The sequence below is a fragment of the Psychrobacter sp. 1Y4 genome (assembly GCF_051847555.1).
On sequence record NZ_JBPYDE010000003.1, the window covers coordinates 230,685 to 313,311 of the forward strand.

Here is an 82,627-nt window from a genome sequence, read left to right on the forward strand (position 1 = left end):
TTCTGCCCTTGATGTCATTTAAAGACAATAACGGCGTGATTAAACCATCCATTAACCCTTCAAATATCTCTTCAGACCCCTCGCCTAAGTCGACTAAAATGGCAGGGTTTTGCATTAAATGACCGACATTACGAATAAGCAGCAGTGAGCGACCTGGTAGGATCAGCTTACCGCCCTCTGGCGTGGTATATTCACGGTCTGGGTTTTGTTTGCGCGTACGAGTCTTACCGCCTTTTTCAAAGGTTTCTTGTAAGTCGCCATTCATAAGACCAAACCAATTACGATACACCTCGACTTTTTCTTCTGCATCGACAGCAGCGATGGAGTCTTCGCAGTCTTGAATAGCGGTAATGGCAGACTCTAGCAGTACGTCTTTAATATATGCAGGATCGTCTTTGCCTACTGGATGACTGCCATCGATCTGAATCTCTACGTGTAAATTGTTATTTTTTAACAAAACACCTGATGGACTGTCAGCCTCACCAACGTAACCGACGAATTTTGCTGGATCTTGCAATTGCGTACTGCTCTCACCCATCGCAACTTGAAGGTTGCCATCGACTATTTTGAATCCTGTGACATCACTATAAGAACCGGATGCCAATGCAAAATTATCATCTAAGAAGTCTTTGGCATAAGCGACGACTGCAGCGCCGCGAGTAGGATTGTAACCACCTGTGGCTTCTTGGCCATTGTCGTCACTAATCACATCAGTGCCGTACAACGCATCATAGAGACTCCCCCAACGTGCGTTAGTAGCATTTAGTGCATAACGAGCATTACGTACAGGTACAACCAGCTGTGGCCCTGCAATATGAGCAATCTCGTCATCGACGTTTTGGGTGCTTACTTTAAAGTCTTCGCCTTCTGGTAATAGATAACCGATCTCTTTTAAAAAAGCTTTATAAGTAGGATAGTCAATCTCACCATCTTTAGCAGGATGGTCCAAATGCCATTGATCAATCTGACTTTGCATTTTGTCACGGATAGCTAGTAGCTCTTTATTACGCGGAGTAAACTCTTTGACAACCTTTTCAAAACCTGACCAATAACTATCCGAATCAACGCCAACTTTAGGTAGTACTTCATTTTCAATAAAGTCGTACATCTCCTGGTCGATTGCGAGAATACCTTTTTGGATACGATTAGAGTGAGAAGTCTGGTTCATAGTGGTGTCCTTATCTGTGGATGATGGAATTCAATGATGATTTATTATAATAGCGGTTACGCTTGAGAGATGTTTAGCACCTAATATCTGATTCAGATATGAATACTGTGCTAAGTAAGTATTATAGAGCTTGCTATAAACAATATAGCTTGGTCATGCCCAACTAATAACAGTTAAGGTAGCGCTACCTATATAGTAGTGCTGACAGTCAATGTTAGAGTAAAGTGTCTCTAAGATAAAATATTATCCTACTATCAAATAGTGAAATAAACAATAACGAGACATTCACCAAATAAATATTTGAGTTGTATAAGAATGATACTGTAGAGGACATAAGCCTTAGACGCTATAGCTGATACTACTCAAGAAGATGACTCAAGGGTAAGTATAAACTGTAAGCAATAATTACAAAATAAAATCTTAGTGTTATTAGGCTTAGCAGCCTTGCTATTTGCGTTAGGGGTTAGTGGTTCATGTAAGGACAGCCTACTGTTATACTATGCGCGCCAGCAGGTTGAATCGCTGATTTTTTATGCATGCTTAGTGCTAGCTATAATAGCGCTAACTACAGTCAGTTCAAAATAAAATTGAGATGTTAATAGCCAGTAATCGAGAACCTCATGAGTGATGTACCAAATAATATAGACAATGATATTTTGCAGGACCCTGATAATCAAAACGACGATAGTATTGATGTGACTCAACTACGAACACCTATAAAGGTAGATCTGTCCCCTATTTACGAATTCTTGGGTAGTCGAACCACACAAAGTTGGGTAGACGCTGCCATCACGAACTTGCCACTTATCATTCAAGACCATGCCAACTGCGAAAAAAAAGCAGCAGGGACTGCCATGAACTTGTTGTTTCGCTACGAGTTTTCTTATGATTTACAGCGTAAATTGGCACAGCTGATACGTGAGGAGATGCTGCACTACGAGCAAGTACTGGGTATTATGAATGAGCGTGGTCAAGACTGGATATATCTTAGTGCTGGCCGTTATGCTAAAGGTCTGTTAAAGCATAAACGTACCTATGAGCCAGCTGCTATGGTAGACGTATTGATCATTGGCGCATTTATAGAAGCGCGCTCTTGTGAGCGTTTTGCTGCTCTTGCTGAGGTCATTAACGATGAACGCTTGGCCAAATACTATCGTTATTTACTTAAATCAGAAAGCCGTCACTTCGAGGACTATCTGGCCCTCGCACAGTCATTATGTGATGACAATATCGATGAACGTGTGGCATTATTTAGAGACGTAGAAGCAGAGTTAATATCTAGTCCAGACACTGAGCTACGCTTTCATAGCGGTGTACCGATACCATAACGGAACGGCCTATAAAATATGGTCCTATAGATATAGCAAAAAGGTACTATTGCTGATCAAAGTTATCACTTGATTGGCGATAGTACCTTTTTACTTTGGTCTATTATTTACTTGCTTTACCTTTATAGCTTGTAAAAAAGACGCTATTTGTCATCTTCCATGAGTGGACTATCGTATTGCTTGGCATCTTTTGCAATATGGTGCGGATCATGATCCTCACTCTTTCGCTCAGCAGCAGCTGGATTCGCTTTTTGCAGCGCATCATCAGGTACGATACCTTTATTGTCGTCTGCATCTTTCAACTCGTAGTCTTTATTAACATCATTATCTTTGGGAGTACTCATTAGTCTTCCTTTTTATTATGAACATCTAAGTTATATCCAGACCACTATATGTAGCACTTGTAAATATAATCGATACCAAATAAAATCGATACGTTGTAACGTAATGCGCAACTGGTGTATCGTTTTTATAGCGAATTGACTATACAACGAATATTGCCAATTATCATTGCACTCATTGACAGTTTTTATCGAATTGAATTCTTTTCATCTGGATTTAAAGTACGAGATTGTGCATTGGCGATACTCGCATAGCGGTTTTCATCAGTGACCTCTTCGCTTTTAGGCGCTGTACTACCAACTGTTTCTTCATTAACGTTTTCATCAAATGCTGTACTGCCTTCTTGATCACGTCGATCAGGCTGGCGTGCTGGATTGTCACCATCATTTACATGCTCTGAGTGAACCACCTCTTCACCAAAGGTATCAGTCCCTTTATTGACTGAGGTAGTGGCCTCAATTTCATCACGACTGTCATGAAATTCTTTTTCGTTAGCCTTGGCTGATTCTTCTGACAATGGCTGATTGTTCATATTATCGCTGTCTAAATCATTACGCTCTACATCGTTATTACGTAAATCAGTATTAGCTGAATCATCATCTGTCATGAGTGTCTTTGTCAGTGCAGGATCTTTCGTTTCCATGAGTTTTTCCTTATATCTTTATTATAAATACATTAAATCGGTCAAACGATAATTGTAGGACTAACAATGATCTACGGATTATTCTTTTGACTTAAATCGTAAGCGTTTAGGTCACCAACGTTCTTGCCTCCTGGAGGTAAGTCTTCTTCTTTACGAGGATCGACATATACTTCATCTGTTTCCTGAGACGCTTGCTCTGGCCCATCTATATTTGGCTCATGCTTACGCCCTTCATAACTGTCTTTGGGATTCTCAGAACGTACGGTCGCAGGATCATTCATCGGCACCGCTTTTTCGTTGTTTGGATCAGTATTGTTTGGCATGAAATGTCCTTTATATTTACAATTTAAAAATATCCTTAAGATACCAAGCTTATAGCACTAATATGCTTATTCCTTTAAAACGTAGATTATTTGTCAGTACGTAGCTCATCTTCGATAAAAGGAGTCCGCTCTTCTTCACTCAGCTCTTCGGCAATATTAGAATGAGAGGTATTTTTTAAGTTGTTATCAATCTGTTGGCTATCTACCTGCTCTGCAGCTTGCTTAATATCTGAAACAGCTTTGCTCATGTCGCTCATAGTCAGCTCCTACTTTTATGATGAGATTATAAATTTTATTATTGGTATACGAAGTTATTGATTTATAAAGTTGTCTTTATTGTTCAGCATTACAATGATTATATGTCCCATATTAGTGATAGCACTAGTGTACTGCCGTATCAATGTGTGAATAAATGTGATATTAAAAGACAGTTTGTAACCTTCGTCAGTGGACGATTGATATAGTTTAACTATTTAATTATTCACATCTTATGTATATTTTATGCAATTTGGCAGAACTCACGACACGCGCTAACAAAATTTGCTACCATATATTTTTAAAAACCATATATCCTTAAAAAAGTGACTCATTATTTATTGTCTAGGTAATCAAATTATGGCCAAAAATGCCCTACAAGCTCAACTATTAAAAGCTGGCTTGGTTGATAGTAAAAAAGCTAAAAAATTGAGCAAACAGTCTCAACACGCCAAACGTACTGGTGACGCATCAAATATTGAGACTAAAAAAGCATTGGCAGAAGCTCAAGCAAAAAAGATAGAAAAAGATCAGAAGCTTAATCAAGAAAAACAGCAGATTTTAGAACAAAAAACGTTGCATGCTAATATCATTCAAATGATTAAACAGCATCAAATCAAAGAGACGGTCACGGGTACGGAAAATGACGTTAGCTATCAATTCGTTGATCAGTCCAAAATAAAAAAGATCCATGTCACCCAAAAACTGTATGACCAAATAGTGGCTGGTCATGTGGTCATTGCACGACTAGAAGAGGGATATGCGCTACTTCCCCGCCCGTTAGCAGATCGTATAGATGCCAAATTGGAAGGGTTTATCGTCGTGTCCAACGACAAGTCAGACACTGAGCAGGATGATGATGACCCTTATGCAGCCTATGTGATCCCAGATGATCTGATGTGGTAGGGATTGTTAGGTTTTTTCACCAACGTGATTGATGGTTTTTAATAAATGCTCTTGAGCAATGTGCTGTGGCTCGTCTGTTGCTGGCTGGACTTGCTTCCAGCGTCCCTTGCCGTCAAGCGTCCATGCTTGTACGTTGTCTTGTAGATAGCTTTGTAAGCCGTCTTGATAAATTTGAGAAAATATTTTTTTGTCTTCAATAGGGAACGCAACTTCGACCCGGTGGAATAAGTTGCGATCCATCCAGTCTGCACTGCCACAATACATCCGCTCATCACCCGCATTATAAAAATAGTAGATGCGGGTATGCTCTAAAAAGCGTCCGATGACTGAGCGCACCGTAATATTTTCAGACAGCCCTTGTACTTGCGGACGCAGACAACACATAGACCGTAAGATCAGCTCAATCTTAACCCCTGCTTGCGAGGCGTCGTATAACTTTCCTATCAAACGACGTTCGGTCAGAGCATTGGCTTTGACAATGATATGCGCACGCTTGCCTGCTTTGGCATGAGTGATTTCATCATCAATAAAGCTCATCAACTTTTCATGCAAAGTAAAAGGGGCATGTAACAGCTTTTTGAGATTGGCAGGTTTGCCCATCCCCGTCAGCTCCTGAAATATCTTGTGCACATCTTCTGAGATATCAGCGTCAGCGGTAAACAAACCGTAGTCCGTATAGACCTTGGCATTAGCGGCATGGTAGTTACCCGTCCCTAGATGCACATAACGACGGATTTTGTCCTCTTCACGGCGTATGATGAGCATCAGCTTGGCATGAGTTTTGTAACCGACGATACCGTAGACTACGACCGCCCCTGCTTCTTGCAAATAATTTGCAACCGCAATGTTAGATGCCTCATCAAAACGTGCCCGCAACTCGATAATGGCGGTCACTTCTTTACCGTTACGAGCAGCAGCTGCGAGCGCTTGTACGATTTCTGAATTGGTGCCTGAACGATACAAAGTCTGTTTAATCGCTAAGACTTTTGGATCGCTGGCAGCTTGCCACAATAGATTTACCACAGGCGAGAACGCATGAAAAGGATGATGCACTAGGACATCACTTTTACGCATGGCAGCGAACATACTCGTCGCCTTTTCAAGTTTGTCGGCCTCCCTACGAAAAGCCTTTGGCACGACATGGGTAAACGGCTGATAACGCAGCGCTGGAATATTAAAATCAAAGAGCAGACGCGTTAGGTTTACTGGTCCATTGACACGGTACAATTGATTGTCATGTAACTCAAATTCATTGAGCAAATAGTCACTGATGGGCGTTGGGCAATCGGTGGTGACTTCAAGCCGCACTTTGTCGCCAAAACGGCGGTTTTCAAGCTCACCCTCAAGCGCTTTGGCGATATCTTCGACATCATCTGCCAAGTCCAAATCTGCATTGCGCGTCAGTCGAAACTGATGACAGCCTGTCACATTCATCCCAGGGAATAGCTCACCAATATGCTCATGAATAATAGCTGAGAGCATGACATGATGCTCTTTGCCGCCAGTCAGCTCATCAGGCAGGCGAATGACACGCGGCAGACTACGCGGCGCAGGTACAATAGCCAGATTGATATCACGACCAAAAGCATCTTTGCCTTCTAATGTTGCGATAAAGTTTAGGCTCTTATTAACCAGTCGCGGAAACGGGTGGGCAGGATCGATGCTAATGGGCGTTAGTACTGGCGATACTTGCTCCGTAAAATAACGCTTCATCCAAGCCGATTGCTCTGCATTTAATTCATCACGTTTTAAATAGCGGATATCTTCTTTGGCAAGGGCTGGTAGGATGTCTTCATTAAGAATACGATACTGCTCATTGATAGCCTCGTGTGCAATGGCTGATATCTCATTGAGAACTTCACTTGGGCGCATGCCATGAGCGCTCGTTGAGACATCTCCGATATTGAGCTTTTGCATGATACCGGCAACACGAATCTCAAAAAACTCATCAATATTTGATGAAAAAATAATCAAGAAAAACAAGCGCTCAAGTAATGGATGTCGCGGGCTTGCCGCTTGTGCTAACACCCGTAGATGAAACTGTAATAAAGACAAGTCGCGATTGATATAACTACTGGGTGAGTAGCTGCCGTCTTCTGAGCGTTGCCAAGCTATTTGAGTAAGACTGTGATCTTGTGTTCGTTCAAGCTTATCGTTATTGTCGCGTTCTATAGTCACGTTTGATGCATGGTTGGCAGTGCTCATATCGCAGTCCTTTATAGTTATTTATGGTGGCTAAACCTTTATTCCAGTGCGCTTTGTCATTGCCAGCAAGCTTTGTCATTGATAGTCAGACTTTGCTTTTATTAAGCTATGCTGCTTGCGGCAAGACAGCATTTTTCATACGTTTTTTGATAATCCGCTGCTTGTTACGTAGACGTCTATCGCCTTGATTGTCTTCATAGTATTTGGGATTGGTCAACATACTGATGAGTAATGCTGACTCATCGCGATTCAGATTGGCAGCGGATTTATCAAAATAGTGCTGCGCTGCGGCCTCGATACCATAAATACCGTTACCAAACTCTGCCACGTTTAGGTACGCGGTCAAAATACGCTGCTTATCCCATAAGCTCTCTATCATAACAGTCACGACTGCCTCTTCGCCTTTACGAATATAGGAGCGATGCGAGGTCAAAAACAAGTTCTTTGCCAGTTGCTGACTGATCGTTGAGCCACCAGCGGACATCTTACCTGTCTCTTCATTTTTTTTGCGTGCCGCCTCTATACCTTTGAGATCAAAACCATTGTGCTGACTAAATGTCGAATCTTCACTGACAATCGCCGCTTGTTTGGCAGATTTGGCAATGTCATCATACTCTACCCAAGTTTGCGTCACTGCGCCGCCTGTGAGTCGATGGGTTAGCATAAACATACTGTTATTGACTGGCTGCGTTTTCCAAATCAATAGTAAACCTGCCACCAGTACATGGAACGCTACCACCAACAACATCAGCGCCAGTAATAATCGTTTAATAAACTTGCCAAAACTTGCCATGCGCAAAATATCCAAATAATGAGAAATAATAAAAGTTGTCAGCTATTGATTAGTAGCAAGCTATCTTACCTAATCTCACAATCGCTGTCATTACTTACCCTTTTTCTTTATTATGTGTTGATTGCTAAAACATATTATGGTTGATGATCACGTTTAGAATAAGTCGTTTGTGACAAGTATAAAGCTAAGCGAGTAATTAAGAGAGTAATTATGCATAACGATCGCCCTATACAGGTATTGCGTGCACGCGTTATTAATGCGGACCCAAGTCTTGACTGCGCTAAAAACTCTGATAACTGGTGGTTACTGGGTACTTCTGGCTGTCATCTATGTGATGTCGCTGAGCAATTGATAAAGCGTTTTCAGGCGGTACAACCTATTGAGTATCAGTATGTTGATATTGCAGATTTTCCTGAGGACTTGATGATGGAGTTTGCCACCAGCATTCCAGTAATTTTGACATCATCAAAACGATTAGACTATCCATTTTCAGTCATGGATTTGCAGCAGTTACTTACCTATAAATGATTTATTCCAATTAACAACACTAATAACTGTAACTTTATCATCAGATCTTATGGATGAGAGACCTATGAAAGATTTAAAAAAAGTAACAGAAGTCGAAGACTTGCGCCGAGTCGCTGAGCGTAAAGTACCGCGTATGTTTTATGATTATGTCGATTCAGGCTCATGGACGCAGACCACTTATCGCAACAATGAGAGCGACTTTGACCGTATTAAGCTGCGCCAACGAGTGCTGGTCAATATGGAAGGACGCTCGCTTGCAACCAATATGATAGGTACGCCGGCGTCGATGCCAGTAGCCATTGCCCCAACTGGGTTTACTGGCATGATGTGGGCGGATGGTGAGATTCATGCAGCGCGTGCAGCTGAAAAGTTTGGTGTGCCGTTCTCACTATCAACCATGAGTATTTGCTCTATCGAAGACGTCGCTGAAAATACCAGCGCGCCGTTTTGGTTTCAGCTCTATGTCATGCGCGATCAAGAATATGTGTCCAATCTCATTCAACGTGCCAAAGATGCCAATTGCTCAGCACTCATATTAACGGCTGATTTACAAGTGCTTGGTCAGCGCCATAAAGACATCAAAAACGGCTTATCTGCGCCGCCCAGACCTACTTTCGCCAATATCGTCAATCTCATGACCAAACCGCAATGGTGTATGAATATGCTGGGCACCAAACGTCATACTTTTGGCAATATCGTCGGTCATGCTAAAGGTGTGGACGATCTGTCGTCTCTAACCGCTTGGACAGAAGAGCAGTTTGATCCACGCTTAAGCTGGGATGATGTGGCGCGAATTAAAGACATGTGGGGCGGCAAGCTGATTATCAAAGGTATTATGGATCCTGAAGACGCTATCATGGCGGCTCGTAGCGGCGCGGATGCATTGGTGGTCTCAAACCATGGTGGCCGTCAATTAGACGGTGCGCCCTCTTCCATCGCTGCCTTAAGCGATATCGTCCAAGCGGTTCGTGCCGAAAACAGTAATATCGAGGTGTGGCTTGATAGCGGTATTCGTTCGGGCCAAGATGTATTAAAAGCTATATCACTGGGTGCAACAGGCACCATGATTGGGCGCGCATTCTTGTATGGCCTTGGTGCTTATGGTGAAGATGGAGTGCGCCGCGCCCTTGAGATCATCTATAAAGAATGTGATATCAGCATGGCATTCTGCGGTCATACTAATATTAATCAGGTGGCTGACGATATTTTAGTCAAAGGCACTTATGAGCAGCTCAAATCATCTCAGCCTTATATCTCACCGTTACGCTGGTAGCGCTTAGCTTCGTATACTCACCATTTTATTCATCATTTTTAATTGATACTTCGTTTTATGACCATACAGCAATTGTTAAAGACCGCGCCCGTTAGCACCTTATTATTAGTCAGTTTCATTGGACTGTTTATCGTGCAAGTGTTGACGGGTGTTGATGCCAATAATCCCTCGACGCAAGCGCTGCTAAACTGGGGTGCCAATGCGTTGCCATTAACCATGGTTGATGATCCGTGGCGGCTGGTAAGTAGTGCGTTTTTGCACATTGGCCTCATGCATTTACTGTTTAATGGATTTGCTATGTACTTTTTTGGTCAAGTTGCAGAGCCGATGTTTGGCTCAGCCAGATTTTTGGCGTTATTTTTGCTGTCGGCCATCGGTGGTAATTTGCTAAACAATTACGTGACGTGGCAAGGTATTTTGGATGGTACAGGACAACCGGGTCTATCAGCTGGGGCCTCTGGTGGTATCATGGGTATCGGCGCTGCACTCTTGATAGCCGCGCTATTTAAAATATCTGTTAACGGTATGGTTCTCAATTTAAGAAGCCTAGTATTTATTATGGGTATTAATCTTGTGTATGGTTTTGCGGTACCGGGTATTGATAACGCCGGTCATATTGGTGGGGCTATTACTGGACTGCTTATCGCCTTTGGATTTGCGCTTGCTCATCGTCAACGTATGACTTCATCAATGGCACCGATGACCTACTCTCATACTTATGACGTGCCTGAGTATGGCGATACTCAGGATACAAATACTGTCTATCCTGCTACCGCTGATCCTATAAATACTACTATCAACCATGAACCATCTGGCAGCTACTCTATCTCGCTAGAAACTCCTACTAAACCTGCGCTGATATGGCAGCTACTTCCATGGCTTATAATGCTACTTATTAGCGCAGGTTTTATCTGGTGGTGGCAAGATATTCATCAGCAAATATTACAAGTACTAAAAACCATTGAGTAAACTGTCATACTTATTTATTATTGCTAGATAGCTCACAAAAGCAGCAGATTAATATAGTTTGCCCTACTCGCTTTTTTCTATCCGATCATTTTCACTCACTAACGAGATTCCATTATGTTCAAAATTGCAGCACTTTCTAATAACACTAAGCAAGTTCTGTTTAGTACTTTAACAGCGACTGCATTACTTAGTGTGGCTAGCTTGACCAGTGCGGCTCCTTTTAAGAATCTACCTGCCGACCAAGACGCTGAACTAAGCGTTGGGGTCAATGTCATGGCGGTAAACTCAGCTTATGACTTAGACGACAATACCGAAGTACGTGTATTGCCAGGCGTTTTTTATGATAACAATAAGATTTATGCACGCGGTGCTCAAGCTGGTGCGTATATCATCAATGATGGGACCAACCAGCTATCAGCTTATGCGCAGCTGGCAGGTATGGAGTTTGATCCTGATGACGCCAATGGTGCGCTTCAAGGTCTCGATAAACGTAAAGCTTCAGCCGCTGCGGGTCTCACTTATTTACGCCGTACACCTATCGGTGGCTTGCGTGGGCAAATCGCCACTGACGTCTTAGATCGTAGTGATGGTACATTTGGCCGCTTAACTTACCTTGCCAAATATAGCAAAGACAAGCTGACGGTCTATCCAAGTATCGGTATTGAGTGGAATAACGAAGACTATAATGAATATTATTATGGTGTCAGCGATGAAGAATCAGCACGTACTGGGGTTGACTCATACTCACCTGATTCAAGCTTTAACCCCTACATCAACATCAGTGCCAACTATGACTTTAATGAGCGCTGGGCAGGCTTTGCCAATCAGAGCTTAAGCTATCTATCGGATGAGCAATACGACAGCCCGATGGTTGACTCGCGCACTGAGTCTCGTACGACGCTTGGTTTGCTTTATAAGTTTTAGAATTTTGGAAATGTGATAGAAAAAGCCGAGCATTTTGCTTGGCTTTTTTATTGTGCTAATTCGTTGATATGAGACACTAGCCTATATAGTTCGTACAAAATAAAAGTGTCATGTACTTTATCTGAATGCGAGGTTGATAGAAATTTACTTGCTTGCTGTGACTACGCAAACAGAGGCTGCGAAGATATCTATCAACCTCGCCGTAACATCCTTAGAGTAAATTAACTATAAGATAAACTCTAGATTTGATTTTATATAAAGGATTGCACCATTATGTTCCACGCTACCCTTTGGATGATTGGAGCACTCACCTCATTTTGTTTAATGGCTATTGGTGCTCGTGAGCTTAATAGTGAAATCGGTGTTTTTCAGATTTTATTCTTCCGAAGTATCGTCGGCCTATTGGTACTATTGCCAATCGTACTGCTGTTGAAGAAGGCGCGTTTCTCATTTCCCACACGTATCAAACTACACCTAGTAAGGAACCTATTTCATTTCGCGGGACAATACGGTTGGTTCTTAGGCATAGGACTACTGCCCCTAGCTACCGTTTTTGCTATTGAATTCACTGTCCCTTTTTGGACGATAATCATCTCGTATTTCTTCTTAAAAGAATCTATCACGGTAAAAAAAGTTATTGCCGTACTATTAGGCATTCTTGGGATAATAGTCATCGTTCAACCTAGCTTAGATGTTGCTCACTATGCGTCACTAATCGTGTTGAGTGCAGCCATCTGTTATGCCTTTTCTCATGTGGCCACAAAATCGTTATCTAATACGGATAGCCCAATCACGATTATTTTTATGATGTGTTTTATACAAGCGCCTTTGGGACTGCTGTTATTTCTCGACGGGTGGACGACGCCAGTAGGTATTCAGTGGCCATGGCTAATAATTATAGGTGTAACGGCGCTATCGGCACATTATTGTATGACTAGAGCTATGCAATACGCAGAGGTCACATTCGTCGTGACTATGGATTTATTTAGGTTACCCCTAATTTCAATCGTTGGCGTGCTTTTATATTCTGAAAGTTTTAGCGTTGCCTTATTGATAGGCATTTTGCTTATTGTCGCTGGTAATTCGTTAAATATCTATTCTAGAAGAATAGATAAAGACAAAATTCCTCATTAATATATTAGACCATAACATCTTAAAATTAACCCTTGAAATTATATAGCCTACCTTTATATATATAGTAGGTTAGATACACAGTAAACAATCAATGATAAGGAGACTGTTATGAGTAAACTTGTTACACGCAATTCAATCTTTGACAACTTCTTTGATGAGATGGCACCTAGCTTTGTGATGCGTCCGCTGCATGGTGAAGCGCTCCCTAATGCTAGCCAAATCAAGATTGATGTTAGTGAAAAAGATGATGCGTTCCATGTAAACGCTGAGATACCTGGCGTTGCCAAAGAAGATATCGACCTGTCTATTACCGGAGATATCGTTTCTATCAGCGCTGAGATTGCGCAGCACGACGAGCAAAAAGACGGCGACAAGATACTACGCAGCGAGCGCTACTTTGGCTCAGTATCGCGTAGCTTCCAATTGCCATCCAAAGTAAAGGTTGATGCAGCAGAAGCCTCTTATGAAAACGGCATATTAGAACTGGTACTACCAAAAGAGACCAGCTCAGAGCGCAAAAAGCTTGAAATTAAATAAAGCCAGATAAGCTTTAATAAGAAAGCTAGTTAAATTCAAAAGGCACATGATGATTCATGTGCCTTTTTTTATAAAAACGAGACTTTGTAATTTAGCTTTTGTCGTAAATGTATCAAGCTGCCGCAACTAGCCTTTAAGCTTAACGATAGAGGCGACATCACAGCCTTTATAGAGTATCTCGCTCTTAGCGTTTTGGATATTGGCCGAGGACTTATGATAATTATTTAAACGTAAAGGTCCTGTCATGATACTAAAGTTTTCTTCGTCACCAAACACCGTACCGACATTGTCAGAACGACCTAAGTTAATTGGTAAAAATCTTTTTTTGCCATTTAGATTGGCCTCTGCAAAGGTCGGTAGATACTGCTTGTTAAAACCATAAGTTACGCTGACTTTCTTATTGTTTTGACAAGTGTAGTTGACTTGTCTGTGCTTGATAGCCGTATCATAGCTTTCGCTTGGCTCCATCACATTGTCTGAGTATGCTATCGCTGAACCTGACCCTAACGCCACCATCATAATAGCGGCCGACGATACTGCTGCGGTTAAATTTTTCATAATAGACCTCAATTAAATGATTAGAATGCTTATAGACAGATAACTGTAAGCAGGGATTATAGATTATATAAGCGAGCTGTTTTAGTTGTTCTAATTAGCTTACGCCTACAGTCTTTATTGTTATTGAACGATTTAAAGTCAAAAACTGCTATTTATTCGTACTGTTTATATGACTATATTAACCAAAATTTTAGTTTGGGTTGTTATAACTATGGGTGCGCTTGTTAACCAAGGGTAAGACATTGTTTCGCATGGTGTAGGTACTTCAATTAATAGACAAAAAAAGTCCTTGCACACCCATTTATAAAGGATGGCAAGGTCTTTTTTATTCAAATACTTTCTTTTGTTCAAATACACTCGGTGGGTTACGCTATTACTAACTCAACCTACTAACTGAATGTTCAACAGACCCTAAGCTTTGCTTTTCAAATACTCTAACATAGTGTCTGCATCTGATACTTCAAAGGGGTCGATTGGGCAGTTATCGCCAAAATCAGGTTCCTTAAACACTTTTTTAATGGCTTTATTGTCGACGAGCATCGAATAACGCCATGATCGCATACCAAAGCCAAGATTACTCTTATCAACAAGCATACCCATTTTACGAGTGAACTCACCATTACCATCAGGCAGCAAGAATACGTTTTCGCGGTTTTGCTTGAGACCCCATTGGTACATGACAAAAGCATCATTGACAGAAATGCAAACTATTTCATCTACACCTAACCCCTTAAACTCATCATAAAGCTCTTCATAACGAGGTAGATGGCTGGTCGAACACGTTGGCGTAAAGGCACCTGGTAGTGAGAACACAACCACTTTTTTATTGGCAAATAACTCATCTGTGGTTAGGTCATACCATGTGAAGGGATTGTCTCCTCCGATAGATTCATCACGAACACGAGTTTTAAAAGTCACATCAGGTACATGGGTAATCATTATTTACTCCGATTTAGGTTATTGTCTTTTTATTTATCCAGATAAACTTTACATTAAGAAGGATGTACCATATCTTCTGGCGTGACCCACTCATCAAACTGTGCTTCGGTCATTAAATCGAGTTCAACCGCCACTTGCTTCAAAGTTTTGTTTTCTTTATAAGCTGTCTTCGCGATTTTTGCCGCATTTTCATAACCAACATGACGGTTCAATGCGGTAACCAGCATCAATGAGTTGTGCAAAAAGTCATCGATTTTCTCTTTGACTGGTTCGATGCCAACGGCGCAATTATCGTTAAAGCTGTTGCACGCATCACCCAATAGTTGGATAGATTGCAACAAGTTAAAAGCGATAACAGGCTTATAAACGTTGAGCTCAAAGTTACCTGACGCGCCAGCCATACTGATAGTCGTGTCGTTACCCATCACTTGAGCAACAACCATCGTCATCGCTTCTGACTGTGTTGGGTTGACTTTACCCGGCATGATAGAGGAACCTGGCTCGTTCTCAGGAATGGTTAATTCGCCTAGACCACAGCGCGGGCCTGATGCCAACCAACGTACATCGTTAGCGATTTTGTTCAAGCTACCTGCTAGGGTTTTGAGTGCGCCTGAAGCAAATACTTCGGCATCACGAGCCGCTAGCGCTTCAAATTTATTTGGTGAAGTGACGAACGGTAGGCCAGTCAAGGTTGATAATTGCTCAGCAGCTTTTACTGCATAATCAGGATGGGCATTCAGACCGGTACCAACCGCTGTACCGCCTAGTGGCAATTCATATAGACCCTGTAGCGCATTGTCGATACGCGTTAATGCATGGTCAAGTTGGCTGACATAGCCGCTAAACTCTTGACCTAGGGTCAAAGGTGTGGCGTCTTGTAAATGCGTACGACCAATTTTGACGATGCTATCAAACTCTTTGGCTTTAGCATCTAGCGTATCGCGTAGTGCTTTTACCGCTGGGATAAGCAAGCTGTTGATTTGACGAGCAGCCGCCACACGAATCGCCGTTGGGAAGCTGTCGTTGGTAGACTGTGCATGGTTGACATGATCATTTGGGTGAATCGGTGCGTAGCTGCCACGCTCAGAACCAGCGATTTCATTGGCACGGTTGGCGAGTACTTCGTTCATGTTCATGTTTGACTGCGTACCAGAACCCGTCTGCCATACCACCAATGGGAACTGATCCGTTAGACCACCGTTGATAATCTCGTCAGCGGCTTGCACGATTAGGTCGCGCTTATCACCTTCGATACGCTCAAGACCTGCATTGGTAATCGCAGCGGCTTTTTTGACTAAAGCCATCGCTTCAATCATCGGACGCGGCAAGGTCTCGCCACCGATTTTGAAGTTCTCACGGCTACGCTGAGTTTGCGCGCCCCAATAAGCCTCACTTGGCACTTCCACGTTGCCCATGGTATCTTTTTCGGTACGAGTTGCCTGATTCTGTGTCGACATAACTACCCTCTTTGATGGTTTGTTGTATAGCTGCTTCGAAAAAAGTGCAAAATACGCTGCACATAAAGGAGAATACGTTTTAAAGTGCCGTTATGATAGCATGACTTAAGACAAATTTCTCCAAGTCCATAAGTCTAACTGGCGTCTAAAAGTATCAACTACCATCAAATCAATACATTACCGGATAGTATATTTATGCATCCTAAATCCAAAAATATTGAATCGAAACAGTCTAAACCTAGCAATCCACCGAGACGGCAATTTACCCGCCAGCGTCGCCAGTTAACAGATGGCGAGCGCAGACAATACGCGCGCTTGGCAAGCTTGCACTTAGTCAAGTTGCAACAGCGCTTGCCTCCGCGTGCGCGTATTGGCTTATATTATAGTGGCTTTGGAGAGTTGCCGACTCAGCCACTACTCTCTTGGTGCGAGCGCTTAGGCTATCTACCTTATTTGCCAGTCGTTGGTTCGTTTGGTCGTGATGCTACAGGCAATATTGATAAACACCTGCGCTTTGTACCGATTTATCATTCTAAACTGGTAAACGTGCCGACAAGGATTCACAGCTTAGGTATGAAACAAAACCATCATCGCAGGCTACTTTGGGAGCGCGAATTAGACATCATTATCTGTCCGTTAGTGGCAGTTGATAAAAGTGGTAATCGTATGGGCATGGGCGGCGGCTTTTACGATACCACCCTTGGCAACAGCTACCGCTCAGGCTCAAAAAGACCTTTAAAAATCGGCTGGTGCTATGATTTTCAAGTAGTAGAACAGCTCGAGCGACAACCTTGGGATGTGCCGTTAGATGGCTTGATAACGCCAAGCGGTATAAGGTGGTTTAGTAATAATGCAAAAGCTAATGATAGCGTTGGGGAAAAAACATCTAGCGCTGATACGGTTGATACGTACTTAAAAGAATTAGGGAGTGATGACGCTAGGGAAATACTGTACTACAGTCAAGAACAGGTGTTTAGCGGTGATGAGTTGGCAAGGGTCATTAATGAGGCGCGTTTGAATGAGTTACTAGCGCAAAGTGATGAGTTTTTGCGAGGCTTAAATAGTGAAATTAAGGATTTTGATGATGAGTATTAAAAAATGTGCCGTTTAAACAATGAATGAAAATGCTAAAAGGTGAGCATGATTGCTATCTATACTCACCTTTTATTATTAATAGATTATTTAAGAGGACGCTCTACTAACACTGTTTTTGCTATTTCTGTCCCGATTTTCGCAATCAAAGCATCCCTTTCTTCAAACGAGGCATCGGTCTCTGTAATGTATAAAGCCGCGACAATAGGTTTGCGACCTGGAGGCCACATGACCGCCGTAATCGCACGTGATCCATAGCCGCCAGCACCTGTTCTGTCTGCTATGATCCAATCACTTGGAACCCCTTTACGAAAAAGCGCATCACCTACCTCATTAGCTTTTAGCCAAGATTGCAATTTTTGCCGAGACTCTGTAGACAATGCCTTTCCAAGCACTAACTTTTCAAGTGTCGCGATCATTGCTATTGGTGTGGTGGTATCTCTTTTATCCTTAGGTTTTGCTTCATTCAGTTCGGTTTCCCAGCGATCAAGTCGCGTTTTATCATCACCAATGGAACGCAAAAACTGAGTGAGAGACTGAGGTCCGCCGATGGCTTGCAAAATAAAATTAGCCGCTGAATTGTCACTGGTTGACAGCGTTGCCTGACACAACGCTTCAAGAGACATACCTTTCTTGCCTACCTGATTTTCTGTGACAGGAGAGTACGTAACCAGATTGCTTTTAGAGAACCTTACGATTCTATCTATTTTTTCTTGGCCCATATCAACGTTATGAAGGACATTAGCACAAGCGAGAGTTTTAAAGGTACTACTCAAAGGAAAACGTTCATCAGCTTTATACTCCCAGCGTTGTTCGGTCTCTAAATCGTGCACAGCTAGACCGATACGAGCATCTAATTCATTTTCAGCATTTTTGATAGCATCAATCAATGAGTCTGCTGCACTGCTAGGTAATGATAGTGTAAGACAAAAAATAGCGAGCAGTGTGCTAAAAATTTTAGTCTTGCTTTGACGTAAGTACATGATGATTAGAAATTCCGTTTTAGTCTATTTTTTGTATATGGTTTTCTATACATAGCACAATTTACCTGAGGCTGTGAGACATTCAACCAAGCAGCCTTACATTCTTTTTGAAGTATCTAAACTATGTACATAATGTGAAAAAAATTCGCCTACAATACCATCGCTGCAATCCAACCAAAGACCAACAACGGAATGTTGTAATGCAAAAAGGTCGGTACCACACTGTCTTTGATATGGTCATGCTGCCCATCGATGTTTAGACCAGACGTTGGCCCCAATGTCGAATCTGACGCAGGCGAACCCGCATCGCCAAGCGCGCCGGCCGTACCGATAATCGCAACCGTTGCCAAAGGCGAAAACCCTAGAGAGATACACAGCGGTACATAAATCGCGGCAATAATCGGAATAGTCGAAAATGACGAGCCGATACCCATCGTGACCACCAAGCCTATCCCCAGCATGACCAAAGCGGCAATGGCTTTGTTGCCAGCAAAAAGGTTAGTCGCGCCATCAATGAGCGGCGCAATCTCTCCTGTTGCTTTCATGACTTCGGCAAAACCCTGCGCGGTAATCATAATAAAGCCAATCATCGCCATCAGTTTGATACCATCATTAAACACCGTATCGGCATCACGCCACTTGACCACGCCTGTCGCCATAAAGACCCCAAAGCCAAACATTGAACCGAGCAACAGCGAGTCCGTATACAATTGCACCACAAAAGCAGTCACAATAGCAACCAGGGCGACCAGCGTCTTTAACTTACTTTGCGCCTTGGCACCAGCGGTTGTCTTACTGAGCTCATCATCTTTTAACCCTTCACTTTGGATAGCGGTATCGCGAGCTTCTTTATCGATAGCGACCTGTTGATACTGACGCGGCTTACGGTAGCTGATAAAGACTGCTGTCAACAAACCGATGAACATACCTAACGCGGGTATCGCCATTGCTTGAATCACAGAAATGTTAGCGATATCAATACCTGCTTCACCGACGTTTTTTAGCATGATTTGATTAAGGTAAATATCACCAAAACCATAGGGGATAAACATATAGGTGGTGACCAAACCAAAGGTCAGCAAACAAGCAATCAGGCGTCGATCAATTTGCATGCGGTTAAAAGCGAGTAATAACGGCGGCACGAGCAACGGAATAAAGGCGATGTGTATAGGAATTAAGTTTTGACTAAAGCAGCTTATGACGATTAAGCCTGCAAACAGCATATACTTAATCATGCCACCAGTGCCCGCCGCGTCAATGCGTTTGATAACTGTCCCTGCTAGTGACTGCGGCAAACCAGAATGAGCTATCGCTACCGCAAAAGCACCCAGTAGCGCATAGGATAGAGCGATTTGTGCGCCATTACGGATGCCTTCTTGAAAGGCCTCTAAAGTATCGGTAATGCCAAGACCTGCGATGAGTCCGCCTGCCAGTGCTCCGATTAATAAACTTAGCACCACATGCACGCGCGCGAGTGACAGACCAAGCATAATGACTACTGCCAATAATACTGCGTTAATTGCCATGTATTACCCCTTTTGCTCTTTGCTTTAGCCTGATAAAGACTGGTTAATGTCTTAAAACCTACAAATTTATATAACTTATAAATAACACTCTAGTACCTCAAACGCTCTACTTTAGACAGTACAGTTTTAGACGGGCGTCAGTTTACCTGATTTTACAAGTAAAACCTATTCTGATAATGAAGTAGATATTCACTAAAGGAGAAATAAGTAAGCGGTATTATCTGTGTTTAAGTAAGAGAATTTGCCTTAGTTTTACATGGTTATTGATGTCTTGATTTTATTTAGCATTGACTATAGTAAGGCCTTGCAATTTTTTATGGGGACTCCATTTATCTAAACATGAACCACGAACTTGACTTTACAAGTCTGGTTAACGAGGAAAAATATATGAGTGAACATAATATTGATAAAGACAACATCGACATCGATGTATCATCTGCTATTGACCATGATAACGAAACAGATAACTCATCTGTAGATGAGTTGAGCGCGTCATCTGACGTTGTCAAAGACGATAGTGCTGAGGACGACTATTTGCCACTTCTGGCCCTTAGAGATGTGGTGGTCTATCCGCACATGCAAATCGCCCTATTCGTCGGTCGTGCACCATCCGTGCAAGCGGTTGAGCTGGCGCAAGCTGAATATGGTAATAAAGTATTGGTCGTAGCACAAAAAGACTCATTGACCGAAGATATCGATCAGGACAACTTGTACCAATACGGTACGGTGTGTCGCATCGTCAGCACCATGCCACATGATAGCGACGAGGATTGCATTAAAGTCCTTATCGAAGGTCAATATCGTGCGCGTGTCGATACCATCCAAAGTCATGACCATGTCTTGATGGCAAGCTTTGAGCGCGCTGATCTTGATGTACAAATGGATGAGAGCCAACAAAAAAATACCATTCAAGCTTTAACCAGCTTGTTTGAAAGCTACGCTGATGCACGCTTACGTAATGCTCGTGAGCTTACTCGTGTCGCAAAGCGCATTGATGATTTGCTTGAGTTGGTCTATTTTATCTCAACTCGGGTATCGATGGATCTTGATGTCAAGCAGTCGTTTTTAGAAAATGATGACATCAAAGCTCACATCAATACCTTGACTGAATATTTGGTTAAGCAAAGTGCCGAGCAGAATATCGAACAAGATATTCAAGATGCGGTACGTCAGCAAATGGAAGACAATCAGCGCGAGTACTTCTTAAACGAAAAAATGAAAGCCATCAAAAACGAGCTGTCTGATATGAATGACGGCGCGTTCGATGGCGATGATGATGTCGCTGAACTTGAAAAGCGTCTAGAAGATGCTGACTTACCCGATGATGTCCGTAAGAAGGCGGAGCAAGAGTTTAAAAAGCTTAAGATGATGCCGCCTGCATCGAGTGAGTCATCGGTCGTACGCAACTATATCGAATGGATTTTGGACACGCCATGGAATGCGACCACCAAAGTTTCTATCAATCTAGAAAAAGCTAAGACCACGCTTGATGAAGACCACTATGGCTTGCAAGATGTGAAAGATCGCATTCTAGAATACTTAGCGGTCCAATCGCGTGTGAAAAAATTGCGCGGTCCGATTCTTTGTCTCGTGGGTCCGCCTGGTGTGGGTAAAACCTCATTGGGTGAATCGATTGCGCGAGCAACTGGTCGTAAGTTTGTGCGTATGGCACTTGGTGGCGTCCGTGATGAAGCTGAAATCCGTGGTCATCGCCGTACTTATATCGGTGCAATGCCAGGTAAAATCGTCCAGTCTTTAGCCAAAGTAGAGGTGAAAAACCCGCTATTTTTGCTAGATGAAGTCGATAAAATGGCACAAGACTTCCGTGGTGATCCAGCATCAGCGCTATTAGAAGTGTTAGATCCGTCGCAGAATGACAAGTTTAACGACCATTATCTAGATATGGACTTAGACTTATCACAAGTGATGTTTATCTGTACTGCTAACAGCATGGATATCCCGCCTGCCCTTCTTGACCGGATGGAAGTTATCCGTTTGCCAGGTTATACCGAAGAAGAAAAGGTCAATATCGCGCAAAAATATCTTGTACCAAAAGCGATCAAGCAAAATGGGCTCAAAGAAGGCGAGATTGAAATCGTAGAAGCGGCGTTGCACAGTATCGTACGTAGCTATACACGTGAAGCAGGTGTGCGTAACCTTGAGCGTGAAGTTAATAAAATCTGCCGTAAAGTCGTACGCGGTTCGGTTGAGAACCATGGCGCACGCGCACCGAAAAAAGATGAGCGTCAACTGGTCGTAGTCGATGATAAAAACATCGATGACTATTTAGGTGTCCATCAATACGATTATGGATTGGCCGAAAAAGACCCTGAAATTGGTCGTATTACTGGTCTTGCTTGGACACAAGTCGGTGGTGAGTTATTAACCATCGAAGCGGTAGCCATGAAAGGCAAAGGTGAGCTTAGCTTCACTGGCTCACTAGGTGATGTGATGAAAGAGTCGATTCGCGCTGCTATGAGTGTCGTTCGTGCTCGCGGTGATAGCTTAGGTATTGACTATGAGACTGTCAAAACCACTGACGTTCATGTACATATGCCAGAGGGTGCGACACCAAAAGATGGTCCATCTGCTGGTGGTGCGTTAACGACCGCCCTAGTCTCTGCCTTAACTGGTATTGCCATTCGTCCAGATATTGCGATGACAGGTGAGATTACACTGCGCGGTAAAATCTTGCGCATTGGTGGTCTTAAAGAAAAGCTGCTCGCAGCCCATCGCGGCGGTATCAAGCACGTATTGATTCCAGCGAGTAACGAGCGCGACTTGGCTGATATCCCTGATAACGTCAAAGAAGGCTTAACCATTCAGCCTGTAGCGACAATTGATGAGATATTAAAGGTCGCTCTGGTCAGTATGCCAACGCCACTAAAACCTGCAAAAGTGACCGTTGATAAAACGGCAGGTAAAGCGCTGCACAATTAAGCTGTAAAGTTATAAATAGTCAATAAATGCAAAAAGACCGTAATATCAATTACGGTCTTTTTTTATGTTTCTTTTCTACTTAGCTAAGCCTACTTATTCTCTTTGATACTACTGTAATGACCGTAGCTTATATTTTTTATTCTTACTTCATGTTCTCATTTTTCAAACCCATACGTTATTTACATTTATTAACCGATTGTTGCGCTTATGGTGAATAACTATGACGAATGTTTGTCTATACTGACTGTGATGTCTGTAAGTAGTACAGAGCGAACAGTACAGAACAAACCTATATAGATAGTAGGCTTAACTATCAATAAAAACGTTCAATAACCGAATAAAATGGAGAAAACAATGAAAAAGACGATGCTTGCAAGTGTTTTATTATGTGGTTCAGCGTTAGCAATGACAGGTTGCCAAACAGTACAAGATCAGCTCCAAACAGGTAATCCGTTTAGTCAACCTGCTCTAAAATCAACGATTAAAACGGTTGATGGTAATAAGGAAGTTGGTCAAGTGTTCTTGCGCCCTGTTGATGGCGGTGTACAGGTTTACGGTAAGCTTATGAATATGACACCAGGTAAAACAGTAGCGCTACATATTCACGAAACTGGTAGCTGCGCTGATATGGGTAAAGCAGCAGGTGGTCACTTTAATCCTGATAACTTCCCCCACTCTAACCCAGATGATATGAACGGTCATGCAGGTGACTTGCCTAACTTAACAGCCAACGAAGATGGTGTTGCCACTATCAACTATGTGAACAAGCAAATTTCAGCAGCTCAAACAGGTAAATACAGTGTCAATCGCCGTGCCTTTATCGTTCATGCTGGCGCTGATGACTATACCAGTCAACCAGCAGGTAACGCTGGCGACCGTATCGCTTGCGGTATCATCGAAAAGAAATAATAACGTTTAGCTTAACTCTTATCAACAATAAAAAACCTCTTAGGATGCTAAGAGGTTTTTTTATAGCTTAAAATTATTTATAGTAAAGGTAAAAGAAGCTTATTCTTCTACCCATTCGCCTTTGCGCCAGTACACACCCCAACGCGTGGCTTTGCCGTTTTTCTCAGAGCCGATATACTGCTCTTTTTTCTTACGTGACCAGCGCAAAATCGTTGGATTACCATCAGGATCCTCATCTGGTCCTTCAAACAGGTACTGAAACTTGTCTTCCATTTTGTCTTTGACTGCGCGTAGCTCAGCAAGCTTTGGCGCACGCGTCTCGCGTACTTTTGGGAACTTAGATGCTGCTAAGAACATCCCAGCCGCCCCCTCACGCAAAATGAAATAATCATCATGCTTGGTCGATTTGAGCTCCGGCATATGAATTGGGTCCATACGCGGCGGTGCCGCTTCTCCCGTTTTGAGCACTTTACGCGTGTTATCACATTTTTGACAAGCAAAGTAAGGACCAAAACGTCCCGTCTTTAATTCCATCTGCCCATCACACTTATTACAGTCGATGGTTGGCGCATCTGAGCCCGGTACTTCAAACTTACCTTCTTCTAGGATATAGCCGTCGCAATCAGGATTATTGCCGCAGATATGTAGCTTGAGACCGCCATCGACGATATAACCGTTCATGGCTGTACCACACTTCGGGCAGCGCTTTTTTTCCATCAAATCTTTGACTTCGGCCGCTTCATCGTCACCTTCGGCATCATCAAGATTAGCAAAAGCTTCGACTGGCATTAAGTTTTTTGTACCTTTACAGCGCTCCTTAGGGGGTAAGTTGTAGCCAGTACAACCTAAGAACACACCCGTTGAGCCCGTGCGCAGTTGCATCGGACGATCGCAAATATCACAGTGTACATCTGGCACATCCGTCGGATCATTAGGACGCATACCATCTTTATCTTTGGCATGTTCAAGTTTGGTCTTAAAGTCACCATAGAAGTTGTCTAACACATCTTTCCAGTCTTGATCGCCTTCTGCGACATGGTCAAGCTTATCTTCTAATGCTGCGGTAAAGGTATAATCCATCAAGTCTGGGAAGCTTGCTGTCAATCTGTCGGTGACGATATCACCCATCTTTTCGGCAAATAAACGTTTGTTTTCTAATTTGACGTAACCGCGATCTTGAATGGTTGAGATAATTGAGGCATAAGTCGATGGACGTCCGATACCTTTTTTCTCAAGCTCTTTAACGAGACTTGCTTCAGTATAACGCGGTGGTGGCTTAGTAAAATGTTGGCTTGGATCAAGCTTATCTAAGGTGAGCTGATCGCCTTTTTTGACATCGGGTAACAAAGTATCGTCAGTTTTAGCTGGTGGCATCACTTTAGTATAACCATCAAAGGTCATGGTGCGGCCACGAGCTTTTAACTCGACATCACTGGCACCAACGAATAGGTTTACCGACAAATATTTTGCTGGCGGCATCTGACAAGCGACAAACTGACGCCAAATCAGCTCATACAAACGTATGGCATCGCGCTCCACACCTTTTAGCTGAGTAGATTTCATGTTGACGTTAGAGGGACGAACCGCCTCATGCGCTTCTTGTGCACCCTGTTTGTTACCATAAAAGTTTGGCTTTTCTGGTACATACTTTGCGCCATAGTTGTCTTCGATATAGCCACGTGCAGCAGCTAATGCGTCACCAGACAAGAAGGTCGAATCCGTACGCATGTAGGTGATATGACCCGCTTCGTATAAACGCTGGGCCAAAATCATGGTCTTTTTAACTGAAAACCCTAAGCGGGTGCTAGCAGCTTGCTGCAAGGTCGAGGTAATAAACGGCGCACTTGGACGTGATTGTGTTGGCTTTTCTTCACGCTCTTTTACGATAAAGTCGCTTGATTTTAATACCTCTAAGACTTTGTCAGTCTGCTCTTTATTGACAAGCTTAAGCGTCTTACCACCTTGCTTGGTCGCCTCTAAGCGCAAAGCAGTTTGCTCAGCGTCTGTAGGTTTTTTGGCAGTACTATTGGTAACGTGAGTATCAGCATGAATTTGCCAATATTCTTCTGGTATAAAAGCGCGAATTTCGTGCTCGCGCTCAACGACCAAGCGCATAGCAACCGACTGCACGCGTCCTGCAGACAGGCCACGAGCGACCTTTTGCCATAGCAGCGGCGACACCATAAAGCCGACGACCCGATCTAAAAAGCGCCGCGCCTGCTGGGCGTTGACGCGATCGATATCAAGCTTCGATGGTTCTTTAAACGCATTTTGAATAGCGGACTTGGTAATTTCATTAAAGACCACACGTTGATACTTATTATCAGGGCCACCGATGACTTCTTTTAGATGCCAAGCGATTGCTTCCCCTTCTCTATCCATATCCGTTGCCAAATAGATTTTATCGGCGTCTTTGGCCAGAGCTTTCAGCTCTTTGATAACTTTAGTCTTGTTCGGTAGTACTTCATAGACTGCTGCCCAGTCGTGCTCTGGATCGACACCCATACGGCGTACTAGAGCTTGCTGCGCCTTTTCTTCTTTGCTTAGCGTTTCATCTTTTTTGGCCGTCGTAGCTTTTTTGGCACTCTTACTGGCACTGACAGGCAGATCACGGACATGACCAATACTTGAGCGAACAATAAAACTATCGCCAAGATATTTATTGATGGTTTTGGCCTTGGCTGGTGATTCGACAATAACTAAAGACTTACCTTTCGGTTTATCAGCAGCAGTTGCCTTCTTTTTAGTTGTAGTTTTTGCCATATGTGACGACACCATAATATAAGTAGATTAAAAGTAAGGATAAATTCAGCAGCATGGCAATTTTATTGACTAATGATAATAGTTCAGCGTTTTATTGTAGTAATAGCTGCCATTAAAAATGTTTACTTAACAAACAATAACCATAAAACAAAAATACGGTTATAAAGACGTTACACTGCTAATAGTGAAACTGTCAACTTTAAATAATTTAGAGTTTGCCAAAAACGTCTGCTCAATATCCCTTAATGGAGATGAAAAAACCCTTTACCAGCTTCATGACCGTTTTATATGATTATGGCTTTTTTCGCATGGTTAAGGCCCACTTTTCAAGGTTTTCTTTGAGTGCAAGTAAGTCAGTTTCAATCATTTTTGATTGATAATTAGGATTGGTCAATGGACGAACATAAGCGATATCTTCCCAATATATAACAATGCTGTTAGATTTAGTCAGCAGACCTTTTACAAATGGCTCGATACTAACAGGCAAATCCAGCGGCGCCTTATCTAGAGCAAAATTGGATTTTTTGAGTACCGTACTGTTACTAGCTTGATGATTACGAATCACACTTGGAATCGTAAGCTTACTATTATCTGTACTCGTATCGATAAAATTGCTGTCTGGTCGCCATTGGCCATCAATGACTTGATAACGCATATGCGGCAGCTGTGTATCCTCTAACACAAGGCAGTACTGACCAAGCATCCCGCGACCATACTCATTGTCACGGCCTTTGATCCAATCAGGACAAGCCACAAGCTTTGGATGAAGTTGTAGACGACGCGCTGTCATACGCAGCTTATCTAAACGCTGATCAATACCGTTTGGTTTAAGCGCCATCATACTCCCTAATACAAATAGTACAATGACGACTGCGATCCATAGCCCCATGAAAAACTTGCCTTATCGTTTGGTTAATAAGCATCTATTAACATTATAAATGGTACTTGTTTGCTAGCTATCGTTATCAGATATGGCCAATTCTTTTTTATGCACTATATATTAAGCCAATGTGCTATGAGCCAATAAAGAGACACTCTCAAGATGCTATGTGCAGACTAATATCGCGGTCTTATACTTAAAATTCAAGCACAAGCTTCTGCTCTTTATCAGTAAAAGGCAAACAAACACTTCTATATCAACTACTTAAAAAGTGATAATAATTCAACCCGATAACAAGATATAAAAGTCATTCGTACAAAAAATGCTATGATAAACCATAATTTTAAACGCGCGCAGGTTTATTATGAAATATCTTCTTAAACAACACTCATTGGCTGCTGCTTTTGGCGACAAAGTAAACGATATACGAGTCAATAAATCGGGTATAGCATTGGGGCTGATGGGCGCGGCTGTACTCGCCTTATCAGGCTGTGCCACGACAAAAAACCTCACGCCGCAGCAGTGCCAAGCCAGCAATTGGCAAGAAGTCGGCTATGCAGATGGTATCCGCGGCCGCTCAGGGGCTTATTTTGGTCACTATACCAATCAATGTGCAAGCGTTGACGGCGCTACCCCTAACCGTATCCGATGGGAACAGGGACGCCAGCAAGGTCTCAAAAATTATTGTACCGAGCTGAACGCTTACAAGCTTGGCCGCGAAGGCTATGACTGGCAACCTGTCTGCCCGTTAGATAACATCGAAAAGTTAGAGGAAGCTTACTCGCAAGGTCGCTACTATTACATTCGTCAGCGTGACCTCGACTACCTACGCACGCCTTATCCGTTCGGCTACGGACCTAATCGCTTTGGCTATGGTTATCGTCCATTTGGCTATGGCTGGTAACCACTACAACGAGCTTTGAACTTTACTGGCATTGTTAAATAACATTGACACTTTAAAATCATTCTACAATAAAGAAACCTTACAAGGTTACCCAAGTAAGGCTGGAGAAAAAATTTATTATTTTAATTATTCTTCTTATTGTATTGATTATATTTTTATTGCTGGGTTTATTGGTTTTTTTGGCAAGCCTATTACTATAAGGGCCAACCTTTCAATACAGCCTATCTATAAAAACTACTCATTTACAAAAGCTATTTTGGACAGACCTGCTTCACTAGCCGTTGCCAATACTTGCGCCACGGTATCGTACTTGCTATCTTTGTCCGCGCGTAGCTGTATTGAAGGCTCTTGACCCTTAGCGCTTTCTTGTTGCAAACGTACCTCTAAAGCCTCTAGACTAATGGCTTTATCATCCCAAAATATTCCCGCATCTTCATCAATACTGATCTGAATCACCTCAGGCGGGGTCTCATTAACTGTGGCACTAGTTTTTGGCAAATCTAGTGGCACTGTGGGGTTTAATACCGTCGCCGTCAATAAAAAAATAATCATCAACACTAACATGACATCGATCAGCGGAATAAGGTTCATCTCATTCATACCTTGAACGTCATCATCACCCAGTTGAAATGCCATAATTACCCTCGACATGCTGCTTTTGATTCATTTGGTTATTCACACTACCACTTACATCTATTATCTGATCATAACCTTCGTCGGTTTTAACGACCTTATTAGAGGATGGCTACTACCCCTGTGATGGTGCTGAGCTATGATAATGCGCGGCGTGCTGTGCGTCTTTTTTGGCAACTTGCTGATCTTTTGCTAGCTGCGCGGTTGGTATGGTACTTGGACGGCTATTGGTGGCTGCTTGCTTGGCAGACGACGCTAATAAATCATGGGCGCGGTCATTGGCATGATACATAACGCGGCGATTGATACGCACTGCAAGGTTATAAAATATAACGGCTGGAATCGCGACAGCAATACCTAAACCCGTCATAATCAGTGCCTCGCCCACAGGCCCTGCTACTTGCGCAAGTCCTGCCTGCCCAGTGCTACCAATGTTATGTAGCGCATGGAAAATACCCCATACCGTACCAAATAGCCCGATAAAGGGTGCGATGGCGGCTGTCGTACCTAAAATAGGCAGTCCGCGCTCACTAGCAAAGCGGTAGCGACCGATATATTTGAGTAGCGTCTGTTCTGTAACCGAACGACGAGTGACCGCATCAGACTCTAGTAGATCAGACTGTTTGGAAGCAATCTGCTGACTCAAGTCGTCCGCGACTGTAGCAGCCAATTTGCGACTTTGTAGCACACGGATGATACCCGTCACCCAAGAGACAATAGACAAAATCAATAGCAAAAAGAACAGGGTCTTGGTCACCATATCGCTAATTTGCCAGTAGTGCATAAAGTCCATGTCAGACTCCTTAATGTTTAATACCATTACAGGATAACGCCACTTTTATTACAGCTTTCGTTATCACGAATATTTAAAATAAATATGTTTTAGAATATCTTAGTTAATCACCAGCGTTAGGGTACAGCGTAGCTGACAGGTAAGGTTACATCGCCTACCACAGGTACGCCGTTTTGTGTAAAGGGCTTAAACTTGCCAGAGCGTACTTGACGCTGCGCCTCTTTATCTACTCTTGGATTGCCTGACGACTGTGCCACTCTCACACTATCAATGCCGCCTTGCTTATTGACTCTTAACACTAGTACCACGTTAAAGGTATCACCTGAGCGAGCATTACGAGCAGCACGCTCAGGAAAGCTCAATCTCGGTGCAGATGCCCAATCTGCATTACTGGCAGTAAAGCTCACAGGCGTATTGCTTGCTGCAGCTTTCGCTTGTGCTGCCGCCTCGGCAGCTTCTTTAGCTGCTTTTGCTTGTGCTGCTCTTTGTGCTGCCGCTTGTTGAGCAGCTTTTGCTTCAGCTTCTCTAACAGCTTGTTCTGTGGCCAGCTTCTCAGCCTCTTGCTCAGCTTTATCACGCGCTTCTTGCTCAGCCTTCTGCTGTGCTTGCTCTATTCTACGATGCTCTTCAGCTTGGCGGCGCTCTTTGGCTCTGCGCTGGTCTTCAACCACTTGAGTATCGACTTTAAGCTCAGCTATTGGTGTTTTTGTTTTAATGATGTCAGGCTTTTTTTCTTCTACTTTTTTGGGCGGTGCGACCTCAGGTTTCTGCTCTTTTATGACAGGTTCTTTACGCGGTTTCGGCTGAGCCTTGACGGCTGGTGACGCTTTAGGTTTGGGCGGTGTGGCTGGCGGCAAATCAGGAACCACTTCCTCCACCGCTGCCACAGGCTGTTTTTGCGACAATGTTACAAGCTCTATCTCGATAGGCGGTATTTGGTTTTTTGGTGCTACTTTTATGTCAGGTGCTTTCATCCCAATCAAGGCTACAGCAGTCAGCACATGTAGGCCAATGACAGCCGCGACAGCTGTCAGTGTTAATTTGGAGGATGGTGCGTCTAAATTCGTTGAACTCATAACACTCTAATATGCATTAACTAAGATATAATGGTGTAGATAATAATGCAAACGATAATTATTATCAATAATAAATTATGATAATTTTATTAAATAATTGCCTGTTAGATGATAAGCAGATGGAAGTTTATAGGTCGTAAATAAGGGGTTTTAATTGAATAAAATAAAAGAATATTCAATATACGTTAATAAAAACCATTATCGTTTATATTGATAATGAGTCTCAATTAATTTATCATGACCGCTTATCTATGCGCTAAGACTGCTTAATTAGACCAATAACATCAATAAGCCTGTAGATAGTGAATGCATAAATGATAAAAAATACCACCGAGCTTTGTCTTGTGTACCGCCCCATGTAGTTAATCCTGCAAGACAAATTTTTCTTGTTTTAGATGAGTAGTGTCACGACTATTTTTGTATTTAAGACTAACGTTGAGGCTTTTAAGACGCTGATCAACATTTTTTTATACACTGCTCATTCAGCTGATATACCGAGTTCCTTATGGCTAACAATAATTTTACGACCGCTACTACTTTATTTAAACGTCCATTATTAGCAACGATGACGGCAGCAATGCTTGTCAGTATCGGTTTAACTGGCTGCTCGTCACCTGACTCAAATGAGACGGAAATAGACGACACTAAGGTTGAGAATAAAACAGCGGATGCGGCTTCAAACGTCGCTAATAATGATGCCGTTTCTGTCAATGCTATCGATATTGATACAGTAAAAGGGGATGTCAGCCTACCGATCAATCCCTCACCAATAGCGGTCTACGACATGACCCTATTGCAGGACTTGGCGGCGCTTGATGTCGCAGTCACAGGTATCCCAAGTGGTCTAAAATTGGATAACTTGTACTCCAAAAATCAGCCGGATCCAGAAGAGGTGGGTACGGTATTTGAGCCTGATCTTGAAGCCCTAAACGCCATGCAGCCACAAGCGATTTTGGTCGGCTCACGTATGGCAGAAAAATACAATGAGCTCTCAAGCATCGCGCCCACACTTGATATGACGATCGATACCACCAATATTTACGAGTCCAGCAAACAGCGCTTGCATGATTTGGGGGCCTTGTTTGGCAAAAGTGATGAGGCGCTAAAGCTGCAACAAAACATCGACGGACTGATTGATGAAACCAAAGCTTTGAGCCAAGACAGCGGTACCGGCTTGGTGGTCATGGTCAATGGTAATAAGCTGTCCGCCTATGGTGATAAGTCGCGCTTCGGGTTTATCCATAGCGTGCTTGGCGTGCCAATGGCAGATAAGCAAATCGAGGACGCGCGTCACGGCCAGCCGATCTCGTTTGAGTACCTGCAAAAAACCAATCCGGACTGGTTGTTTGTCATCGACCGCAGCGCGGCTATCGGTGAAGATGGCGTGGGCGCAAAAGCGGTACTCGATAATCCGCTAGTGGCGCAAACCAATGCGTGGTCAAAAGACCAAGTGGTGTACCTAAGCCCAGACTCCTACCTGGCATTTGGTGGTTATAATCAGTGGATGCAAGACTTGACCTCGATTAAGACCGCTTTTAGTAATGCAAAATAATACCTCAAATACTCTAGCGTAGGCTGATTTCTCATTCAGCCTACAACAGCTTTTAAGCCAGTAGCCGTTATGTCATTATTTTCTAAACGTAATAACAGTAGTGCCTATCATGCGACTCACGGCGCGGCGAGCTTAACAGCAGTCTCATCTTGGCGCTCAGGATATGGTGCTCGCAGCCCTACCAGCAAGCGCACCCCGCCGCCGTGGCTCATCAATGGTGGCAGCTTAGTGGTTATGAGCTTATTGGTGTTATTAAGCTTATCCATTGGGGTAGCTGACTTCTCTTGGTCGGGTATGCTACAAAGCTTAGTGAATCATAGCGCCAATGCAGACAGCTCGCTGATGCTGGTCAGCCGTCTGCCGCGTACCATTGCCATTATTTTGACCGGTATTGCGATGGCGGTGGCAGGCATGATTATCCAAGTGGTGCTCAAAAACCGCTTTGTGGAGCCCTCCATGGTAGGCGCCACCCAAAGCGCCGCGTTAGGGCTATTGGTGGTCAGTTTGCTGTTTCCTGCCAGCACCTTATTGATCAAAATGAGCGTGGCAACCGTGACCGCGCTTATTGGCATGATGGTGTTTATGGCGCTCATCCACCGTATCCCGCCGACGGATTTTTTGATGATTCCGCTGATTGGTATTGTTTTTGGCGGTATTATTGAGGCGATTACCACCTTTATTGCCTATCAGACTGAGACCTTGCAGATGCTCAGCGTCTGGCAGTTTGGTGATTTCTCAAGCGTATTAGCTGGTCGTTACGAGCTGCTTTGGCTGACGGGCGCCCTCTGCGTCATTGCTTATATTATCGCGGATAAGCTGACCATCGTCGGCTTGGGTGACAATATCGCATTGAATTTGGGTATTAGTAAGCGTCAGGTTACTTGGATTGGCGTTGGTATGGTCGCCATGATGAGTGCGATGGTCGTGGTGACGGTTGGTATGATTCCGTTCATCGGTCTGGTTGTTCCCAATATCGTCAGCCGTATCATGGGGGACAAATTACGGCGTAGCCTGCCTGCGGTCGCGCTACTTGGCGCTTCTGCTGTGTTGCTGTGCGATATCATTGGGCGTTCTATTCGCTACCCATTTGAAGTGCCTGTCGCTACGGTATTCGGTGTGGTCGGTACGGTGCTGTTTTTATGGCTGTTATTGCGTGCTCCAGCTGAACAGTAGCACTATGTTTACTAACTTGTATTCATTTTCAGCACTCATTTACTGTCGTTTGTTTTTGCTTTATTAGCTAAGCTTGGCACCATAGGGGTTTTATATGTTCTCATCAACTAAGCTTACTTCTACAAAGATTGGTGCTACCAAAACCAGCACAGCGATAGATAACTTATCTTCAACAGACGGTCAGTATTCAGCCGCTACCCAAAGTCAGTTAGCAAAATTTTGGGCATTCATAGCTGCATATCCAAAATCCATAGCAGCTATCATTCTACTCATATCAATGACTTTGTTTCTGACCCTCAATGTCAATGGTTATTGGGATTTTGCGCTACCCTTACGCGGCAAAAAACTGCTGGCGCTCGTGGTGGTCGGCTATGCGATTGGGGTATCGACGCTCCTGTTTCAGACGCTAACGCACAATCCGATTTTGACGCCCTCCTTACTTGGCTTTGACTCGCTTTATGTGCTGCTGCAAAGTCTATTGGTGTTCTTTTTAGGGGCGATGAGCTTTGCCAGCATCAACCCCATTGCCAAGTTTACCCTTGAGATCGTTTTGATGTTTGGCGCCTCCTTATTGTTATTTAAGCTGCTGTTTTCTAAAAGCAGTCAGGATTTGACGCGACTGATACTAGTGGGCGTAATCTTTGGCGTGCTGTTTCGTAGCTTATCAGCTTTAATTGCGAGGCTGATTAATCCCGATGACTTTGTGGTGGTACAGTCGGCAAGTTACGCGCAATTCAATACCGTCAATCCGCAGCTACTGGGCATCAGTATGGTTATCTGCGTGATAAGCGCTCTGTTTGTCTGGCGCTGTCGTTACCAGTGTGATGTGTTGATGCTCGGTAAATCGCAGGCCATTAACCTTGGCATCAATTATCAACGCTTGGCATTTGGACTGTTAATCGTCATCGCTGTATTGGTCGCCACCGCCACCGCGCTAGTGGGTCCGGTGACTTTCTTTGGGCTACTGGTCTGCGCCTTGACCAACCGTTTGGCGCGTCATATGTATCATAGTGAGCGGCTGATACTCGTCAGTCTGATCGCCATGATTTGCTTGGTATTGGGTCAAACGATATTTGAGCAACTGCTCGGTATGGCTGGCGTGTTGTCCGTAGTGATAGAGCTAGCGGGCGGATTGATGTTTTTGGCATTGATATTTATGTCTCAACGTCGTTCTTTATGACTATTTAGCTGACACTATTCATTTAGTTAATACGATTCATCAAGAAAACCCTAAGATTTTTTAAAATAAGACGATTATGATTAAACTGAATAATATCTCTCACCATATCGGTAAACAACAGATCTTGCATGACATTACGTTGACCTTACCAACAGCACAGGTGATTGCTCTGATTGGCCCTAATGGCGCTGGGAAGTCTACGTTGTTTTCTGTCATGGCCCGCTTGCAGCCGCTACAATCCGGTCAAGTGAGCTTCGGTGAATATGATATTGTCAGCTGTCAAGCACGGACACTTGCCAAGACTGTCGCTATGCTCGGGCAAGACAATCATGTACAAGGACGCCTGCGCGTACATGAGCTGCTGATGTTTGGTCGTTACCCTTATCATCAAGGACAACCCACCGCAGATGATCAGCAAAAAGTGCAAGAAATCCTTGAGCGCTTTGAGCTTGAGCCACTTGCCGAGCGCTTCTTGTCGACACTGTCAGGTGGACAGCGTCAGCGCGTACTTATCGCTATGATTGTCTGCCAAGATACGCCCTATCTGCTGCTCGATGAGCCATTAAATAATTTGGATATGTATCATTCGGGCCGCCTCATGCGTGAGCTGCGTGAGTTAAGCCACAGTCAACAAAAAACTGTAGTAATTGTCCTGCATGATATCAATCAAGCCACACAATTCGCTGACACCGTAGTCACCATGAAAGAAGGCCAAGTGATGGCTGTTGGTCAGCCTGTCGATGTCATCACGCAAGAAACGATGAAAGAGTTATACAACGTCGATGTAACTGTGCTCAATCATCAGGGCCGTCCAGTGATTGTTGATACGGTTTAAGATAAGGTAGGCAAAAAACTAAAACTGTCGCTTAAAAGGCACTGTTACCTAATAGTTGGTATCTAAAACATCGAGGCTTATTAGGACATACAGCTTGGGACGGACTTCTCTTTGGTTGTTATGCTTGACTTATAACGCTAACGCGGCATCTTCACGCTTAATGACTTTGTGCTCATCTTCACTATTATCTAGCTTCCAGTAACTGGAGATATAAAAATAGGCTTTATTCACGCTTTTTTCTTTAAAGTAGCGGCGTAGCGCGCGCATACTATTGAACTCACACGCCGTCCACACGGCCACCTCACCGTCCAGCCAGTCCAGCGTGTTAATTTTATCTAATAACGGATAGTGGCTATCGGTGGTTACCGGATTTATCACCCAATGGATCGTGATGTTTTCTGGTTTTTGTAGCGGCTGAATATCGTCTTCGCTTAATACTTCTATCACTGCATAGCCCGTAGCGTCTTTAGGCAGCTGTGCCAAATTGACGGTGATGGCTGGCAGGGCGGTCATATCACCTGCCAATAAAAACCAATCCGCCTCATGATTGATAAGCTTTTTGGGGCCTGGTCCCCCGATCATAATGGTATCACCGACCTGTACGGTTTTGGCCCAATGTGAGGCAGGACCTTCAGCGCCTTTGTGATTGAGACCATGCAACACAAAATCGACATCAATCTTATCAGCGCGTTGCTGGATAATGGTATAGGTACGCATGATAGGCTTTTGCCCTACCTCTCCTGCAAACATCAGCTTAATATAGCTACTTTCTTGATCTGCTGGGAAGCCTTGCATGCCTTCACCGCCAAGCGTAATGCGGCGCATGTTTGGGGTGGTATTAGCGATGCCTTTTACTTCCAATAGTCTTGGATTAGGTTTGGCCATTTTCAGCTCCTTTTAACTGTCTCGTTGACCCACTTTAAAAAAGATACAGTATCTTAGTGGGATCTAAAATTACGATAAAAAAAGCCAGCTCTCATACAGACAGCTGGCTTTTTTGTACTTAAAATACCAAAAAAGGTTTAGAATTGATACGTGAGTGAGGCTTTGATGTTGCGACCTGGCTCAAAGTCAGTACTCTCATCTTCAATGGCATTGAAGCGTGACGCATGGCTGGCATAGGTTTCATCAAACAAGTTATACACTCCAAGCGTTGTAGTAACATTATCAAGCTGACGCGGCGCGTAATCCATATAGATATCGTGTACGTCATAGCTTGGCTTAGTCTCTCCTTGATTGTCAGTGATAGAGGCGACATAAGTACTGCGCCAGCCAAGCCCAACCATATCATTTGGTGCATAGTTTAAGTTGACCATATAGCGATCGCCTGAGTCAGCACTACCGCCGCTCACTGAGGGAATGCTATCGCCAGTCTTATCGCCTTCGCTACGGGCACGCGAATAGCTCAGACCCATGCCAAAGTCTTGAACAGCATAGTTGGCCGCCAGCTCAACACCATCTATCTTATAGTCTTCATCACTGTTGTACATACCTTGGCACTCACCGCCTATCGCGCCAGTTTCGCAGTCCAGACCAAACCTGCCTGGGCGATCACCCGTACGCATATACAGCTGATAGTCTTCGATATTGGTTCTAAAGTATTTTGCACTCAGTTGTAGCGCATCATCAGCGACGGTTAGATCGCGTAGTGTAGTAGCCACACCAACTTCAGAGTTATAACCCTCTTCTGGCTTGAGATCATTATTGACATAAAGTCCTTCACCGTTTTTATTAAACACGGCTTGAGCCAAATCTGGGCCATTAAACAGCTGAGTATAACTAGCAAATACTTGCGTGCGCGGGGCAATCTCGTAGCTGGCCGCCAAAGCACCGACGACATTGTCATAAGTGGAGCCACCCGCCACAAATTCAGGCGATTTATAACGGTCATAGCGCACGCCTGGCGTCAGGGTCAATTTGCCCATTTGCCATTGGTCTTCTAGATAGACTGAAGTGTTATTGGCACTGTCATCACCAGTCTGAGCACCATCTCGCGCCATTTCAGATTCTTTTTTATAATGCTCAGCGCCTGCGATTAGCTTATGGCGACCTGCATTGGTATCAATGACACTGGTGTTTTCAACTTTAGCGCCCGTGGTTTTTACTTTTGCATTCCAGTCATAGTCTGATGTTACCTCAGCATTATTATTACGAGAAATCTCTGTCTCGGTTTGATAAACAGTGGTATCAACATCAACCAGCTTATTTAGCGGATTGAAATTGTAGTCGAGCGTATAAGTGTCGCGTTTTACCTGTTGCGGTATTGGGTCATCACCTAAGCTTGGAAAATCCGGACGAAATGGGAAAACACCTTCTTTGTCGGTACGGCTAAAGCTTGCACCCACTCGGTGATTGTCCGTGAGATAAGCACCAGCTTTTAATAAGACATTTTCGCTTTCGCTGTCTTCAAACAATTCGCGGCCGCTGCCATCTTCGCCTGAGTCTGTATCACGTTTGCCATAGTAGGCCAATAAATCGACATTATCAGTTGGCGCGCCATAGACCGTCGCTGATGTGAGTAGCTCGTCATTATTACTGGCATAACCGGCTTTTAATTTTGCGCCAATTTTTTGACCAGGTCTTAGCAAGTCTGCGGCATCAACGGTTTCAAACGCGACTGCACCGCCCAAGGCATCATTGCCAAGCGTGACTGAGTTGTTGCCCACGGACACCTCAGCTTGCTTGAGCAAGTCAGGATCGATGGTGACATCGCCCATATGATAAAACAGTGGCCCTTCTTGGCGCGCGCCATCGATTGAGACTTTTAAATTGGTATCATCAAGGCCACGCACACGGATGCGCTGATTGACTGTGGATGTGCCGCCGACTGTCACCCCTGGCACCACGTTTAAAAAATCGCTCAAATGGCTGGCCTGCTTGGCGGGCGTATAATCTTCGATATAAACGCTGTCTTCTTGTACTTTATCTCTGACCGACGTATTGGCCGTAACGGTAATGGTTTGTAAGGTCGTACTAGGCGTATTGTCTGCCGCCGCACTGGCCGCTTGTGTCCATAATATGGCTGCCACACCCATTGATAATACGGTTAATGGGTTGGATGAGATTGATAACTTTACTTCACGCATAACACACTCACTTTAATGACGGTCAAAATTATATTTTTAGAATTACTATTAAAAACTGTTTATCAACGGTTTTTACCCTAACTCACCTTTTAAATACTTATCTGCTTTTAACAAGATTGGTTTTACAACAACTAAAGCTTCAATCGTAATCAGTTAATTACATATAATAAGAATATTGTAAATGTTAATGATAATGATTAACATTTAAATAATGGCAAGTATGATAACGGAGTAATAACATTTTGGCAATAATTAATATGAGAATTTAATATTAGAAAAACATTGCAATTAGCTACCTTTTCGTTATACGCTAAGATATCTGACCATATAGTCAGGTTTTTTAGGTATTATAGTTAATGACATTAATAAATAGATGATTATTGACATAGTTAGTGCTATTTAAAGAAGTTATAAATCAGCTACATACAGTTGGTTGCGTAACACTTTAAGCAAGCGACTGTTATAACTCTTTTATAGTAAATTAACTATTAATAATGGCTAATCGGTTTTATTAATTAGCACAAGGATCAGTGCGACTCTTTGTTGGATAGATAGGCAATACGATTCGTTATATAGTTTTAAGCGAATAGGGAGTTCTAGCTTACACACTTCCTGTATTACTAAATATTTCTGATAAGGATTGGACTAAAAAGTCACTCTAGGAGGAAGCCCAGATGAGTAAGACCACTCAAGGAAACCCTGATTTATTATACGGTCTGCATGATCGTCCCGCCCCTACAAAAGCATTTTTAGGTGCCGTACAGCACGTCTTAGCCGCTTTTGTCGGCGTTATTACTCCCTCATTAATCATTGGTGGTGTTTTAGGTCTGGGTGAACATATTCCCTACCTTATCAGTATGGCCCTGATGGTATCTGGGGTTGCTACCTTTATTCAGACTCGCAAGGTCGGCCCTGTAGGCTCAGGCCTTATGGCACTACAAGGTACCAGCTTTGGTTTCTTAGCGGCCGTATTGGCGGCAGGTTTTGTAGTCAAAAACAAAGGGGGAAGTCCTGAAGAGATTTTATCGGTCATCTTTAGTATCACCTTCCTTGCAGCATTCGTTGAAATCTTTTTAAGCCAGTTCATCACTAAACTTAAGTCCCTGATGAGCCCAATCGTCACTGGTTGTGTCATTGTCACTATCGGTCTGTCACTCACTAAAGTTGGTCTAACCGATCTAGCAGGCGGTGTTGGTGCTGAAAATTTTGGTAGCATACCAAACTTGTTACTAGGTGGCGGTGTCTTAGTGAGCGTAGTGCTTATTAGTATCGTACCCAATAAAGTTATTCGCTCAAGCGCTATTTTTATTGGTCTGATGTTAGGCTTGCTGATAGCAGCATTTATGGGTCGTATCGACTTCTCTTTAGTCGCTGAAGCCCCACTATTGACTGTACCTATTCCTTTTAAGTTTGGTTTTGGTTTTGATTGGCAGGCGTTTATTCCTATTGCCTTTATGTATATCATTACTAGTATTGAGACTGCGGGTGACTTAACTGCGACCTCAATGATCTCAGGCGAGCCTATTAAAGGTCCAATATACGAAAAACGTATTAAAGGTGGGGTATTAGGTGATGGTGTCAACTCCGCCATTGCTGGCATATTTAACAGCTTCCCAGTCACTACGTTTAGTCAGAACAACGGTGTTATTCAGATGACAGGTATTGCCAGTCGTTATGTTGGCTTCTATGTCGCTGGTATCTTATTCTTTATGGGTTTATTTCCTATCTTGGGCGCTATATTTACTCAGCTGCCAAAACCAGTTGTTGGCGGAGTAACCTTGCTAATGTTTGCAACCGTGGCCACCGCTGGTATTCGTATTCTATCAACAGTGAACTTTACTCATCGCAACATTTTAATCATTGCCACATCTTTAGGCCTTGGCTTGGGGGTTGCATTTGTACCTGATGTATTCGCACAAATGCCACAGCTATTCCGCAATATCTTTGGTTCAGCAGTGACGATGTCAGGTATAGTAGCTATTATGCTTGATATGATTTTACCGAAGAGCTTCGGTGTTGAATACGATACTGATGAGCAGCATCATGAGGATGGCTTGAAACCTGTACACAAATCACCTCAGAGTAAAAATGAGGTCGAAAGACAGGCGCTATAATTTGCCCTTCATTTAATTGAGTACAGCAAGAAGGGCTTGCTGTACTTTTAGTACCTGTTTAACGATAAAGCACTCATACAGCTCCATTGTTAATAGGGTTTTTCGTATTGACTATACAAGCCATTAAAGACCACAGCCTTTCAAGATAAACGGTACCAAAAACTCAGCCGCTCGTGCTTCATCTTGCTTATCATAAGCATTTTTCTCCATTAGACCGACGATTTCTGTTTCAAATTCAGCATACCTTTGAGTTGTCGCCCAAATCAGAATCAGCAATTGTAATGGATCAACAACGCTTATTTTGCCTTGTTCATGCCATGTCTTCATTACCTGCGTTTTATCCAGTGCCCACTCTTTCATCGTAGTCGACATAAAATCATGGAGGTGCGGTGCACCGCCGATGACCTCAAGCGCGAACAGCTTATGTCGGTTTGGATTGGCAAATGCCTGATGCAGCTTGGTACGTACAAACTTTTCGATAACGACTTTGGGATCACTATCCACTGTCATGGTAATCAGCCCCTCGTTCCATTCTTGAATAATAGAATGCAGCACAGCCTTGTACAGATTTTTTTTATTTTTAAAATAATAATGAATATTGGCTTTTGGTAACCCTGCTCGATCAGCGATACCTTGCATGGTGGCACCGCGATAGCTTTGTAGAACAAACTCCTCTTCAGCCGCTGACAAAATCAGTGCCTGATTTTGCGCGCGTATATCTTGTTGACTACGATGAGTATATGCTTCAAAGGCGGATGAGATGTTTTCTTGATTTTGATGAGCCATATTTTAAACCATTAGGTATTATTGTTGAGTAGCTATGTTCTGGTGAACAAATGAGTTGAATTGTTGGTTTTTATAGAACAATTTTTAGTTTTTATAGAACATAGTAAGATAAATACAAGTATTTCGCATAAAGTAGTTGACCAAATGGTCAGGTTTAAGCAGAATAGGTAATATTAAAGCAATAACTACTTAAGTAATACTACTTTTGTATAAAAAGAAAAGGATTTCGTTGTGAGCTTAACTTTACAGCAATTTAATACTCTCTCGCAAGAAAAGGCGACCTCATGTCTCTTAACCTGTTGCACGAGCACCAGCTGGGCACAGAAAGTGGCGAATGCTCGTCCTTTTACAGATATAGATGCTTTACTCACTTATAGCGATGAAGCATGGCAACAGGCTCAAACGACTGAAGCAAATCTGCTTGAGGCCTTTGACGGTCATCCGCAAATCGGTAATGTCGACTCACTAAAAGAAAAATACCGCAATACTCAAGATAGCGCTGCGCATGAACAATCAGGCGCAAATGATGCCGAGGATGATGTGATTGCAGCACTGGCTCAAGGTAATCAAGACTATCTAGATAAGTTTGGTTTTATCTTTATCGTATTTGCCACGGGTAAAAGCGCACAGCAAATGCTGGACCTATTGTTAGCACGCCTACCAAACGATCGCGCTACTGAGCTGGTTAATGCTGCTAATGAGCAAAACAAAATTACGCGTTTGCGCCTACAAAAACTACTGGGCACAGCTTAACTTAAACTTCGTCTTACTTGTACAATAAATAAAAGGAATTATCATGTCAGGTACTCTCTCATCACATATCTTAGACACCCATCTTGGCAAACCTGCCGCTGACATCGCTGTGACGCTCCATCGTGTAAACGCAAGCGGTGAGGCATCACTATTGGCCAAGGGGGTCACCAACGCTGATGGTCGCGTAGCACCAGATAGCTGGTCTTTTGACCCGACTATTGACATTGCCGAATATCATTTAGATGTTGGTCGTTATACATTAACGTTTGATACTCAAACTTATTTTGACGCACAAAAGCTAACAGCTTTTTATCCGCAAGTGGTTATCGATTTTATGATAAGTGACAATGGTCATTATCATATACCGCTATTACTAAGCGCACATGGCTACAGTACCTATCGCGGTTCGTAAAAATTATTACATTTCAGTGTAAGAACATACTGAATGAAAGAACATTGGACAAAAGGACATTTGCCATATGGGTGCATATCTTCTCGATTGGGTCGCTTTATTTTTTCGCTGGTTTCACGTTATTGCTGGAATTGCATGGATTGGTGCGTCCTTTTATTTTGTTTGGTTAGATCTTAGCCTTCGTAAGCCACCACAATGGAAAACCGACAAAGGTATTTCAGGCGACTTATGGGCTGTACATGGCGGCGGTTTCTATGAGATTGCTAAATATAAGCTTGAACCTGAAGAGATGCCCAAAACTTTGCATTGGTTTAAATGGGAAGCTTATACGACATGGTTGACGGGCATGGCGATGCTTTCTATTGTTTATTATGCCAACGCCACCGCTTATCTCATCGACCCAAGCAAAATCGCTTTTGGTAGTGGCATTGGTGCCATATCAACAAGCTTACTATTTTTATTTGGCAGTTACTTTATTTATGAAGTGATTGTTCGCAGTCATCTAGGCAAAAATGCCTTTGTATTTAGCTCGACTATCTTTACCTTATTAATTATTGCAACGTGGGGTTCGTATCAGCTGTTCAGCGATCGCGCGTCCTTTATTCATATTGGTGCCATTTTAGGTACTGTGATGGCAGGTAACGTATTCTTTGGCATCATGCCAGCTCAGCGAGCACTTGTAGATTGTGTGCGGCGCGGTGAAAAACCAGGTAAAGAAGTTGCTGATCTAGCTCTACAAGCAAAAAACCGTTCACTGATGAACAACTATTTTACCTTACCGCTTATTTTTACCATGATTAGTAACCACTATCCGATGATGTATTCTCATGAGCATGGTTGGTTAATCTTAGTATTTGTAGGTATTATCACAGCCCTTGTAAGACACTATTTTAACCAAAAGCATTTAGGTAATACTCAAACAAAATTCTTATGGATTCCTGCGCTATTAACGTTATTATTAATTATTTGGATGCGTCCAGCCCCAATTAAGCCATTGCCTGCTGCTACAGCTCCAGTCGCTGCTGCACCTGCAGTGACTGACAGCACGCCACCGACTGCTAGTACAGATACTGAAGTAGAAAATGCTGCAGCCGTTGACACGACCAGTACTACTGACAGTGCTAATGATAGTAGCGCTGCTGAAACTGTACCAGTTACCGCCTCAGCTGACGATGCTATCATGGCTGTCGTGCATACGCGCTGTAGTACGTGTCATGCCGTGCAGCCGACTCAACAAGGATTTGCTGCCCCGCCAGCAGGCATCATCCTTCAAACGCCTGAAGATATGAAAATTCACAAAGCCAAAATCGTCACTGCAGTACAAAGTGGCTATATGCCTCTAGGCAACATTACGCAATTAACGGATGAAGAACGTCAGCAGATCGTCGCTTACACTTCAGGTTTGTAGTTTTCAAATACCGACTCTTATGGTGTAAGTAATAATGCTAAGCTCATGATTACTTACCGTTTACAACGTTGTCGCTATTCATTCAGTTAAGTCAAAAATTATCTTGACCAATGACTTAGACATCCTTAAAGTGTTAACAATGGATATTATTAAGTGTTAACAATCTCAGTTACGATTGACTCTAATCTAAAGGAAGAAAAGGATGTCTAATAATGAGCGACAAGGAAGTCAGCAGAATACTCATAAGAACACGGCTCTCTATGACTGTAATAAGTTTAATCCCGAGCGTAAAAGCTCCAGATTATACAATGAAGATTTAGCACCGTTACAGCCAGAACAGCGCAACTGGGGCTGGTTTGCGATATTTAATGTCTGGTCTAATGACATCCAAAGTTTATTTGGTTATACCCTTGCTGCGTCTTTGTTTTTGAGCTATGGTTTGAGTGGTTGGTGGGTTATGGCAGCCATTATCTGTTCAGGCTTTATCGTCATGTGGATGGTGAACTTAACTGGTAAGCCTAGTGTCAAATATGGTATTCCTTTTCCTGTATTGATACGTGCCAGCATGGGCATCAACGGTGCCAATTTACCTGCTATTTTACGCGCTATTATCGGTATCTTCTGGTATGGGGTGCAGACCTACTTTGCCTCGACCGCAGTCGCCATCTTATTGGCAATCTTTATAGGCAGTCCGGATACAACATTTTTAGGTTTAAACAGTACCGCATGGATTGCTTTTGTGATTGTTTGGGTATTTCAGATTCTGCTATTTTGGGCAGGTATTGAGCCAATCAAGCACTTTTTAAATTGGGCAGGTCCCCTGGTTTATGTTGTGATGGTCGTCCTTATGGCGGTTATTTGGTATCAGTCAGGTTCTGAGTTGCTACCAGCCATCAACTCTATCTTTGCAAGTGGCAGTGATTACAGTGGAAACTCCATCCAAGCATTTACTGCTATCGTCGGTACGATGGTTGCTTACTTTGCCGCAGTCGTCATCAACTTCGGGGATTTCTCACGCTTTCTACGCAGCGAGCGTGATATGCGCTTAGGTAACTTAGTGGGTCTACCCATTAATATGGTGTTTTTCTCTTTCATCGCTTTGGTCATTACTGCTGGTACCTTGGTCATATTTGGTGAAGCGTTGACCAATCCATCGGACATTGTTGATAGAGTGGACACCCTCTCCTTGACTATTGTTGCGGCGGTGACCTTTTTTGCTGCTACGGTCGGTATCAATATGGTCGCAAACTTTATTCCTCCAGCTTACGATTTGGCCAATTTGTTCCCTAAACATATTAACTTTCGTAGGGGCGGCTTAATCACTGCTATTATCGCCTTCTTTGTTGGCGCACTGTGGTTATCATTCATCAGTAAGATCGGTATTGTTGGTTTTGTCAATGCTGTCGGTGCCATCATCGCTCCATTTTTTGGAATCTTGGTAATCGATTACTACCTGATTAAACGTCAACATATCGATATGAATGATTTGTTTTCTGATCAGCCAACAGGCGCTTATTATTACTACAAAGGCTGGAACATTCGTGCGCTTATCGCCTTTGCCATCGGTGCTTTATTCTCTATTGCCACGGTGCTGATACCAGCGCTTACCAAGCTTGAAGGCTATGGTTTCTTGTTAGGTGCCGCATTAGGGGGTGTCGTATATTGGGTCTTGATGCGCTCTTATGCAGTAGATCCTGACACAATAGTAGAATGAGAACCACAGTATAAAAATAAGCCTGCTTGTAAAAGTCAGTACAAACGATCTTATCTTTGTACTGACTATTTGCTCAATAGGCGTTGCTACAATATCAAAACGGTTAGATCACTAATGAAGCCTACTCATAACGCTCAATCGATAACATTCAACTCGTAATAAATACGCGATAACGCTCTATTATATTTTTATCGCGTTCTTATCCTCTTTTAGTTAGTAAGTTTCGAGCGACTATACTGCTCTGTTTTTATAAAGGATTAAACAAAATGACAAAAAAGATTACCAGCGATTTTAATCATGATGCCTACCCCCGCGATCTAAAAGGCTATGGTGCCAATCCGCCACAAGTAAACTGGCCAGGCGGTGCAAGAATAGCGGTGCAGTTCGTCCTAAATATCGAAGAGGGCGCAGAAAACAGTGTCATGCATGGCGATGGTCAGTCTGAGCGCTTTTTATCGGATGTTTTAGGGACACCAGAATTTAACAACCGTCACCAGTCTATCGAGTCTGCCTTTGAATACGGTAGCCGTGTGGGCGTTTGGCGAGTGTTAGATGTTTTTAAAGAATATGGTCTACCAATTACCACCTTTACTTGTGCTTCTGCTGCTGAAAAGACACCGCACATTATTGAGCGTGTTTTAGAAGACGGGCATGAGGTGGCAAGCCACGGACTACGCTGGATCACTTATCAATACATGTATCGTGAGACGGAGCGTGAACATGTACGCCGAGCAACTGAAATCTTTAATCGCATGCTCGGTGGTCAGCCACTAGGTTGGTACACTGGGCGTGATAGCCCTAATACACGTGAGCTGGTCGCTGAGCAAGGTGGCTATATCTACGACTCTGATTCCTACGCTGATGAACTACCTTACTGGCTCAATGTGAAGGTAGAAGAAGGCAGTCAGCTAACCCGCAAGCCGCATTTGGTTATTCCTTATACCCTTGAAACCAACGATATGCGTTTTGCGTCAAGTCCAGGATTTACCAATGCTGAACCCTTTTATCAGTATTTAAAAGACAGTTTTGATACCCTTTATGAAGAAGGTGCCAAAGAAGGCAAAAACGCACCAAAAATGCTAACCATTGGCTTGCATTGCCGTATTATTGGCCGTGCTGGCCGTATTACTGCGCTCAAACAATTTTTAAAATACATCACCAGCAAGCCTGATGTTTGGGTCTGCCGCCGCGATGAAATCGCCAAACATTGGTACGAAAATCATCCTGCCACAGATGACAATACTGCTAATTGGATGTAATCTATAATGAATGACATTGTTAATTGTCATAAAGGTGAACTTATGAAAACTACGATAATTGCTCAGCCTTTAACTAAAGCTGCATTTAAGCCATATGGCTCAGTGATTGAGCCTTATAGCGATGAAGAAAAAACCCCCGAAAATAGCTGGGATATCAATCGCGGTTATGCTTGTCGTCATGACTCCATCACAAAAGTTGCTCTTGACGGCGGAGAGGTTGGTCTTAGTATATTCCGTACTAAAAGACGTGATTGCCCTATTACTCTATCAGTTATGGAATATCATCCGTTTGGTACACAAGCTTTTTTTTCTATGAATTCAACAGACTATTTAGTCGTCGTGGCCAAACCAGGCGATCCACCTAAATCAGCTGATGATTTAGAAGTTTTTTATGCTTATTCGCATCAGGGCGTTCAATATGACGCTAACGTTTGGCATCATCCGCTACTTGCTCTAAACGCTGATTGTGACTTTTTAGTTATCGATCGCATTAATGGTGAGGGCAATAACTGCCATGAATTTGAGATTGATGATTGGGAAGTTTGCATTGATGTCGCTACTGAGCAAGCTAGGTCAAATAGAGCAAAGGCTAATACTGTTTAGAAGTTAGATGATTCATAATTTTACAGATATAACTCCTCTTTGCTCTATGAGTTTAAATACAAATTTATCGTGACACAAAACTGCTAAGGAACATCAATTATGTCAACAAAAAGTACTTATTACGCCCCTACAGGCGGCTTGCCTCCGCAAACGCAATTACTATCTGACCGCGCTATATTCACTGAAGCTTATGCCATCATTCCCAAACGTGTGCTCACTGATATTGTTATCAGCTACCTACCGTTTTGGCAAGGTATGCGCATGTGGGTGATTGCACGCCCACTGACAGGTTTTTCTGAAACTTTTTCACAATATATCGTCGAAGTTGAACCTAATGGCGGCTCAGAAAAACCTGAGCTAGATGCAAAGGCTGAAGGTGTCATATTCGTCGTCGAAGGTGAGATGGACATGACCATAGAAGGCGTATCACATCATCTTGAAGCGGGTGGATATGCATTTTTACCACCTGGTTGCAAATGGTCGTTGAAAAACAATGGCGACAAGCATGTTAAATTCCACTGGATACGTAAAGCTTATCAATTTGTAGAAGGTATTGATGTGCCTGAACCCTTTGTCACCAGCGATCACGAAGTCGAAGCGATTGAAATGCCAGGTACAGAAGGTGTATGGAAAACCACTAGATTTACAGAGCAATCAGACATGCGTCACGATATGCATGTAAACATTGTTACTTTCCAGCCAGGTGGTGTGATTCCATTTGATGAAACTCATGTGATGGAACATGGTTTATATGTACTAGAAGGTAAAGCGGTCTACCACTTAAACGCTGAGTGGGTAGAAGTTGAAGCGGGTGACTTTATGTGGCTGCGTGCGTTCTGCCCACAGTCTTGCTACGCTGGCGGTCCTGGACCGTTTAGATACTTACTCTATAAAGATGTGAACCGTCATATGCCGTTTATTCGTCCAGAACGATAGGTAACTTTGAGTAATAAGCGCTATAAATACATACTACTCCATAATAGAGCCAGCTAATAACCATTAGCTGGTTTTTTGTTTTTATAGCAAATTGAATCATAATAAAGTAGTTCTTTGATCAAGTACTGGTAAAACAATCAATAACTGTACTTGTTTTCCATGTACTATTGCACTAGAATACTGAAACAGTATATTATTCATCCTACTATCATAAAGATTAAATACCATGAGCATTGATCCCTATCACAGTTTATTAACTCATTTAGCAAATTGCAGTGACAGTACCGCTATTGACGTGTTATTTAGTGCGTTATTGACTGATAAAGAACAGCAAGAAATCGCCAATCGTATTCGTATTTTTGATCTATTAGCACACGGTATGACTCAGCGTGAGATATCTGAACAATTAGGCGTCGGTATTGCCACTGTCTCGCGTGGGGCCAAAGTGATGCAAAGTCATGATGTCAGTGCGCTACTAGCGACCCATAGACAAGATGCTTAATAAATAAGATCACACAACTTGAATCTATTTTTTGCCAATATTTATAAATCTCCTCGGACATTGTTATGAGCTCTTCTATATCCCAACATGATCATCCTGCTGCGATTGATATTCCCAGCAAACCACAACGCATCAAACTGACACAAGATATCGATTTTTTCGCGCTATTTAAACGTATTGAGCGTGCTTTTGAGACCTGTTATCTACTCGAGTCATTGGGCGAAGATGGTCATATGGCACGTCACCATGCCATCGGTTTTGATCCAGTTATGACTATCGCAGCCATTGACCGCACTACCCTGGCTATCACTGATAATAAAACAGCGAATACCAAACATTATCAGACTGGCAACCCTTACCAGTTGCTGCGAAAAATTACGCCGCAGCATGTCATTGCTCGTGACCAAAGCGGTGGGCTGGTCGGCTATTTAGGTTATGACAGTGTCAATTTTTTTGAGCCAAGTCTTAATGCTAAGCCCAGTGACGATTTTGAACCCTTTAAATTTGGCGTGTATTTAGATGGATTGACGCTAGACAAAATGACCGGGGAAATCTTCTATTTTTATTACCCGACTGCTCAGCAAGACAATCGTATTGAGCAAATCAAAGCCCTACTTGATGAGCCAGCGCCTAGCTATGAAGCGCCCAGAGTTGATTTTTTGGGCGATGGCATGAGTTCAGAAGAACATGCCAAGGTAGTGATGCAGGTCAAAGAAGACATTATCTCTGGTCGTATTTTTCAGTGCGAGGTCGGCTTTAAGTCAAAGTACCGTATCGTTGGTGACAAAATGCCGATTTATGAAAAGCTACGGGCGGTCAATCCGTCACCACATATGTATTTTATGAAATTTGCCGAGCAGTGCATCATTGGTGCCTCCCCTGAGCTGCTGTTTCGCTTACGTCAAGGTGAGATGGAGACCTACCCACTCGCAGGCACCGCTAAGCGTGGCGTCGATATAGTGGAGGACCGTAAGCTTGCTCGTGCCTTACTAAATGATGCTAAAGAGATTGCCGAGCACAATATGCTTGTTGACCTGCACCGTAATGATATCGGCCGCGTCGCGCGCTTTGGCACGGTAAAAGTACGCAGTCTAATGGACATCAAACGCTTCTCACATGTCCAGCACATTTCTTCTGAAATCGTTGGGATTTTGCACCCTAATGAAGATATGTTTAGCGCTCTAGCCAGCAACTTTCCCGCTGGCACCTTATCAGGGGCACCAAAAGTAGAGGCTATTAAGGTCATCAATGAGTTAGAGCCTGATGGTCGCGGTGCTTATGGCGGCGCGCTTGGTTCGTTTAATTTTAATGGCGATTGTATTTTTGCTATTCCTATTCGTAGTCTATTTATCAATGGTGAATCCGCTTACGCGCAAACTTGCGGCGGCAATGTCTACGACTCCAACCCTGCTGATGAATATCTTGAGATTCAGCGTAAGCTTTCTGCCATGAAAGTGGTGTTAGACAGCTTTATGACCGCCTAACTTTCCTATATCTCAGTAAAGAGCTTATGACTTATGAACGTTTTAATTATCGACAACTACGACTCCTTTACCTTTAACTTATATCAATATATCGGCGAGATTTTGCAAACCATGGATGATGATAAAGACGGCACTAACGCTGCAAACGTCATCGTTAAACGCAACAACGAGATTACTTTGCCTGACGTACAAGCGATGAATCTTGACCGTATTATCATCTCACCCGGCCCTGGCTCCCCCGATGATCCAGCCTATTTTGGCATCTGTGCAGAAGTAATTGAGACACTGGGTAAGACGGTGCCACTACTGGGTGTTTGCTTAGGCATGCAAGGTATCGCTCATGTATTTGGCGGAGATGTGGTTCAAGCTAGCGTACCGATGCATGGCAAAGTCTCAGCCATTCGCCATGATGACGCAGGTGTCTACCAAGGCTTGCCGCAAGAACTTGAAATCATGCGCTACCACTCACTTATGGTACGAGCAGATACTTTGCCTGAGTGTTTAAGCGTCACAGCTGTCATTGCAAATGATGCATACCATCATTTAAGCTTGGCTGAGTCAGCGCTTGCAGGAGATGAGATTATGGGATTGCAGCATAAAGAATACCCAATTCAGGGCATGCAGTTTCACCCTGAGTCCTTTGCCACCGAAGGCGCCAAACGGCTACTTACCAATTTTTTATTGCAAGTGTAGTTTGTTTTAAGTAAGTATAATTACGCGCTACTGGTATAGATACTCTTTACTTTCTGCCACTTCGCACTCGTCGCTGGTATCTATTTAATGATGACTTATCAACTTGTGTTAGCGCGTTAGTCACACTTTCATGATAGACTGAAAAGACGAACAAAAGGCAGCCTTTAATCAGGTTGTCTTTTATTATTTCAGCATGGTAATGAAGAAAAAGCTTGAAGAGGTTGTTTTTCGAGTTTGATAATACATAACAATAGAGAGCGATATGGCAAATACTGATAGCATAATGTCAGCGCGGCAATCGTGGATAGGCACCATCCAAATCATTACAGCCGCTGTCTGTTGGGGTACTTTGGGAATATTTTCTACCTACCTCAATCAAATCGGCTTTAGTGGCTGGCAGATTACTATCTTGCGCGTCGTGACTGCCGCTCTTCTTATTCTTGTTATGCTACCAAAACTATGGCCCTATTTAATCAAACTGCGTCCAAAGCAGTGGCTGGGACTGGCGCTGCAATCGTTGATTGGCGTACTGGGTATGTCGATCTGTTATTTCTTTGCCGTTATTTATGTCGGTGCTGGCCCTGCAGTCTCTCTGCTTTATACTGCACCTGTTTTTAGTCTGTTATTTTCGGCTTTTTTATTAAACGAGTCTATTACACGGCAGTCGGCATTACTGGCACTCATGGCGGTATTTGGTGTGGGATTAACGATGCTTGGTGATGAGGCGCAAATCAATTGGGGTATCGTGCTCGGACTGCTATCAGGTGTGTGTTATTCCCTATATGGCGTACTTGGCAAACGCGCTATGCACTACGCTCATCCCGCACCTTTAGTGTTTTTTACCTCTATCATCATCAGTGCAAGCGTATTGCTCTTATTGCCCGAGACCTATAGAACTTACGAGCAATTACTAAGCTTGCCACTACGTACCTGGGGCTACGCTTTAGGACTGTCTTTGATTGGGACAGTGGCGCCCTTTGCACTTTACATGAAAGCATTGGTAAAACTTCCCGCCACGCGAGCATCGGTGTTTACTATCTTTGAGCCATTGACTGCCATTGCGTTAGCAATACTACTACTACATCAATCATTGTCGTGGATACAGTATGTGGGCGTGGTACTCATTTTGCTGGCAGCTTTATTAAATGCTCTCTTAAACGGTACGACGACTCGTGTACCGCGTTGGCTAAAAAGACGACAAAAAGTGTAGTGATTAAAAGTTGTGAGCGCTTATAGTCGATAAAGAGCTAAACCCTTAGCCATGATATTATCGTTAAAGAGGTGTTACTTCTATTACTTCATCGTTTACTAGAAAAGAAGGTTTTGAGCCGTCAGAATTCAATAGATAATTGTGGCTGTTTTAGCGACACTACTGCTCTATACGCTGTAAGAACGCTTGTGTACGTGGGTGTGTTGATAGCTCAAACATCTGCTTGGCACTACCCTCTTCGACCACATAACCGTCTTCAATTAAAACCACATGATCTGCCACTTCACGAGCAAAGTTAATCTCGTGGGTCACCACGACCATCGTCCAGCCTTCAGATGCCAGCTGCTTCATGGTCTCAAGCACGTCTTGCACTAGCTCTGGATCAAGTGCAGACGTTGGCTCATCGAACAACAATAATGACGGCTCGATCGCCAGCGCCCGCGCGATACCGATACGCTGCTGCTGGCCACCAGACAGCTGAAAGGGATACAGGTCAGCTTTTTCAGATAAACCAACTTTCTTTAGCAATGCTAAAGCTTGCTCGCGAGCTTGCGCTTTACTCTGACCTTGTACGATAGTCGGTCCGAGCATCAAGTTTTCAATCGCCGTCTTATGCGGAAACAAATTATAAGACTGAAACACCATACCAGATTTGCGTTGTAGCGCCAGTAGTGCTTTTTTCTTAGGGTTAGTAGCAAAATCAATCGTCAAACTGTCATCATCAAAAGCAATGACACCTTGATCAGGAATCTCTAGCGCATTTAAGCAGCGTAAAAAAGTTGTTTTACCTGACCCTGATGGCCCAAGTATCACCACTACCTTACCTTTTTCGATGGTCAAGTCGATGCCTTTGAGCACTTGATTATGACCAAAGGCTTTGTGAATATTGGTGACTTGAATCATAAAGGTTCCTGTTGTGCTAATAATACTAAAACTGCTGGTGAATGAGTCAATGAACTACTTAGCCACGTAACGATCAAGCCTAGTTTCAAGCTTACCTTGAATAAAGGTCAAGAACAGACAAATACCCCAATATATAAATGCCGCTTCGGTATAGACCAGCATAAACTCGTAGTTACGTGCGGTGATAATCTGGGCTTCTTTAAACAACTCGGTAACCAGTACCAGTGAGGCCAATGAGGTGTCTTTGACCAAACTGATAAAAGTATTGGATAACGGTGGTACCGATACCCGTAGTGCTTGCGGCAAGATCACATGGCGAAAGGTCTGCAAATACGTCAAGCCAACGGTTGACCCTGCTTCCCATTGGCCTTTAGGAATCGATAAAATCGCTGCACGCACGGTCTCCGATGCATAGGCTCCAATATTCAATGAAAAGGCGATAATCGCTGAGGGAAACGGATCAAGCTTGAGGCCAACGCTTGGCAAACCATAAAAGATAATAAATAGTTGTACCAGCATCGGTGTACCGCGAATAGCAGACACATAGATGCGAGCCAGTCTATAGATAATCTTATGAAACCAGCCTGTCCGCGGCACAATACGAATGAGCGCAACTGTCAGCGCAATCATCATACCAATAGCAAATGATATCAATGCCAGCGGTATCGAATAATAAATACCGCCTTTTAGCATCGGCCAAAAAGAATCAATAACGATTTGCGCCCGATCAGGACTCATAAACGGCAACAATGCCAATAAATCAGCCAACATCGACGTTATAGACGCTAGCATTATTTTTGTTGACTTATATCAGCACCAAAGAACTCTTCGCTAAGCTCAGTCAACGTGCCATCTGCTTGCAACTCACCCATCGCTTCATTCAGCTTTTCTACGACAGCATCATCACCTTTTAGCAGTATTAAACCTGAACCACGCTGCTCACTAGCAGGAGCCTCCAATTTAATCTCTAGGCCGCTGTCTGGGAATTTTTTTAGGTAGTCTAGTACAGCAAGTTGGTCATTCATTGTGAAATCAGCACGGTCCTGCTTCACCAGCTGGATTGCTTGCGCCATTCCATCAACAGGAACGATTTCTGCTTCATAGCGCTCTGCCATTTCACCATAGTTACTGCTCAATGATTGCGCGCTACGCAGACCCTTCAATGCTTCCCATGAGCTATAACGATTGTCATCGGTTGCTGCTAAGACGACAGCACCTGACCAGCTATAAGGTTGAGCGAGGTCGTATTTCGCTTGGCGCTCAGGCGTCGTCAAGCTTACTTGGTTGGCGACTATATCAAAACGCTCAGAATCAAGGCCTGCCAGCATGGCATCCCACTGGGTTTCTTTAAACTCAACGTCAACGCCTAGCTTGTCAGCGACTGCACGAGTCACTTCGACATCATAACCAGTTAGCTGTCCGCTTTCATCGTGATAAGTGAACGGTGGGTAAGTACCTTCTGTACCGACATTGATCGTGCCGCCGTTATTGATACGTTGTAGCAAATCGGAGCCTTCGGTTGCAGCATTATCGGTCGCACTGGTTTCCGCTTCATTGGTAGGTGACTGACCACAAGCGGCAAGCAGTACGGTACTGGCAGCAAGGGCTAAAAGATTACGACGTTTCATAAGGCGTCCTTATAAGGTAAGAAAATAATGTAATGAGCGGACCAAGTTAAACAAACCATCGATGTTGCCGCAAAATATAACTCACTCTTGGCAATATCCTACTCTGGCTGCCCGATTTGAGGGTATTATTTGTGTCTTTCAATACCATTTTATAGTATTTTTTTGGAATAAGCTTTTTGTATTAAAACGTGATTCAATAGAACCAAGCGTTAATGGTTGATAATCGTCTGCTATTTATAACTTATCTTATTACAACTTGGCAAGAATGACCGTACGAAAACAGTGACCTTACGTAAGAAGGTTAAAGTTTGCCGGAGAATTGATAACGATCCCCTGCATGCCACATCTTTACAAAGGTCAGCACCCGTCCTGCCGAATAAGTCTGACGGCGCAGTACTAACGTTGGTGACTGCGGTGCAATTTGTAGCGCATCAGCGATCTTATCAGGTGCTGCTAAGGCGCGAATGGTATAGTTACCGCGCTCAAGCGGGCTTTTGGCAATCAGATAATCGCTGGTGTTCACCATGCTAAAGTCTTGCTCAATGAATTCTGGTACTTTTGTCGCATCAACCCAGCGCTCTTCGAACTGTATCGGCTGACCATCCGCAAAGTGAATGATTTTTACTTCATATAAAACAGCTGCCTCAGTGCTATCAGTATTGCTATCAATGCTATATGAGTCAACGTTCTTTGCATTAGTGGCCTTAGAGTTAGAGGGCACGACTGCTTCATCAATACCAAATTTACGGCGCATTTCATCATCTAACATGCTCGCGGTAATAGCGCGTTTGCTCACCACTTGTGCCTGATAGTCACGATTGGCTGATTTTAAGTCTTGAGCAATATTACGCACTTCTACAAAGGTATGATTGAACTGCTGCTGTGCAACAAACGTCCCTGACCCTTGCCTGCGTTCTAACACCCGCTCCTCACTTAGTTCTTTTAAGGCGCGGTTTACTGTCATTCGCGATACGCCAAACTCTTCCGCCAACGCCATTTCGGTGGAGATAGCTTCGCCCGCCTGCCACTTTCCAGAATGGATATTATCCAATATTGCGTTTTTAATCCGCTGATATGCTGGAACTGTTTTTGTCATGTCACGCTTCACCTTTGTCATGCTCGTCTTTAACCGCCGACTGCAACTATACAGGTATGCAGCTATAAAAGTGCTGACATAATATCATGACCATTATCATAATCACCATGAGAACAGCCTATCTAACAAAGCAACTTCATAAATAATTTAACTATTTATAAAAAAATGCTTGCATGAAAAAATAATCTTTGATAATTTGTATATACAACTTATTCATTATACCAAATAATGCTACTACCAAAATGTCACCAGCAAACTGTATAGATAATCACAAGGATATGATCATGACTACCGACAATGAAATAAGCAACAACGGCACCAGCAACAATAATGAATTTACGCGTCGTGATGAGAGTCGCAACATTGCTGCACCGACTGGCAGTACATTAAATTGCAAAAGCTGGCTGACCGAAGCGCCTTATCGCATGATTCAAAACAACCTACATCCTGATGTGGCCGAAAACCCAAAAAGCTTGGTTGTGTATGGCGGTATCGGACGTGCAGCCCGTAACTGGGAAAGCTATGATCAAATCTTAGCGTCACTCAAAGAACTAGAAGACGATGAGACCTTATTAGTGCAATCTGGCAAACCGGTCGGCGTCTTTCAAACTCATGAAAATGCACCGCGCGTATTGATTGCCAACTCCAACCTTGTCCCGCGCTGGGCAACGTGGGAGCATTTCAATGAGCTAGATCGCAAAGACCTATTTATGTACGGTCAGATGACCGCCGGTAGCTGGATATATATCGGCACTCAAGGCATCGTCCAAGGCACTTACGAGACCTTTGTCGAAGCAGGTCGTCAGCATTATGATGGCGACTGGAGCGGACGCTGGATTTTGACCGCAGGTCTTGGTGGTATGGGCGGCGCACAGCCATTAGCGGCGACCTTTGCCGGCGCGACTTCTCTAAACATCGAGTGCCAGCAGTCTAGTATTGATTTCCGTTTGCGTACTGGTTATGTCGATAAGCAAGCTGACAATCTTGACCATGCTTATGAGCTGATTAAGCAACATACGGATGCAGGTGAAGCTGTCTCAATCGCCCTACTTGGTAATGCTGCAGACATCTTGCCTGAGATGGTCAAGCGTGCCAATGCAGGCGAGATAAAACCTGACTTGGTTACTGATCAAACCTCAGCGCATGACTTGATTAATGGCTATCTACCAAGTGGCTGGACAGTTGAAGAATGGAAAACAGCACAAGAAAATCCGGACCAACATGCCGCATTAACCAAAGATGCCGCCGCGTCTTGTGCAGTACACGTACAGGCCATGCTAGATCTACAAGAAATGGATATCCCAACGACCGATTATGGTAATAACATTCGTCAAGTTGCCTTTGATGAAGGGGTAAAAAATGCCTTTAACTTCCCAGGTTTTGTCCCTGCTTATATTCGTCCGCTGTTTTGCCAAGGTAAAGGGCCATTCCGCTGGGTCGCATTATCAGGCGATCCAGAAGATATCTATAAAACCGATCAAAAAATTAAAGAGCTGTTCCCTGAAAATACCCATATTCATCGCTGGCTAGACATGGCAAAAGAGCGCATTCAATTTCAAGGCTTGCCAGCGCGTATCTGCTGGTTAGGTCTTGGTGAACGTGATAAAGCAGGCTTGGCATTTAACGAGATGGTGAAGAATGGCGAGTTAAAAGGCCCTATCGTTATCGGCCGTGACCATTTAGATACTGGTTCTGTTGCCAGCCCAAACCGCGAAACAGAAAGCATGAAAGATGGCTCAGACGCTGTCTCTGACTGGGCATTATTAAATGGCATGCTCAATGTTGCAGGCGGCGCCACTTGGGTGTCATTGCATCATGGCGGCGGCGTGGGTATGGGTTACTCGCAGCACTCAGGCATGGTCATCGTCGCTGATGGCACAGATGCCGCTGCCAAGCGCTTAGCAAGAGTACTGGTCAATGATTGCGGCTCAGGGGTGATGCGTCATGCGGATGCAGGCTATGAGCTGGCGATTAAAACAGCGAAAGACTATGGCTTAAATCTACCGATGATTAAATAGCTTGCCCTTGTCCTTATATGCTCAAATGATATAAGGACATCATCAACACTTTATCAAGGACGATAATATGTCTGAACGTGATATTTTGCCCCCAGGCAGCTCCGTGCCTAGAACCCCTCTAGACAGTCCAGCACCTGCTAGCCCGCCGCTTGAAAAGCTGCTGTCCAAACCTGTCGCGCTAATACAGCTAATCGTATTTAGTGCTATTGGTCTGGTGATGTTCTTTGTGCCCTTCACTATTGGTGAAAAGAGCACGATTTTATTTGATCATGGGGCAACTTATCTAGTCACTCAGCAGCACACCCTTGCTGTGTTTTTGCTATTTCTACTGATGATTTATGGCGTTGGCAAGCCCATTTATGATGGTTCATGGCGTAAAAATATCACCAATATGGTATTAACCGCCTTTAAGATTATCGGGCTAGTACTCGCCATCATGTATATCACTGATATGGCGCCTGCTATCATCATGGAAAAGGACATGTTGCCGTTTTTGTTTGAAAAACTGGCATTACCAGTCGGTATGATTGTCCCTATTGGCGCATTAATCCTCGCTTTTTTGCTCGGTTTTGGCTTGCTGGAGATGTTTGGGGTACTCATGCAGCCTATTATGAAGCCGATTTGGAAAACGCCCGGCTCATCAGCGATTGATGCGGTTGCGTCCTTTGTTGGCAGTTACTCTATTGGGCTACTTATTACCAATCGGGTCTTTCTGCAAAAGCAATATTCGGTCCGTGAAGCCGTCGTTATTGCTACTGGGTTTTCTACGGTATCGGCGGCCTTTATGGTCATCGTTGCTAAGACCTTAAGCTTAATGGCGTTTTGGAATCTGTTCTTTTGGTCGACCCTGATTATTACCTTTATTGTCACTGCCATTACTGCCCGTATTCCGCCTATCCGGGGTTTTGATGATAGTGCCAGCCGTCCAGATTTGGACAACCAACAAGGCAATCGCTTAGCAGCAGCTTATCATTTAGGACTAGCTACCTCACGCCGTGCGACTGACCTCAAACAAATTATGTGGTCGAACTTTCGCGATGGGGTGACGATGGCGGCAGCGATTGTGCCTTCTATCATCGCAGTAGGGTTGACAGGCCTTTTACTAGCCAAATATACGCCCGTCTTTGATGCATTAGGTTTGCTCTTGTATCCATTCACTTGGGTAACCGGTATGCCCGAGCCACTAGTTGCTGCTAAAGGCATGTCAGCGGGATTGGCTGAGATGTTCTTGCCTGCCCTATTGCTAACGGAAGCTGAGGTCTTAACCCGCTATGTGGCAGGCGTCGTTTCGATTAGTAGCGTACTGTTCTTTTCAGCGATGATTCCTTGTGTATTGGCAACTGAGATTCCGCTGTCAGTACCTAAGATGGTCATTATCTGGTTTGAGCGCGTGGTGCTTAGCATTCTAATCGCTGCGCCTTTCGGACATCTAGCGATATATTTAGGCTGGATCAGTTAGACCAACTAAAACTAGCCGAATTGGCTAAATAAATTTAGAAAGCATAGCTTTTAACGGTTTATAAACAACAACGCATAAACTAAAATGTATAGACAAAAAAATACAATTAATATAGCTCATAAAATTAGGATAACTCGCATGACTGATATCAAAAAACTAACCCTACACCCGCGCCAATTAAGCTTTGAGATGTTGCGCGATATTTATGAGCGACCTGTCATATTGACGTTACCTGACAGTGCTTATGAAGCGATAGATGCCTCACACGAAGATGTACGTACCATCATTGCGCGTGATAAGAGCGCTTATGGCATCAATACCGGTTTTGGCCTGTTAGCAAAAACCCGCATCAGTGATGATCAGCTTGAGCTACTCCAGCGTAACCTTATCGTTTCTCACTCGGTGGGCACTGGTGAGGCGCTACCAGACAACGTGGTCAGGCTAATTATGGTGATGAAAGTTGCCAGTTTAGCGCAAGGCGTCTCTGGCGTCCGCCGCGCTGTGGTCGATAGCTTACTTGGCTTAATTAATAATCAAATTACACCAAACATTCCTGCCAAAGGTTCAGTTGGCGCCTCTGGTGACTTAGCACCTTTATCGCATATGACGCTGGCGATGATGGGCGAAGGCGACGTCTATGTTGGCGGCAAAAAAGTACCTGCTGCTGATGCGTTAGCGCAGCATGGTCTTGAGCCCATTACCCTTGCGGCAAAGGAAGGTCTTGCCCTGATTAACGGCACCCAAGTATCCACCGCACTGGCATTGCGCGGTTATTTCTTAGCGCGAGATTTACTTGAGACAGCAACCATCGTCGGCTCCATGTCCATTGATGCCGCCAAAGGCTCGGATGCCCCATTTGACGCACGTATTCATGAAGTGCGTGGTCATCATGGTCAAATTGAAATTGCCAAAGCGCATCGTCAGCTGATTAAAGGCAGCGCTATCCGCGCATCGCATGATGGCGAACAGGACGATAGAGTACAAGACCCTTATTGCTTACGCTGCCAGCCACAAGTCATGGGTGCTTGCCTTGATATCATCAACCAAGCAGGAAAAACCTTATTAATTGAATCGAATGCGGTAACCGATAACCCACTTATCTTTAACAATGAAGATGGTCCAGTTGCTATCTCAGGTGGTAACTTCCATGCCGAGCCAGTTGCTTTTGCCGCAGACATTTTAGCCTTAGCGATTGCTGAGATTGGTTCTATGTCTGAGCGCCGTGTGGCTTTATTGATTGATGCAACCTTATCAGGCGGCTTACCACCATTCTTAGTTGATAATGCTGGGGTAAACTCAGGCTTTATGATTGCACACGTGACCGCAGCGGCGCTAGCCTCAGAGAACAAGTCTATCGCCCATCCTGGCAGTGTCGATAGCATTCCAACCTCTGCCAACCAAGAAGACCATGTATCGATGGCCACTTATAGCGCACGCCGTCTATACGAGATGGCGCAAAATACCGCCACCATTGTCGGCATTGAGCTATTGGCTGCTGGTCAAGGTATCGACTTCCATCGTGGACTAGATACTTCAGAGCCGTTACAGACAGCGCATCAGAAACTACGCGAGCAAGTCACTTTTTATGATAAAGATCGCTACCTAGCCCCTGATATTGAAGCGGCAAAGCAAATAGTATTAGATGGTACGCTCACCGAATATTGGCAGTCACTGCGTAGTGATTGGTATGAGTCTAAATAGCAAAATTTTATATATAAAACCCACTCTCAACCATCTAGCTTTATTGGCGTAAGCCATACTAAATTGAGAGTCAGGTTTTATATTATGAAAGGAGGTCAACAATGACAATAGCCGTAAGCCATACTGCAGCTGATATGAGTCGGTGGACAGGACGTGCAGAGCCGTTTGAGTCTGCGCGCGCCCGCTACTGGTATCAAATAGCCCAGCCTTATGCCTTTCATAGCACCAGTCAGCAAAACGGTCAGCGCATTGGACTGGTTGGGTTCGCTTGTGACCAAGGTGTCAGACGTAATCAAGGACGCGTAGGTGCACGAGCTGCGCCGCCTTTGATTCGTCAAGCTTTTGCGGCGCTACCAGTCATCGCTGAGTTACAACAACGCTTTGATGGTCAATTGCCAACCCTACTGGGTGATGCGGGTGATATCCATTGTCATGATAATGATGATTTTGCCGAGCGTACTCTGGAGCAAGCTCAAGTAAAGTATGCCGATAAAATTAGTCATATTATCCAGCAAGGCGGGCTACCTATCGGGCTTGGTGGTGGTCATGCCATCGCTTATGGCAGCTTTTTAGGATTATGGCAGGCACTGTCATCAGAAACCGATAAGTCTATTGATGACGTTAGCAATGTCGAAAATGATGTCAAAAATAATGTCGAAAGCCATGTTAAAAGCCATGCGAGCACAATGCCTAGCATCGGGGTGATTAATTTTGATGCGCATCTAGATATTCGTCAGTCTGATGTCGCGACGTCTGGTACGCCCTTTCGCCAGATTGCCGAGCACCTTGATGAACAGAGTCAGCCATTTCACTATTGCTGTATCGGCGTCAGCCGGTTTTCCAACACAGCCGCGCTCTTCGACCGTGCTGAGCAGTTAGGCGTACACATTATCAGTGACGAAGATTGCACCAATAAGAAATGGAAAAAAATTGCGGCTCAAATAGAAGAATTTATCAACGACGTTGATGTGGTCTATTTAACCATTGATATGGATTGCTTGCCATCGAGCGTCGTTCCTGGTGTCAGTGCGCCCGCCGCCTATGGTATTGAGCTGAGCTTCGTTGAGCGCGCGGTCAAACGTATTATGGCATCAAACAAAGTAAAAATGGCTGACATTGCCGAGATTAACCCGACCTTTGATGTTGATGGACGCAGCTGTAAAGTCGCGGCTCGCCTCTTAGCAACTATTATCGAGCAGCATTTACTTTTAGTATAAATAAATCGATACAGAATAAAAGTGTTATGAATATTTATACAAGTGACTGGGATGAATTTTGCGAAGCCTTTGTCTCGCTTGCGCACAACAAGCGAGTAAAGTTTGTACCAGTCACGCTATAACATTTTTAAAATAAACCAACCATACAAGGCTACTGAAGTAAATTTTGCACATCCTCTGTCAGCAGCACCACAGCAAGAAGCGTTTTTACCAACGACACAATGTCTATTTTAAAGTGAACGGACTATGGATGGCTGCACTAAATCTATACTAATAAGTAGGAGCACATCATGACTAATACAATAAATTCTACAGACCAAACGCCTATAAACGACTCCGCCCTAATATCATTTGACTACATCATTATCAATGCCAATCTCGCCACCTTTTCAGAGCAATACGGGTTTGATATTTATAGCGAAAACCAAGAAAAAAGCACCTCTTATGGTCAATTAGAAAGTGCCGCTATCGGTATCAAAGACGGCAAAATTGCATGGGTTGGTACGCATGAGCAAATAAAACCGCACCTTACCCATTATAAAAACGATCAAATCAAAGATGTTGATGGCAACTGGGTAACGCCTGGACTCATCGACTGTCATACTCATATCGTTTATGGTGGCAACCGCAGCAATGAGTTCGAAGCGCGATTGCAAGGTGCCAGTTATCAAGATATCGCGGCACAAGGTGGCGGCATTGTCTCAACTGTTAGCGCCACCCGCGCAGCGAATGAGGAAGAATTGTTTGCGCAAAGTGAAAAACGTCTACTCGCGCTCATCAAAGAAGGCGTGACCAGTGTCGAAATCAAATCTGGCTATGGACTGGACTTAGACACTGAACGCAAAATGCTGAAAGTCGCCCGCGCGCTCGGTGACAAACACAATATTCATGTCAGCACCACTTATTTGGCCGCCCATGCCCTACCGCCTGAGTACAAAGACAATGCCGATGACTATATAGAGCAAGTTTGCCAGTGGTTACCAATCTTGCATAGCGATGGTTTGGTCGATGCGGTCGATGGCTTCTGTGAAAACATCGCCTTTACTGCTGAGCAGATTAAGCGCGTCTTTGAAGTCGCTCGTTCATTAGACTTACCAGTGAAGTTGCATTCCGAGCAGCTCTCAAACATAGGTGCTAGTGCTTTGGTAGCAGAATACCAAGGATTATCAAGCGACCATCTTGAGCACTTAGCAGAAGAAGATATTAAAAAAATGGCCGCAAGCAACACGGTAGCCGTGCTATTGCCGGGTGCTTTTTATACGCTACGTGATACTAAGTTGCCACCGATTGAAGAATTGCGTAAACACCAAGTTCCAATTGCCGTTTCAACAGATTGCAACCCCGGTACTTCCCCATTAACATCGCTGTTATTGGCGATGAACATGGGCTGTACCCTATTTTATCTCACTACTGAAGAAGTGTTGGCAGGGGCAACTGTTCATGCGGCACAAGCGTTAGGTCTCGCCAAAAAAGGTAAAATAGAAGTAGGCTGTGATGCTGATTTGGCATTATGGGACATCGCCCGCCCCGCTGACCTTGCGTATCAAATAGGATTGAACCCTATTGCAGGTATCATGGTACAAGGCAAATGGCGCGAGACAGTATAGCGAAATTATATAGACACTTAGCATAACTAAAGAAAGCCCCAACCATTGAATGATTGGGGCTTTCTTATTGTCTATCGATAGAAGTTAACCAAAATTTAATACAGTAGATAAACTTTAAAAGTGTTATAACTCGACTGCCGTCATATCTGGCGTAGCGTCTATATCATCAATTGAATTTTCAAACACTGTACCCGTCTCTGCGTCTATGTTTAATTCAAATATTTGATTGTCTTTTAACACCTTAACTTCATAATAAGTTGGATGGTCCATCTCATCATCGTCACTCTCAAATTCAATCTCTAGAGTATGACCGTTGGTTTGTTTTTCAGCAATATCAATGGCATCCGTCATGTTTATCTTGGCTTGTTGCTGAACCTTATAATCGTCGATATCCTCTTTATCAAGTTGCTCGGTTTCAGACGTTACAATCTTACCCGTCGTGGCATCGACTTTTATCTCGTAGCTTGTCGTATCAGTACTGAACTCTAATTCGTAGACACTATTACCATTTTGGGCATCGCTATCATTATCGTCCAGCTCTGCGCTGACCAAAGAACCAGCAGCTTCTTTACTTGCTGTAGCAACGGCCTGTTTCAAACTGACTTTAGTTGCTTGAGCCATACTTACTTCATCAGAATGGTTTGCCGCAATAACAGCAGTACTTAATGCCCCTGTCGTCAATGCCAAAGTCAGGCAAGCACCCAATGTCGTTAGTTTAAAACTCTTAAATGTCTTTTTCATAAATTCATCCTTCTAATTATGATTTAGCTGCTCTTATGGTACGGATATATAAAAAAGACTCTAAGGTAAAAAGGTTGCAAAATGTAGCATCTATGTATTACAAAACATTGTCTAATACTCGGTTTTTTACTATATTTATCATAACCTTAGGTGATGTTATTTTAATAGACATACGTTATAATGTTTCTCCGTTTTTTATAATGTTAATTCTTCTTTCTATTTAGGTCATTTAAGCTTCTATGCTACATACGTCCCAGCCAACAGACTCATTGTACGACAACATTTATCACTCTATAGGTGACTTTGATTTCAATATTGCTACCGATGAAAATATGATATCGGCTTTGGCTTTTGCAAGCTTACCGCTTATGATTCAAGAGTCATTATTACAAAGTGAGCGGATCATATTGATAGCTAACAATCCGTCGATAGATACAGCGAGCTTAGAAGCACTATTACAGCCTACTGATATGCTGGTGTTATTCAATGACTTTATTCATGCAGACTTCTTTGTCCATCATCCGCTAGCTAAAGATTTACCAAAGCTACTGTTTTTTAGACAAATCGGTGACAGTAAGCTACATTTTGGCCTGCCGCCGCGTAGTAATAACTTAACAGCGATGCTAGATATGGCAAAGCAAGCGCCACTTGGTATTTTGTTTGGCAACACTGACTATAAGTTCCCATTGCCATCTGATGACCCAAGTCCTCATGATGACCCCATAACGGCTGACCGAGTGTTAGAGATTTCAGAGGCGCTTGATAAACTATTACGCAGTGATGAGTATTGCCGCGTATTGTCAGAACAACATGAAGTAGTAGCAGACTATCCTATCTTTGCTGATATTCATTCATCTGCGCCAACTTCAGGGTTTTTATTATATCGGTTACTTTTATCTGCACGCCTGCATATTCAGCAAAAACAGAAAGCTAAGACGCTGCTATCAATAGTGATGTTAGGTTTTAATAATGATGATAAAACCGCGCATTTTTGGGAAGGTCATAACTGGGCGTTTGAAAGACAAGAACTTGCCACACCGCCTAAAGATGTCGAAATTATTCGTCAATACTAATAGAACACTACTAATAAGATTAAACACTTATAGTTGATTCAGTTTAAAACTGATGTAGCGAGACTGGGATAAATTTCTTGCAGCTTCTGTCTACGCAGGCACAGCACGCAAAAGCAATTTGTACCAGTCTAGCGTATCAATGCCGTATATCTATTTTATTTAGTATCGACTCTATATCTACACATAAGGCGCATCTGGACAATGCGCGGCATTAATCTCCGCTTTACTGGGTTGCCGATTAATAGCAATCGGCACTGTCTGCGCCTCCTGCCAATCAATCAATTGCCGCTGCGCAAACTCTACAAGCCAGCCTGCCATCGGCCAATGTTGCCATTTTTCATAAAAACGGTTGGCATTGATAACGATACTATCTAAATGATTAAGCGGCGGTCTATAGACACTATGCTGTTGATGGTAAGTCACATCGTCAGCTAAGTAAAAATCGATATTTAACACGCGTGCCATAAAAGCAAAATCCGTATCTTCAGCGCCATAGCCAACATAATCGGTATCGAAGCCGCCTACCCGCTCAAATTGACTGTGCATAATAGCAAAACAAAGACTCCAAAATGCGCCATAATCTTGCGTCTGTTTAATAGATTGACCCTGATGCTGTAAATCAAAGTTATCGCGATAAGGGTTAAATACGGACAGCTCATCTAAAAAGTTGACTGCCAATTTACCTTGTTGTAGCTGATTACCCTCATCATCCGTCAAAGGACGTGTCAGATAACGTGGCTGTCCCATCAGTAGCGCATCAGGATACGTTTGCAATTTATCATATAACCCTTCGATAAAGTCATAGGCGACGATACAATCCACATCCAAGAAAATCATGGCCTCATGTGTGGCACGCGCAGCGCCAAGATTACGATTATGACCAATATCAAACGAGGTGCTACTTGCCAGTCCCTTCTCAGTCGCTGTAGTCGTTGCTATCTTAATAATATTTAAATCGTAGTCTGCCAGACGTTCAGCCTCAGCATCGTCATTAACGATAATAACCTCGCTTGGTTTGACGCTACCCTGCGCCAGGCTACCAAGTAGATTGTAGAGATGCCGATTGCGTCCGTAACAGGTCGTTATTACACTCACGGGAATGGTGTTGTGTGCAGCGTTTGCTACTTGGGGTATGGTAGTCATAAATATCTTCTTTACTTTTATTATTATAAGTTTCTTTGTTACTTCTTATTTCTCAGGTTTTAAGTCCAACTGCGGCAATAGCCATTCTGCAAACCAAGCGTTCACAGAAATATAGTCAGCGATGCTATTCATAAAGTTTTGCGCCGCCATAGTGGGGTTTTTGACCAAAGCAGTCTGCTCATTGCTAATGGTTTTATCGCTCATTGATAAAAAAGACGTTCCATTCTGACTGTCTATATAGGAAGTTTGAGCCATAAACTGTGCCCAACTTAAAGCACGCCCTTGCTCAATTAAGGCTTCTGCCATCACTTCTTGCTCACGATGTGGACGCACATCAGGCAGCACCACAAGCGGCGTTGGGTAATCATAGACTTGCGCGATACCATTGAGACCACAGGCCATCAACAGCAAATTACTATAGGCGATAAATGGCGTCACATCATCCACATGGGCGGCGATATCAACACAATGTCTTACTTCTTCATTAATAGGGCCAAGAGAGACAATTATAGTGTCTGGTAACAGTTGGCGCAGCTCTGGCAGCTTGGCATCAATAGCTTCATGACCACCATAACCTTTAATCACAGTGGCTATATGAGTTTTAACACTGGTTTTTGGATTAGTTTTTGGATTATTTTCAGCATTAGCTTTATCATGATCATAGATTGCTTTATCAGCACTTGAGTGCGAGCATAGCTGTTGTTTAGTAGCGTCATTTTCGCTGAGCGTCATGAGCTTATCTATAAACTCGCTAAAGCTGGGCAGACTTTGAGCTTTGTTTGGCAAAAAATCAAGATATAGTGTTTTTTGGCGTACCCAGTCTGGCGTTGCTGCCGCTTCAAGCATCTTTGGATAAGGAGCTAATAATCCAAGCGCGCCAGCAAAGGCGTTTAAATGCGGTATGTCATCGCGCTCGCCTGCCAGCCTCACATACAAATAAGGTACGCTAACGGTACGGCACAGCATAGCGACTTCGACACTGACATCGACAATCATCAAATCAATCCGGCGCTGATAAATAGCATCAAGCAGCTGCCAACTGCGCTTTTGAATATTTTCATTACCCACTGGCGAATAGTGCAAACTGTTTGGCTGCCAGTATTTTCCAGCGCGCCCTGGTAGTACATCATCTGGCAGCTCATCCTCAGCACTCAAACGTACGATTTGCTCATCAGTTATCGTACTGAAGTGATAAGCGTCATTAGGCAAACTTGTAAACACCGTCACTTTCTGACGCAACTCTGATGGTAGCAAGGCGGCCAGTTTATCTGCTTGGCGGCAGTGCCCCGAGCCATGGTGATGAGCATAATAGCCGATACGCATTATAAAAAGTTCCTAACAGGTTAAGGCAGTCACTGATATAGTTAATCCTAAATAAAAAGAATACAGCTATGCCAGCGTGCTACTGGTATAAATTTTGCGCAGCCTCTGGGTACGCAGCACGCAAGGAAAATTTATACCAGTAGCGCTATGTTTTTTTATAGTGGATCGACTATAGTAACTAGAGAATAAAAAGAACTAGACAAACGCCTCTTGAATGCTGTCGCTATCATCGACCGTTACTGCTTGCTCATATAAGCGCAGATAACCATCGACCATCGCAGCGACTGAACAAAACTGCTCAGCGCGAACGCGACATGCCTTGCGTGATATGTGTTTGATACCATCAAAGGCTTGAATAAAGGCATCTTTATCCATTTTGGGTACGATGACGCCTGTCTTTGGCGTGACAATCTCAGCACTTGCACCAACATCAAAACCAATCACGGGTGTACCACAAGCTAAGCTCTCAGCTAGTGTCAAGCCATAAGGCTCATCCCACGTACTGGTAAATAGCATGGCTGTGACTTGACTTAAGCGCTCATTGATTTGATCTTTACTCAGATGACCGACGTAATCGAATAAAGACTCATCGTTTTTGTCTTCTTCTAGTAGCGGTGCTACATATTCCTCAAAGTATTCCTCATTGCTTTTAGGTCCCGCAATAATAAGACGCTTACCTGCCGCTTTACAGTACTCCATTGCCAAATGCGTGCCTTTCTCAACACAAATGCGCCCGTACCAAAAATATACTTCGTCATCAATTGGGTTTGTATTGGCATTAAATGACTGCACATCGATACCATTATAGACTACATGCGACGGTACAAATTCATCAAACAGCTGCTGCTGATGACCACTAATCGCCGTAAACTGGGTTTGCGTCCCTAAGCGTAACGTCAATAATGCCAAACGCAGCTGCGGAAAAATCGGTGTATGAAAGGTGGTAAAGAAGCGTGCACCAAACGTTTGACCCATTGTCATCGGTATATGGTGCAAGCTGTGGTTATGTACCACATCGATCATACCTTGTTCATCACGGCTAATAATATCGCGCATGGCTTGCTGATAAACCAAATACTGATATAGCTCTTCGCGGCTCATCCCTAACGAATCATGTTCGTTGGGATAAACCGTGTTATCAAACTCATCACGAGTCATAAATGGCACCAATGTCGCCCTCGTTTGACTATCGGTATGGGCATAAAGCAATACCTCATGACCTTGAGCCACCAACTCATCACAGATCAGTTGAGTAATCATCTCAAGACCGCCTGCATAAGGCTGTGCAATAGGATATAAAGAATGCGCAATAACCGCAATACGTAGTACGGAAGCGTACTTTGCTTTTGCATTACTATCATCAGTAATATTTGTTATATCGACAGTAGGGCTAGATAGCATAACGAGTCCAACATAAGTTAAGGGGATATAAATCGACTATAGCAGCAGACAAAACCATAACCATCAAAATTGACAATGTCTAATGGCTAGATGTGAATAAGCTGGCGCTAAAAATTTACAGTATTATCATCTTCAAACGATTTTTTTTCGTTAAGACGGACTATGCGCGAATGAGACAGGTTTTTAGCGAAGGTATTCTTAACCGTTACAGCTTTATTAGTTACTGAGCGCTTCTCATAACCATAATTGACCAGCATGACTTTGGCCGCCCATATCTTTAAAATACAAACCACTATCGCACAGCCAAATAATAGCGGTGAGTACAGCAATGAAAGTGGCGACACAATGATAGCTGTGGTTATATTTAGCATTAGTAGCACTTTAGGCATTGCCATCAGGTTAGCCGCATAAACGGACATGCGTGTACGTACGAGCGCTTGCTTAGGTGTACAGATAAAAGGCTTTTTTTGACCCCAAAGCACAGGCCACCATGACAAAGCACCAAGCTCCCAGAAATTCAGATGTAACGCCCAAGCTCGAAGTCGACTGCCTAAGCTTGGTGCCACGCCATCGTCAGTTTGCTGATTCAGCGGAGCATTATCTTGCATATATGCCCATAAGCGCCTACCCAAAAATACTGCATAGCTTGCGTACACTGCATATAGAGGCGTAAGCAGAGCATGAATGTTGACACTGGTGCTGAACAGTAGCGCACCTGTAATGATAAGTAGCGTCAACAACTGCAAGACAATAAATATCCCTGTAAAGTTCACCCATGCGCTCAGTTGTGATACATGTGCACCCATATAGGCTAGGCGCTCACTAAGTTTCTTACTTGTAGATGAGCTTGGTGTAGATGAATTTGATACCGTAGAAAAGTAAGTGTTTAGCACCTGCATATTACCGTAGATCCAACGACGACGCTGACTCATTAAATCATGTAAGGTAGTCGGTAACAGACCTGTGGCAATGACTTCAGGTATAAACCGAGTACGCAAACCGCGACCATGCATCAGCACTCCCATCTGTGCATCTTCGGTAATCGACGCACCTGACCAGCCGCCCATCGCTAGCAGCGCACGACGACGAATAACGGCATAAGTACCTGTCGATAGTGCACGCTGACGGTTAAATGAACGATACAAATGATGGTTGAAATAATGGTTTAATTCGCTATGGACATCTTCTTTTCCCGCATCACGATAAAACTGTGGAAACTGCAATAGCGCATGGTCTGGGTAACGCTCAATGGCCTTTGCAATAGATACACGCGCCTGCGGTAATGCTTGATAGTCACTATCGACTACAACCACATGACTACATTCAGGGTCCATAAGACCCAGTGCTAGGTTAAGCGCACCTGCTTTAAAGCCTGCCACCGCATTGATATGATAAAAATGCACATTGTGATGCGCATCGAGACTGGCACAAAACTGTGCCAAAGGCTCATATAAAGACGTTTGGGTATTGTTGTTATCGACAATTAAGATCTCATCGTCGTCCGCTTTGATTGCCAATAACGACTTAATAGTATCAATAACCATGTTCGCCGGCTCAGCACGAGTCATTAGCTGAAAGCTCAAACGTACTAGAGCATCCGTACTGCTCTGTTTGTTATTATTTAATGCGCCTTTATATATTCGATTATTTTTCTTATTTAAGACGGTCTCTTTATAATTATTATCTCTAAAAACATTACTGTGCTCTTCTCTTGCCTGTTTATTGATCGGTGTTTCAAAGCTATCTGTCTCAAAGCTATCTAATTTATAACCAGTTGAACGATCAATTTTTGATATATTATTCTTAGTTAAATCTAAACCAGTCGCATTTTCTTCTACGTCCCTTATACCAGTATGGCGATTGGCAGCTATTTTTTTCATACCAGCTCTCCTTCTTATATCTTTTGCTATAGCATTCTTCTTTATAGCACTCTGTCTGATGACCTCCTCACTTACAGATAACGGCGTTCTTGTAGCATAGTTTGTATTGTTAATGCTCATGTCTTGTTCCTGTGTTCACCCATCAACTTAAAAAAGATTAAGACAAAAATAGAAACGTTTCGGTCTCTATTGTTGTGGTAATGCATTTACGAGTTAGAGGGTCAACGCCTGTATATATATGTACTTAATTGACACTCAGCTTTTACTGATATATAAATTTTTCTGAGCAATATTTGTAGTTATTCTTACTATTTACTTGTATGAAGTTTTATAATAGTTGAAATAAATAGTAGAGTTTACGTATGAAATGTACATAACAACCTAGTAGTGTAACGTCACGTAATTATTGTAAAAGTCTCGCTTTATTAGCTACTTAGCGTCCATATAAAATCATTTATCGTCTTTATAGTATGGATAGTCTTGTTTGATTATTAGCTTTTATAAACGATAGTAAACGTCGTGTTGAATCTCATACGTTTGATGTTATTACAAAATATCGTGACGACATTTAATCTGTAGAGAATCCGCTTGGCGGGTTTATTTTGTACAAAAAAATACCGCAACTATCAGACATAGTAGCGGTATCTAGATTTACTGTCGCTTAACCAAACAGAGCTGGTTTGTAGCTCAAGTTAGCTTATCTTATAAATTAGTTTAAAATGCCATACGCCACAAGGGCATCAGCGACGCGTTTAAAGCCTACGATATTGGCTCCTGCCATATAATCAATATAGCCATCATCAGTCTGACCATATTTCTCTGATGCGTCAGCTGCACAATCATGGATGTCTTTCATAATAAGCTTTAGACGCTCATCGATTTGCTCAAAACTCTTATATTGACGGACCGAGTTCTGTGACATCTCAAGCGCTGACACAGCGACTCCTCCCGCATTGGCGGCTTTTCCTGGCGCATAATGTACGCGATGTAGACAAATGTAGTCTGCTGCCTTAGCAGTCAATGGCATATTAGCGCCTTCAACAACATATTTGACGCCATTTTCGACCATAAGTTTGGCATCATCTTCATCAACCTCGTTTTGAGTCGCTGATGGTATCGCAATATCTCCTTTGATACCCCACGGCTTTTGACCCTCGAACCATTCGCCGCCATGGACATCGACATAATCAGCTAGCGGTTTGCTTTGTTCTTTCTGGTTTTTTAGCCAATTAATTTTTTCTTGATCAAAGCCTTTTTCATCATACAAAGTGCCCTTTGAGTCAGACACCGTGATTGCGATGCCTCCGAGCATACAGACTTTTTCAGCGGCATGTAGTGAGACATTGCCCGCGCCTGATATTAATACCTTTTTACCTTTAATATCTTCATTTTGCGCTGTGAGCATATTTTCTAAGAAGTAGACAGCACCATAGCCTGTGGCTTCTGTACGCATTAAGCTACCACCAAAACCCACACCTTTACCAGTCAACACGCCGCCATGCTCATGAGTCAGATTTTTGTACATTGCAAACATGTAGCTCACTTCACGCCCCCCAACACCAATATCACCAGCTGGTACGTCAACGTCTTTATTTACATAGTGATGCAGCTCACGCATAAAGGCATAACAAAACCGGCGAATCTCGCTATCTGATTTTCCTTTAGGATCAAAGTCCGAACCACCTTTACCGCCGCCCATAGGCAAACCAGTTAAAGCATTTTTGAAAATTTGTTCAAAGCCCAAGAACTTCAACACGGATTGGTTGACAGTAGGATGGAACCGTACGCCACCTTTATAAGGGCCTAAGGCATTACTAAACTGTACCCGCCAGCCACGATTGACTTGAACCTCACCTTTGTCGTTCTCCCAATTGATACGAAAAGCGATAACACGATCAGGCTCTACTAGGCGCTCAAATATTTTGAATTTTTCGTATTGAGGATGAGCATCATATAAAGGGGTAATGGTAAGAGCAACTTCCTTAACCGCTTGAATAAATTCAGGTTGATGGGCGTAGCGTGATTCGATTTTTTCGATGACCTGACTAATACTCATATATCTTCCTTAACTATAGAACGTGTGGTCGTGCTGAATTACATCCCTACCATGTCGTCTTTAAAAGACGATCATATTGTAGATACTGATGCAGGATTGGCTTTTTTACAGTAAATAAAAGGCTAGCGGATTTAATAACCCATAAGTTGAGCAACCGATAGGCGTTATGACATTGATAGATTAGATCTACTACATATTATTTTGAGACTACGGTTTGAAAATACTGATTGTGCATAGATAGGATAGATATGACAAAGACAGTAATTATAGTGCGCAGCATATGCGGTCAGAACGATAGATTGCTTGATAGCTCTTATTTAATTTACCTTGCTACTGAAAAAAGTCAATCCCGTATTGCAATATAAATGCTACCAATTATGAATGACTATAATTTTAAACCCACCTGTCACCATATAACTCTTTGATTCTTATATCATATTAAAACAGATAACGGTATCAGCGGTATCAAAAACAAAACAAAAGGTAAAAAAACCGGCTTAATTCTAATAATTCTATATCAATATAAAGAGTATGGGTTTATAATAATCCACATTGCTAGTAGGGTATTATAATCGTTTACCTGAATACATCGTTTACCCGAGTACAAGACTCCTTTTTAACTTTACCAACGAATGGCATATGACCATTTAACTATAAGGGATTGTGAGATATCTATGCGTACAGATACGTTCCAACAAATACTAGAAGACCTTAATAGCTCATCAGCAGATGTCGAAGCGTCTGCTCTAATCTCAAATGATGGCTTGATGATAGCGTCAGCGTTACCGACAGGCATCGATGAAGACCGCGTTGGTGCTATGTCGGCTGCGCTTTTATCACTAGGTGATCGTGCCGGTCGCGAGTTGGCTCGGGGCAGTATTGACCGAATTATGATTCAAGGTGAAAAAGGCTATGTAATCACCACTTCATCAGGTGATGAAGCAGTCCTTACGATCATGGCCAAGCCAAATGCCAAACTGGGATTGATTTTTTTGGATATTAAGCGTGCATCAGAAGCACTAGCAAAGCTCATCTAAACAGACTTAGATAACCAAGAATTTAGAACAGTAAATATAGGAAATACTTATGGGCTCTCCACTTTTAGATGCTGCAAAGCCTGACATGCCAGCTAAAGAAGTTAGCATAACCTATCATGACGGTGTCTCACGCACGATTTATGATTCGGGGATCGAGCGTCCCTACCCTGATGGTAAGCTTATCGTCTCACGTACTGACTTGGATGGTCATCTTACCCATGTAAACGATGCTTTCGTCGAAATCAGTGGCTATACGATAGATGAGCTGATCGGTCAACAGCACTATATCTTGCGCCACCCTGATATGCCAAGTGCCGCCTACCAAGACTTATGGCAGACGGTAAAATCAGGACAAAAATGGCACGGCTACGTCAAAAACCTGTGCAAAGATGGTAGCCACTATTGGGTGTATGCAACGGTCGTTCCTAACATACGCCGCGGACAGACCGTCGGTTATACCTCTGTACGCCGTCAGCCGTCGCGTCGCAAGATAGAAGCCGCGATCACGCAATATGCTCAAATGAAACAGAATGAGGAAGGTTAAACCATGAATGAAAAAACCTATAACCTATTAATCGCTCCTGATTTTTCGCCTGATCGTTTTGCAGGCTGGCACATGTTTAATACCTTGATTCAAAAGCGTGCTGACATTCACTTGCATCTCAATACGCCCACCTCTCATGTTGAGCAAGAAGAGATGGTCAATGCTGGTAACATACATATTATCTATGCCAACCCTTTTGATGCTGCTGCTTTGATTCGCGAAAAAGGCTATCGGGCCATTGCGCGTCCAATCGGTAAGTCGGATGAAATGGTGATTGCAGCGTCCGCCAGTAGTGATATTAAACGCTTAGAGGATTTGACCAAAGGCGCGTCTATCGCTATGGCAGACAACCGTGATGTAAAGCTTATCGGTCTGCGCTTATTAGAAGCGGTAGATTTAGAAGAGTCCGATCTTATCTGGGAGGTAACCGAAAACTATCAAGCGGCAGCAAGGCAGGTCATCAAAGGTGACGCTCAAGTGGCGTTTTTCTTAGCAGAAATCTTTCACAGCTTCTCACGTTTGACTAAAGCACAACTGTCAGTGCTGATCGAAAGTGATCTAGCAGATATTAGCCATATATTACTGATTAAAGATGACTTCGCTGATGCACAGGCATTGAGTCAGGCGTTACTGGCCTTTCATCAAGATGATAGTGGTAAAGAAGCACTGACCGAGCTTGGTATGCCACAAGGATTTGAAGCAATGAGTGAAGAAGATGGCGAGTTTATGTTAGATCTGATGGAAACCTTGCTCGATTAAGCGTCAAAACCTAACATTCCTTTTTATATTTAGGACACCGTCATGGCTGATTTATCTGCAACTGAAGACTCGTCGTTGTATAAAGATAGCGAGATGACTGCACGTCATACGTATCGTTATTATGCGCGAAAGATCTTTATCGATCCTAGCAACCGCTACTATCACGAACAGCGTATTAATGCTGCGTTGCTACTTAACGAAAAAGAACCGCTACAAGGCGCGGTCGCCGACTTTTTCTTTGGCTGTTGGTATGACATTCCTTACGATGTCAAAGATATCTTTGCCCGTATTCAAGGTCGCCTGCATCCGCAGATAGAACACGCCTTTCATAACTGTATTAACAAGCTCGATTACATCAAGTATAGCAGTGAGTTTGCAACGCGCTGGAGCGTGCTGGTGACACCATCGTTAAACGTACAAACCCATCGTCTACGCATCAGTAGCGACGATGCAAAAGAAATCGCCAAAAACATTACCACTGAGCTTATGAGTGCGCGTGCTGCTGAAGATTGGCATACAATTGAACAAGTTGAACGTGAGTTTTTTGCGCACTGCTTGGCCTGTAATGATCGTTTGGCTTTTTCCATCGTTTGGTTTGGTTTGGGCAAAAGCGATTGGCAGTTTGATGAGCGCTGGTGTGACTGTCAGCAGCAATTAGAACAAACTGGCTCTACCGTCCTAAAAAATACGCAAAACTTAGACACTCAATCAAGCGTGTAGCGGTTACTTACCCAACAGTTACCTGCCGCATTGAGCATTGCTGTAGCCACTTACTACTTATTCATTTTTACTTATTCTGTCAACGAGAACGTTTTTATGTCCATTTTTGATAATGCTGACAAAACCTATATTACTCTGACTCCTGCTGGTGTATTCGAGGCTTTTTCCCAACAGCAACCGACCGCACAGCAGCTAGCACTACAAGCGCTCCTATCATATCGCGAGACGATGCTGGTCGCAGGATGGTTAGAGGAGTACTCAGAGCGATGGCTAAATAGCTTCGTTGAGCAAGGGTTTATCGAAAAGCTATCTACCTTTTTGCCCGCACCCAACCTACCGCTTGATCAGTTTTTGCCATATGTGGTCGCAAGCTTATCTGGCAAGCGCCGTGCTGCTATCGCCTCAGATGAAGGATTTTGCCTAGCTCGCATTGGTTATAGCCAAGAAGAAGCAGACATGCTAAGTGTAGCTGCTGCGGATTTCTCCGGATTTATGCTACGCCAAAAGCAGCGCGGCTGGGCGATTGAAAGCCAAGCGATATCGTTCTTTCAGCAAGTTGATTTATTGATACCTGAGACCAGCTTTGTATTTTTGTGGATCGATGGTGGCGGCTACGCTCTCATTATCGATGGCGAACCACTGACTAACAATCGCGCCTTTGTGGAACTCATCTGGGGAATCAAAACCTCTGGGCTACGATTTGATAACTAAAGCCTTTTATCTCAAAAAACGTCAATGCAAGGGATAACTTTGTATTGAAAACCTCCTGTATTAAAGCAATCGCGCACCTATCTATTTACCAACTCCAACCTAAGTGAACGCTTATAGCCCATTCACTCTAAAAGCCAGACAGTGCTGCTTGCTGTAATAAATTTTTGCAGCCTCTGTCATGCTGGCAAACAGCAAACAAGAAAAACTTAAGCTCTTACCATATGTCTTATAGAAGACTCCTTTTGATAGCAGGCTCCTTTTAAAAAACTAGTAACATCAGTAAGACTAGTAATATTAATAGCCTGCGAAATAACAATAATTCACCGAGCTATCAGGCATAATATTGCCTAGATAATTTTAAATTAATTAAACTCTACCTCTTTATAAAAGCTGTGATTCAGTCTTCTCTCCTACCAGTTTATCCAACTCCTGATAGTGGCAACCTCTGCCAGCCCTTGCACTCTTGCTCATTTTTTAGGACAGTTTATGACTTCGCTTACTACTGTGCGCGTGCGTTATCAAACGATTGAAATTGGCAATACTGATATTCATATTTGCACCTTACGTGACAATCAACAATTCAGTGACCCTGATGATGAAGCGCTCAATTTAGGTATTTGCTCGGCATCTTGGCCGCTGTTCGGTGTGATATGGCCGTCAAGCCTAGTGCTGGCCAACCATATGCTCGATTACGATATCGCTGGCAAGCGTATATTGGAGGTCGGCTGCGGAATGGCACTATCCAGCTTACTACTTAATCATCGGCATGCAGACATTACTGCGACGGACTATCATCCGACGGTCGAGTATTTCCTTGATCGCAATACCACGCTCAATAATAATAAAGAGATTAACTTTGAGCGCTTAGATTGGGCCGAAGACAACAGCCATCTTGGACGCTTTGATATAATCATCGGTAGCGACCTACTCTACGAAGATCAGCATATCGATATATTGGCCGCATTTATTGAGCGCCATGCTAGTCCCAAATGTGAGGTAATCATCGTTGATCCAGGTCGCGGACGCAAAAATAAACTTACAGCAAAAATGATTGAGTCAGGGTTTAGTAGTCAACATATAAAACCTGAAGATACCACTTATTTGGATCTACCGTTTAAAGGGCATATTTTGACGTTTTCTCGAAATGGTTAAGCTTTTTGAAAGATTTTGAAAAAACTGACTTAAAATTATAAAGTTACTTTATTAAATTTCTAACAAAAATGTTTCTAAAGTGTAAACAATATTTCTACTAACCAATATGGTTTGTGTTTTTCACCTTTAGAGTTTGTTCATCAACTATTAATAGCTTCTTGCCATTCCTGCTGCGTAATCTTATATAAGACATGCTCAGCTAGAGGATGGCTAGGATCAAGCATAGGATGATCAAAGTTGTCTTGTGTATTACTCATACCGATGCGCTGCATAATTAGCTGTGAGTGCGTGTTAACAACGGCAGTAAAGGCAACGACCTCATCAAGCTCTAATTCCTCAAATGCAAACCTCAATGAAGCTCGCGCCGCTTCTGTAGCATAACCCTGCCCCCAATAATCCTTATGCAGTCGCCAACCAATCTCCACACTGGGCGCAAAAGGCATATCAGCATGTGCTGTATTTAAGCCGACCATCCCTATAAAAACATTGCTTTTTTTTAAGCTGACCGCCCAAAACCCCCAGCCATTGTCTTCAATAAGCTGCTGGCATTTATGGGCTATCGCATCGCTCAATGTCGGTGTTAGTAGCTTTGGGAAATATCTCATGACCTCAGGATCTGCATTCATCTTAGCAAACACGGCCAAATCACTTGGTTGCCATTGCCTAAGAACAAGCCGTTCTGTTGTTAGCATCCTTTGCCTCATGATATTTTGCCTGCTTCATTCAATGTATAACTTTACTGATGTCTAGTACATTCTGCACTATTAATATGTTCTGCCATTATACTCTAAATCATGCGTCTGATTATCAGTCTCTCATTACGATATCGTATATCTATTTAAAAACTCACCTAAAACGAAAATTAAATTTTAATAATTTAATTTATTACAATTAAGGTAAAAAATAAATATCTTAATTTTTTATATTATTAAATAATTATTTTCTAATTTAATTTCGATTAAAATACAATATAACAAAATTTTATTTTTTATTTTAATAAATGAATTAATGTTATTTTAAAAAAATATAAATTAAATAACTTTAAAATAAACTGTTCTCATTTTTATAGTTATAGATTGAGTGACTAGCAGTCACTTAAGACTACCTGCACCCCTCCCTCTACAGACTACTACCCTATATTAAAAAACAAAATTCTCCTCATATGTTCTATAACTTTTATATCAAATAACGACTATCATCAATATTCGTTTTAATGAATTTTTATATTCATAAAAATAAATATATAGATGAATGAATATATTCTTTTAGGTTAATATATATCCTGCGTATTATTTTATAATTATTATTTTTATTAACTTCACTTTTATTTATTTTTGCATTAACATTAATTAAATTTTATTTAATAAACCATAAATTGGTTTTTCGTGATGTCAATTTATTGTCAGCAGGTTTTACTGTTACTAGGCAGGGTTTTGACCAATACAGGATGTTAACTTATGAATCGCAATTATAAAGTTATTTGGAATCAGTCATTAAACTGTTTTATGGCAGTCGCAGAATATGCAAAGAGCCGAGGAAAATCATCAAGTACCGTCGTAAGCTCTAACGCTGCAAATGTCTCCAATGGCACGACAACAGGAGGTGCGCACTTGTTGCGGTTAAGTGCGTTGTGTATTGGACTTGCGAGTGCTGGGTTTAGTATGCAGGCATCAGCTATCGCTGCTTGTGCTGAGGACAATGCAAGCGGTGTTGGTATAGTTGATAGGGTGCAGTGTGGTACTGGCGCAAATGCTGAAGGAAGTACGAGTGTGGCTATCGGTCAAAATGCCCAAGCAACAGGTGGGCAATCAATTGCCATCGGTGGAGTAGACGGTGGGCAGAATACGACAGCGAGTGGTGACCAATCTACCGCGATCGGTGCTAATGCTGTGTCATCAGGCAGCTCCTCTATTGCCATCGGTGGTGATGATCTAAACAAAGCCTCTGGAACTACTGTAAACCCAGATGGCACAGAGACTGTTGGCACAGTCAACAGCGGTGAAGTCAATACGACTTTTAAAAAGTACTCTGGTGGTCGAAATTTAGTTGATACAACTCAAGGTGGTAACCAGTATCCATATACAGAATCAAGTGGCGCTGCATCTGTCGCTATTGGTGTACAAGCGGTCTCCTCTGGCGCACTATCGACTGCTTTTGGTACGCAGGCCAATGCTACAGGTGTTGCCTCATCAGCTTTTGGTGTATCTGCTGAAGCGTCCAAAGAAGGCTCAGTTGCTATCGGTGCAGGTAGTAAAACGGATGGTAGCGCAACAAAGATTGAAAGCCAGACAGTCAACGGTATAACCTTTACAGGGTTTGACGGTGCGTCAGGCTTTGCTGGTAATGCAGGCGATGCTGGGCGTCAAGTGTCTGTTGGTCTCATAGGTAGTGAGCGCCAGATCAAAAACGTGGCGCCAGGTGAGATCTCTGCATCCTCTACCGATGCGATCAATGGCAGTCAGGTTTTTTCGGTCACTAATAAGTTGGTTGATAATATCAGAGGTGCTCAGGCAACGGCTGATGCTGTCGCTGATGGGACAGCTGGCATCGTCCGCCAAGATACTGGCACTGGTCCAATCACAGTTGGTGCTGCTACTGGTGGTACCAGCGTTAACTTTACTGGCACTGATGGCGTGCGTACGCTAAGTGGTCTTGCAAATGGTAATGTTGCTGCAAATTCTACTGAAGCGGTGACTGGTGATCAGTTAAATACTACTAATACTAATATAGCGGCTGCGCAGAATGTCGCAAACACGGCAAACACGACGGCAAACAGTGCTCTAACCAAAGCCAATCTAGGCTTTGATATCACTGCTGATAATGGTACCCAAGACAACGTGCAGTTGGGTGAAGCGGTCAACTTCACCAATACTGACAACAACTTAGTTGCGACCGTATCTGACAATGGCATCAATTACGACTTAGCAGACAATATCAGTGTCAATCAAGTCACTGTTGGTGATGCCACTAATAATACGGTATTGACCAGTACGGCTAATGGTTTGGATATCGGTGGTGATAAGATTACTAATGTTGCAGATGGCACTATTGCAGCCGGTTCAACAGATGCAGTGACTGGTAATCAGCTGAATGCTACCAATACTGACGTTACTGCGAATACAGGTAATATCACAACCAATACTGGCAACATCGCTGACCTAGCTTCTGGTCGCACCGGTATCGTCCGTCAAGATGCTGGTACAGGTGCGATCACTGTTGGTGCTGCTACTGGTGGTACCAGCGTTAACTTTACTGGCACTGATGGCGTACGTACGCTAAGTGGTCTTGCTAATGGCAACGTTGTCGCAGGTTCAACCGAAGCGGTGACTGGTGATCAGTTAAATACTACTAATAGCAATGTCACTACTGCTCAAACAACAGCAAACACGGCAAACACGACGGCAAACAGTGCTCTAACCAAAGCCAATCTAGGCTTTGATATCACTGCTGATAATGGTGCCCAAGACAACGTGCAGTTGGGTGAAGCGGTTAACTTCACCAACACAGATGGCAACCTAGTCTCAACCGTTAGTGACAATGGCATCAATTACGACTTAGCAGACAATATCAGTGTCCATCAAGTCACTGTTGGTGACGCCACTAATAATACGGTATTGACCAGTACGGCTAATGGTTTGGATATCGGTGGTGATAAGATTACTAATGTTGCAGATGGCACTATTGCAGCCGGTTCAACAGATGCAGTGACTGGTAATCAGCTGAATGCTACCAATACTGACGTTACTGCGAATACAGGTAATATCACTACTAACTCGAATAATATCACCACCAACACGGCTGGTATCGCTGACAATAGCAACCGCTCTGTTGGCAATCTATCTGCATTGGGTGGCAATGCTGCTTATGATGCGGCAAACAATACTTATACTGCCCCAAGCTATGTCTTAGACGATGGGACTAACAGCAGCACGACCTCCACCTTCCGTAACGTCGGTGATGCGCTAGGCAACCTTGAT

At 43.2% G+C, this 82,627-nt stretch carries 72 protein-coding genes (1 of these 72 running past the window's edge); 41 read left to right on the forward strand and 31 right to left on the reverse strand.

All coding sequences use genetic code 11. From position 1 onward, the window contains the following. Window positions 1-1,168 carry the 5' portion of a malate synthase G gene (locus ACS8FC_RS03785; RefSeq protein WP_439295908.1) on the reverse strand. 1,031 nt of this gene lie to the left of the window's left edge, so only the first 1,168 of its 2,199 coding nucleotides appear in the window; its start codon is at window positions 1,166-1,168; its stop codon lies beyond the left edge, outside the window. Between the two features lie 620 nt (window positions 1,169-1,788). Between ACS8FC_RS03785 and ACS8FC_RS03790 the strand changes: the two genes are divergently transcribed. Then, complete coding sequence (locus ACS8FC_RS03790) at window positions 1,789-2,496, forward strand: MiaE family protein (protein ID WP_439295909.1); 708 nt, start codon at window positions 1,789-1,791, stop codon at window positions 2,494-2,496. Window positions 2,497-2,639: 143 nt separating this feature from the next. Here ACS8FC_RS03790 and ACS8FC_RS03795 read toward each other — a convergent pair whose 3' ends face one another. The 4 genes from ACS8FC_RS03795 to ACS8FC_RS03810 form a co-directional block, all read right to left on the reverse strand. Further along, window positions 2,640-2,840: a hypothetical protein gene (locus ACS8FC_RS03795; RefSeq protein ID WP_439261650.1), complete on the reverse strand. Its 201-nt coding sequence runs from the start codon at window positions 2,838-2,840 to the stop codon at window positions 2,640-2,642. 185 nt (window positions 2,841-3,025) lie between these two features. Continuing rightward, entirely contained in the window at window positions 3,026-3,481 is a 456-nt protein-coding gene (locus tag ACS8FC_RS03800; RefSeq protein WP_439261651.1) for a hypothetical protein, read from the reverse strand. A 71-nt stretch (window positions 3,482-3,552) separates the two neighbouring features. Then, on the reverse strand, window positions 3,553-3,804 hold the full coding sequence (locus ACS8FC_RS03805) for a hypothetical protein (RefSeq protein ID WP_439295910.1): 252 nt from the start codon (window positions 3,802-3,804) through the stop codon (window positions 3,553-3,555). 86 nt (window positions 3,805-3,890) lie between these two features. Continuing rightward, window positions 3,891-4,061, reverse strand: a complete 171-nt coding sequence (locus tag ACS8FC_RS03810) for a hypothetical protein (protein WP_439295911.1) — start codon at window positions 4,059-4,061, stop codon at window positions 3,891-3,893. Between the two features lie 358 nt (window positions 4,062-4,419). Here ACS8FC_RS03810 and ACS8FC_RS03815 point away from each other — a divergent pair, with 358 nt between their 5' ends. After that, window positions 4,420-4,965: a DUF2058 domain-containing protein gene (locus tag ACS8FC_RS03815; RefSeq protein ID WP_439295912.1), complete on the forward strand. Its 546-nt coding sequence runs from the start codon at window positions 4,420-4,422 to the stop codon at window positions 4,963-4,965. 6 nt (window positions 4,966-4,971) lie between these two features. Here the strand turns inward: ACS8FC_RS03815 and ppk1 are convergent, their stop codons facing one another. Further along, window positions 4,972-7,170: a polyphosphate kinase 1 gene (gene ppk1 / locus ACS8FC_RS03820; RefSeq protein ID WP_439295913.1), complete on the reverse strand. Its 2,199-nt coding sequence runs from the start codon at window positions 7,168-7,170 to the stop codon at window positions 4,972-4,974. Between the two features lie 106 nt (window positions 7,171-7,276). Beyond that, window positions 7,277-7,963, reverse strand: coding sequence for a monofunctional biosynthetic peptidoglycan transglycosylase (gene mtgA, locus ACS8FC_RS03825; RefSeq protein WP_439261656.1), 687 nt, complete (start codon window positions 7,961-7,963; stop codon window positions 7,277-7,279). A gap of 210 nt (window positions 7,964-8,173) precedes the next feature. Here mtgA and ACS8FC_RS03830 point away from each other — a divergent pair, with 210 nt between their 5' ends. From ACS8FC_RS03830 to ACS8FC_RS03855, 6 genes are all read left to right on the forward strand, one after another. Further along, on the forward strand, window positions 8,174-8,491 hold the full coding sequence (locus tag ACS8FC_RS03830) for a glutaredoxin family protein (protein WP_439261657.1): 318 nt from the start codon (window positions 8,174-8,176) through the stop codon (window positions 8,489-8,491). A 64-nt stretch (window positions 8,492-8,555) separates the two neighbouring features. Next, a complete protein-coding gene (locus tag ACS8FC_RS03835; protein WP_439295914.1) occupies window positions 8,556-9,764 on the forward strand; it encodes an alpha-hydroxy acid oxidase in 1,209 nt (402 codons plus the stop codon). A 57-nt stretch (window positions 9,765-9,821) separates the two neighbouring features. Then, window positions 9,822-10,733: a rhomboid family intramembrane serine protease gene (locus ACS8FC_RS03840; protein WP_439261659.1), complete on the forward strand. Its 912-nt coding sequence runs from the start codon at window positions 9,822-9,824 to the stop codon at window positions 10,731-10,733. A gap of 114 nt (window positions 10,734-10,847) precedes the next feature. Next, window positions 10,848-11,657, forward strand: coding sequence for a MipA/OmpV family protein (locus tag ACS8FC_RS03845; protein ID WP_439261660.1), 810 nt, complete (start codon window positions 10,848-10,850; stop codon window positions 11,655-11,657). A gap of 273 nt (window positions 11,658-11,930) precedes the next feature. Next, entirely contained in the window at window positions 11,931-12,791 is an 861-nt protein-coding gene (locus ACS8FC_RS03850) for a DMT family transporter (RefSeq protein ID WP_439295915.1), read from the forward strand. Window positions 12,792-12,899: 108 nt separating this feature from the next. Then, complete coding sequence (locus tag ACS8FC_RS03855; RefSeq protein ID WP_439261662.1) at window positions 12,900-13,328, forward strand: Hsp20/alpha crystallin family protein; 429 nt, start codon at window positions 12,900-12,902, stop codon at window positions 13,326-13,328. 126 nt (window positions 13,329-13,454) lie between these two features. Here ACS8FC_RS03855 and ACS8FC_RS03860 read toward each other — a convergent pair whose 3' ends face one another. The 3 genes from ACS8FC_RS03860 to fumC all read right to left on the reverse strand — a co-directional run bounded on the left by ACS8FC_RS03860 (window position 13,455) and on the right by fumC (window position 16,282). Next, the gene (locus ACS8FC_RS03860; protein WP_439295916.1) at window positions 13,455-13,886 is read right to left on the reverse strand and encodes an ACP-like domain-containing protein; all 432 of its coding nucleotides are present in this window, start codon (window positions 13,884-13,886) and stop codon (window positions 13,455-13,457) included. 411 nt (window positions 13,887-14,297) lie between these two features. Further along, on the reverse strand, window positions 14,298-14,825 hold the full coding sequence (locus ACS8FC_RS03865) for a peroxiredoxin (RefSeq protein ID WP_439295917.1): 528 nt from the start codon (window positions 14,823-14,825) through the stop codon (window positions 14,298-14,300). Window positions 14,826-14,878: 53 nt separating this feature from the next. Next, on the reverse strand, window positions 14,879-16,282 hold the full coding sequence (gene fumC, locus ACS8FC_RS03870) for a class II fumarate hydratase (RefSeq protein WP_439261664.1): 1,404 nt from the start codon (window positions 16,280-16,282) through the stop codon (window positions 14,879-14,881). Window positions 16,283-16,477: 195 nt separating this feature from the next. Here fumC and ACS8FC_RS03875 point away from each other — a divergent pair, with 195 nt between their 5' ends. After that, window positions 16,478-17,377, forward strand: a complete 900-nt coding sequence (locus tag ACS8FC_RS03875) for a 5-formyltetrahydrofolate cyclo-ligase (protein ID WP_439295918.1) — start codon at window positions 16,478-16,480, stop codon at window positions 17,375-17,377. 83 nt (window positions 17,378-17,460) lie between these two features. On the opposite strand, the gene bla is transcribed toward ACS8FC_RS03875, so the two are convergent. Both bla and ACS8FC_RS03885 read right to left on the reverse strand, forming a co-directional pair. Then, window positions 17,461-18,357 carry a class A beta-lactamase gene (bla, locus tag ACS8FC_RS03880; RefSeq protein ID WP_439261666.1) on the reverse strand — a complete coding sequence of 299 codons (897 nt, stop codon included), beginning with the start codon at window positions 18,355-18,357 and terminating at the stop codon, window positions 17,461-17,463. Between the two features lie 149 nt (window positions 18,358-18,506). Then, the gene (locus tag ACS8FC_RS03885; protein WP_439295919.1) at window positions 18,507-19,883 is read right to left on the reverse strand and encodes a Na+/H+ antiporter family protein; all 1,377 of its coding nucleotides are present in this window, start codon (window positions 19,881-19,883) and stop codon (window positions 18,507-18,509) included. A 483-nt stretch (window positions 19,884-20,366) separates the two neighbouring features. On the opposite strand from ACS8FC_RS03885, the gene lon reads away from it, so the two are divergent. Continuing rightward, a complete protein-coding gene (gene lon / locus ACS8FC_RS03890) occupies window positions 20,367-22,823 on the forward strand; it encodes an endopeptidase La (protein ID WP_439295942.1) in 2,457 nt (818 codons plus the stop codon). Between the two features lie 354 nt (window positions 22,824-23,177). After that, window positions 23,178-23,732, forward strand: coding sequence for a superoxide dismutase family protein (locus ACS8FC_RS03895; RefSeq protein WP_439261668.1), 555 nt, complete (start codon window positions 23,178-23,180; stop codon window positions 23,730-23,732). A 99-nt stretch (window positions 23,733-23,831) separates the two neighbouring features. On the opposite strand, the gene topA is transcribed toward ACS8FC_RS03895, so the two are convergent. Then, entirely contained in the window at window positions 23,832-26,495 is a 2,664-nt protein-coding gene (gene topA, locus ACS8FC_RS03900) for a type I DNA topoisomerase (RefSeq protein ID WP_439261669.1), read from the reverse strand. 292 nt (window positions 26,496-26,787) lie between these two features. After that, the gene (locus ACS8FC_RS03905) at window positions 26,788-27,384 is read right to left on the reverse strand and encodes a hypothetical protein (RefSeq protein ID WP_439295920.1); all 597 of its coding nucleotides are present in this window, start codon (window positions 27,382-27,384) and stop codon (window positions 26,788-26,790) included. 355 nt (window positions 27,385-27,739) lie between these two features. Between ACS8FC_RS03905 and ACS8FC_RS03910 the strand changes: the two genes are divergently transcribed. Further along, entirely contained in the window at window positions 27,740-28,279 is a 540-nt protein-coding gene (locus ACS8FC_RS03910) for a DUF2799 domain-containing protein (RefSeq protein WP_439261671.1), read from the forward strand. A 234-nt stretch (window positions 28,280-28,513) separates the two neighbouring features. Here ACS8FC_RS03910 and ACS8FC_RS03915 read toward each other — a convergent pair whose 3' ends face one another. The 3 genes from ACS8FC_RS03915 to ACS8FC_RS03925 all read right to left on the reverse strand — a co-directional run bounded on the left by ACS8FC_RS03915 (window position 28,514) and on the right by ACS8FC_RS03925 (window position 30,781). Continuing rightward, window positions 28,514-28,915, reverse strand: coding sequence for an ExbD/TolR family protein (locus ACS8FC_RS03915; RefSeq protein WP_439295921.1), 402 nt, complete (start codon window positions 28,913-28,915; stop codon window positions 28,514-28,516). A gap of 112 nt (window positions 28,916-29,027) precedes the next feature. Continuing rightward, window positions 29,028-29,705, reverse strand: coding sequence for a MotA/TolQ/ExbB proton channel family protein (locus tag ACS8FC_RS03920; protein WP_439261673.1), 678 nt, complete (start codon window positions 29,703-29,705; stop codon window positions 29,028-29,030). Between the two features lie 116 nt (window positions 29,706-29,821). Continuing rightward, entirely contained in the window at window positions 29,822-30,781 is a 960-nt protein-coding gene (locus ACS8FC_RS03925) for an energy transducer TonB (protein WP_439261674.1), read from the reverse strand. A 505-nt stretch (window positions 30,782-31,286) separates the two neighbouring features. Here ACS8FC_RS03925 and ACS8FC_RS03930 point away from each other — a divergent pair. The 4 genes from ACS8FC_RS03930 to ACS8FC_RS03945 all read left to right on the forward strand — a co-directional run bounded on the left by ACS8FC_RS03930 (window position 31,287) and on the right by ACS8FC_RS03945 (window position 35,521). Then, on the forward strand, window positions 31,287-32,333 hold the full coding sequence (locus ACS8FC_RS03930; protein WP_439261675.1) for a siderophore ABC transporter substrate-binding protein: 1,047 nt from the start codon (window positions 31,287-31,289) through the stop codon (window positions 32,331-32,333). A gap of 69 nt (window positions 32,334-32,402) precedes the next feature. Then, window positions 32,403-33,506 (forward strand): ABC transporter permease, encoded by a 1,104-nt coding sequence (locus ACS8FC_RS03935; RefSeq protein ID WP_439261676.1) that lies wholly within the window; start codon window positions 32,403-32,405, stop codon window positions 33,504-33,506. Between the two features lie 94 nt (window positions 33,507-33,600). Continuing rightward, the gene (locus ACS8FC_RS03940) at window positions 33,601-34,686 is read left to right on the forward strand and encodes an iron chelate uptake ABC transporter family permease subunit (RefSeq protein ID WP_439261677.1); all 1,086 of its coding nucleotides are present in this window, start codon (window positions 33,601-33,603) and stop codon (window positions 34,684-34,686) included. Between the two features lie 76 nt (window positions 34,687-34,762). Next, window positions 34,763-35,521 (forward strand): iron ABC transporter ATP-binding protein, encoded by a 759-nt coding sequence (locus tag ACS8FC_RS03945; protein ID WP_439295922.1) that lies wholly within the window; start codon window positions 34,763-34,765, stop codon window positions 35,519-35,521. Between the two features lie 129 nt (window positions 35,522-35,650). On the opposite strand, the gene ACS8FC_RS03950 is transcribed toward ACS8FC_RS03945, so the two are convergent. Both ACS8FC_RS03950 and ACS8FC_RS03955 read right to left on the reverse strand, forming a co-directional pair. Continuing rightward, window positions 35,651-36,406 (reverse strand): siderophore-interacting protein, encoded by a 756-nt coding sequence (locus ACS8FC_RS03950; RefSeq protein WP_439295923.1) that lies wholly within the window; start codon window positions 36,404-36,406, stop codon window positions 35,651-35,653. Window positions 36,407-36,543: 137 nt separating this feature from the next. Then, entirely contained in the window at window positions 36,544-38,607 is a 2,064-nt protein-coding gene (locus tag ACS8FC_RS03955) for a TonB-dependent receptor domain-containing protein (protein ID WP_439295924.1), read from the reverse strand. Between the two features lie 674 nt (window positions 38,608-39,281). Here ACS8FC_RS03955 and ACS8FC_RS03960 point away from each other — a divergent pair. Continuing rightward, window positions 39,282-40,721, forward strand: coding sequence for a uracil-xanthine permease family protein (locus ACS8FC_RS03960; protein ID WP_439261681.1), 1,440 nt, complete (start codon window positions 39,282-39,284; stop codon window positions 40,719-40,721). A gap of 123 nt (window positions 40,722-40,844) precedes the next feature. Here ACS8FC_RS03960 and ACS8FC_RS03965 read toward each other — a convergent pair whose 3' ends face one another. After that, window positions 40,845-41,507: a TetR/AcrR family transcriptional regulator gene (locus tag ACS8FC_RS03965; protein ID WP_439261682.1), complete on the reverse strand. Its 663-nt coding sequence runs from the start codon at window positions 41,505-41,507 to the stop codon at window positions 40,845-40,847. Between the two features lie 231 nt (window positions 41,508-41,738). On the opposite strand from ACS8FC_RS03965, the gene uraD reads away from it, so the two are divergent. The 11 genes from uraD to ACS8FC_RS04020 all read left to right on the forward strand — a co-directional run bounded on the left by uraD (window position 41,739) and on the right by ACS8FC_RS04020 (window position 52,481). Next, a complete protein-coding gene (gene uraD, locus ACS8FC_RS03970) occupies window positions 41,739-42,260 on the forward strand; it encodes a 2-oxo-4-hydroxy-4-carboxy-5-ureidoimidazoline decarboxylase (RefSeq protein ID WP_439261683.1) in 522 nt (173 codons plus the stop codon). Window positions 42,261-42,303: 43 nt separating this feature from the next. Continuing rightward, window positions 42,304-42,672: a hydroxyisourate hydrolase gene (gene uraH / locus ACS8FC_RS03975; protein ID WP_299217180.1), complete on the forward strand. Its 369-nt coding sequence runs from the start codon at window positions 42,304-42,306 to the stop codon at window positions 42,670-42,672. Between the two features lie 67 nt (window positions 42,673-42,739). Further along, the gene (locus tag ACS8FC_RS03980) at window positions 42,740-44,080 is read left to right on the forward strand and encodes a urate hydroxylase PuuD (RefSeq protein ID WP_439261684.1); all 1,341 of its coding nucleotides are present in this window, start codon (window positions 42,740-42,742) and stop codon (window positions 44,078-44,080) included. A 202-nt stretch (window positions 44,081-44,282) separates the two neighbouring features. Beyond that, a complete protein-coding gene (locus tag ACS8FC_RS03985; protein WP_439261685.1) occupies window positions 44,283-45,794 on the forward strand; it encodes an NCS1 family nucleobase:cation symporter-1 in 1,512 nt (503 codons plus the stop codon). A gap of 266 nt (window positions 45,795-46,060) precedes the next feature. Continuing rightward, window positions 46,061-47,053, forward strand: a complete 993-nt coding sequence (gene puuE / locus ACS8FC_RS03990) for an allantoinase PuuE (RefSeq protein ID WP_439261686.1) — start codon at window positions 46,061-46,063, stop codon at window positions 47,051-47,053. A 42-nt stretch (window positions 47,054-47,095) separates the two neighbouring features. Beyond that, complete coding sequence (locus ACS8FC_RS03995; RefSeq protein ID WP_439261687.1) at window positions 47,096-47,656, forward strand: ureidoglycolate lyase; 561 nt, start codon at window positions 47,096-47,098, stop codon at window positions 47,654-47,656. Window positions 47,657-47,755: 99 nt separating this feature from the next. Beyond that, window positions 47,756-48,592 carry a bifunctional allantoicase/(S)-ureidoglycine aminohydrolase gene (locus ACS8FC_RS04000; protein ID WP_299217194.1) on the forward strand — a complete coding sequence of 279 codons (837 nt, stop codon included), beginning with the start codon at window positions 47,756-47,758 and terminating at the stop codon, window positions 48,590-48,592. Between the two features lie 226 nt (window positions 48,593-48,818). Next, window positions 48,819-49,094, forward strand: coding sequence for a Trp family transcriptional regulator (locus ACS8FC_RS04005; RefSeq protein WP_439261688.1), 276 nt, complete (start codon window positions 48,819-48,821; stop codon window positions 49,092-49,094). A gap of 65 nt (window positions 49,095-49,159) precedes the next feature. Then, window positions 49,160-50,578 carry an anthranilate synthase component I family protein gene (locus ACS8FC_RS04010; protein WP_439261689.1) on the forward strand — a complete coding sequence of 473 codons (1,419 nt, stop codon included), beginning with the start codon at window positions 49,160-49,162 and terminating at the stop codon, window positions 50,576-50,578. Between the two features lie 33 nt (window positions 50,579-50,611). Next, window positions 50,612-51,271 carry an anthranilate synthase component II gene (locus tag ACS8FC_RS04015; RefSeq protein WP_439261690.1) on the forward strand — a complete coding sequence of 220 codons (660 nt, stop codon included), beginning with the start codon at window positions 50,612-50,614 and terminating at the stop codon, window positions 51,269-51,271. A gap of 262 nt (window positions 51,272-51,533) precedes the next feature. Beyond that, the gene (locus tag ACS8FC_RS04020; RefSeq protein ID WP_439261691.1) at window positions 51,534-52,481 is read left to right on the forward strand and encodes a DMT family transporter; all 948 of its coding nucleotides are present in this window, start codon (window positions 51,534-51,536) and stop codon (window positions 52,479-52,481) included. Window positions 52,482-52,640: 159 nt separating this feature from the next. On the opposite strand, the gene ACS8FC_RS04025 is transcribed toward ACS8FC_RS04020, so the two are convergent. The 4 genes from ACS8FC_RS04025 to ACS8FC_RS04040 form a co-directional block, all read right to left on the reverse strand. Continuing rightward, window positions 52,641-53,384, reverse strand: a complete 744-nt coding sequence (locus ACS8FC_RS04025) for an amino acid ABC transporter ATP-binding protein (RefSeq protein WP_299217208.1) — start codon at window positions 53,382-53,384, stop codon at window positions 52,641-52,643. Window positions 53,385-53,438: 54 nt separating this feature from the next. Beyond that, on the reverse strand, window positions 53,439-54,176 hold the full coding sequence (locus tag ACS8FC_RS04030) for an amino acid ABC transporter permease (protein WP_439261692.1): 738 nt from the start codon (window positions 54,174-54,176) through the stop codon (window positions 53,439-53,441). Next, window positions 54,176-55,012 carry an amino acid ABC transporter substrate-binding protein gene (locus ACS8FC_RS04035; RefSeq protein ID WP_439261693.1) on the reverse strand — a complete coding sequence of 279 codons (837 nt, stop codon included), beginning with the start codon at window positions 55,010-55,012 and terminating at the stop codon, window positions 54,176-54,178. The genes ACS8FC_RS04030 and ACS8FC_RS04035 overlap by 1 nt, the downstream gene beginning before the upstream one ends. A gap of 301 nt (window positions 55,013-55,313) precedes the next feature. Further along, complete coding sequence (locus ACS8FC_RS04040) at window positions 55,314-56,108, reverse strand: UTRA domain-containing protein (protein WP_439295925.1); 795 nt, start codon at window positions 56,106-56,108, stop codon at window positions 55,314-55,316. 284 nt (window positions 56,109-56,392) lie between these two features. Here ACS8FC_RS04040 and hutU point away from each other — a divergent pair, with 284 nt between their 5' ends. From hutU to hutI, 5 genes are all read left to right on the forward strand, one after another. Continuing rightward, window positions 56,393-58,126 (forward strand): urocanate hydratase, encoded by a 1,734-nt coding sequence (gene hutU, locus ACS8FC_RS04045; protein ID WP_439295926.1) that lies wholly within the window; start codon window positions 56,393-56,395, stop codon window positions 58,124-58,126. Between the two features lie 67 nt (window positions 58,127-58,193). Then, window positions 58,194-59,585, forward strand: coding sequence for a YjiH family protein (locus tag ACS8FC_RS04050; protein WP_439295927.1), 1,392 nt, complete (start codon window positions 58,194-58,196; stop codon window positions 59,583-59,585). 138 nt (window positions 59,586-59,723) lie between these two features. Continuing rightward, a complete protein-coding gene (gene hutH / locus ACS8FC_RS04055) occupies window positions 59,724-61,286 on the forward strand; it encodes a histidine ammonia-lyase (RefSeq protein ID WP_439295928.1) in 1,563 nt (520 codons plus the stop codon). 101 nt (window positions 61,287-61,387) lie between these two features. Further along, entirely contained in the window at window positions 61,388-62,503 is a 1,116-nt protein-coding gene (locus ACS8FC_RS04060) for a formimidoylglutamase (protein WP_439295929.1), read from the forward strand. A gap of 290 nt (window positions 62,504-62,793) precedes the next feature. Continuing rightward, window positions 62,794-64,110 (forward strand): imidazolonepropionase, encoded by a 1,317-nt coding sequence (gene hutI, locus ACS8FC_RS04065; RefSeq protein WP_439295930.1) that lies wholly within the window; start codon window positions 62,794-62,796, stop codon window positions 64,108-64,110. Between the two features lie 123 nt (window positions 64,111-64,233). On the opposite strand, the gene ACS8FC_RS04070 is transcribed toward hutI, so the two are convergent. After that, window positions 64,234-64,851, reverse strand: a complete 618-nt coding sequence (locus ACS8FC_RS04070) for a PepSY domain-containing protein (protein ID WP_439295931.1) — start codon at window positions 64,849-64,851, stop codon at window positions 64,234-64,236. Window positions 64,852-65,090: 239 nt separating this feature from the next. Between ACS8FC_RS04070 and ACS8FC_RS04075 the strand changes: the two genes are divergently transcribed. Continuing rightward, the gene (locus ACS8FC_RS04075) at window positions 65,091-65,924 is read left to right on the forward strand and encodes a hypothetical protein (protein WP_439261700.1); all 834 of its coding nucleotides are present in this window, start codon (window positions 65,091-65,093) and stop codon (window positions 65,922-65,924) included. Between the two features lie 177 nt (window positions 65,925-66,101). Here the strand turns inward: ACS8FC_RS04075 and ACS8FC_RS04080 are convergent, their stop codons facing one another. The 5 genes from ACS8FC_RS04080 to gdhA all read right to left on the reverse strand — a co-directional run bounded on the left by ACS8FC_RS04080 (window position 66,102) and on the right by gdhA (window position 73,727). Further along, window positions 66,102-67,067 carry a glycosyltransferase family 2 protein gene (locus ACS8FC_RS04080; RefSeq protein ID WP_439295932.1) on the reverse strand — a complete coding sequence of 322 codons (966 nt, stop codon included), beginning with the start codon at window positions 67,065-67,067 and terminating at the stop codon, window positions 66,102-66,104. Between the two features lie 45 nt (window positions 67,068-67,112). Next, entirely contained in the window at window positions 67,113-68,390 is a 1,278-nt protein-coding gene (locus tag ACS8FC_RS04085; protein ID WP_439295933.1) for a hypothetical protein, read from the reverse strand. A 195-nt stretch (window positions 68,391-68,585) separates the two neighbouring features. Continuing rightward, window positions 68,586-69,791: a glycosyltransferase gene (locus ACS8FC_RS04090; RefSeq protein ID WP_439295934.1), complete on the reverse strand. Its 1,206-nt coding sequence runs from the start codon at window positions 69,789-69,791 to the stop codon at window positions 68,586-68,588. 107 nt (window positions 69,792-69,898) lie between these two features. Further along, window positions 69,899-71,671: a glycosyltransferase family 2 protein gene (locus ACS8FC_RS04095; RefSeq protein ID WP_439295935.1), complete on the reverse strand. Its 1,773-nt coding sequence runs from the start codon at window positions 71,669-71,671 to the stop codon at window positions 69,899-69,901. A gap of 709 nt (window positions 71,672-72,380) precedes the next feature. Continuing rightward, a complete protein-coding gene (gdhA, locus tag ACS8FC_RS04100) occupies window positions 72,381-73,727 on the reverse strand; it encodes an NADP-specific glutamate dehydrogenase (protein ID WP_439261705.1) in 1,347 nt (448 codons plus the stop codon). Window positions 73,728-74,401: 674 nt separating this feature from the next. On the opposite strand from gdhA, the gene ACS8FC_RS04105 reads away from it, so the two are divergent. The 6 genes from ACS8FC_RS04105 to ACS8FC_RS04130 all read left to right on the forward strand — a co-directional run bounded on the left by ACS8FC_RS04105 (window position 74,402) and on the right by ACS8FC_RS04130 (window position 78,650). Beyond that, window positions 74,402-74,764: a roadblock/LC7 domain-containing protein gene (locus ACS8FC_RS04105; protein WP_058369317.1), complete on the forward strand. Its 363-nt coding sequence runs from the start codon at window positions 74,402-74,404 to the stop codon at window positions 74,762-74,764. Window positions 74,765-74,813: 49 nt separating this feature from the next. Next, a complete protein-coding gene (locus ACS8FC_RS04110; protein WP_439261706.1) occupies window positions 74,814-75,308 on the forward strand; it encodes a PAS domain-containing protein in 495 nt (164 codons plus the stop codon). A gap of 3 nt (window positions 75,309-75,311) precedes the next feature. Further along, on the forward strand, window positions 75,312-76,067 hold the full coding sequence (locus tag ACS8FC_RS04115; RefSeq protein WP_439295936.1) for a phosphate/phosphite/phosphonate ABC transporter substrate-binding protein: 756 nt from the start codon (window positions 75,312-75,314) through the stop codon (window positions 76,065-76,067). Window positions 76,068-76,109: 42 nt separating this feature from the next. Next, a complete protein-coding gene (locus ACS8FC_RS04120; protein ID WP_439261708.1) occupies window positions 76,110-76,787 on the forward strand; it encodes a hypothetical protein in 678 nt (225 codons plus the stop codon). Window positions 76,788-76,883: 96 nt separating this feature from the next. Next, complete coding sequence (locus ACS8FC_RS04125; protein WP_439261709.1) at window positions 76,884-77,498, forward strand: hypothetical protein; 615 nt, start codon at window positions 76,884-76,886, stop codon at window positions 77,496-77,498. Window positions 77,499-77,984: 486 nt separating this feature from the next. Beyond that, window positions 77,985-78,650: a class I SAM-dependent methyltransferase gene (locus ACS8FC_RS04130; RefSeq protein WP_439295937.1), complete on the forward strand. Its 666-nt coding sequence runs from the start codon at window positions 77,985-77,987 to the stop codon at window positions 78,648-78,650. Window positions 78,651-78,790: 140 nt separating this feature from the next. On the opposite strand, the gene ACS8FC_RS04135 is transcribed toward ACS8FC_RS04130, so the two are convergent. Then, on the reverse strand, window positions 78,791-79,342 hold the full coding sequence (locus ACS8FC_RS04135; RefSeq protein ID WP_439295938.1) for a GNAT family N-acetyltransferase: 552 nt from the start codon (window positions 79,340-79,342) through the stop codon (window positions 78,791-78,793). 765 nt (window positions 79,343-80,107) lie between these two features. Between ACS8FC_RS04135 and ACS8FC_RS04140 the strand changes: the two genes are divergently transcribed. Then, the coding region (locus ACS8FC_RS04140; RefSeq protein ID WP_439295939.1) for an ESPR-type extended signal peptide-containing protein at window positions 80,108-82,627 on the forward strand (2,520 nt) is incomplete at its 3' end.

Bases quoted from the DNA above. Each gene is read 5' to 3' on its own strand.
- ACS8FC_RS04080 (WP_439295932.1), bottom strand. From the start codon at position 67,067: ATGACTACCATACCCCAAGTAGCAAACGCTGCACACAACACCATTCCC.
- gdhA (WP_439261705.1), bottom strand. From the start codon at position 73,727: ATGAGTATTAGTCAGGTCATCGAAAAAATCGAATCACGCTACGCCCAT.
- ACS8FC_RS03960 (WP_439261681.1), top strand. From the start codon at position 39,282: ATGAGTAAGACCACTCAAGGAAACCCTGATTTATTATACGGTCTGCAT.
- ACS8FC_RS03950 (WP_439295923.1), bottom strand. From the start codon at position 36,406: ATGGCCAAACCTAATCCAAGACTATTGGAAGTAAAAGGCATCGCTAAT.
- ACS8FC_RS03800 (WP_439261651.1), bottom strand. From the start codon at position 3,481: ATGGAAACGAAAGATCCTGCACTGACAAAGACACTCATGACAGATGAT.
- ACS8FC_RS04050 (WP_439295927.1), top strand. From the start codon at position 58,194: ATGTCTGAACGTGATATTTTGCCCCCAGGCAGCTCCGTGCCTAGAACC.
- ACS8FC_RS04120 (WP_439261708.1), top strand. From the start codon at position 76,110: ATGGCTGATTTATCTGCAACTGAAGACTCGTCGTTGTATAAAGATAGC.
- ACS8FC_RS03955 (WP_439295924.1), bottom strand. From the start codon at position 38,607: ATGCGTGAAGTAAAGTTATCAATCTCATCCAACCCATTAACCGTATTA.
- ACS8FC_RS03845 (WP_439261660.1), top strand. From the start codon at position 10,848: ATGTTCAAAATTGCAGCACTTTCTAATAACACTAAGCAAGTTCTGTTT.
- bla (WP_439261666.1), bottom strand. From the start codon at position 18,357: ATGTACTTACGTCAAAGCAAGACTAAAATTTTTAGCACACTGCTCGCT.
- ACS8FC_RS03925 (WP_439261674.1), bottom strand. From the start codon at position 30,781: ATGAGTTCAACGAATTTAGACGCACCATCCTCCAAATTAACACTGACA.
- ACS8FC_RS03865 (WP_439295917.1), bottom strand. From the start codon at position 14,825: ATGATTACCCATGTACCTGATGTGACTTTTAAAACTCGTGTTCGTGAT.
- mtgA (WP_439261656.1), bottom strand. From the start codon at position 7,963: ATGGCAAGTTTTGGCAAGTTTATTAAACGATTATTACTGGCGCTGATG.
- ACS8FC_RS04015 (WP_439261690.1), top strand. From the start codon at position 50,612: ATGAACGTTTTAATTATCGACAACTACGACTCCTTTACCTTTAACTTA.
- ACS8FC_RS03945 (WP_439295922.1), top strand. From the start codon at position 34,763: ATGATTAAACTGAATAATATCTCTCACCATATCGGTAAACAACAGATC.
- ACS8FC_RS04115 (WP_439295936.1), top strand. From the start codon at position 75,312: ATGAATGAAAAAACCTATAACCTATTAATCGCTCCTGATTTTTCGCCT.
- hutI (WP_439295930.1), top strand. From the start codon at position 62,794: ATGACTAATACAATAAATTCTACAGACCAAACGCCTATAAACGACTCC.
- ACS8FC_RS03995 (WP_439261687.1), top strand. From the start codon at position 47,096: ATGAAAACTACGATAATTGCTCAGCCTTTAACTAAAGCTGCATTTAAG.
- ACS8FC_RS04040 (WP_439295925.1), bottom strand. From the start codon at position 56,108: ATGACAAAAACAGTTCCAGCATATCAGCGGATTAAAAACGCAATATTG.
- uraH (WP_299217180.1), top strand. From the start codon at position 42,304: ATGTCAGGTACTCTCTCATCACATATCTTAGACACCCATCTTGGCAAA.
- ACS8FC_RS04070 (WP_439295931.1), bottom strand. From the start codon at position 64,851: ATGAAAAAGACATTTAAGAGTTTTAAACTAACGACATTGGGTGCTTGC.
- ACS8FC_RS03910 (WP_439261671.1), top strand. From the start codon at position 27,740: ATGAAATATCTTCTTAAACAACACTCATTGGCTGCTGCTTTTGGCGAC.
- ACS8FC_RS03930 (WP_439261675.1), top strand. From the start codon at position 31,287: ATGGCTAACAATAATTTTACGACCGCTACTACTTTATTTAAACGTCCA.
- ACS8FC_RS03965 (WP_439261682.1), bottom strand. From the start codon at position 41,507: ATGGCTCATCAAAATCAAGAAAACATCTCATCCGCCTTTGAAGCATAT.
- ACS8FC_RS03895 (WP_439261668.1), top strand. From the start codon at position 23,178: ATGAAAAAGACGATGCTTGCAAGTGTTTTATTATGTGGTTCAGCGTTA.
- ACS8FC_RS03985 (WP_439261685.1), top strand. From the start codon at position 44,283: ATGTCTAATAATGAGCGACAAGGAAGTCAGCAGAATACTCATAAGAAC.
- topA (WP_439261669.1), bottom strand. From the start codon at position 26,495: ATGGCAAAAACTACAACTAAAAAGAAGGCAACTGCTGCTGATAAACCG.
- ACS8FC_RS04025 (WP_299217208.1), bottom strand. From the start codon at position 53,384: ATGATTCAAGTCACCAATATTCACAAAGCCTTTGGTCATAATCAAGTG.
- ACS8FC_RS03815 (WP_439295912.1), top strand. From the start codon at position 4,420: ATGGCCAAAAATGCCCTACAAGCTCAACTATTAAAAGCTGGCTTGGTT.
- ACS8FC_RS04075 (WP_439261700.1), top strand. From the start codon at position 65,091: ATGCTACATACGTCCCAGCCAACAGACTCATTGTACGACAACATTTAT.
- ACS8FC_RS04000 (WP_299217194.1), top strand. From the start codon at position 47,756: ATGTCAACAAAAAGTACTTATTACGCCCCTACAGGCGGCTTGCCTCCG.
- ACS8FC_RS03835 (WP_439295914.1), top strand. From the start codon at position 8,556: ATGAAAGATTTAAAAAAAGTAACAGAAGTCGAAGACTTGCGCCGAGTC.
- puuE (WP_439261686.1), top strand. From the start codon at position 46,061: ATGACAAAAAAGATTACCAGCGATTTTAATCATGATGCCTACCCCCGC.
- ACS8FC_RS04110 (WP_439261706.1), top strand. From the start codon at position 74,814: ATGGGCTCTCCACTTTTAGATGCTGCAAAGCCTGACATGCCAGCTAAA.
- ACS8FC_RS03795 (WP_439261650.1), bottom strand. From the start codon at position 2,840: ATGAGTACTCCCAAAGATAATGATGTTAATAAAGACTACGAGTTGAAA.
- ACS8FC_RS04130 (WP_439295937.1), top strand. From the start codon at position 77,985: ATGACTTCGCTTACTACTGTGCGCGTGCGTTATCAAACGATTGAAATT.
- ACS8FC_RS04095 (WP_439295935.1), bottom strand. From the start codon at position 71,671: ATGAAAAAAATAGCTGCCAATCGCCATACTGGTATAAGGGACGTAGAA.
- ACS8FC_RS04005 (WP_439261688.1), top strand. From the start codon at position 48,819: ATGAGCATTGATCCCTATCACAGTTTATTAACTCATTTAGCAAATTGC.
- ACS8FC_RS03980 (WP_439261684.1), top strand. From the start codon at position 42,740: ATGGGTGCATATCTTCTCGATTGGGTCGCTTTATTTTTTCGCTGGTTT.
- ACS8FC_RS04090 (WP_439295934.1), bottom strand. From the start codon at position 69,791: ATGCTATCTAGCCCTACTGTCGATATAACAAATATTACTGATGATAGT.
- ACS8FC_RS03920 (WP_439261673.1), bottom strand. From the start codon at position 29,705: ATGGACTTTATGCACTACTGGCAAATTAGCGATATGGTGACCAAGACC.
- ACS8FC_RS04010 (WP_439261689.1), top strand. From the start codon at position 49,160: ATGAGCTCTTCTATATCCCAACATGATCATCCTGCTGCGATTGATATT.
- hutU (WP_439295926.1), top strand. From the start codon at position 56,393: ATGACTACCGACAATGAAATAAGCAACAACGGCACCAGCAACAATAAT.
- ACS8FC_RS04135 (WP_439295938.1), bottom strand. From the start codon at position 79,342: ATGCTAACAACAGAACGGCTTGTTCTTAGGCAATGGCAACCAAGTGAT.
- ACS8FC_RS04125 (WP_439261709.1), top strand. From the start codon at position 76,884: ATGTCCATTTTTGATAATGCTGACAAAACCTATATTACTCTGACTCCT.
- ACS8FC_RS03790 (WP_439295909.1), top strand. From the start codon at position 1,789: ATGAGTGATGTACCAAATAATATAGACAATGATATTTTGCAGGACCCT.
- ACS8FC_RS04060 (WP_439295929.1), top strand. From the start codon at position 61,388: ATGACAATAGCCGTAAGCCATACTGCAGCTGATATGAGTCGGTGGACA.
- ACS8FC_RS03855 (WP_439261662.1), top strand. From the start codon at position 12,900: ATGAGTAAACTTGTTACACGCAATTCAATCTTTGACAACTTCTTTGAT.
- fumC (WP_439261664.1), bottom strand. From the start codon at position 16,282: ATGTCGACACAGAATCAGGCAACTCGTACCGAAAAAGATACCATGGGC.
- hutH (WP_439295928.1), top strand. From the start codon at position 59,724: ATGACTGATATCAAAAAACTAACCCTACACCCGCGCCAATTAAGCTTT.
- ACS8FC_RS03830 (WP_439261657.1), top strand. From the start codon at position 8,174: ATGCATAACGATCGCCCTATACAGGTATTGCGTGCACGCGTTATTAAT.
- ppk1 (WP_439295913.1), bottom strand. From the start codon at position 7,170: ATGAGCACTGCCAACCATGCATCAAACGTGACTATAGAACGCGACAAT.
- ACS8FC_RS03810 (WP_439295911.1), bottom strand. From the start codon at position 4,061: ATGAGCGACATGAGCAAAGCTGTTTCAGATATTAAGCAAGCTGCAGAG.
- ACS8FC_RS03915 (WP_439295921.1), bottom strand. From the start codon at position 28,915: ATGGCATTTCAACTGGGTGATGATGACGTTCAAGGTATGAATGAGATG.
- ACS8FC_RS03840 (WP_439261659.1), top strand. From the start codon at position 9,822: ATGACCATACAGCAATTGTTAAAGACCGCGCCCGTTAGCACCTTATTA.
- ACS8FC_RS03940 (WP_439261677.1), top strand. From the start codon at position 33,601: ATGTTCTCATCAACTAAGCTTACTTCTACAAAGATTGGTGCTACCAAA.
- ACS8FC_RS03805 (WP_439295910.1), bottom strand. From the start codon at position 3,804: ATGCCAAACAATACTGATCCAAACAACGAAAAAGCGGTGCCGATGAAT.
- ACS8FC_RS03905 (WP_439295920.1), bottom strand. From the start codon at position 27,384: ATGGGGCTATGGATCGCAGTCGTCATTGTACTATTTGTATTAGGGAGT.
- ACS8FC_RS04085 (WP_439295933.1), bottom strand. From the start codon at position 68,390: ATGCGTATCGGCTATTATGCTCATCACCATGGCTCGGGGCACTGCCGC.
- ACS8FC_RS03885 (WP_439295919.1), bottom strand. From the start codon at position 19,883: ATGGCAATTAACGCAGTATTATTGGCAGTAGTCATTATGCTTGGTCTG.
- ACS8FC_RS03850 (WP_439295915.1), top strand. From the start codon at position 11,931: ATGTTCCACGCTACCCTTTGGATGATTGGAGCACTCACCTCATTTTGT.
- ACS8FC_RS04030 (WP_439261692.1), bottom strand. From the start codon at position 54,176: ATGCTAGCGTCTATAACGTCGATGTTGGCTGATTTATTGGCATTGTTG.
- ACS8FC_RS03935 (WP_439261676.1), top strand. From the start codon at position 32,403: ATGTCATTATTTTCTAAACGTAATAACAGTAGTGCCTATCATGCGACT.
- ACS8FC_RS04020 (WP_439261691.1), top strand. From the start codon at position 51,534: ATGGCAAATACTGATAGCATAATGTCAGCGCGGCAATCGTGGATAGGC.
- ACS8FC_RS04035 (WP_439261693.1), bottom strand. From the start codon at position 55,012: ATGAAACGTCGTAATCTTTTAGCCCTTGCTGCCAGTACCGTACTGCTT.
- ACS8FC_RS03875 (WP_439295918.1), top strand. From the start codon at position 16,478: ATGCATCCTAAATCCAAAAATATTGAATCGAAACAGTCTAAACCTAGC.
- ACS8FC_RS04105 (WP_058369317.1), top strand. From the start codon at position 74,402: ATGCGTACAGATACGTTCCAACAAATACTAGAAGACCTTAATAGCTCA.
- ACS8FC_RS03860 (WP_439295916.1), bottom strand. From the start codon at position 13,886: ATGAAAAATTTAACCGCAGCAGTATCGTCGGCCGCTATTATGATGGTG.